The organism is Myxococcus sp. SDU36 (assembly GCF_030168875.1).
In the GTDB taxonomy this organism is placed as follows: domain Bacteria; phylum Myxococcota; class Myxococcia; order Myxococcales; family Myxococcaceae; genus Myxococcus; species Myxococcus vastator.
Genome location: NZ_CP077414.1, coordinates 3679140 through 3792274, shown reverse-complemented (window position 1 = coordinate 3792274; position 113135 = coordinate 3679140). Strand labels below are relative to the sequence as shown.

Genomic DNA, 113135 nt, shown 5'->3' with positions numbered 1-113135 from the left:
AGGGGCCTGCCGGGTACCCGTCTTTGACGCGCGGAGCCCCCCGGACGCGCCGCGCTCCGGTGCGTCATGCCCATGGGCCGTCGCGTTCGATGGGGCCCTCTTGTCTGGAATTGCATTTTCTTCGAGCCAGGTTGCCGCATCCCTTTCGTATGGCATTACGAGCCTGCGATTCCTGGTGGGCGCGGGCCGGTACGTGTCTCCCAGCGACGGGAGACGTCAGGGGAGAACCATGATGAAGCTGAAGACGCTGGTGGGTGCTGTGGTGATGGTGCTGATGACGGGCTGCGGGCCCCTGGAGGAGGCTCCCGTCGATGAGGGCGCGCAGATGTCCACGCTCTCGACAGAGGAGTTGGAGAAGCTCCAGTCTTCGATTCCAGTTCCGGACGCGCAGATGCTGCAGGCGCTGCAGACGGCGTGCGGTGCCACGCCCGAAGGCGCCTGTGTCGCCGCCGGGTACGGCGCGTGTACGGGGTGGTCTGCCGTCGTGGATTGCGGTGCCATCTCGGCGTGCGACCCGGATGACATCGCGTGCAAGCAGCGCATCTGCAACCCCGAGCGTCCGGGTGACTGTGAGTGGTACACGACGGGGACGCAGTACCAGGCCCGCAACCAGTACCGCGTGTGCTCCAACCCGGTGGGCGACACGTGCACCGAGTACCTCCGGACCAGCCGCAGGGTTTGCGGCTGCGGCGGCAACGGCGTTCCGTTCTAATCGCTGACAGGCCAGACAGCACACGGCCCGGCCCCTCATGTGAGGAGCCGGGCCGTGGTCCATTCAGGCGTGTCGCGGGCCTCAGTGGGACGCGGCGGGCGTGGGCACGGCTTCGTCCTCACCGGCGGACCGCTTCGCCTCGCCGCGGAGCTTCTGCATCAGCACGTAGAGCCCGGGGATGAACACGAAGTTCACCACCGTGGACACCAGCATGCCGCCGAACACCGCCGTCCCCAGCGAGTTGCGGGACGCCGCGCCGGCGCCGGAGGCCGTCATCAGCGGCACCACGCCCAGGAGGAAGGCGAAGGACGTCATCAGGATGGGACGCAGGCGGACCTCCGCCGCCTCCACCACCGCGTCGATGGCGCTCTTCCCTTTCTCTCGGAGCTGCTCGGCGAACTCCACGATGAGGATGGCGTTCTTGCTGGCGAGGCCCACCAGCATCACCAGCCCCACCTGGCAGAACACGTCGTTGGCGAACCCACGCGCCAGCTGCAACCCCAGCGCGCCCATGATGGCCAGGGGCACGGAGAAGATGATGACCAGCGGCAGGCTGAAGCTCTCATACTGCGCCGCGAGCACCAGGAAGACGAAGAGCAGGCCCAGCGTGAAGATGATGGCCGTCTGCCCGCCGCTCTCCTTCTGCTCCAGGCTGATGCCCGTCCACTCCGCGCTCATGCCCTGGGGCAGGTGCTGCGCGGCCAGCGCCTCCATGGCTTCAATCGCCTGACCGGAGGACACGCCCGGTGACGGCTGCCCGTTGACCTCCGCCGCGCGGAACAGGTTGTAGTGGCGGATGACCTGGGCGGACACGGTGGGCTCCACCTTCACCAGCGACTCCAGCGGAATCATGTCCCCGGTGTCGCTGCGCACGTAGAAGGCGCCGATGTCCGACGGGCTGTCGCGGAACTGCTGCTCCGCCTGCACGTACACGCGGTAGGTGCGGTTGGCGTAGTTGAAGTCGTTGACGTACTGGCTGCCCATATAGACTTGCATGGTGCCGAACACCTGCTCAATCGGCACGCCGAGCGCCTTCGCCTTCTGCCGGTCCACCTCCACGTCGAGCAGCGGCGTGTCCGCGTTGAAGGAGGTGAAGACCCCGCGCAGCCGCGCGTCCTCGTTGCCCTTGGCCACCAGCAGCTGCGTGGCCGCGGCCAGGTCATCCAGCGACTTGGTGCCGTCGATGTCCTCGACAATGTACTGGAAGCCGCCCACGCTGCCGACGCCGCGGATGGCGGGCGGCTGGAAGGGCAGCACGCGCGCTCCGCCGATGTTGCTCAGCGGGGCACGCAGCCGCTCCACCAGCGCGGACACCGACTGCTCCTTGCCCGCGCGCTCCTCCCAGGGGGCCAGCGACGAGAAGATGGTGGCCATGTTGGGGCCGCTGCCCTGCATGGAGAAGCCGCCGATGGCGAACATGGCGCGCACCTCGGGCTGCGCCTGCAGAATCGCCTCCGCTTCGGCCAGCACCTTCTCCGTCTGGGCGAGCGACATGCCCTCGGGGCCCTGGATGGAGATGATGATGTAGCCCTGGTCCTCGTCGGGGATGAAGCCCGTGGGCGCGACGCGGAACAGCAGCACCGTGCCGCCGATGCACACCAGGAAGGCGAGCAGAATGAGGGCCGGATACTTCAGCATCTTGCGCAGGCCCCGGCCGTAGAGGGCCTTCGTCCCGTCCAACACCTTGTCCACCCAGCGGAAGAAGACCCACTTCTCGCCCACGTGGTGCTTCATCAGCCGCGCGCTGAGCGCGGGGGTGAGCGTGAGGGCGCAGAAGGCGGAGAGGACCATGGAGGCGGCGATGGTCAGCGCGAACTGACGGTAGATGGCGCCGGTGGTGCCCGGGAAGAGCGCCACGGGGACGAACACGGCCACCAGCACGATGGAGATGGCGATGACGGCGCCGGCCACCTCCTTCATGCCCTCGCGCGCGGCCTGCATGGGAGACAGGCGCCGCTCCACCATCAACCGCTCGATGTTCTCGATGACGACGATGGCGTCGTCCACCACCAGGCCCGTGGCCAGCGTGAGGCCGAAGAGGGTGAGGGTGTTGATGGAGAAGCCCATCAGGTAGACGAAGGCGAAGGTGCCTATCAGCGAGACGGGGAGGGTGAAGGCGGTGATGAGCACGCTGCGCCAGCCGTGCAGGAAGAGGAAGATGACGAGGATGACGAGGACGATGGCCTCCGCCAGCGTCTTGACGACCTCGTTGATGGAGGCGCGGACGGCCAGGGTGGTGTCGGTGCCCGTCTGGAACTGCATGCCCGGCGGGAACTGCTTCGACAGGCGCTCGAGCTCCGCGTACACGCCGTCGCGCACGTCCAACGCGTTGGCGGTGGGCAACTGGAAGATGCCCAGGCCCACGCCCGTCTTGCCGTTGAAGCGCAGGACGGTGCCGTAGTTCTCCGCGCCCAGCTCCACGCGGCCCACGTCCTTCACCCGGACGCTGGTGCCGTCCGTGGCCCGCATCAGGACGATGTCGCCGAACTCCTCCGGCTCCACCAGCCGGCCTCGGGCCCGCACGGCTATCTGGTAGGGCTGGTCTTCAGTGGACGGAGGCTGGCCGACCTGGCCCGCGGCCACCTGGAGGTTCTGCTCCTGGAGCGCGCGCGTCACGTCCTGGGGCGTGAGCTTGCGGCGCGCCAGCTCCGTGGGGTCCAGCCACAGGCGCATGGAGAACTTGCGCTCGCCGAAGATGCGCACGTCACCCACGCCGGGCACGCGCTTGATGGCGTCCTTCAGGCTCACATCGGCGTAGTTGCTGAGGAACTTGGCGTCGTAGCGGTTGTCCGGACTGAACAGGCCCACCGTCAGGAGCATCTGGTTGGAGGCCTTGTTGACGACGATGCCCGTCTGGTTCACCTGCGAGGGCAGGCGCGCCGAGGCGCGGCTGACGCGGTTCTGCACGTCGACGGCGGCCACCTCGATGTCGCGCGTGGCATCGAAGGTGATGGTGATTTGACTGGTGCCGTCGTTGCCGCTGGTGGAGGTGATGTAGCGCATGCCCTCCACGCCGTTGAGCTCCTGCTCCAGCGGGATGGTGACGGCGCTCTCCACCACCTCGGCGCTCGCGCCCACGTAGGTGCTCGTCACGGTGACTTGTGGCGGCGCCAGGTCCGGGTACTGGGAGATGGGCAGCGTGGGGATGGCAATCAGGCCCACCAGCGTCAGCAGGATGGAGCAGACGATGGCGAAGACGGGCCTACGGATGAAGAAGTCGACGAACATGGTGCTGTATCCGGCCCTTCGTTCAGCGGCTCCCGCCGACAGTGCCGCCACCCGTGCCAGAGGCCCGGGGCGGGCCGCTGCCAGTGGGAGCGTTGGCCTGCTTGGGTTTCACCGCCATGCCATCCCGCAGCGCCTGCAGCGAGGACACGGCGACCTGGTCGCCCGGCTGGAGCCCGCGCTCCACCACGTAGGCCAGCTCGCCCAGCGCGCCGAGCGTGATGGGGCGGCGCTCCACCACCGTCTTCCCGTCCTTCGTCAGGACCACCAGCGCGAAGGGCTGGCCGCTCTGCCGCACGACGGCGAGCGCGGGAATCTGCAGCGCATCCCGGGCCGAGTACACGAGCCGCGCGCGCACCAGCTCGCTGGGCCGCAGGCCCACGGTGTTGCGGAAGGCGGCCTTCACCTCCACCAGCTGGGTGCGCGGGTCCGCCTGGGGCGCGATGTAGAAGATGTTGCTGGTGAGCAGCACCTTGCCCGTCCCGTCGAGGATTTCGAGCGCGGTGTCGGGCTTCATGGACCGGGCGCGCGTTGACGGCACCGACACGCTCACCTCGAGCACGTCCGCCTGCGCCACGCTGGTGAGCGGCGTCGTCATGCCCACGTAGTCACCCAGCCGCACCAGCACGTCGCCCACCGTACCGGCGAAGGGCGCGCGCACCAGGTGGTACTGGAGCTGCACCTGGCGCTGCGTCACCTGCGCGGCGGACGAACGCGCCGCGGCCTGGGCGGCCTCCACCTGCGCGCGGCCCTGCTCCAGCTCCTGCGCGCTCGCGAGCCCTTCCTTGTAGAGCGCCTCGGTGCGCTCCAGCGTGCGGCGCGCCAGCTCCAGGCTCACCTGGGTGGAGCTGAACTGCGCCTGCGCGCTGTCGAGCGCGGCGGTGCCCTCGCGCGAGTCCACCTCGATGAGCGCCGCGCCGGCCTCCACCTTCTCACCGGGACGCACGTGAATCTTGCGCACGTAGCCCGCGACCTGGGGCAGCACGCTGACGCTCTGCCGCGACATCAGCGAGCCCAGGTACTCCCCCGTCTCGCGCACCTCGCGCGGGGTGAGTGTCAGGACCTCCACCTCGCGGGGCGGCGGGGCCGGCGGGGCGGCCTTCTGTCCCGAACAGCCCGCCACCACCGCCAGCAGGGTGACACCCCACATCGCCTTCATCGGATTCACCAGTCGCACCGCGCCTCCGTCAGGAATGCGTCCAGGCGCGCCTGGACGAGCTCGAATTCACGCAGCACCAGGGTCAACTCCGCCTGGCGCAGGGCCGCTCCGCTCTGCACCAGCTCCAGGCTGCTGCCGCGGCCCACTTCAAAAGAACGGCGGGTGAGGCGGTCGGTCCGGTCCGCGAGGTCGCGGGACGCCACCGCCGTCGCCACCAGGGCCTCGGCCACCTCCACGGCGCGCCGGGCCTGGGCCACCTCAATCGACACGTCGCGGCGGGTGCTCTCCAGCGTCTCCGCCGCCTGGCGCTCCAGGCCCTCGCGCTCGCGAATCAAGCCGCCGCGCAGGCCGCCTTCCCAGATGGGGACGGAGAGCACCGCGGACACGCTCCAGATGGCCACGCGGCCGAAGCCGGGGTCCGTGGTGAGGCCAATGGCGGTGCTCGACAGGCCCAGCGTGGGCAAATAGCCGGCGGTGGCCTGCTGACGGCTGTCGCGCGCGGACTCCAACTGCGCGCGCGAGGCCACGAGGTCCGTCCGCTCGTTCATGTCCTTCAAGGGCGCGCAGGCCCGCTGCGTCTCGTTCACCAGTCCCTGGAGGTTGAAGTCCCGGCTGACGCCCACGGCGTTGCCGAAGCCCACCGCCAGACCCAGGGCCTCACGGCTGCGCCGCAGCTGCTCGTCTCCCGCGACGAGGGCGCCGCGCGCCACCGCCACGTCCTGCTCCACGCGCACCACGTCCAACTGGTTGCCCGCGCCCAGCTCATAGGTGCGCTGCGCGAGCGCGAAGCGCTCCAGGGCCTGACGCAGGCCCACGCGGTTGATCTCCGCCGCCCGCTCCGCCGCCACCGTGGACACCAGCACCTGGGCCAGCCTCCGCGTGAGCAGCCGCCGCGTCTCCCCGAGCGTCGCCGCCGCGCTCTCCTCGGCGGCCACGGCCGAGGCGCGTCCGCGCCAGGCGCTGACGTCCACCAGGGACTGCGTCACGTTCGCCGTGGCGATGACCAGCGGCGTGGAGGGACCGCCGTTGTCGCCGCCGCCAATGCCCACCAGCGGCGTGCCGCCCGCGCCCACGGGGAGGTCGGGGTTGAGGAGGTCCACACCGACACTGGATGACAGCCGCGCATTGGGGAGCAGCGCGGCCAGGGCCTGACGGGAGCGGCCCGCGGCGCGCTCCACGCCGGCTTCGGCCCCGCGGAGGTCGGTGGAGCGCTCCCGGACGAGCGCGAGCGCCTCGTCCCAGGTCGCTACCTGCCGCTGTGCGGGGGCGATGGGGGTGAGCATCGCGTCCTCCACCTTCGGCTGGAAGGGGACGGGCGCCGGAATGGACGATGACGGCTCGGTCAGCGTCGACGCCGCGACGAGCGCCAGGAGAATGACGGAAGGGGAGGCCATACCAGGAGGAGGAAATGAGGGAACTGCGTGTGGGCTGAAAACTTCCCCCCGTTGTGACCAAACGCGTCGCGTCGATGTAATTGACAATGGTTGTAGTCTGCAACCATCTTTGGGGGAGATGACTGTCCCGGAGCAAATGGCCTCGCTGCGGCGCGCCATCCGCCGCCTCATCACCGAGCGGCTGGGCGAGCAGACCAGCAGACCCTTCATGCAGTTGCTGGCGCTGAAATCCATCGCCGACGGGGTGCGCAGCCAGTCCGCCATCGCGGAGCGGCTGCTCGTGGACGCACCCGCGGTGAGCCGGCTCGTCGCGCGCCTGGAGGAGGACGGCCTGGTGAAGCGAAGCACCGCGGAGGATCGCCGGTGTGCGCGCCTGGAGCTGTCCCCGGCCGGCCAGATTGAGCTGAACCTGCTGAGCGACGCGCTCCTGTGGACGGACGCGGAGCTGCTCCGCTACCTCACGCCGCCGGAGATGGCGGAGCTCAAGCGCCTCATGGACAAGCTCCTGACAGGCCTCATCCAGGCCCGGGGGCCGGTGCCGCTCGAGGGCGGCTGCGGCTCGTCCGACACCTGAAGCGGAAATGACGAAGGGCCCGACCCTGGAGGTCCTCCAGGATGCCGAGCCCTTCAAGGCGCCCATGTGTGGGCGGGTGCGTCAGGCCTGCGCGGGCTTGGACTCCGCGTCGGCCGGAGCGCTCTCGGGGGCCTGCTGCTCGGTGTCGGCCGGGGCCTCCGTCTTGGGGGTGGCCTGGGCCTCGCTCTCGGCGCGCACGCGTGAGGTCTCCTCGGTGCGCTGGTCGCTGGCGGCGACCTCCTCGGGCGTCAGCTCCGTGCGGTCGGCGAGCATGCCCGTCTTCTTCTCCAGGTCCTTGATGGCCCGGCGAATCAGGTCGCGCTCCAGGAGCGTGCGGTTGAGGCGCTTCTCCAGGGCCTTGTACTTGTCGCGGCTCAGGTCCAGGTCGTGCTTGGTGGCGGCGTAGACGCGCTGCTGCGTCTCGTTGCGGCCCTTCACCCGGCGCAGCTCCTTCTCCAGCTCCGCCGCGCGGCTGCGGTCCTTGTTCGCCGCCTGCTCCAGCCGCTCCATCTTCTCGCGGTCGGCGTCATTCAGCTCGCGGTAGCGGCGCTGGCCACGCTCCTGCGGCTCCGTCACCGAGGGCACCACCGTCACCACCGCGGCGATGACGGCCTCGCCCTCCTGGGCGGGGGCGGCGACCTGCGCGGCGGGCGCGGGCGCGGCGATGGGGGCGGCCGGCGCGGGCTGCGGGCGGCGGCCCTTGGCCTCCATCTCCGCCTTCAGCCGCTGGTTCTCCACCAGCACGTGGGACAGCTCCTCGCGGGTCCGCTCGAGCTGCGCGGAGGCGCTGCGCTCCACCTCGGCGCGCGCCTTGGCCAGGTCCTGCGCGCCCTTGTCGGACTCCTTCTGCTCGTAGAGCTTGCGCTTGCTCTGCTTCAGCTGCTCCTTCAAGTCCTGAAGTTGAGTGCGCTGCTCGTCCAGCTCCTTCTGCTTGCGCTGCAGCTCCGCCTCGGCCTTGGCACGCGCCTGGGTGTCCGTCACCAGCTCGGCGCGGGGCGCCGACGAGGACGAAGAGGGAAGCGCGGCGTGCTTGGGGCCGGCGAAGAGATTGAAATAGAGCGAGATGGCGAGCCCGACAGCAAGGGCGAGGACCAGGACCAGCACGGGAACGACCTCCACGGGGAAATGCAAAAAGCGGGGCAGCCTACCGTCCGCCCCCGGGGCGTCAAGGGTCCACTGCGGGACGTGCTTCGGTTCACTCCCTGCGTCGCCTTGGCCAGCGGACCGGCGGGCGCCGCGTTCCAGCTTCAGCAGGGCATTGGCGAGCGCGCCGGCATGGACGGCACCCGGTGCCGTCGTCGGAGGGCCGGACCCTACGGACGCTCGGCCGTCGCGCCGCGCAGCGGAGCGCGCAAGCGGATGGGCGGTGAGTCCGGCGCGGGGCGGATCCACCGCTTGGGCGCGAGCCCGTCCACCTCCCGCGCGAGGTCCACGCCAGGGTCCACCAGCAGCTCCGCGGGGCGGCCGTTGAGCGACACCTGGGCGTCGACGTGGACCTGGACGCGACCCTTTCCCTGCGCCTCGAAGTCCCGGGCGATGTGCCGCGCCAACTGGAGGATGAGGTCCGGCTGCACCGACATCTCCCGCTCCTGGAGACGGGTGAGGTACTGGCTGGGCGCGACGTGCCACTCCCGGTCCGACGCCGGGTCGCGGACGATGAACGTCACGCTGCCGTTCTTCTCGCGCGCCATCACCCGCCAGGAGAAGCGCATGCCCTGCTCGTGCCACAGGACATTGCCGCCGTAGAGGTGGGTGCGCAGCGGAATGGCGATTTGCAGAACGGCGTAGGCCAGGGCCAGTCCGAGCGCCACCTGGCCCTTCCAGCCGGGCGCGCTCAGGGCGGGCGTCGCGGAGGCGGCCGAAGTCGCGACGGACGTCCGGGCCAGGCGGGCGCGCAGTCCGTGGAACAGCCGCCGTGGCCAGGAGGCTTCGAAGAAGACCAGGGCCCCGGTGACCATGATGACGGGGAACATGCCAATGGGGAACAGCGCGGAGGTGGCCGCGTGGAACCCGAGCACCGCCCCATAGGCGAAGGGCCGCAGCTTCCGGGTGAGGAGGAAGGCGACGATGGTGGTGTCGAAGAGGAAGCCCGACCAGGCCGCGACGTAGGCGACCCAGGGCTCGTCGAGCATGGGGCCGACGAGGGGCAGGCTCGTCCGCGCCGACAGCCAGATGCTGAGCGGCTGGGCATGGAGCAGCCAGTCACCCGTCAGCTTCGCCAGCCCCGCGAAGACGTACACCACCCCCACCTGGAAGCGCAGCAGCAGCGTGCACCACGAGGGCAGCCAGTCCCTGCGCAGCGCGGGCTTGCGCCAGGCATCCACCGAGAAGGCCCGGTGCGCCGGCACGAAGAGCATCAGCCCGAGGAGCAGGCTCACCAGGTAGTAGTGGTTGAGGTAGTTGCTGACGTCCACGAGCTGGACGTAGGTGAAGGCGACGAACAGCAGGCCCACCGTCACGCGGTAGAAGAGGCCCGCCGCCATGCAGAGCCCGAGCACCGCGAGCACGGCGAAGACGGCGTGCATCCACGGCGCCGGCAGCGCGGGCACCCAGCCGAAGCCCCAGTAGGTGAAGTGGAAGCGAGGGCCGGTGAACAGCACGTCCACCCAGCCGTAGGCGAGGAACCGGACCGCCGAGACGAAGACGAGCAGTCCGAGCGCCACGCGGAACGCCACCAGCGCCGCGCTGTCTCGCGGCGCCAGCAGCACCTTCCAGAGGCGCCCGGACGCGGGGCGCTCGCCGGACGCCACCTCAGTCATTGTCCCCTTCCACGGACTGGGGCAGCTCCAGGTCCAGCACGGTGACGAGCTCCGTCTTGAGCACGTCCGTCACGCCCTTGATGCTGTCGTACATCGCACGCACCGCGGCCTTGTCCTGGGCCAGGACCGTCGCCAGGTCTTCACCCGGAACGGCCTCGATGCCCGCCGCCGCCGCAACGTTTCGCTCGCGCAGCTTCGCCGCCAGCGCGCCGGCGCCCGAGGCCTCGAGCAGGTCGTCGAAGCCCGTGCCGGAGAAGCTCTCACCGCAGCCCTCCGTGATGCGCCGGTAGCCCACCAGGTTGGCCCGGAGGTTCGCCTTCGAGCGCGCCGCGAACTGCGACTCCAGGTGTTCAGGGCAGGTGGACGTGGCGCAGTCACGCAGCGCCAGCGGCCGTGCCACCTTGAGGTCCTTCACCTCGCGCTCGAAGTAGAAGATGGCGTCGCTCAGGGAGTTCAGCGCCGCCTGCGTGGAGGGGTACACGGCGTTGCCGGAGCCCGCCGTCGTCAGCGTCTGAGCGAAGTTGCCCTGGTCCGCGGCCCACGCGTTCACCAGCGCGTCCGCGCGGCGGTGGACGTCGGCGGCCACCACGGCGGCGTAGGCCCGCTTGCGCTCGGCCCGCTCCTCCGCGGACAGCGCCGCCCACGAGCCCTGGGACACGATGACGGAGGTGCTCGGGCAGGCGGTGTCGTTGCCCTCGAAGAAGAGCAGGTACTCCAGCGCGTACAGGCCGCGGCGGCTCACCAGCGCGCTGTCGAAGCCCTCCGACTCGTAGCTGCGGTTGACGAGCTGCTCCTCGATGGCGCACCGGCTGACCAGGGGCCACGAGTAGACGTTGTCGCGAATCTCCGCGCCGCCCGGGAGGCTGCGGGGCGCGGCGGGACCGAACTGCATCACCTCCGCCACCTGCCACACGTCCATGGCCTGGTGGTAGGCCGCGCGCGCGGCGTCTCGCGTGGTGGCCTCCGGCGTGGCCGCGTGGGCCGCGACGGCGCTCTCCAGCGCGGTGGCCGCCGTCTGGAACTCACGGGCCGTCTGCAGCACGCAGGCCCCGGACGACTCCAGCAGCGCGGCGCGCGTCGCGGCCACCGTGCCGTCGGGGTTCTCCGTACCGGCGTCCGGCGGAGTCACCTTGTCCGACTTGCAGGCCGACAGTGAGAGGAGCGCGGGAGCCACGAGCGCGATGGCGCTCGCACGCAGGACGTAGAGGGGGCGCGATGACTCGGTGTTCATGGCCCGGCTCGCTATCACGCCGATGTTGTTAATGACAATCAACTTCAAAATTTCCCGAAGAAACGTGTGAGCCCCCACAGCTTGGGTGTTGACCCGCCGGGGTCTTCGGAGTACGAGGCCACCGCGCCGAAACTGATAACGATTATCGTTTGCAGTTCGAGTGAATCCCGAGGAGGGGAAGACATCATGTTGAAGACGGTAAAGCACCGCAGCTTCCTGGTGCGTGGGGCCGCGCTGGCGCTCACGCTGGCGTGCATGACGGGTTGTGGCGACGACGAGCCCACGCCGACCCCGACGCCCGACGCGGGCACCCAGGCGGACGCCGGGACGACCCCGGACTCGGGCACGGACCCGACGCCCGACGCGGGCACCGGCCCGCTGGACAGCGACATCGCGGTGGTCCGCTTCAACGAGGATGGTACGCACGACACGACGTTCGGTGCGGGCGGCGTGACGCACGTGGACTTCGGCACCGGCCGCGACGGCACGCGTGACTCGCTGTGGGACGTGCGCGTGGACGCCACGGACCGCATCGTGCTGTTCGGCAACAAGCGCGCGGACGGCACGCGCGCGGACACCGACCGCGTGGTGGCCCGGCTGACGGCGACGGGCGCGCTGGACACGACGTTCGGCTCGGCCCAGACGCCCAACGGGTTCAGCGTCCTCAACCTGTCCAACCTGAACGACGGCATGCGCTATGGCTTCATCCAGCCGGACGGGAAGATCATGACGTCCGGTTACACGTCCATGCCCACGGGCGTGGGGGCGCAGGCGGCCAACCGCATCGTGCTGCAGCGCCTGAACGACGACGGCAAGGCGGACGAGACCTTCGGCTGGAAGGGCGTCGTGACGTCCGCGCCGTTCCAGGCGCAGAGTGAGACGAACCCCGAGTGGGGCATGGCCGAGGCCTACGCCGCGGGCATGCAGTCCAACGGCAGCTACGTTACGACCGGCTACGGCCGCTCCGCGTCCTCTGGCACGGTGGACCTGGTGTCCTTCCGCTACACCGCCACGGGCGCCCTGGACCCGACGTGGGGCACGGGCGGCGCGGTGGTGCTGGACCTGGCCGGTGACAACGACCGCGGCCGCAACATGGTGGTCCTGAACGATGACCGCGTCCTGCACGTGGGCAGCGGCACGCCGAGCGCGCAGAACATCCAGGCCCTCCTCCTGATGCAGACGCCGGACGGCCAGCCGGACACGACCTTCGCGCCGGAAGGCTACAAGACCTACGGCTTCGAGCGCCCGGAGCAGGCCTTCTTCGGCGTGGCCAAGTCGGCGGACGGCAACTGGGCGGCCGCGGTGGGTTACCGCGCCGGTGGCAGCGGGAACGCCGACGGCATCCTGGCCATCATCCCGACGGGTGGCACGGGCACGGAGGTGGTCAAGGCCACGCCCATCTCCGCCACGGAGGACGACCGCTTCTGGTCCGTCACCTTCGACTCGCAGAACCGCATCTACGCGGCGGGCTTCGTGACCGAGGGTGGCGACAACCAGATGGTGGTGGCGCGCTTCACCACCGATGGCAACCTGGACCCGACCTTCGGCACCAGCGGCATCGCGAAGATCAACGTCGCGACCGCGGCCACCGAGGAGGCCGCTCGTGGCATCGCCATCCAGACGGACGGCAAAATCGTCATCGGCGGTCCTGTCGAGAAGCAGTAGTCGCTGACGCAGTGTAGAAGCAGGAGCCGGGGAGGGCGGTCCGCGCGCGGGCGGGCCACCCTCCCCGGCTCCTGGCTTTTTGAGTCGTCGGACATCCCGGTCGAGACAAGGTCGAAACGCTTCAGATGGCACTGTTCGAGCAGAAGCTGATGTGGGCGCGGAGCTGGGCACTTCCGGCGCTCTTGCTGGCATGGGCCTCCCCGGCCGCGGCGCAGTCCGAGCCGCCCCAGGACGCCGCCGTGGTTCCCGAGCCGTCGCAGGTGCAGGACGCCGCCGCCGTGGTTCCCGAGCCGTCGCAGGTGCAGGACACCGCCGCCGTTCCTGAAGCGCCGCGGGCGGGGGACACCGCGGCCGCCGAGGCGCCGCCGCTGGCCGAGCCCGCGCAGGCGCCCGTGGGCGACGCGCCGCTGGCCACCGAGGCCCCCCCGAGCGAGCCGCTCGTGCTGGAGCCCTCACCCGAGGCGGTGGAGAAGAAGTTCGAGAGCGTGGTGGTGGGCACCTCGGAGGCGCGCACGAGCGGCTCCATCCACGTGCTCAAGCCCGCGCAGTTGGAGCGCTTCGAGCGCGATGACCCGGCCGCCATCCTCCAGACGGTGCCCGGTGTGTACTCCCGCGGCGAGGACGGCTTCGGACTGAGGCCGAACGTGGGGCTGCGCGGCGTCAATCCGGACCGCAGCAAGAAGGTCACCCTGCTGGAGGACGGTGTCCTCTTCGGCCCCGCGCCGTACTCCGCGCCGGCGGCCTACTACTTCCCGCTGGCCACGCGCATGCAACGCATCCGCGTGCTCAAGGGGCCCTCGGCCATCCAGCAGGGACCGCAGACGGTGGGCGGCTCCGTGGAGTTCCTCACCCGGGACATCCCCGCCGCTGAGTCCGCCTGGCTGGACGTGGCGGGCGGCGAGTACCTCTACGGCAAGGCCCACGGCGTCTTCGGCGCCAGCACCGAGCGCGCGGGCTTCCTGCTCGAAGGCGTCCACCTGCGCAGTGACGGCTTCAAGGAGCTGGACATCGTGGGCGGCGACACGGGCTTCACCCGCAACGAGTGGATGGCCAAGGGCCGCTACCTGCTCGTCCCCGAGGGCCCGGTGCGCCAGACGCTCCAGCTCAAGCTGGGCTACTCGGACGAGGACTCGAACGAGACGTACCTGGGCCTGAGCAGCGCGGACTTCGCCGCCGCGCCGCTGCGCCGCTACGTCGCGAGCGCCCTGGACCACATGAAGTGGCACCGCACGCAGGTGGTGCTCAGCCACGAGCTCGAGGCGGGCGGGCTGGCCGTGACGACGTCCGTCTACCGGCACGACCTGAGCCGGGCGTGGCGCAAGGTGAACCGCTTCCGCGGCGCCTCCATCGCCAGCGTGCTGGCGGACCCCACGAGCGCGCGCAACGCCATCTACTACGGCGTCCTCACCGGCGAGCAGGACACGTCGTCCACCCAGGACGCGCTGCTCATCGGCCCCAACGATCGCACCTACGTGTCCCAGGGACTCCAGAGCGTCGCCCGCTGGACGGCCACCACCGGACCGCTGAGCCACAACCTCGAGCTGGGCGCGCGCTTCCACTACGACAGCATCCGCCGCCTCCACACCGAGGATGCCTTCCTGATGCAGGGCGGCCAGCTCGTGCGGACCAGCGAGCCCACGTACACCACGGCCGACAACAAGGACTCCACGCACGCCATCGCCCTGCACGCGACGGACGCCATCGGCTGGGGCCCGCTGGTGCTGACGCCGGGCGTGCGCATGGAGATCATCCGCTCGGCGTCGCGGAACCACCTGACGGGCACCGAGGCGAGCGGCGCGGTGGAGGTGCTCATGCCGGGCATGGGTGTCTATGGCGCGCTGACGCACGAGCTGGGCCTGTTCGCGGGCGCCTATCGTGGCTTCTCGCCCCCGGCGCCTGGACAGCCGGACGTGGTGCTGCCGGAGAAGAGCATCAACTATGAGGCTGGCGCGCGGTGGACCCGCCGGGGCGAGCGCTTCGAGGCGGTGGGCTTCTTCAACGACTACTCGAACCTCACCGACATCTGCACGTTCTCCAGCGGCTGCCTCAACGACGACCTGGACCGGCAGACGGACGCGGGCAAGGCCTTCATCTACGGCCTGGAGGTCTTCGGCGAGAAGACCTTCCGCCCGGGCGGTGGGGTGACGTTCCCCGTCTCGCTGTCCTACACCTTCACGCGCACGCGGCTGCGCGAGGACTTCCAGTCGGCGGACCCGCAGTTCGGCAACGTGCGCGCGGGCGACGAGTTGCCCTACGTGCCCCGGCACCAGCTCTACGCCACCGCGGGCGTGGAGACGGCGTGGGGCGGCTTGGCCCTGAGCGCCTTCTACGTGGATGCCATGCGCGAGCAGGCGGGGCAGGGCGAGGCGCCTCCGGAGCAGCGGACGGACGCGCTGCTGACGTTCGACGTCAACGCGAGCTGGCACTTCTCCCGCTGGGGGCAGTTGTACCTGAGCGCGCGCAACATCCTGGACGAGCAGGCCGTGGTGTCGCGCCGTCCCTACGGGGCGCGGCCCAACGCGCCGCGGACCGTCATCGTGGGCGTCAAGATGGGCATCTAAAGGTAGAAGCGGTCCGTCACGCCCGCGGTGCGCTGGAGGATGGCGCTCCAGCCCAGCCACAAGGCGATGCCGCTGGCATCCGCCTTCGCTTCCGCCCCCAGGGCGCCCAGCGAGCCCGTGCACCCGGCCAGGGTGAAGCGTCCTGAATCGGTCAGGTGGGTGAGGAGGGCGCGCAACGTGGGCATCCCGCGCGACTCGAAGCGGTGGGTGACGTCGTCGCGACCCGTGAAGTCCGGGTCGTCGAGCGCCCCATCGAGGAAGCGCTCCAGGGCCCACCAGAAGAGGTACACCTCCGCCCTGCGGCCAGACGCCACGGCCGCGGCGGCGATGGACAGGCCCTGATGCACGCGGTCGTAGTCACCGCTGTGCAGGAAGACAACCACGTGGGTCGGGGAGGGGCTCACGCCGCGCTCATACCGCCCACAAGGCGCCAGCGTCCACCCACACGCCGGGACTGACCGCCCGGGCCCTTTGGCTTGCGCCTTGGCCGCCGTGCTTGCTAGGAAACCTCGGTCATTCGGGCACTTACGCGCCGTGGCCCCCTGGGCGGACCGGACTCCAACGAGATGGGCGAAGACCTCACAGCCAGACGCAAGGACGCGCATCTCGACCTTTGCGCCACGGGCGACGTCGAACCCACCGGAAACAGCACCCTGCTGGAGTGCGTCAAGCTGGTGCACTGCGCGATGCCGGAGATGGCCGTGGAGGACGTGGACCTGTCCACGGCCTTCCTGGGCAAGCGGCTGCGCTCCCCGCTGCTCGTCACCGGGATGACGGGTGGGACGGAGCGTGCGGGCGCGGTGAACCGCGACCTGGCGCTGCTCGCCGAACGCCACGGCCTGGCCTTTGGTGTCGGCAGCCAGCGCGCCATGTCGGAGGACGCCTCTCGGGCCGCGTCCTTCCAGGTGCGGCAGGTGGCGCCCACGGTGGCGCTCCTGGGCAACATCGGCATGTTCCAGGCCATCCGGCTGGGCGTGGACGGAACGCGCCGGCTGGTGGACGGCATTGGCGCGGACGGGCTGGCGCTGCACCTCAACGCGGGGCAGGAGCTGACGCAGCCGGAAGGTGACCGGGACTTCCAGGGCGGCTACCGCGTGGTGGAGCTGCTGGTGCGGGCCTTTGGCGACCGGCTGCTGGTGAAGGAGACGGGCTGCGGCATTGGCCCGGACGTCGCGCGGCGGCTGGTGGACCTGGGCGTGCGGAACCTCGACGTGTCGGGCCTTGGCGGGACGTCCTGGGTGCGCGTGGAACAACTTCGCGCGTCGGGCGTACAGGCACAGTTGGGCGCGGAGTTCAGCGCGTGGGGCATCCCCACGGCGGCGGCGTTGGCCACCGTGCGCCGGGCCGTGGGCCCGGACGTCCACCTGGTGGCGAGCGGGGGCCTGCGTACAGGGCTGGACGCCGCCAAGGTGCTGGCGCTGGGCGCGAACCTGGCCGGCCTGGCGCTGCCGTTGTTCCGCGCGCAGCAGGCGGGCGGGCTTGTGGCGGCGGAGGCGGCGCTGGAGGTCATCCTGGCCAGCCTGCGGCAGGCGCTGGTCCTGACGGGTAGCAGAAGCTGCGCTGAACTGAGACAGCGGCCCCGGGTGGTCACCGGAGAGTTGAAGGATTGGTTGGCGGCGCTGTAGAGGGCGGCCGCGCCGAAGTCTGGAAGGAAGAACATGTCTGACACCGTGACGTCCCGGCTCCCCGGGTTCCACAAGCTGCCGATGGAGGAGCGCCACGCGCACCTCTCCCGCATGTTCCAGCTCACGCCCGAGGACCTGCAGCAGCTCTTGGGCTCGGAGGCGCTCCAGCCTGTCCTGGCGAACCAGATGATTGAGAACGCGGTGGGGACCTTCTCCCTGCCGCTGGGGCTGGGCCTCAACCTCCAGGTCAACGGACGCGACTACCTGGTGCCCATGGCGGTGGAGGAGCCGTCCGTCGTGGCGGCGGTGTCCTTCGCGGCGAAGATTGTCCGGGAGTCGGGCGGCTTCATGGGTGAAGCCGACCCGTCGCTGATGATTGGCCAGGTGCAGGTGTCGCGCTACGGCGATCCGACGGTGGCCACCGAGCGCCTCCTGGCGCACAAGGAGCAGATCCTCGCGCTGGCCAACAGCTTCCACCCGGCCATGGTGGCGCGTGGCGGCGGGGCGAAGGACGTCGAGGTTCGCGTGCTGCCGGCCCCGGAGGGCCCGCGCGGCGAGCCGCTGCTCATCGTCCACCTCATCGTCGACGCCCAGGAGGCGATGGGGGCCAACCTCATCAACACCATGGCGGAGGGCGTGGCGCCGCTCATCGAGCAGATTACGGGCGGCAAGGTGTACCTGCGCATCCTCTCCAACCTGGCGGACCGCCGGCTGGCGCGCGCCATGTGCCGCATCCCCATCCCGCTGCTGGCGGACTTCGAGATGCCGGCCGAGGAGATCGCCGAGGGAATCGCCCAGGCCAGCCGCTTCGCTGAAGCGGACCCGTACCGCGCGGCCACGCACAACAAGGGCGTGATGAACGGCATTGACGCGGTGGCCATCGCCACGGGGCAGGACTGGCGCGCCATTGAAGCGGGCGCGCACGCGTTCGCCTGCCGCAACGGACAGTACCGGCCGCTGTCCACCTGGTACCTGGAAGAGGGGCACCTGGTGGGCCGCATCGAGCTGCCCATGGCGCTGGGGACGGTGGGCGGGCCCATCAAGATCCACCCGGGCGTGCAGATGGCGCTCAAGCTGATGCAGACCTCGTCGGTGCGCGAGCTCGCCATGGTGTTCGCGGCGGTGGGCCTGGCGCAGAACTTCGCGGCGCTCCGGGCGCTGGGCAGCGTGGGCATCCAGAAGGGCCACATGGCGATGCACGCGCGCTGCGTGGCGGTGACGGCGGGCGCGCGGGGCGACTGGGTGGAGAAGATCGCCAACCTGCTGGTGAAGGCGGGCCACGTGAAGGTGGAGAAGGCCCGCGAGCTGCTGGCCAACCTCCCCGCCGAGGATGCCGCGGCCGCGACCGGCACCACCGTCTGACGCCGTGGCGCCTCGTTCAGAATCCATGTCGGCCTTTGGCGCCGGCAAGGTCATCCTGTTGGGTGAGCACAGCGTCGTGTACGGGCACCCGGCCCTGGCCGGGCCGTTGTCGCAGGGCGTGACGGCGCGCGCCGTGCCCGCCAAGGTGTGTCAGCTCGCGTTGCCCTCCACCCTCAGCCGTCCGCAGCGGGCGCAGCTCACGGCGGCGTTCGCCCGGGCCGCGGAGGTGACGGGCTCGCCGCCGGTGAAGGTGTCGCTGGAGGCGGACCTGCCGTTGGCGGTGGGGCTGGGGAGCTCGGCGGCGCTGTCGGTGGCGTGCGCGCGGTTGCTGCTCCAGGCGGCGGGGAAGGTGCCCACGCCGAAGGACGCGGCGCGTGTGGCGTGGGCGATGGAGCAGGAGTTCCACGGCACGCCGTCCGGCGTGGACCACACCACCAGCGCTGCGGAGCAGCTTGTGTTGTACCGGCGCAAGCCGGGGGCCGCCAAGGGGACGGGGCAGGTGGTGGAGAGCCCCAGGCCCTTGCACGTGGTGGTGACGCTCGCGGGTGAGCGCAGCCCCACGAAGAGGACGGTGGGCGCGCTGCGCGAGCGGCAGGCCCGCTGGCCGTCGCGCTACGAGCGCCTGTTCGCGGAGATTGGACGGGTGTCCTCGGAGGGCGCGAAGGCGGTGGCGGCGGGAGACTTGGAGGCACTGGGCGACGCGATGAACGTCAACCAGGGCCTGCTCGCGGCGCTGGGCCTGTCGTCGCCGCCGTTGGAAGAGATGATCTACCGGTTGCGGGAGCTGGGGGCGCTGGGCGCCAAGCTGACCGGGGCCGGTGGAGATGGTGGGGCCGTCATTGGCCTGTTCCTGGAGCCCAAGCCCGTGGTGACGAAGCTCACCCGGCTGGGCGTGCGCTGCTTCAGCAGCCAGCTCGCGGGACCGCGGGCGTCGTGAGTCCTCCCATGAAAGCCACAGCTCTGGCGCATCCCAACATCGCCCTGGTGAAGTACTGGGGGAAGCGGGATGACGCGCTGATTCTTCCGCATCAGTCCAGCCTGTCCCTCACGTTGTCGCCGCTGTCGGTGACGACCACGGTGGAGTTCGGCGCCGCGAGCGACCAGGTGGAACTCAACGGTCACACCGCGAAGGGCAGCGAGCGCGACCGCGTGCTGCGCCTGTTGGAGTTGGTGCGCGCACAGGCGAAGGGCGAGCTGGGCCCCGCGAAGGTGGTGTCGCGCGGGGACTTCCCCATGGCGGCGGGCCTGGCCAGCAGCGCGGCGGGCTTCGCGGCGCTGGCGGTGGCGGGGCGCGCGGCGGCGGGACTGCCGTCGGAGCCTCGCGCGGCCAGCATCCTGGCGCGCCTGGGCAGCGGCTCCGCGTGCCGGAGCGTGCAGGGTGGGTTCTGCGAGTGGCAGCGCGGCGAGCGTCCGGATGGTGAGGACAGCTTCGCGGTGCAGCGCTTCGACGCGGCGCACTGGCCGGACGTGCGCATGGTGGTGGCGATTCTCGACCGCGGCGAGAAAGAGGTGAAGTCGCGGGACGGGATGAAGCACACGGTGGACACCAGCCCGTACTACCCGGCGTGGGTGAAGGACGCCGAGGCGGAGGTGGTGCAGGTGCGCGAGCACATCGCCCGGCGAGATTTGCAGGCCCTGGGTGAGCTGTGTGAGCGCAACGCATGGCGGATGCACGCGACGTCCTTCGCGGCGAATCCGCCGCTGAGCTACATGAACGCTGGGACGTTGGCGCTCATCCAGCACCTGAAGGAGCAGCGCAAGAAGGGCATCCCGGTGTGGTTCACGCTGGACGCGGGACCGAACCCGGTGCTGCTGACGGACGCCGCGCACGAGGTGGCCGCGGAGGCGCTGGCCCGCGCGTGCGGCGCGGTGGACGTGATTCGCTGCGTGCCGGGTGGTGACGCGGAGCTGAAGGCGGAGCACCTCTTCTGATGGAGCGCGCCCTCTCCGCGCCGGGGAAGCTGTTTCTCTCGGGTGAGTACGCCGTGCTGTGGGGCGGCGTGGCGCGGCTGGCAGCGGTGGCGCCGCGCACGTCCGCGTACGTCCGCCGCCGTGCGGATGCCCGGGTGCACGTGTGCCTGGAAGAGGGCACGCTCGCGGGGAGCACCACGCCGCTGGGCGTGCGCTGGGAGCGGGAGGTCCCGGCGGGGTTCTCCTTCGTGGCGCGGGCGCTGGACGAGGCGTTGCGTGCGCATGGGCGCGCGAGTCAGGGCTTCGACCTGGCGGTGGCGCCGTCCGCGGTGGGCCCGAACGGGCAGAAGCTGGGCATGGGCGGCAGTGCGTGCGCGACGGTGCTGGCGGCGGAAGGTGCGCGCTATGTGCTGGAGGAGCGCTACGACGCGCTGAAGTTGGCTTTGTTGGCGCACACGCTCGGGCAGGGCGGGAAGGGCAGCGGCGGGGATGTGGCGACGAGCTTCGCCGGAGGCGTGCTGCGCTACCGGCGCTACGACGTGGCGCCGTTGATTGAGGCGAGCAACACCGGGCGGCTGCGCGCGGCGCTGGCCGAGTCTCCGTCGGTGGACGTGTGGCGGCTGCCTTCGCCCCGGGTGTCCATGGCGTATGCCTTCACGGGTGAGAGCGCCTCGACGCGGGTGCTGATTGGCCAGGTGGAGGCGCGGCTGGAGGAAGCGGGCCGCCGGAGCTTCATGGAGCGCTCGGACACGCTGGGCCACGCGATTGAGGACGGGCTGAGCGGCGGAGACTTCCGGGCCTTCTCCGAGGCCGTGAAGGCGCAGCACGCGCTGCTGCTGGAGCTGGGGCCGCTGGAGACGGAAGGCATGCGTCGGGTGCTGGCGCTGGCCGCGACCTACGGTGCGGCGGGCAAGCTGTCCGGCGCGGGGGGCGGCGACGGCTGCATCCTGTTCGCTCCGGATGTCCAGGTGCGGGCGGAGATGTGCAAGGGATTGGAATCCCGAGGCTTCCATACGCTGCTCCTGGATGCCGAGCCTGGCGTGCGTGGCGAGGCCCAGGTGGCTCCCCGACTGCGGACCTGGGTCGACGCTCTAATCTGAACACCTGTTTTCGATGACTCGCCAGCTCTCTGTCTTGCGGCCCAATGCAGGGGCAATTGACCTGGCAATGAAGTTGCTTGGCGCAGACGACCTCTTCGTTACTGGACACTGAGCGAAATATGAGCGAGCGGATTGTCGCGCTATATCGTTTCGGGGTTTCTGAGCAGGTTGTTACTGGACTCAGGGGCGTACTCCATCGCGCAGGAGCTTCTTTGGCGCGTCCCCAGGATGGGCGCACCTTTATCATTGATGCAGAAGGAGAACAGATTCCCTCACCGGAGACTTCCCTGCTGCGGCTCCTTCGAGAGCAGCGTGAAGTTGCTTTCCAGTGGTGGCTGGGCGCTCAGGAGGACATTTACTGTCGTGTCCGAGTCATGGGGGAGGTCATTGTCGTGGAGTTTGGGCTTGAGGGGACGTCGCCACAGGACCGAGCTCTCGTTGGAGAAGTGCTCCTGGAGTATGTCCGCAACGAGCGTGAGCATGTCATCGCGTTCATTTATGACCCCGAGGGGGTGACTGAAGATCGCGACTGGGACGATCACTTCGTGCGAGGCGAAATCATTGACTGGCGCCACTCTGACGTCGGATTCCCAGATGTGTTGGTGGTCCGTGAGACGATTCAGTTTCGTCTGAAGAACGCTCCAAGGAATGTCGAGCGAGTCGCGGATGATGGACTTGTCGTCATGACATGGAGGCCCTCTGGCGCGTAGGTGCCCGGACGACTACTGCCTTGCGGGTGAGCGTTTGACGAGGGGCAAAACGGAAGCGTAGCACGATGAGTGGGATTTCCCTGTCGCGGCGCGAGTCGCAGGTGGATTTCGTGGCTGGCAACGCCGAATCAGAACGCAAGGTGAGGGCGCCAATGGATTTGGTAAAGCTCGGCATTCCCTATGGGTTCCTTCGGGAGAGGACGCGGCTTACTTGGCGCGAGGTTCTTTTCGGCATGGGCAACGAGCTCTTGTCTTCCGAGGTGCCGGTCGAAAAAGCTGTCGAGCAGCTCGGCATCGAAGATGGGCCTGCGCGGGCGCTCGTTGATCTGGCGGGCCTGGAGCCGTGGAGGTCGCCTCGTGACTACGTGGGGGCACTCGCGGATGCCGAGGCAAGGCAGGACGCCGAGGCGATAAAAGGCAAGTGGCTCTACCTCGTGTTGGATTGGGTGTTCATCAACAGGGAGCACTTCGCTGATCCGCTGGAGATGGTCGAGAAGATCTATGCCGATTTTGGGTACCCAGAGCGTATCGCCCGGTTCATCCGATACATGCCTTCTGACGAGCCCGATCTTGGTAGCCGCGAGTTGAACGAGCAGAGGCTCTACGGCCAGTGGAAGAACTGTTTGGACGAGCTGTCGGTCGAGTATTCTCCCCGCGGTGCTGGTACCTGAGGAGGAGCGCGTGAGAGACAGCGCCGTCATCGATCGCGGGTGGGGCCCATGAGCACTTTCGAGGGGGCGCGAGCACTTGATGAGATTGCACGACAATGGGCGCTGCATGACGGGAGGATTCTGTCGATAACGGCGCGCGTCGCAGCTGTCAGTGGAGTGCGACTGGAACTCGTGTGCTCCCCTCGACCAGTGTCCCTCCGCCAGAGCGCACCGGGTGGGCGGCTGCGCTCCGCCAGGAGGTATGCTGAGGCTGGCCGCGGAGGTAGCGAGCCATGCACGGACTCAGGACGACGAAGAAGCGGGGCGGTTGGCGGCAGTGGACGCCTGACGAGGCACGCAGGGAGTTGGCGGCGTTGCAGAGGAGCGGGTTGCCGCTGGCCACGTACGCGCGGCAGCGCGGCGTCTCGGACCAGCGACTGCGCTGGTGGCGGGAGCGCCTCGGGGAGTGGGAGGAGGCGGCGCCCGTTAACGGCCCAGCGCGGTGGGTACCGGCCGTGCTGAGGGGGATGAGCGCTGCGCCGACGCTGCCCGCGGAAGGGAGTGCCGCGGTGGTGGTGAGGCTGCCGGGCGGCTGTGTGCTGGAGTTGTTGGACGCGGCCGCAATCCCCCCTGCCTGGGTCGCAGAGTTGGTGGGTGCGCTGGCTGCGGGGGGCGGGTAGATGCTGCTCTTGCCCCGGGCGGTGAAGGTGTACGTGGCGATGGCGCCGTGCAACCTGCGGCGCAGCTTCGATGGCTTGAGCAACGAAGTCCGCGAGGTGCTGGCCAAGGACCCACTGAGCGGCCACGTCTTCGTCTTCCTCAACCGCCGGAAGAACCAGGTGAAGCTTCTGCTGTGGACGCGCGGCGGCTTCACCCTCGTACACAAGCGCCTCGAGCGTGGCACCTTCACCTTTCCGAGCCAGGTGGCCCTGGGCGCCACCAGCATTGAACTCGACGTGCATGAGTTGGCGATGCTGCTCGAGGGCATCGACGTGCAGCGCGCGCGGACGTCGCAGCGCTGGGAGCCCCCGGGGCACTTGCGCTCGGCCTGAAGAAAATCTCCTTCGAGGGTGTGGCGCGGGCACGGCGGCTGGTTACCTTTCCCGCGCCTTGCCAGGTACCGCGCCCACCTCCGAGACGACGAAGAAGCCGCGCCGAGGCCCGGTGCTGGAGGTGCTCAAAGCGCTCCTCGCCGAGGGCCGCACCGAAGAGGTGGTGGCGTTGGTGGCCAGGCTGGTGTCGAGAAACTCGGAGCTGGAGCGGCTGCTTCAGGACGCCAAGACGAAGGGCAAGAAGAGCGAGGGCGTGTCCACCACGCAGCTGAAGCTGCTCCTGGGCGGACTGCCGGCGAACTCCGATGGTGACGTGGCGGAAGTGGATGCAAGACTTCGCCGCTCGTCCGGCATTGACGAGGAGCCTCCGCAAAAGGAACAAGCGCGGCCGAAGCGGACGCGTCCCGCCCGCCGCCCCATTCCGACGAATCTGCGCCGGGTGGAGAACGTCATCCCGGTGCCTGCACAGCAGCGTCCGTGCCCTCGGTGCGGCGAGGTGCGGAAGTGCGTCGGGCACGAGGTGACGGAGGTCATCGACCTGATTCCGGCGGAGGTCATCGTCCGGCAGGACAAGCGGGAGAAGCTCGCGTGCCACCTGTGCGAGGCGGAGGTGGTCCGCGCCCCGCTGGGCGAGAAGGTGGTGAGCGGCGGGAGGATGGGCGCCAGGCTGGTGGCCCAGCTTCTCGTGGAGAAGTACTACGACGGGCTGCCGCTGAGCCGGCAGGTGGAGCGCTTTGAGCGGCTGGGACTCGAGGTGGCCCTCTCCACCCTCGCCGACCAGGTGGCCTGGGCAACCGAGGCGCTCCGGCCCGTGTGGCGCGCGGCCATGTCCAAGGTACTGGGCGCCACGGTGATGCACCTGGATGCGACGTCGCTGCCGGTGCTGGACTCGAAGAATGCGAAGGGCATTCGCCTGGGCGCCATCTGGGGCTATGTGGGCGCCGACGTGAAAGACTGCGGCACGCAGCACACCGCGCTGTGTCTGTACAACTCGACGGGCAAGCGGGAGGGCCAGCGCGAGGGGAGATAGGCCCCGCGCAGATGCTGGCGATGCGAGTGGGCCTCACGGTGGCCGATGCGGCCGGCCTCTTCGACGCGTCCTTCAAGCGGGCGGGCCTGCTGGAATGTGGCTGCAACACGCACGCGAGGCGCTACTTCCGGAAGGCCCTGGACGGCGGCGACAAGCGAGCCGCGCTGCCGCTGGCGGCCTTCAAGCGACTCTTCGCCATCGAGCGAAGGCTCCAGGCCTGTACCATTGACGAGCGGCGGCGAGGGCGGCAGGAGCGCAGCAAACCCGTCTACGACGACCTCATTGCCTGGGCGATTGCCCACCAACCCAATGAGCCGCCCTCCTCCCCGCTGGGCCGGGCCATCCGGTACTTGCTCAACCACCAACAGGCGTTGCGACGCTACCTCGAAGACGGCGTCATCCCCATCGACAACACCGTCGTGGAGCGCCTGCACATCCGCACCGCGCTGACGAGGAAGAACTTCCTCTTCGCCGGCAGTGACGCAGGTGGCGAACGCGCCGCCATTGCGTACACCCTCCTGGGGTGCTGCAAGCTGGCTGAGGTAGACCCCGTCGCATACCTGGCGGACGTCCTGCCCCGGCTGGCCACCAAGAAGCTGTGCCTCCGCGACATGCCCGCGCTGCTGCCCGCGGAATGGAAGCGCTCGCATCCCGAAGCCGTGCGCGGCAAGGCGGCAGCCGCGCGCTGAGCGCCAGGGGCGCCTCGCGCCTCGCAGGCAGGCGTGGCCCTCTCGTATGGTCCTCGGCGGAGGACGGCATGCCGAAGAACCAGAGGAAGCTCCGCATCTACATCTCCGCCGACGCGCTCGCGCTGCTCAAGCACCTCGACTACCCATGCTCCGAGGAAGTGCTCGCCTCGGCGAAGCGAGTCGAAGGGCTCGAAGACGAGGGCTTGGACTACGAATTGAGCGGCACCCGTGATGACTTCGAGAGCCTCGCCGGCTGGGTTGCCGGTGATGCAAACCACGCCGACCGCCGCCAGAAGCGGAAGCTGGCCTTGCTGCTGGCCCTCTCGGACGCGCTCGAGTCGGTGCTCTGACGACTGACGACGCGCCGCTGGCGGCCCGCCCAACACTCTCTCCGCTCAGACTTCAAGGGCCTGCCGGGTGCGCTCGGGCGGAGGGACACCTCGACCAGAAAGCCCCGTGGCAGAGTTGCGCATCCTCTTTTCGGAAGTGACCCGGCTCGAACTCCGATGGTCTGAGGACCAGGAGTTCTATTTCGTTCCTGGTTACAAGGCGCTCATTCAGTCATCGGGAATGGTCTATTTCTCCCTCGACCCATACGACGATACGGTCGCGGCGATCGACCCGAGGGATGCCAGCGTCATCGAGGCGCACGGACTCCTTGCTGACTTCGTGATGAAGTCTGGCTGATTGGTACTGCTTTTCAGTGCTCCAGGGCGCCAGGGAATCGCATTCTCGGCTGCACATGTTGCGCAGAGGCACCCGGCCGTGGGCTGCGCGGTGGGGATTCATGCAAAAACCGTCAATGACTGTCGTGATGTTGTGCGGAACACTCGTTGCTGGGTGCAATGGAGGAGAGGAGGAAAAGCCGGATCTCGTCGCGGCTTCGATCTCGCCCTCGAGCCAGGCGGTCGTCTCCTCGGCAGTCGAGGCGTCGCTCTTGTGCGTCGAGACGTACGTCCATGCGGGTACGTTGGCCGGACGCCTACACCTCATCTCTCGCGGCGGCATGTGGCTCCGCGAGAGATGGGCACAACCCCGGTCGTGTCCGCGGCTCGTCAGCGCGAGCGCTTCGATGCCGTACCGCGCATCTCGTTGAGCGCGTCCTCCACGGCCGCGCGCAGTTCCTCGATGATGGTGTCGAGGAACGGCCGGCGCTGGAGGTCTTCGGTAATCCAGGGGTCCATGATGACGGAGCGCAGCACGGTGATTCGGCCCTCCTCGCCACGCCCCGAGGTCGCGCCGCTGCCCAGCAGGCGCGTCTTGTAGTCATCGAAGAACTTCTTGCCGTAGTCCTCCTCGATGAAGTCCGTGGTGCTCACCAGCAGCCGGTAGCCGTAGATGTCGCGGCCGTCGGCTTTGACGCCCAGGCGCTCGTAGATCTTCCGGTTGAAGGTGTTCGCCTCCTCCAGGCTCGGGTTGAGGCCCTGCCCGGAGGTGAAGTTGAAGGCGTAGGTGAGGATGTTGAGGTCCGCGCCCGTCTCGCGCAGCAGCTCCAACTCCTCCTCCCCCGACGCCGTGAGGAGCTTCTCCTGCGGCACGCCCGTGATTTGATGCCGCAGGGTCTCCAGCGCCTGCTTCTCACCGCCGTACTTGCGCTTGAGGGGCTCGGAGAGCTTGAAGCGCGGGCCCGGCACCACGACGTAGTCACTGGCCGCGGAGTTCATCATCAGCAGCCGGGCATGGAACAGCTTGCAGTTGTAGAGCGCCCTCCCGAGGATCTTCCCGTAGCCACGTTGGTCTGGTGGGACGACGGCATGGCTCAGGTACACGCCCGCCGCCGCGGCGCCGGGCTTGGAGCCCTCGATGCCGTACTTGCCCACGGTGAGGTCCTCCTGGCTCCCCGCCGTGTTGATGTAGGGCGCTTCGAAGGCCACCAGGCTGCGCATGGACTGATTGCGGTAGCACAGGGCTCCAGCGGGGTAGGGCAGGTAGCCCGTCTTGTGCGGGTCCACGGTGATGGTGTCCGCCTCGGGGAGCGCCTCGAACTGCTGCGTCACGTACCGGCTCAGGGGCAGCACCGGCGCGGGCGGGCCCGCGCGGCTCTTGTCGGTGCTCGGCGGCGCGCGCAGGAGCGAGGCGAAGTACCCGCCCCAGGCCGCGTCCGCGTGCACGCAGAACGACATGCCCTGCGGATGGTACTTCTGCTTTCGGAGCGCCAGCACGGATGCGAGTGGGTCCACAAGCCCCTCCTCCGTCGTCCCCATCACCGCCGTCACCGCGATGACGGGCTGCTGGTCCGCCTTGCACTGGTCCAGCCGCACCTCCAGGGCAGACACGTCCATGCGCCCCTCTTCATCCAGGGGGATGCTGAACATGTGGTCCGCGCCGATGCCCAGGATCGCCGCCGCCTTGGGGAGCGAGTAGTGCTTGGAGCCGGGGACCATGAACACGGGGGCTGGGATGTCCCCCAGATAGCGGCGGGTGAACTCCACGAGCCCCAGGTCCTGGAGCATGTAGTTGCCCACGCGCGCCGTCAGCGTCTCCACCGGAATGGAGAACTCCTCCTGGATGCGGGTGGGGATGCCCAGCACCTCGTCCACGTCCAGGTTCAACGCCTGCCACGCATCCAGGTCGAGCAGACGTGCCCGGGTCCCCGACGGCAGCGTCACCTGAAGCGACTTCGCCGCGGCCAGCGCGGACTCCCGCTGGATGGCCTCGCGCAGGGACAGGGGATAGAACTTCAGGTTTCGCGCGGCCCACATCGCCTCGATGTTGGCGGTGGTGCCACCGCTGGTGAGGTGACTCCAGGGGCGGATGTCGCCCTTCTGGGTGTAGCCCACCATCCGGCACAGGTCCTCGCCAACCCGGACCTCCAGCACCGTCGTCAGTGGCGAGGCCTCCAGCGCGACGTTGTTCTGATTGTAGAGCATCGCCGCGAAGTAGCCGGCCATGCCCGGGAGCGTCTGGTCCCAGGTCATGTGGCCCTGGTAGCGCATGCTGAAGAACGGCGCGGACTTCTTCAGCTCGGCCAGCAGGTTGTTGAACTCCGTGTGCAGCGTGTCGAGCGCCCGGAGGTAGCCCGGGTCTCGCTTGATGCTCTGGGTGATGGCGGGAGGGTCCATCGGGTGGAAGTTCCGGCGCCAGAAGGCGTGGTCCCTCAAGGCCTCCAGCACCAGTTGCTCGAAGACGTCCGCGTTCTCCGCGCGGGGCCCCAGGAACCACGCCTCCACGTCCCGCCCGTCCTCGATGGGGGCTTCCCTGCCGTGGGTTGAATCCCACAGCAGCTCTCGGTGCGCGAGCTGGTTGGTCTTCAGTCGCTCGCGCAACGCCTGCTTCAATTCGTCCAGGGCACGACTCGAGTAGTCCGGCTGGGACTTGTGGGCCATGTGGGGCTCCTTGCGTCAGGGAAAGACCATGGCCAGACACAGGGCGTGGGCGGGCGGCCACGGTCGCGCCAGATATACCTGACGCACGCTCAATCCCTCTCGTCATGTCGTGCGGCTGTCGGTTCATGACAATCATCAGCCCTCCTGGGCGGTCCATCCGGCCCGGCCCGCGGGACTCCGCGCTGGGCTGGAGGTGCCAACGTCTCGTGCTCGACACTCTCGCGGGCCTCTGGTACGCGCTGCGCCGGTGTGCTCCGACCGGTTCCTGAAAGCCATATCAAGCACGGCCCAGCATCCATGGGCGCCATGGCTCCTCATCGGCGCTGGGGCATGGCTGCTGCGCGTCGCGGGCTTCTTCCACCGGGGTGGTGCCCTGGGCTACCCGGTGGACTACGACGAGGGCGTCTACTTCAGCGCCGCGGCGCTGTTGACGCACGGGGTGTTGCCCTACCGTGACTATTTCTTCGTCCACCCGCCCGGCATCGTGGTGCTGCTGGGGCCGTTGGCCGCGCTCGGCGGGCGCGTTGACGCGGCCACGGCGTTCTCGGTGGTGCGTGGGTTCATCCCGCTGCTCGGGGCCCTGAGCGCGGTGCTGTGTGGCCGCATCGTCCAGTCGCGCTGGGGCACGCGCGCGGGAGTCGTGGCGGCGCTCGTCTATGCCCTCTACCCGGAGGCGGCGGCCACGGAGCGGGGCCCCTTCCTGGAGCCAGCGCTGAACCTCGCCTGTCTGGGGACGGCGTGGGGGTTGCTACGCCCCGCGGACACCGGACGGGCGTTGCGCCGCGATGTCTGCGCGGGCGTCCTGCTCGCGACCGCGTGCGCCATCAAGCTGACCGCGGGGGTGTGGGTGGTCGCGGTGGCGTGGGCGTTGGGGGGAGCGGGCGACCTCAGGCGGGCCCGCCGGGTGATAGGCGTCGCCGCTTTCACGGGGCTCCTGTGGGTGGGGCCCTTCCTCGCCGTCGCCGCGGGCCCGATGGTGGAGGGGCTCCTGCGCTTTCAACTGCAGCGGCCACCCGATGGAGAGCTGGAGCCAGTGCGCCGGCTGCTCACCATCCTGGGGGAGGGGCACTGGGGCGTCTCGGTGTTGAGCCTGCTGGGGCTGGCCGGGGCCTTGGCGCGTGCCCGCCGGAGTGACGCCGTCGCGGAGCGGCTCTTCTCCCTGGCGTGGCTCCTGACCGTCGCCGTCTTCCTCGCGTCCAAGAGCTACTGGGGGCAGTACAACGCGAGCCTCGCGCCCGCCACGGCCGTGCTCGCCGGGCTGGGCGCTTCGCTGTTGCTGGACTGGGCGGAGCGGCGCTCACGTCGACTCGAGGTCGCCATGGTGGCGGCGGTGGGGCTCCTCGCGCTCTCCTCGCTGCCGGCGGCCCTGCGCTCCGCGAACCAGCGTGACCGGGGACTCCTCACGATTGGCAACGCGATACGCGCCTCGGTCCCCGCGAAGGCCACGCTCTGTGCCTTCGAGCCAGCCTGGGCCATCGCCGCGGGCCGTCTGCCAGGCCTTCCATGGGGGAGCCCCCTCCTGGTCGACCCCTATGGCCTCATGTTGCATGACGCCTCGGACGGCTCAGCGCGCTTCACCTCGGCCACCGCGGCCTTCGAGGACGAGCGCACCCAGCGCACCGTGCTGCCGCTGCTCGAGCGCTGCGACGCCCTGGTCCTCCTTGGGAGAGGTGAGTGGCAGTTGTCCGCGGCCAGCGAGCGCTGGGTGGGCGAGCACTTCACGCGCGAGGGCGACGTGTGGAAGCGCCGGCCGTGAGCGTCAGAACATCTGCCCGAAGGTGACGTAGAAGCGCTGCCGCCCGGAGCCCGTGGAGACCGCGTAGTCCGTGCGAACCACCGCCGCGCGCCGGGAGAACCGCAGGCCTCCGCCGACGCCCGGGTGCCAGTGCCACCACTTGCCATCCGAGACGCCCGGGTGCCACACGCGGCCCAGGTCCACGAAGGCCACCGCGCCCAGCTTCAGTTGCTGTCCGAAGACCTGGAACCGGGCGGCCTGATAGCGCAGCTCCGTATTGGTGAACGCCTTGATGTTCCCAGCGAAGCGGTTGCGCTCGATGCCGCGCACGCTGTTCATGCCGCCAATGCCTTCGGACACGTTGACGCCGCCGGTGTTGCTCCACTCGTAGAACGGCACGTCGCCGAACAGCATGTCCAACGTCATCCGGTGCGCCAGCGTCAGCCGCGACGTCAGCGGGAAGTAGCGCCGCTCGCTCAGGGTGACGCCGACGTAGTGGTAGCGATTGCCCGTGGCGTTGCCGGAGATGCGCAGCGACAGCTCCTCGACGCTGCCTTGTCGCGGGTCCGATTCGTTGTCGCGTGTATCCCAGAGCACGCCGGCGAGCAGCTGCCCCATGTTGCCGCCGTCCATGCCCAGGGGCTTCTCCAGCGACAGCATGGACTTCTCGTAGGCATCCACGCGCATGTGCCGCCAGCCGTAGCCCACATAGGACTGGAGCGGATGTTCCTCTCCGAAGGGGTGTCCGCGCAGGCGGAACCAGAAGCCCGGCGTCCCCTTGTCGAAGTTGTACAGCTCGTTGTTCACGTCCCCGCGGAAGCCCGGCGCGGACAGGTTGCCCGCGCCAAAGAAGGGGCTGCGAAGCTCGCGCCGGTAATCCAGCCGGCCTTCCACGCGCAGCGGCCCGAGCAGCTTCGGCCCGTCGTAACGCAGCGAGTGGTTCTGCACGCCTCGGTTGCTGAAGAACGTCTGCGCGCTGATGGCGTGCGCGTAGGGCTGCTTCCCAGGCGCATAGAGGTACATCCCGCCCACGGCGCCGTAGCCCATGCCCTGGTCCGAGTTGAAGCTCACCAGGGGGATGGCAATCGCATCGAAGCCGGACGTCCGCACGGGCTCGAGCCCGGGCGCGGGGCGCGCTCGGGCTGCCGGAGCAGCGCTCAGGCTGACGAGGAGGACGGCCGTGGCGGGAATGAGCATGAAGGGGCCGCGGAGGACGCCCGGGTGGTGGCGTTTCTTCCCGCACGGATAAGCCCCGGCGGTTGCCCGCCCGCTCTCCTGGAGGGCGGCTCCCACTCCAGGGCGGCTGGCCTCTCAAGTGCTCATCTTGGCTGCCAGAGGAGGGAAGGCGACACCCGTGAGCGCTGTGCTTCCACCAGCGATGCACCTGTGGGCCCACGGCCTCGTGCGCCGGGTCCGGGAGAAGGTGCCGCCCGCGCCAGGACACAGGGCGAGGAAGCTGCTCATCGTCCACCTGGACGGCGTCCCCAAGGGCCTGCTGGATGAGGCGCTCGTCGCGGGGCGCATGCCCTTCCTGGCGCGGCTCGTTCGCTCGGGGGCCTATCACCTGGACGAGGCCTTCTGGGGCGCGCCCACGTCCACGCCTTACTTCCAGGCGGGCCTGCTCTACGGCATGCGCCACTCCAACCTGCCGGCGTACTCGTGGTTCGACCGCGAGCTGGGACGCAAGGTCCAGATGAACACCCCAGCGGATGCGCTGGCCATCGATCAGCGCCTGCGAGGCGCGGGGCGGACCAGCCTGCTCGACGGTGGGGGGCACGGGTACTTCTCCCTGTTCCGCGCGGGGGCCGAGAACGCGCTGAGCATGAGCACGCTGGCCAGCTTCAATCAGATGTCGCGCTCGTTCTCCTACGAGATGCGGGGGCTGCTCAGCGCGCGCACGCGCGGCCTCTGGGACTATCTGCGCTCATTGGGAATGGACACCTGGGCCGCGGCGCGTGAAGTCACCCACTGGGCGCGTGGGCTTCACGACTGGCGCCACGAGCCGGCCTACCTCTTCAGCCACGTCTTCCTCCAGCGCCTGGGCTGGAGCTTCGCCTTCACCAAGTCCCTGGTGGACCTGGCGCGGGGCGTGCCCGTCATCTACCTCGTTTACGGCAACTACGATGAGGTGGCCCACCGCCGGGGGCCTCGCTCCGAGCAGGCGCTCGCGGAGCTGTACCGCGTGGATGCATACCTCGCGGAGCTATACGCCGTGGCGGGCGCGGTGCAGCAGCCCTACGACGTCGTCTTCCTCTCCGACCACGGGCACGTGGACTGTCTACCCTGGGAGCAGCGTCAGGGCCAGCCTCTGGCGCGGTGGTTGACGGCGCCCCATGGCGACGGCCCCCTCTCCGATGACGTGGTCCGCGGCCTCTGCGACGGAAGGACTCGCCCGGAGCCGGACACGCAGCCGCGAGCGCCCTTCACGCCAATGGCCGTCGAGTGCGGCGACTTCGCCCATGTGTACGTGTCCGGTGAGCCCACGCCGCTGGAGGCCAGGTCGCTGCTCGCGCGCCACCCCGAGGTGCTGGCCCGGGTGACGCGGAGCCCGGACATCGGCCTCGTCGCCCTGAGACGAGGCAACAGCGCGGTCGCGCTCGTGCGTGGCGGCGTCTACACCGTGGACTCCTTGGACCGGGCCCCGCTGTCCACCGAGTTCAGCAAGCGCGCGGTGGCGGAGTTCCTCCGCGTCCTTCCCACCATGTCCACCGCGGGGGACCTGGTGCTCTTCGGCGAAGCCGTGCGGCGCGGTGGCACCGTGGGCTTCGCCTGGGAGTTCGGCTCGCATGGAGGACTCACCCGCACGGAGGCCAACAGCCTGGTGTGCTGGCCCGCCAAGGCACCCGTGGACCTGTCCGGCCTGTCGCACTGCGCGCAGCTCCATGAGCGGCTCGCGGCGGCCTATCTCGAAGACACCCCACGACTCCGGTGGGTGCCGTGAAGGGCAGGGCGAGGCATTCCGGGGGCCGGGCGTTGTTCAAGGCGCTGCTCGCCGTCTTCGGGCTCGTGCTGTCCGTCGTCCTGCTCTCCACCGCGTTCTTCAAATGGAACCTGGGCGGAACCGGGCCCCTGCTCCAGCCGCGCTTCCCGCTGGGGGACTTCGTGCGCGACCTGCCCGGCCACCTCGTGTGGCTGGTGCCCTTCATGTTGCTCCAGGCCTCCCTCATCCCGCTGCGCGCGGTGCAATGGCAGAGCACCCTCCGCCGGCCGGTGCCCCTCAAGGAGCGCTACCACCTGGTGGCCATTGGCGCCTTCGTCCACAACGCGTTGCCCGGGAAGCTGGGCGAAATCATGCGCTCGTTCCTCCTGTCGCGGACGCAGCGCATCCCCTTCCTGCGCTGCCTGGGCACGGTGGGCGTCTGCAAGCTGATGGAGTTCGCGGCGCTGATGTTGCTCGTCACGCTGTCGCTGCTCGGCCCGTTTGGCCAGACGCTGTCCCGCTTCCAAGGGGAGCTGAAGGTGGCCGTGTCGCTCTGCGTGGGGCTGGTCGCGTTGGTGGTGCTGCTGGCGCACTGGTCCGGTCCACTCGCCTTCGCCCTGCACAAGCGCCACAAGCTCCCCCGAGTGGAGGGCTTCCTCCACCACGTCAGCGAGGGCCTGGGCACCGCGCGCTCCTTCACCGGCATGGCGAAGGTGTTCGTCTACTCCGTGGCGCCAGTCCTCGCCTCCGCGCTGGCCTACGGCCTGGCGCTGCAGGGCATCGGCATCTCCGGGGGCCTCTTCGCCGGGGCGGTGGTGCTGGGGGCCATCTCCCTGGGGCAGTCGCTCCCGGGCGTCCCGGCGGGCATGGGCATCTACTACTTCGTGACGAGCTGGGCGGCCCGCAGCCTGGGGGCCTCGCCGGAGGACGCGGCGGCCTTCTCCACGCTCACGCACCTGGGCACCGTCATCAGCCAGGTCGCCGTGGGCGCCGTCTCCGTCCACCTGCGGAAGATTCGCATCCGCGACCTCCGCAAGGGCGGGAGCCTCGCGCGGGAGGCCGCGAACCACGTGGCGCACGATGCCGTGGAGCCCGCGCATTCCTGACCCCTGAAAAGCGAAAAGGGGCCCCGGTTTGAAACCGGGACCCCTTCTCAACTTTGTGCCCAGGAGAGGACTCGAACCTCCATGCCCTTGCAGGCGCTAGACCCTGAATCTAGTGTGTCTACCAATTCCACCACCTGGGCAGGTGGGGCATCGCGGTGCGGCGCTGCGATGGGCCGGACATATAGAGTTCCTGCCCCGCCCCGTCAAGCACTACGTAACAACCTCACTTCTTCAGCGGCCATTTCCCTTCGGCCTCCAGGGAGCGGCGCAGGACGGGGTTCTCGTCCATGAAGGCGGTGAGGGACTCCTCGGTGATTTCAACCAGGATGTCCTCGGCGCCCAGCTCCGTCTGGCAGCTCAGCCGGGAGTAGGGGCGGACGTCGAAGCCCATGTCCAGTCGGTCCGCCTCCGCGTCTGTCTGGTCGCTCAGCGAGTCGAGCCCCTTGCGGACCCAGATGTGACAGGTGGAGCAGCCGCAGACCCCGCCGCAGCTGTGCCCCACCTGGGCGCCGCAGGCCTCGGCGGCGTCCAGCAGCGTGGTGCCGGTGGGCACGTCGGCGCTGACCTCGGCCAGGGGGCTCTTGAAAGTCACCTTGGGCACGTCAGTAGTCCTCCACGGAGTGGCCAGCCACCACCTGGGTGATGGCCTGGTTCATCACCCGCTCGATGAAGGGGCGGGACGCCTCGTCCAGCGCGTGCACGGCCTCCTTCAGCTTCAGGTGGTCCTCGCCCTTCATCAGCTCGCGCACCCGGGCGATGGCGGAATCAATGACGGCACGCTCCCCGTCCTGGAGCAGCGAGCCGTGCTCACCCAGTTGCCGGTCCGCTTCGGCGAGGACGCGCTCGGCGTCCACCCGCTGCTCGCGGACCTGCCGGGCCTGGATGTCATCCTCGGCGTAGTCGATGGAGTCGAGCAGCATCTGCTCAATCTCCTCATCGGTGAGGCCGTGGCTGGGCTTCACGGTAATCGACTGGCTGACGCCGGTGCTCTGCTCCTGCGCGCTGACGGAGAGGATGCCGTCCGCGTCCACCTGGAAGCGGACCTCCACCCGGGCCATGCCCGCGGCCAGGGGCGGGATGCCGGACAAGGTGAAGCGCGCCAGGCTGCGGTTGTCCTCCACCAGCTCGCGCTCGCCCTGGAGCACGTGGACGTCCAGGCCCGTCTGCCCGTCCTTGAAGGTGGTGAACACCTGGCCCGCGGTGGTGGGGATGGTGGAGTTGCGCTGAATCAGCTTCTCCACGATGCCGCCCATCGTCTCCAGGCCCAGGGACAGCGGAATCACGTCCAGCAGCAGCACGTCGTCCTGACGGTCCGCCGTGGTGAGCAGGTTGGCCAGCACCGCCGCGCCCAGCGCCACCACCTGGTCCGGGTTGATGTCGCCCAGCGGCTCACGGCCGAACAGCTCCGCCACGTAGCGGCGCACCGCCGGCACGCGGGTGGCGCCGCCGACCAGGATGACGCCGTCCAGCTCCGCGGCTGTCACGCCCGCGTCCTTCATCGCCCGCCGGCACACCGTGCCCGTCTTCTGCACGAAGGGCTGAATCCAGGCGTCGAAGTCCTCGCGCTTCACCGCGTGCGTCTGCCCGCCCGCGGCGAACTCCACCGACGCCGCGTCGGTGAGCGCCTCCTTGGCCTTGCGCGAGGCCGCCAGCACCTCCGCCACCAGGGCGGGGGCCGGCGCCTCGGACGCGCCCAGCGTCTCCAACACCCGCTGCGCAATCGCCCGGTCGAAGTCGTCGCCACCCAGCGCGGAGTCGCCGCCGGTGGACTTCACCTCGAACACGCCGTCCACCAGCTTGAGGATGGAGATGTCGAAGGTGCCGCCGCCCAAATCGTAGACGGCGAACGTGCCCTGGCTGCCCTTGTCCAGGCCGTAGGCCAGCGCGGCGGCGGTGGGCTCGTTGAGCAGCCGCAGCACCTCCAGCCCGGCGAGCCGGCCCGCGTCCTTGGTGGCCTGCCGCTGGGCGTCGTCGAAGTAGGCGGGCACGGTGATGACGGCCTGCTCCACCTTGGTGGAGAAGTGCGCCTCCGCGCGGCGCTTGAGGGCGCGCAGCACCTCACCGGAGACTTCAATGGGCGTCACCGGCGTGCCGCCCGCCACGTCGAAGCGCACCACCTTGGCGCCGGGCGCGAACTTGTAGTGGCCCAGCTTGCGCGTCTCCGCGTCGTCCGGGCTGCGCCCCATGAAGCGCTTCACGGAGGCGATGGTGTCGGTGGGGTGCTCGGAGGCCAGCTTGCGCGCCCGGGCGCCCACCACCACGCCGCCATCCTTCGCGTAGTGCACCACGGAGGGGAGCAGCAGCGCGTCGCCCTCGTCCACCGGGACGCAGACGGGCTTGTCTTGCACCACCGCCGCCACCAGCGAGTTCGTCGTGCCCAGGTCGATGCCCACCGCCTGCCCCTTGGGCTTCAGCGGGTCGTGAATCTGAAGGTAGCCGTTCTTGCTCACGCCTGAATCTCCTCCTCGAACGCGTCCACCTGCTCGAGGAAGCGCGTGAAGTAGCGCACCCGCCCCAGCGCGTGCGATGCCTTTCTCACCAGTTCCTGCCCGTCGTCCCCCGGCCCGCCAGCCTCCAGGGTGCGAAGCGACTCCGCCGCCTGGGTGAGGGCCGCCTTCTTCCGGGCCTCCACGTCGTCCGCCATGGCCCGGGCGCGGCCCAGGTCCTTCTTCGCCATGGCGGTGTCCAGCGCCTCGCGCAGGTCCATGACCTCCTCCAGGAAGGCCAGGGGCATGTCCTTCTGGGCGCCCGCGTCCTCGCGGTCCAGGTCGATGCCGTGCAGCTTGAGCAGGTAGAAGGCGCGGCGCACCGGGTCCTTCAGCGTCTTGAAGGCCTCGTTGAGGGCGGTGGTGCCCTCCAGGGCCTGCAGGCGCTCGCGCGCGCTGGCCTGTGCCACGCGGTCCGGATGGAGCTGCAACGACAGCTCGCGGTACTGCTTCTCCAGCGCCGGCACGTCCACGTCATAGGCGCGCTTCAGGCCGAAGACGTCGAAGTGGGTCCTCACGGGGGGCTCTCCAATGCGGGCAGGGGACAAACGAAAAGGGCCCGGCGGCTGGCCGGGCCCGCGTGGCGACGGCTCCACCCGGCAGGAGGGTGGAGCGCGTGCTGCCGCGTCAGACGGAGAAGCTCTCTCCGCAGCCGCAGGCCGCCTTGATGTTGGGGTTGTTCAGCTTGAAGCCGGAGGCCATGAGCGTCTGCTCGAACACCAGCTCGGTGCCGATGAGGTACAGGTAGCTCTTCGGGTCCACGAAGACGCGCACGCCGTCCTTCTCGAAAATCTTGTCGCGCTCGCGGGACTTCTCCGACCACTCCATGGAGTACTGGAGGCCCGAGCACCCGCCGCCCTTCACGGCCAGCCGCAAGCCGGCCTCGGGCGTCTGGCGCTGCTCCAGCAGCTCCTTCAGCCGCGTCACCGCGCTGTCGGCGATGGTGATGCCCTTGGGGGGCTTGGCCACGGGCGCGGTGGCAGGCGCCTGGCGCTGCGTCGTCTCCTGGGTCGCCTGCTCGCTCATGGTTCGCCTCTCTCTTTCCAGCAAACGTCAGGACGCCTTGGCCTGACGCGCGGCGCGCTTCTTCTTGAAGTCCTCGATGGCCGCCTTGATGGCGTCCTCCGCCAGCACGGAGCAGTGAATCTTCACCGGCGGCAGCGACAGCTCGCGGGCCACGTCCTTGTTGGAGATGGTCATCGCCTGGTCCACCGTCTTGCCCTTCACCCACTCGGTGACGAGCGACGACGAGGCGATGGCCGACCCGCAGCCGAACGTCTTGAAGCGGGCGTCCTCGATGAGCCCGTCCTCGGAGATCTTGAGCTGCAGGCGCATCACGTCGCCGCAGGCGGGCGCGCCCACCAGGCCGGTGCCCACGTTCGGGTCTTCCTTGTCGAGCGTCCCGACGTTCCGGGGGTTCTCGTAGTGCTCGATGACCTTGTCGCTGTAAGCCATGCCTGCTCCTTCAACGGATGCTTCTCACCAAAGGTTCCGGTGGGCAACGCCCTCCGGGCGAGGAGGCTCGCGCCCCCCTGTCTACCAGGGAAGGCGCTAGTGCGCCGTCCACTCGATGCTCTTGAGGTCGATGCCTTCCTTGGCCATCTCGTAGAGCGGGCTCATGTCGCGCAGCTTGCGGACCTTGTCCACGACGAGGTTCACCACGTAGTCGACTTCCTCCTCCGTGGTGAAGCGGCCCAGGCCGAAGCGGATGGAGCTGTGCGCCAGCTCCTCGTCCACGCCCAGCGCGCGCAGCACGTAGGACGGCTCCAGGGAGGCGGACGTGCACGCCGAGCCGGAGGACACCGCCACGTCCTTGATGCCCATCATCAGGGACTCACCCTCCGCGTGGGCGAAGGAGATGTTGAGGTTGCCCGGCAGCCGGTGCTCCATGGAGCCGTTGATGATGGTCATGTCCAGCGCGTCCGTCAGGCCCTTGCGCAGCTTCTCACGCAGGCGAAGGATGCGCGCGGACTCCTCGGGCAGCTCCTTGCGCGCCAGCTCGGCCGCCATGCCGAAGCCGACGATGGCCGACACGTTCAGCGTGCCGGAGCGCATGCCGCGCTCATGGCCGCCGCCGTCGATGATGGGCGCGATGCGCACGCGCGGCCGGCGGCGCACGTACAGCGCGCCAATGCCCTTGGGGCCGTACATCTTGTGCGAGGTGATGGAGGCCAGGTCCACCTTCATGGCCTCCACGTCGAAGGGCACCTTGCCGATGCCCTGCACCGCGTCGCAGTGGAAGAGCACGCCCTTGGAGCGGCACAGCGCGCCAATCTGGGCGACGGGCTGGACGACGCCAATCTCGTTGTTGGCGAACATGATGGAGACCAGCACCGTCTTCGGCGTCATCGCCGCGGCCAGCTTCTCCAGGCTCACGCGGCCGTCGGGCTCCACGTCCAGGTAGGTGACGCGCGCGCCGCCGGTGGGCAGCTCGGCCCACTTGCGGTACGTCTCGTCGGAGTCCACGTCGTGCTTCGCCAGCAGCGCTGCCTGGTTGTCCTCAGTGACGTCCTGGCCCGCGAGCTGCGCCAGCCGCAGCAGCTTCAGCTCGTCCAGGCGCTCCTGCCGCACGCGCTCCAGGCGCTTGCAGGTGTCCAGGATGGCCTTGTGCTCCGTCTTCAGGGTGATGATGTGGTCACCCTTGGACTTGTAGAACTCGATGACGCCCTTGATGGCCAGGTTGTCGGACTCGGTGGCGCCCGAGGTGAAGACGATCTCCTGCTCGGCCGCGCCGATGAGCTCGGCCACCTGCTGCCGGGCCTTGTTCACCGCCGCCTCGGCCTTCCAGCCGAACACGTGATTGCGGCTGGCCGCGTTACCGAAGTCCTCGCGCAGGTAGGGCAGCATCGCCTCCAGCACCCGCGGGTCCAGCGGGGTGGTGGCGTGGTTGTCCATGTAGATCGGCAGCTTCACCATTGCTTCGAACACCTTCCTGGAGGGGACGTCGACCGGCGCCTCGGAGCGCCTTTGCCGCAGGGGGAGCCTACACCGTCACACCTGAATGTGGACCGGACTGGTCAAATATAAAAAGGGGCGCCTTCGGGTCAAGCGAACATCAGGAGCGCTACGGGTGTGGGTGCGTGCTCCCAATAGGACGCCTTAAGTCAACGCCGCTCCGTCGTGGATCAGTTCGGGTGCGCCGTGCTGGAGCGAGGTGCCCCGGAATGGCGCACACCCCCTGGCCAACCGCTTGATTTCCCAGCGAGCCCCTCCCTGGCCGGCCGCCTGCACTGGCGGGGGCCACCACAGGGAGGCACGCACATGAGCGCGAAGCAGACGGCCCGCACGAAGGAGGCGCAGGAGACGGGGGAGGGTGGCGGGAAGGCCCACCTGGTCCGCATGGACGGAGGGGGTGGCGGCAAGCTGGAGCAGCCGCGCTACGTGGACGGGTGGCGCGCCGGAAAGCCCGCGGAGGACCCGGAGAAGATGAAGCGCTGGGGGCTCGTCACCGCGCGGCCCAGTGAGTTCCTGGTCCACATGCGGCGCGGCCGGGTGCGCGAGGTCAGCGGCCAGGGCGCCAGCTGCTTCAAGCTGCCGGGGGACTCGGTGGCCATCGTGCCCACCAGCATCCAGCGGCTCCAGTTCACCGCGGACCAGGTGACGCACGAGAAGGTGGGCGTGCAGGTGACGGGGCTGGCGGTGTACCGGATTTCGGACCCGCTGGTGGCCTTCCGCATGCTCAACTTCTCCTTCCCGGAGCGCGCCCAGGAGAAGCTGGCGGAGCTGCTGCGGGAGATGTTCGTCGGCGCCGCGCGGCGGCTGGTGGCGAACATGTCCGTGGAGGAGTGCCTCTCCAAGCGCAAGGAGGGCATCGCCGCGGAGCTGGTGCGCGAAATCGCGCCGGTGCTGTCGGGCCGAGGCCGCCTGGAGGACCAGACGGACGCGGGCTGGGGCGTCCTCCTGGACACGATTGAAATCCAGGACGTGCGCGTCCTGTCCTCCACCGTCTTCGCCAACATGCAGGCGCGCTTCCGCCATGAGCAGGAGCGGCAGGCGCGCGAGGCGGAGCTGGCCAAGGAGCGCTTCGTCCACCGCGAGGAGACGGAGGCCGAGCGGCAGCTGAGCCTCCAGCGGCTGGCGGCCGAGGAGGAGGTGCGCCAGAAGAAGCAGACGGCGGAGGAGCAGGCCCGGCTGGAGGCGCTGGCGGTGGAGGCGCGCGTGGCCGAGGCGAAGCTCGGCCAGGAGCGCACGCTGAAGCAGGAGCAGGCCACCGTGGAGCGCGAGGTGGCGCTGGCGAAGCTGGCCGCCGAGCAGGAGGTGCGCCAGAAGAAGCAGGTGGCCGACGAACAGGCGAAGCTGGACGCGCTGTCCGCGGAGTCCCGCCTGGCCGACGCGAAAATCGTGTCCGAGCGGGCGCTGGCCGTCAGCCGCGCGCAGGTGGAGATGGAGAAGCTCCAGCGCGAACAGGACGCGGAGGTCGCTCGCCAGCGCGTGGCCCTGGAGAAGCTCAAGCGAGAGCAGGACACGGAGGCCGGGCGCGCGAAGCTGGAGCTGGAGAAGCTGAAGCTGGCGCAGGAGTCCGAGGCCGCGCAGGCGAAAATCGAGCTGGTGCGGCTCCAGCGCGCGCAGGAGGCGGAGAACGCCAAGGCGCAGATGGAGCTGGCGCGGCAGCAGCGTGAGCAGGAGCTGGAGCTGTCACGCCAGCGGCACGAGCAGGAGGTGGAGCTGGCAAAGCTGCGCCGCGAGCAGGAGGAGGCCGGCGCCAAGGCCCAGCTGGAGCTGGAGCGCCTGCGCCGCGAGCACGAGCATGCGACCGCGTGGAACGACGTGCAGATGGCCGCGCACCAGCAGGAGGCCGAGCGGCTCCACGCGGAGCTCCAGGTGGTGCAGGCCCGGAGGGCCATCGTCGAGACGGAGGTGGCCATCGCCGAGCTGAGCGTGCGCAAGGACCAGGCGCAGCAGGAGCTGGAGCTGGGCAAGGCGCGCGCGCTGCGTGACATCGAGAACAGCGTCAGCGCGGAGGTCATCCAAATGACCCTGGCGCAGCAGCTCCCCCAGGTGGCCGCGGCCTTCCAGCAGAAGATGGGCGAGGTGCACGTCACCGCGGTGGATGGGGCCAACCCGTTTGGTTACATCGCCGCGGCGGTGGAGGGCGTCATGGGACTGGCACGCTCCGCTGGACTGAAGACGCCTGCTTCCCCGCTTGCTCCGCCTGCGCAGTAGCCCGGGGCCCCGGGCCTGCGTATACAAGGGGGCCTGGGACCACGGAGTCACGCGCGCATGGATGCGAAGAAGCTCGGAGTGATGGCGGTGCTGGCCGGGGTGGCGGTGGCCGTGGTGCCATGGCTGCTGCCCACGGGCCCCAACGCCAACCTGGATGCGGCCCGGTTCCTCGAATCCGGCAGCCTCGCGGTGGGCGCGGCGGTGGTGTTCGCGGGTGGGTTGCTCACCTCGCTCACGCCGTGTGTCTATCCGCTCATCCCCATCACCGTGTCCGTCTTCGGCGCGCGCAAGACGGAGGGCCGGGGCCGCGCGCTGCTCCTGACGTCCTCCTACATCGTGGGCATGGGCGTGGTGTTCAGCGCGCTGGGTGTGCTGGCGGCGAAGACGGGCCAGGCGTTCGGGTCGATGCTGGGGCACCCGGCGGTGGTGACGGGCCTGGCGGTGTTCCTGCTGCTGCTGGCCACGTCCATGTTCGGCGCGTTCGAGCTGGCGCTGCCGTCATCGTTCCAGACGAGGCTCAACGCCGTGGGCGGCGCGGGTGTGGCGGGCGCGTTCCTGATGGGCAGCGTGTCCGGCTTCCTGGCGGCACCGTGCACCGGCCCGGTGCTGACGGGCCTGCTGGCCTTCGTGGCGAAGTCGGCGAACACCACGCTGGGCGCGTCGCTGCTGTTCGTCTACGCGCTGGGCATCGGCGTGCCGTTCTTCCTCATCGGCGTCTTCACCGTGCGGCTGCCGCGCGGCGGCGTTTGGATGGAGTGGGTGAAGAGCGTATTGGGCATCATGCTGGTGGCCCTGGCCTTCAGCTACCTCAAGGACGCCTTCCCCTGGGCGCGGGACGTGGTGAAGGGGCTGGGCCTCCTGGTGGGCCGGGTTCCGGGGGCCGTCATCGCCGCGCTGCTGGTGGCGGTGGGCGTGGTCCTGGGCGCGGTGCACCGCTCGTTCAAGGAAGGCGCGCGGGAGTTCTCGTTCAAGGCGCTGGGCGTGGCGCTCGTCGTCGCGGCGCTGGTGCTGCGCGGCGGTGCGCTGGACGCGGGGCCGGTGGGCACGTTGTGGGTGGGGCTGGGCCTCGCCGAGCCGCCGCGTGCTCCGTCCTGGCAGTGGCACCACGTCATGCCAGCGAAGCAGGCCACCTTCTCCCCCGAGGCCTTCGAGCAGGTGCTGGCGCAGGCGAAGGCGGAGGGCCGGCCGGTGCTCATCGACTTCTTCGCGGACTGGTGTGCGGCCTGCAAGGAGCTGGATCGCGACACCTACCCCGCACAGGAGGTCATCTCCCAGGCCGACGCGGGGCGCTTCCTCAACATCAAGATTGACGCGACGAACAGCGAGGACTCGTTGGACGCGCTGCTGGACCGCTTCGGCGTGGAGGGCCTGCCCACCGTGGCGTTCATTTCGCCGGAGGGCAAGGTGCTCACCCAGCCCCGTGTGACGGGCTTCCTTGCGCCCAGCCCCTTCGCCACGGAGATGAAGAAGGCGCGCTGCACGGACGCCAACGCCTGCTGATTCGGTGGGCGACGCCTGGCTACGGCGCGGCCTCCGGGAGGAAGCGGGCTCGCAGCTCGGGCGTGGGGATACGGCACTGTGCTTCACGACCGAACCAGCGGTAGCGGTTGCGCGCGATGATTCGGTAGATGAGGTCGCGCAGCGGCCGGGGCACCACGATGAAGGCGTAGAGCAACCGCCACGGCCCCTTCAGCATCCGCGCGACGCGGAGCGCGGCCGTGGACCGCTCGTACAGCTTCCCGTCCTGCAGGAGGACGAAGCTGTCCGGTTCCTCCTTGGGCACGACGCCATGAGGCGCCAGCAGCGCGGCGGCCCGCTGGGATTGCAGGGCCGTGAAGCGGATGCGCGCGTCCGGGTCCCGGTCGATGATGAAGAGGACCGTGCCGTTGCACAGGTTGCACACGCCGTCGAAGAGGACCACGGTGTCCGAGGGCTGGGCGCGGGTCATGATGCGGCAAGTCTAACAGCCCGCGCCGTCGGGTGACGCCGAAGCGGCGGGGAGTTCCTGACACGTGTCCCCGCGGCCGCGCCCCTTGCTTCCTTCCCTGGCGCCGCCCTTGCAGAATGTTCGGACATGCCCACGCCTGCCATCGCTCCCCGGCTCCTGGAGTTATCCGCCCCCGCCCTGCTGTGGCGGCGGAGCAAGCAGTTGATGCTCCAGGCGAACCGTCTGGCGCGGTGGTCCGCGACCCCCGAGCGCTGGCCGCGCCCGCTCCTGGCGCCCATGCATGAGAAGGGCGTGCTCCTCGGCTCGCACACGGTGAATCTGCTGCGCGCCGACGCGGACGCGGACCCCGTGCTCGAAGCGGGCAAGCAGCACAACGTGCGTCTGGCGGCGCCGGCCTTCGATGGCCTCCTCCTCGCTCCGGACAGGCCCCTCTCTTTCTGGCGCACGCTGGGCCGGCTGTCAGCGCGCAAGGGCTACCGGCATGGGCTGGCGCTGAGCGGTGGCTGTCTCACCCCGTCCATCGGAGGCGGCATCTGTCTCCTGGCCAATGCGCTCTTCGAGTTCGCCGCACGCCAGGGCTGGCACATCCTGGAGCGCTGGGGGCACACGATGGAGGCGGTGCCTCCTCCGCCGGGCGCGCTGTGGGGAATGGATGCCACGGTGGCCTAGCCCTATGTGGACCTGGTGGTGGCGCCGCGTGAGGGCCCGGTGCGGCTCGGAGCGCGCGTCTCGGATGGGAAGCTGCGGCTCTCCATCCACGGGGCGGACGCCCCCCGGACGCGCTCACGGCTGTGGTCCGAGGACGAGTCCCTTCTCGAACTCCCCGAGGGAACCCTGCGCATCAACCGCGTCGTGCGCCGAGTCGAAGACACCGGCTCTGGCGCCGTGCTCGAGGAGCGCACCATCGCCGAGAACCGGCGACGCCTGCTGAACCCCGAGGCGCGGAAGCGGACGTGCCTGACGTGCGGGGAGACCGCATGCCACGCCCGCGTCGAAGTTCCGCTGACGGAGGCCCGGGCGCGATGAATCTGGTGCTCGCACCGGAGCCCGCCCCCTGGCTCTCGCACCTCGCATCGCTGCTCACGCGCGAGGCAGAGGTGCTGGCGCCCTGGGCGCTGCCGAGGCTGCCCGCTTGGGGCCCCATTCCCTCCCGCCTGCGCCACGCCTGGACCCGCCGGACGCTGCCGGTGCCCGAGGGCTTCCGCGTCTGGGGCCTGCCGGGCTGGGCGGCGGTGGAGGCGGGGATGCGCGTCGCGGTGCGCTCGACGGCGGCGACCTTCCAGGCCCGCTTCACCCTGCGCAAGCGGTGGGCGCAGGCGGCCTCGGCGCTGCTGCCGGCGTCGGTGGAGACGGTGCTCGCGCCCGCGCTCTGTGCCCGGGAGGTCTTCGCGGTGGCCCGCCGCCGCGGCGCGCGCTGCGTGCTGGTGGAGGACCTGCCCTCCTTGCGGGAGCTGCACGCCGATCTGGACGCCGCGGCCGCGAGGCACCCGGAGGAGGCCTTCCTGCGTAACCACCGCGCCTCGGCGGAGGACGTCGCGCGGCAGGAGGCGGAGCGAGTCCTCGCGGATGAAATCTGGGTGCGAGGCGAACTCGCCATCGAGCGGCTGCGGCTGGCCGGACATGCCCCGGAGAAGCTCCGCAGGCTGCACTTTCCACCGGACCGCGAACCGCCCCAGGCGCCCCGACTGCCCCAGCACCCCGGCCCGCATGTGGCCCTCCTCGCCGGGCCCGCCCTCGCACGCGGCGGATTGCGAGAAGCCCTGGCGGTGCTCGACGAGCGGCCTCAGTGGAGCCTCTGGGTGCGCCCCGCCGAGGGTACGGACCCACGACACCTGAACCACCCGCGAGTGCGGAAGGTGACGGCGCAGGTGCAGCGCACGCTTGAGCAGGTGGACGTGGTGCTCGCGCCAGCGTGGTGTGAGAGCCACCTGAGCGAGCTGGCGCGGGCGCGGGAGCAAGGCCTCCCTGTCATCGCCACGGACCGCGCCGCGGGCTTCTGGCCCTGCCAAACGATTCCTCGCGGCGATGTGCCCGCCCTCATCTCGGAACTGGACGCGCTGACCGCGCGCTGAAGCCCACGCTTCTCGGCACCAACGCCGTCCTGAGCGGACGGCTCGTGCTCATCGCGATGCGAGCCGGGCGCGCTAGGTGTTCCGTCCCCGGCTCGCGAGGACGCGGTCAATCATCTGCTCGTGCAGCGCATAGAGCGGCTGGGCGACGTGTTCGCCCTCCAGGTACGCGACCGCGCCGGCGATGGCCTCCAGCGTGGACATGCCATCCGGGTGGGGCGGTCGCCGCAGGCGCCGCGAGTCCGGAGCGGGCGGTGGCAGCTTCAAGCCAGGGAGCCGCCGCAGGGCGGGGACTCGCTGCACCATGCGGCGTGCCTGCCCCCAGCTCCCATCCAGGATGATGAGCCTGCTGGGAAGGGCCGCGCCGGGCTCGGGCTCCTGGTGCGCGTCCGGGAACAGCAGCCATGTGTCGCCGCCCTCCAGCACGGAGGCGTCGAAGGGCACCCCCGGCGAGCCATAGGAGACGATGCTGCACCGGGGAATGGCGAGCGCCGCCATGCGCGCCGTGTTGGTCGACTTGAGCGTCTCCTTGTGGTGCCGGACGATGAGCAGCTCGGTGCGCGTGGAGACGCACGGCACCTCGGCGCACAGGCACAGGGCAACGGGGAGGAAGCAGCGCGGGCAGCGGCCCGCGAGGTCCTCGGGCGTTCGAGACCTCATTTGCCCTGGCGGTAGCGCTCCATGAGGGTCCGGGCCTCGCGCAGCTTCTCGTCGACGAAGCGGTCATCCGCGTCCGGCTCGTACTCGGCGTCGGGCAGGTCGAGGTGGAAGAGGGCGGAGAGGCTGACGGGCGTCACTTCCAGCCATTCGGCGGTGCGGTTGAGCGCGGCCTGACGGCGGCCCGCGAACGTCTCCGGCCCGTCCTCGGGGCCGCAGCGGCAGATGCGCGCCGAGTCACCCGACACGTCCACGTAGAGCCCCAGCACCTCCGCGTCCAGCTCCGCGGCCAGCGCGCACGTGGCCTCGCTCACGTAGGCGGCCATGGCCTGCGCCGCGGAGCGCTCCGTCAGCGAGCGGACGAGGAACACCTGCCAGCCGGCCTCCGTGAGCGCGCCCGCCTCCTGGAGTGGCGCCAGCTCCGCGGGCGGCGCGTGGATACGCGAGAGCAGCCGTCGCACGGGCACTTCCAGCCGCTCGAGCCGGGCGCTCGACGCGGGACAGAAGAAGACGACGCGGTACTCACGGCTGTCGGCTGCGGTTTCCATAGGCATACGGCGTCGCCAGGAACGGAGGGAAGAGTGTGTGCGGGGGCCCCAGAGGACCAAAGGACTCCCCACGCATGCAAGCGGTGATTTGGAACCCGCGTTCAGCGTGCCGCGGCGCGCAGCGGCACGGCCTGGACGGTGGCGCGTCGCTCCGCCGCCACCCATGCGCCCGCCACCAGCACCAGCATCCCTCCGCCCAGCGCGACGGGCGTCAGCGTCTCCGAGAAGCAGGCCCAGCCCACCAGCGTCGCGGTGAGCGGCTCCAGGTATGTGAGCGACGCCGTGGCCGCGGTCGGAATACGTCGCAGACCGGTGTGGAAGAGGATGTTTCCAATGAGGCCACACACGACGCCACCCACGAGCACGAGGAGCGTGCCTCCATCCACCGTGGGTGGCAGTGCCTGGCCTCCGAAACAGAGCAGCAGCACGCCCGCGGAGATGGGCGCGTGCAGGGCGGTCACGGCCATGGGTGAATACGCCCGCGCCGCCTGCTTCGCGGCCAGGACGATGATGGCGTAGAAGCAGGCGCTGCCCGCGCCCAGCAGCGCCGTCAGCCCGGAGAAGCCGCCGTCGGGCCGGCCAATGAGCAGGGCCAGGCCCACCAGCGTCACGGGGCCTCCAATCAGGGCCCGGGTGGAGCGCTCCTCGCCCAGCACCCAGGGGGCCAGCAGCGCCAGCAGCAAGGGGGCCAGGTAGTGCGTCAGCACGGCGATGGACACCGGCCCGCGCTCCATGGCGGCGAAGAAGAGGGCCGTGTTCGCCGCGTCCGCCAGCGCCACGACGAGCAGCGCCAGGGTGGCCCGGCGGTCGCGCAGGGCGTCGCGCCGGAACAGGAAGGGCGCCGGGAGCGACATGGCCAGGAGCACGAGGAAGGCGTTCTGCGGCCCGGCGAGCCCCGCGGGACGGAGGAAGAGCGCCCAGCACCCCCAGAGGGTGGCCCCGGCCGCGACCATGGCGAAGTACCGCACCGTGTGACTCCTGGTGACTCCGGCGCGCACTCCGGCTCCGGCGGGCGCGCAGCCTACCTCAGCCTGGGGCTCGCGCACCGTCCGCGCGCTGGGCCTCGGCCTGGGCGCGCAGGCCCTCCATGTCGGGCGTGAAGGGGCGGCCGGGGACGAGGCGGGCCCGGCGGATGCGGTCCATGCGGAACATGCGCGCCGCGGCCTTCTCCACGTCCCGGGCCAGCACGTACCAGACGGGCGCTTCGACCAGCAGCCCGTGCGGCTCCACGACGCGGCGGGTCGCCTTGCCGTGCCGGTCGCGGTACTCGAAGGACAGGCAGACCTGCTCGCGGAAGGCCCGCTCGAAGACGGCGAGCAGTTCCTCGGGCGGTGTTCCGACGTCCGCCAGCACGCGGGCGCTCGCCGGCCGCCCCACCACCACGCGGCGGCAGAGCTCACGCATGCCCCGAGCCCGCTCCTTGGGGACGCTGGCGAAGAGCTTCTGGAGCCCCGAGCGCGCGGCGTTGCCCCAAGGCAACGTGCTTCCCGTCGCGGACAGGTTGGCGGCCAGCCAGAGCGCCACCACCTCCTCCTGCGACAGGTGGACGGCCGCCACGCCCCGGTCCCGCTCCAGCCGGACGCCGCCCCCAGGGCCTGTGTCACTGCTCAGGGGAATGCCCTGTTCCCGCAGCGTCGCCAGGTCCCGGTGGACGGTGCGCGCGCTCACGTCGAGCGCCCCTGCAAGCTCCGCCACCGTCGTCTCCTCCCGGCCCCTCAGGAAGTCCAGCAGCCGCATCACCCGGTCGACTCGTGCCATTGCTGACAGTTTCTGTCAGGGATGGGCCGTACTCCACAAGCCTCAGGTCGCGCATGACAGCGCGCTTCGATGCCAGAGGAGAACTTCATGATGGGTTCCAAGGGAATGCTGAATGTCGACGATGGGGGCGTGGGTGGACTGCCGGTGGTGTTCGTCCATTCGAGTGCCGGCAACACCACGCACTGGGCCGCGCAACTGTCGCACCTGCGCGAGCGCCGGCGTGCCGTGGCGCTGGACCTGCGCGGCCACGGGAAGTCCGAGCTGCCACGGGACGGCGGCTTCACCGTGGAGGACTTCGCGCGGGACGTGGGGACGGTGGTGGAGGGGCTGGGGCTTCAGCGCTTCGTGCTGGTGGGGCACAGCCTGGGCGGGGCCGTCTGCGTGGCCTACGCGGGGGCGCACCCGGAACGCGTCGCGGGGCTGTTCCTCCTCGACCCGGCCTCGGACGGCCGTGCGATGCCAGCAGCGCAGGCCCAGGGCTTGATGGCGGTGCTGGCGACCGAGGCCTGGAGCGCGGTGGTGGAGGCGGCGTGGGCGCCCATGTTGGCGCCGTCCCGGCCGGAGGTGCGCGAGCGGGTGTTGTCCGAGCTGCGCGCCACGTCCCAAGAGGGCGTCCGGGGCGGACTGGGCGCCCTGCTGGACTTCGACCCCGTGACGCCGCTGCGGCGCTACTCGGGGCCGCGTCTGTCGGTGGTGACGGCCTTCAACGAGGAGCCGGGCTCGTATCACCACCTGGTGCCGGAGCTGCCGCACGCGAAGGTGGAGGGCACGGGACACTGGGTTCAGCTCGACGCGCCGGATGCGGTGAACCGGCTGTTGGATGGCTTCCTGGCCACGGTGCGCTGAGCGCGCGCGGAATCTGTCACAGTACGGGCATGGGGCCCTTGTTCGCCTACAGCCTCGTGCCTGTCCTCTCCGTGTCGCTGCTGCTGTTCTTCACGGCCGCGCTCCGGGGGCACAACGCACGCGGCCTGGCGCTCTACTGTCTGGCGACCGCGGGGTGGACGGGCGCGCTGCTGCTCCTCTGCATCCCGTCCATGGCGTGGGTGGGGGAGCGCTTCGTGGCGAGTGGGGCCTTCATCGCGGCGGCGTACCTGCACTCCGCCTACGACGTGACCCGGCAGCGCTCCTACCGGTTGGTGGTGCTCGCGTACTGCGTGGCGGTGGTGGTGACGGGCATTGGCGCGTTCCTCCCCGGCGTCCTGCACGGGCCGCTGGCGATGGGACGAGGCCCCCTGTTCTGGCCCGCCATGGTGCTCGCCGTGGCGGCGGCGAGCGTGCCGCTGATGCAGCTGTCGCGCGCGTACCTCGGCGAAGCGCCCGAGCGACGACCCATCCTCCTCGGCCTGGGCATCGCCGGGCTGCTCGCGTACCTGGGCAGTATCGGCAACGCCCTGTTGTTGTCGGGCGGGTACGCGTTGCCATTCGGCATGTACCTGGTGCTGGCGGCGCTGCTGGTGCTGGTGCACGTCATCAATGCCCATCAGCCGGCCGCGGACCGGCGGCTGCTCGAACGCAGCCTCGTCTACTCCGCGGTGGCGGCGGTGCTGTCCGCGGGCTTCCTCTTTGGCGTGCTGACGCTGCTGTCGGGCAGCGGCCAGCCGTTCCTCACCGAGTACCGCGTGGGCGCCTTCTTCCTCCTGGCCCTGGCCGCGCTCGCGTTCGAGCCCGTGAGGCAGGCGCTGCAGTCCTGGCTGGGGCGTCGGCTCCTCAAGGGCCGGGCCACCAGTGACGACCTGGCCGCGGCGCTCGCTCGCGAGGAGGCACGCGCGGACCAATCCGCGCGGCTGGCGGAGTTGGGCCAGTTCACGTCCGCGGTGGCCCATGAGGTCCGCAATCCGCTGGGCGTGCTCGCCGCGCACCTCAAGCTGCTGGAGCGAAGGGGCGGGGACCCGGACACGGTGGCGGCCATGCGGGAGCAGATTGAACGCGCCAGCCACTTCGTGGACGAGCTGCTGCGCTACGGCCGCCCGCGCCCGCTGGACCTGCGCCGCGTGGATGTCTCCGCCACTGTCGCGCTGGCGTACTCCACCGCGCGGCAGGGACTGGGCTCGCTCGCGCCCGACGTCTCCTTCGACTCCGAGGGGGACGCCTCGCTCACGGTGGAGGCCGACCAGTCCCAGCTCTCACAGGTGATGGTCATCCTGTTGGAGAACGCCTTGCTCGCCCTGGGAGACGTTCCCGCACCGCGCCTGCGGACGTCCATCGAGCAGGCGAACGGCCGGTTGCTCGTCCGGGTGGAGGACAGCGGGCCCGGCATCCCGCCGCAGTTGCTGCCCCGACTCTTGCAGCCCTTCGTGACAGGTCGCAAGCGCGAGGGCCCTCGGCCAGGGACGGGGTTGGGGCTGGCCATCGCGCGAGGCATCGCCGAACGGCATGGCGGACGTTTGAGTGCGGGACGCTCGGAGGCCCTGGGGGGCGCGGCGCTGACGTTGGAATTGCCCGTGGCGCAGCCCGCGTCGATTTCCGCCGCGCTGGCCTGACGCCCGCGCATCCCTGACCCGCGGGGCGGCAGGGCTGTCCGTGAGCGAGCGCAACTTGCTGCGATTAAGTTTGCTTCACGACGGCCTTCCAAGGATTGCCCCGGACTCCGTTTCGAGAGGCGTGGAAGGAGGCCGAGTCGATGAGCGGCCAATGCATTGCCACAGTCATTCGGATTCCTGTGGCCTACAGTACGGATGTGCATCCCGACGGGTTCGAGGAGTTCGCTCATCGTGTCAGGCCCATGCTGTTGGCCCTGGCGAGACGGTTGTGCGGTCAGGGAGGCATTGATCCGGAAGACCTGGTGCAGGAGGCGCTCACGCGCGGACTGCTGCATCACGGGGCACTCGCCGCGCAGCCGGAGCCCGTCTACAGGGCGTGGCTGTGTCGGGCGATGACCAATCATTTCCTCGACCAGTGCCGCAAGCGGCGCTCGGAGCTGCTGGAGCAGGACCGTCCAGAGCTGCGGCTGGTGCGCGAGGGCGTGGCGGCCCCCGCGCCGGAGGCCATGGAGGCCTGGGAGCACATCTCGGAGAAGGACTTCCAGGCGGCCATTGCCCAGCTGCCAAATCCCCGGGTGCGTGAGGCGTATACGCTGCATGCCTCGGGGATGCGCTACCGCGCCATTGCCCTGCGCATGGGTGTCCCCGAAGGCACCGTGGGGAGCTGGCTCTATCAGGCACGCAAGGAATTGAAGGCGCTGCTGCTGCCGCTCACCGGGAGCGACGGAGGGGGCAGCGCGTGATGGGGACGCTCTGTAACAGGTTGTCCCTCTTCCTCGATGGCGAGCTGCCGCCCGTGGACGAGGAGAACTTCCGGCATCACCTCGCCCGGTGTGACCCCTGCGCGTCGGGTCTGCACGAGGCCATGCAACTGGAGCTGCTGGGCTTCCATGTGATGGGAGACCCGCGGGCATGGGCGCAGGAGCAGGAGGATGCGTCCGAGCTCTGGACGGCGTCCGAGGCCCCCAAGGCACGTGACACGGCTGTCGTGCCGGGGCGCCCTCACCGGCGATGGGCCCCGTTCGCGGTGGGCGCGGTGGCGGCGGCCATCGTCCTGGTCCTCGGCGTCAAGAGCGCCGACGTTCGGGGTTCCCAGCAGGAGGTCTGGCTCGAGCGGACACCGTCGCGGCTCATCGAGGCGAGGGTGGCCTATGCCCGCGCGGACGGACACCGGCCCTACGTTCCCCTGCGCGCGGGTGGTGGTGGCCCTCCGAGCGGGGCTGGCGTGGCGTTGCCGCTCCGGGCGCTGGCGGACTTGGAAGACCAGGGGGACCTGCACGGCATCGCCGCCGCGTACCTGGTCCGCAAGGACCTGCGGCAGGCCTCCGACTTCCTCCACCGGATGGCGCCGTCGCCAGACCGGGACAGCGACCTGGCCATCGTCGCGTTGGAACAGGGGCGTCCGGAGGAGGCGCTGGCGCTGCTGGACGGGGTGTTGCGACAGTCGCCCGAGCACGCCCAGGCGCAGTGGAACCGGGCGCTGGTGCTGCGGGAGATGGGGCTGACGCTGCTGGCCGCGGAGGCGTTCGACGCGGTGGTGAAGCGGGGTGAGCCGGGCTGGAGCGAAGAGGCGCGGATCCGCGCGCGAGCGCTCCGGCAGCAGACGCAGGCGCGGGGCCGGGCCTGGAAGGGGGCTCGCGCGGCGGTGCGGGACCTGATGGTGGACGCGCAGGCGCGGCTGCCGCTGGAGGAGGCGAAGCGCTTTCCTGGCATCGTCCGGCTGGCGTTCTACGACGCGGTGCGGGCCGCGCAGTCGCGGGAGTGGGTCCTGCGACTGATGCCGCTGGCGGACGTGTTGGACGGCGTCCAGGGCGGCGAGGTGCTTCGCGGCTACGTGCGGCGTGTGGCGGAGCGGGACTTCAACCGCCGTGCGCCCCTGGCGGCGGACTACGCGAAGCTCGTGCGGGGTGAGCTGGCCTCGCCGGCGCGCTTCCTGGAGACGCTGCGGCGCTCGGGCGAGGATGACCTGTACCTGGGCGGGCTCATCAATCAGACGGCAGGCGCGCGCCACCTGGAGGACTTCACGCGGCTGGCCCGTGAGGCCGAGGACCCCTGGTTGTCGCTGCTGGCCGAGCGAGAGCTGGCGGGCGCCGAGGAGCGCGCGGGTGAATGGTGGAAGGCGGAGGCGCGGCTCCGCGCGGCCGTGGGGGCCTGTCAGGGCAAGGGGCTGTCCTACCGCTGCGCCACGCTGAAGAAGCGGCTGTCGGACCTGTATCTCGCGCTCAACCGCCCGGCGGAGGCCTTCGAACAGGCGTGGAGCGGCTGGCTGGCGTCCCGGGAGCTGGAGGAATGGGAGCTGGAGCAGCAGTTCCTCCAGGAGCTGGCGCACATCGCTCGCTACCGGTTGGACGTCACCAGCGCGCGCGCCTACCTGCGCGAGTCCCTGGCGCGAACGCCGGAGGTCTGCGAGCAGCGCACCTACGTGCACCGCAACCTGGCCTACCTGTCGTGGCTGGAGTTCGACGCGCACGAGGCGCGAAGCGAGCTGGAGCTGGCGCAGGAGTGCGGCCGGCCGCTGGGGCTGCCCGGCGCGCTGTTGCTGTCGTACCTGGCGCGCTTCGGCGCGGACAGTCAGGACGCGGACCTGTTGCGCCGCACCCTGGCCGAGCTGCACCGGGGGCAGCCTTCACCGGGCAAGCTCGCGCAGATGCGCTTCGCCGAGGGGCAGTTCGCCCTGGAGCGAGACCGCGCCACCGGGCTGGAGCTGCTGCGCGGCGCCATCCAACAAGCGGAGTCCCTTCCCAACGACGTGGACGCGCGCAAGACGCGCATGGGGGCCTACAACGTCCTGGCGCACGATGCGGGCCGCGCGGACGCTCCAGGTGAGGCCCTGTCGCTCATGGGCGCCGCGCTCCAGGTGGAGGTCCCCGGGCGGTGCGTGCTGGGCGTCGCCGTGGACTACGAGCGCTCGGTGGTGGCGCTGCGCGGCGCCACGGGTGAGCTGCGGGGGCACTTCGACGCCAGCCGCGCGGAGCCGCTGGGGCGGGACGCGTCCGGGCTGGTGCCTCCCTCGCTCCAGGCCGCCTTGGAGGGCTGCGAGCGGGTGGACGTGCTCGCGCTGCCGCCCGTGCATGGCCTGCGGGGACTGCTGCCCGCGGACCTCGCCTGGAGCTACCGCGTGGGGCGGCCCGGAGGCGCGGCTCCCGTGCCGGCGCATGGTAGCGGGCCGCACCTGGTCGTCAACGGGGTGGAGGCGCCCGCGTCGCTGGGCCTCCCGCGGTTGCTGCCGCTGGAGTCGCCGCCCGCGCCGGACCCGCGGCGAATCGAGCTGTCGGGCATGCAGGCCACGCCGACGCGAGTGCTGGCGGCCATGGCGCGGGCCAGCGAGGTGGAAATCCACGCGCACGGCGCCTTCAGCCCCGAGATGTCGGACGCCTCGCTGGTGGTGCTGGCGCCTGAAACAGACGGCCGATACGCGCTGTCCGCCCCCCAGGTCCGCGCGCTGAAGCTCGAGCGCGCGCCGCTCGTGCTCCTGGCCACGTGTAGCGCGGCCCGGGCCACGCCCTTCCTTCATGAGTCCTTCAGCCTGCCGGTGGCCTTCATTGAAGCCGGCGCGGCCACGGTGCTGGCCTCAACGGCGGAAATCCCCGACTCGGCGGGGCGCTTCTTCGAAGCGGTTCGCGAGCGCATCCGGAGCGGCGCGCCAGCGGCCCTCGCGCTCCGCGACGAGCGGCGCACGTGGCTGGCGGCCCACCCCTCCGCGGACTGGGTCCACGGCATCCTCCTCTTCGAATGACGGCCAAGGAATCCGACTCGGTGCGTAGTACCGGTGCGGAGGCGGGGGAGACGGCATGCCGCCGGACCCCGCCGGTGCCGCGCAGAGGGGGATGCGATGGCGAAGAAGCTCTCGAAGAAGTCGAAGCGCGATGGGGCGGTGGTGAGCATCAACCCGCATGACCCTCCGCCGGAGCCCACCCCGGGCCTGACGGCGCACCCGCCATTCTCGGCGAGGATGTCCGTCGTTCCGTCCGTGAATACGGCGTCTCACCCGGACGGCTCGGACAGCGCACGTCGTAAATAATTGATATTTTTCCGGATTGTCCTGAATCGCGCTGGCGATACAGGTTTCACGGGGCGCCTCCAGTCGGGGCGCCCCGGATTTTTTTGAACAGAATGCACAAGAAAAAGGGCTGGGTCCGTATTTGAGATTGAGGGGGCGTTGGTCGCGAGCCCCCGAGAAGAGGGGGGAGCAGATGTTTCGTGGTGACGCGTGGGGCCAAGGGGATGCGAGCGGTATCTGGGCGCCTGTGGAAGGGCGTGGGGCGATGGGCGGGGAATGGGCGGCCTGGTCGGACGGGAGCTCCAGCCGAGGGGGGTGGGGCGGGCCGGGGGACGCGCGGAGTGCTGTGAAACCGGGGGGGAACGCGGAGGAGCTGGGGGGACAGGAACTGGAGGCGTTCGACGAGAGCGACTTCGAGTTCCGCATCGCCAGCTTCTGAGTTCGGCGCGTGGGGGGAGGAAGGGGCCGCGCCCCAGGCCCTCCGCCTCCAGAGACTCCAAGGGCTCTGGAGGCGGAGGCCCCCTGGCTTTCATGCGATACGGTGCGGCCTCCTTCTCGATGGGAGTCCTCACATGAAGTCCGTGAAGTGGGCGGCCTTGCCGCTGTTGCTGCTGGCCGCCTGTGCCACCACGGGGCGCCAGGGCGCTGCTGACGACTCGCCGCCGCGCCTCATGTCCTGGTCGGAGCAGATCGCCGAGCGCGAAGCCTGGCTGGAGAAGCGCCACGGCATGCTGCTGGACATGATGCGCCGCCATGGCGTGGGCATGTGGGTGGTCGTCAACGAGGAGTTCCACGACGACCCGCTCACCCAGTTCATCGCGCCGCCGCGGCCCTATGCGGGCAACCGGGACATCTTCGCGTTCGTCGACGCCGGGCCCGAGGGCCTCAAGCGCGTCGCGCTCTCCAGCTACTCGGAGGCCACGCTCGCGCGCTTCTTCGAGCTGCCCGAGGAAGGGCGCAAGCCACAGGAAATCCTGGCCGACCTGAACACGCGCTACCAGCCCCGGACGATTGCCCTGGGCATTGGCGGCAAGCGCGGGGTGACGCGCAGCCTGACGAAGGACAGCTACGCCTTCCTGGTGGAGGCCCTGGGCGCGGAGGCGGAGGCCCGCTTCGTGAGCGCCGCGCCGCTCATCGAGGAGTACCTGGACACGCGCCTCCCCGAGGAGTGGCTGCACTACCAGCGGCTGGTGATGCTGACGGAGGCCGTGGTGAAGGAGGCCTTCTCGCCGGAGGTGGTGGTGCCGGGGACGACGACCGTCGGTGACGTGCGTCGCTTCCTCTACGACAGGCTCTGGGCGCTGGGCGTGGACACCTGGTTCCAGCCGGACCTGCGCGTGCAGCGCAAGGGGACGGACGGCTCGAGCTCGCGAGGCTTCCTGGCGCCCGCGAAGGAGGACGTCGTCATCCTCCGCGGCGACCTGCTGCACGTGGACTTCGGCATCACCTACATGGGGCTGAACTCCGACTGGCAGAAGATGGCCTACGTGCTGAAAGAGGGTGAGACGGACGCGCCGGAGGGGCTCAAGCGGGCGCTGGCCAACACGATGGAGCTCCAGGACGCGCTGATGCTGCGCGCCTCCCGTCCGGGCCGCACGTCCGCGCAGGTGTACACGCAGACGATGGCGGAGATGAAGGAGAAGGGCATCGAGGCCATGGTGTACAGCCACCCGCTGGGCAATCAGGGCCACGCGCTGGGCGCGAGCATCGACTTCCGCTCGGCGAGCCGGCAGGAGGAGTCCAAGACGCTGCGCCTGGGCTCGTACATCGCCATCGAGCTGAACACCGCCACCGCGGTGCCGGAGTGGGACGGGCAGAAGGTCTTCGTGATGCAGGAGGACCCGGCCTACCTCACCGAGGAGGGCTGGAAGTTCTTCGTGTCCCGGCAGGAGTCGTTCTACCTCCTGGGCCGCGACGGGCAGGGGCGTCAGGGCGCGAAGGGCGGCAAGGGCGTGACGACGCGCGGCATGCCCATGCTCTGAGCCTCGGGCTACGCGCCTCGCCCGCTGACGTCCGCCCAGGTGAGGCCGAAGCGGGCCAGGTACTTCTTCAGCCGGTCCGCGTCGTTGACGCTCTTCTTCTGGGCGCGGGACTGTGCGAACAGCACGCGCCCCGCGTCCGACAACGAGCGTGACGCCCGGCAGACGCTCAGCACGTCCGCGAGCTGGACCCGGTCGAAGCGGTCCAGCTCGCTGGCGAGATTCTCTCCCAGCACCTCCGCGACCCGGTCCCCGGAGACGACTGACGCCTTCGCTCCGGAGGGCTGCCACTGCTCGCGAAGCCGTTCGAGCTCCTCGTCCACCACGTCCCGGGTAATCCGCCCGCCCGCCGCCAGCGTGGCCATGCGCAGCACCGCCGCGTTGAGGTCCCGGAAGTTGCCCGCCCACCGCGCCTCGGAGGACGTGGCGAAGGCCAGGAAGTGCGCCTGGGCCTCCTTGTTCATGGTGACGCGCGTGCCCACGGCCTCCGAGGACTGGTCCAGCTCGAAGAGCAGGTTCGGAGGGATGTCCTCTGGACGCTCGCGCAGCGCGGGCAGCCGGAAGGTCCACAGGTTGATGCGCGCGAGCAGGTCCTCGCGGAAGCGCCCGCGCTCGACCTCGACCTGGAGGTCCCGGTTGGTGCCGGCGATGAGCTGGAAATCGCTCTCCACCTCGCGGTCCGCGCCCACCGGCAGGAAGCGCTTGTCCTCCAGCGCGCGGAGGAGCATGGCCTGCTCGTCCGCGCCCAGCTCGCCGATTTCGTCCAGGAACAGCACGCCGCCGTTCGCCTGCCGCAGCAGCCCGGGCCTGTCGCTCAGCGCACCCGTGAAGGCGCCCTTCACGTGGCCGAAGAGGGCGGACATGGCGCCGTCGCCCCGGAGCGTGGCGCAGTTGAGGTCCACGAAGGGGCCCGCCACACCACGCCGCGCCTTCTTCAGTGCGTAGATGCGCCGCGCGAGCTGCGACTTGCCCGCGCCGGTGGGGCCGGTGATGAGCAAGGGCGCGCGGGACTGGACGGCCACCTGTTCGATGCGCTCGATGAGGCGGTTGAACGCCGCGTTGCGGGTGTCGATGCCGGACTTGAGGAAGGCCAGGCCTTCTCGCTGCTCCTGCCGGAAGCGCGCGGCCAGGGTGTCGTACTGGGACAGGTCCAGGTCGATGAGGGTGTGCGTGCCCGCCCCCGCGCGGTCCCTGGGGTCGGGTGACACCTGGACCAGCTTGCCGGGGATGAGGCGGCTCTCCACCAGCAGGAACATGCAGATCTGCGCGATGTGCGTGCCCGTGGTGATGTGGACCAGGTAGTCCTCCGCCTCGGGGTTGAAGGCATAGCCGCGCACGTAGTCGAGCAGCGCGCCGTAGGTCTCCTCGAGGTCCCACGGATTCCGGATGTCCAGGGGCCTGCCCCGCACCTCCGTCTCCGGTGACACCTGCCGGATGTCCCCCACCAGGGTGGTCGCGAGCGAGGTCGCGTTCGGCGGATGCAGCAGCTCCAGCCGGTGCACGAGCAGGTCCTCCTGCTGGCACAGCGCCACCGTGGGCCGCCACCGCCCCCAGCGCTGCGGCCCCTGCCCGTTGTCCAGCGTCGTCCCGAGCATCCCCAGGACCACCGTCTTGCGCGCGCGCGATTTCGCCATGCAGATAGGATTTTATCCAACCAGATAGGTAATGCCAGCTCGCTGGGAGGGCTCCCCTCGGGAGCGGTGTTGGCACGGCGACTGCTCTAGGCCTCCTCCGTGACCGGGACACAGCGCCCGGCGGACGACCGAAAGGTGGAGACGATGAGCCGCGACAACGGGAACTACGAGGTGCTGTCGGACGAGGCGGGCCGCCCCATCAAGGCGTGGACGGTGGGGGTTCCGTTCGAGGAGGAGGCGAAGAAGCAGCTTCGCAACGTGCGCGGCCTCCCCTTCATCCACAAGTGGGTCTCGGTGATGCCGGACGTGCACCGCGGCTACGGCGCGACGGTGGGGAGCGTGGTCCCCACGGTGGGGGCGGTGGTGCCGGCGGCGGTGGGGGTGGACATCGGCTGCGGGATGATCGCCGTTCGCACGACGCTGCGGGCGGACCAGCTCCCGGACTCGCTGCGTGGAGTGCGCTCGGCGATTGAACGGGCGGTGCCGCATGGCCGCTCCGACAACGGTGGTCGCAACGACGTGGGCGCGTGGCGGGTGGCGCCCGCGCGGCACCAGCAGGAGTGGGCGCGGTTGGTGGAGGGGTACGACCGCATCGTCGGGAAGCACCCGCGCATCGGCCGTGGGCCGGAGCTGGCGCACCTGGGGACGCTGGGGACGGGGAACCACTTCATCGAGCTGTGCCTCGATGAGTCGGAGGGCGTGTGGCTGATGTTGCACTCCGGTTCGCGCGGTGTGGGGAACCGCATCGGGAGCTACTTCATCGAGCTGGCGAAGCAGGACATGCGCCGCTGGTTCATCAACCTGCCGGATGGGGACCTGGCGTACCTGGCGGAGGGGACGGAGCACTTCGAAGACTACGTCTTCGCGGTGAGCTGGGCGCAGGACTACGCCGCCACGAACCGGGCACTGATGCTGCATGAGGCGGTGGAGGCGCTGCGGCTGAGCGGTGAGCTGCCGCCGTTCGAGCTGAAGGACGCGGCGGTGAACTGCCACCACAACTACATCGCCCGTGAGCACCACTTCGGAAAGAACTGCTTCGTGACGCGCAAGGGCGCGGTGCGGGCGCGCGAGGGGGACCTCGGCATCATCCCCGGAAGCATGGGAGCGCGTTCGTTCATCGTCCGTGGGAAGGGGAACGCGGACAGCTTCCGCTCCTGCAGCCACGGGGCGGGCCGGGTGATGTCGCGTGAGGCGGCGAAGCGGCGCTTCACGGTGGAGGACCACGCGAAGGCGACCGCCGGCGTGGAGTGCCGCAAGGACGTGGACGTCATCGACGAGACGCCGGCTGCGTACAAGCCCATCGACGCGGTGATGGCGGCGCAGGCGGACCTGGTGGAGGTGCTCCACACCCTGAAGCAGGTCGTGTGCGTGAAGGGTTAGTGAACCCGAGAGGTGACCATGCCGGGATGAAGACACCGAGGCGCCCGCGCTCCCCAAGAGGCCGAAAGGCCGCCAGGATGGGGGCGCGGGCGCCGCTATTCTCACGGGGGTGTCAGTGCGCGCCGGGTGGTTCGTGGTTCGCGAGCAGCAAGGAGGAGTACGTGTCATGGTGCGCATCGATGGCTCACAGGGGGAGGGCGGGGGGCAGGTGCTGCGCACCTCGCTGGCGCTGTCGCTGGTGACGGGCAAGCCCTTCACCATCCAGAACATCCGGGCGGGCCGGAAGAAGCCGGGCCTGCTGCGCCAGCACCTGACGTCGGTGAAGGCGGCGGAGGCCGTGGGGGCCGCGGAGGTGTCGGGCGCGGAGCTCGGCTCGCGCGAGCTGACCTTCCGGCCGCGCGCCCTGGCCGCGGGGAACTACCACTTCGCGGTGGGCACCGCGGGCAGCGCGACGCTGGTGCTCCAGACGGTGCTTCCGGCGCTGCTCCTGGCGGAAGGGCCTTCCACGCTGATGTTGGAGGGGGGAACGCACAACCCCATGGCGCCACCGTTCGACTTCCTCCAGCGGGCGTACCTGCCGCTGGTCCGTCGCATGGGGCCGTCCGTGGAGGCGACGCTGGAGCGGGCTGGCTTCTTCCCGGCCGGGGGTGGGAAGTTCCGGGTCGACGTGCGGCCCGCGCCGCTGAAGCCGTTGCACCTGCTGGAGCGGGGGCGCGTGGTCCGTCGCGACCTCAAGGCTGTGATTGCCATGCTTCCGTTCGACGTGGCGCAGCGCGAGCTGGGGACGGCGGGGGCGGCGCTGAAGTGGCGGCCCGATGAGCTCCGGACGGAGGAGCTGAAGCGGCCGCTGGGGCCCGGCAACGTGCTGGTCGCCGAGGTGGAGAGTGAACACGTGACGGAGGTCTTCACCGGGTTCGGTGAGCGTGGGAAGCGGGCGGAGGCCGTGGCCGAACACGTCGCTGAAGAGGTGAAGCGCTACCTTGATGCGGGCGTGCCGGTGGGCGAGCACCTGTGTGACCAACTGCTGCTCCTCCTGGCCCTGGCGAAGGGCGGCACCTTCCGCACGCTGCCGCTGGACGGACATGCCGAGACGCAGCTCCACACCATCGCCCGGTTCCTGGAGGTGAAGGTCGAGGTGCGGGAGGTCTCTCGCGACGTCCGCGAGGTGGAAGTCCGCGCCTGAGGCCCAGCAGCGTGTCCATGGGCGGCCGGCCCTGGGGCGCGACGTCGCGCGCTCCGCTCGAGGGGCAGCCAGGCGCGGCGGCAGGGGGGGCGTCTTCGTGGCACGACGCCAGGCGCCGACACCATGCATGTGCGGAGGAGACGTCCGCGTGGCAGAGGTGCCTGAAGTCGAAATCATCACCCGGGACTTGCGGCAGGCCGTCGTGGGCCGCCGCTTCGTGGGGGCGGAGGTCCTGGTCCCCGCAGCCGTCCGCTTCCCGTCGCCGCTGGACTTCATCGATGCCTTGAAGGGGCGGCAGGTCACCGCCGCGAACCGGAGGGCCAAGTTCATCCTGCTCGCGCTCGATGACGGGACGACGCTCGCGCTGCACTTCATGCTCTTCGGTGAGCTGGCGCTGCGCCCCAAGGGGAGTGAGCGCCCGGCTTCGACGCTGGTGGTGCTCGAACTGGAGGGCGGCGAGGAGTTGCGGTTCACGGACTCGCTCGGCTACGCGCGCATCGCCCTGGCTCCTTCCGATGAGCTGGCCGCGCGCTTGAAGCTGGACGGACTCGGGCCGGAGGCGCTGGGAGCGGGGTTCACTCCAGCGGTGCTGGCGCGTCAGCTTGGGCGGCGGAAGAGTCCCCTCAAGACGGTGCTCCTCAACCAGCGGGTGGTGGCGGGGCTCGGCAACCGGGACGCGGACGAGAGCCTGTGGCAGGCAGGCATTGAGCCACGTCGGCTGGCGTCGTCCCTCACGGCTGGTGAGGTGGTGCGGCTGGACCGCGCCATCCAGGCGGTGCTTGATGAAGGGCTCCGCATGAGAGGCACTCAGAGAGACCTCTTCGGCGTTCAAGGCCAGGCGAAGCACCGGCGCAACGTGTTCGGCCGCGCGGGGGCGCCGTGCCCGCGCTGTGCCACGCCGGTCTCCCATCAACGCATTGGTGGCCGGAACACGTACTGGTGTGCCACCTGTCAGCCCCTGACGCGCGCGCCCGAAGTCCCCGCGCAGTCCTCGCTGCTGTGATTCGAAAGGAATCGCACCGAGACGAGCGAACCGGCTGAAGCCAGGAATTTCGCAGGAGCTTCGTTGTGTCCGTGCCGCCTCTTCGGTCCGGCAGGTGTGCTAGAGCACGTCCCGATGCGCCGGGTTGCTGTCGCCCGAACTCGAGGCCAGCCCCGGACATGAGGGGGGAACGATGCCGTCAAGGATTGCATGGGGGCTGTTAGGGCTTGTGTTTCAGTTGGCGCCGGATGGGTGGGTGTCACGGACGGCGCTGGCCGCGCCGCAGCGCGTTTCAGGAGGGGCCACCAGCGGCCTCCCGGTCAGGGGCGAGGTCTGCAACCGCCCACCGCCCGCGGCTCGAGAGACAACGCGCGCGGCGCGCGCGGATGACCTGCCCGACTTCGCCATCACCGACGTTGAGGCTCCATCGCGAGTCTATTGGCGGGGCCCCTTCGAGGTCGCGGTCACGGTCTGCAATCAGGGCAGCCGCGCGGGGAGCACGGACGTTTCGGTGTTTGCGTCCCGGGACCCGTGCATCGCCAAGGAGGACGCGTTGCTCGGGTCCGTCCCCTCGGGATGGTTGAGCGCTGGGGCGTGTGAATCACTTTCAATCGCCGCCCAAAAGGACGCGTCGCATTCGGGGACGTGGTTCGTCGGGGCACTGGCCGACCCTGAAGAGCAAGTGAAAGAGGTGTCGGAGGAGAACAACTCGGTTGAAGGCGTCCCCGTGACGTTCGACTCGCTCCCGGATTTCGTCGTCGAGTCGGTGACGATGCCTGCCGTCGTCCTTCCGGATACTCATTTCCAGGCGTCCGCCCTCGTGTGCAACCGGGGCCGGGGGGATGAGGTGACTTCGGTGAGGTTCTACCAGTCGCCCGATGCGCACATCGACGCCGAAGACGTCGTCCCGAACTACCTGGAGGGGCTCTTGCTCCGGGCCGGCCGCTGCGAGCGCGCCGTGTTCGATGGCTGGGGACTTCAGCCGGGCACCTGGTACGTCGCGTTCATGGCGGACCCGTTGAACGAGCGTCCCGAGGACGTGGAGAACAACAACCTCAGTCCCGTGACCACCCTGAAGGTGGGCTCGATTCCCGACTACGTCGTTGCTGCGCTGAAGGCGCCCGCCATGGAGTTGAGCAACGGGAACCTTCCCGTGCGTACGACGGTGTGCAACCAGGGCACGGCCCCCGGCGCCGCCACGCAGGTGCGATTCCAGCTCCGTGCCAGTGCTCCCTCCGCCGAAGGCGTGCTGAGCGTCTCCTCGCGGAGCATCCCGGCCCTGGCCCCTCGCCAGTGCGCCGAGTGGGAGGAGTCGCTGGGCTCCCTGGGAAACGCGGCGCGAAGCTGGCGGCTGGTGGCCACGGTGAATCCGGTTGGAGCGCAGACAGAGGCTCACTTCGACAATAACGACAAATCCGTGGACGTTGTCCTGGGCACCCTGGCGGACCTCTCCGTCACTCGGGTCTCGCCGCTGACGCACGCCCTCGCTCCGGGGGACTTCTTCACCACGGAAGTCACCGTCTGCAACACGGGAAGCACCTCCGTCCCGGCGGTGGCGGTCCATGTGGCGCTGTCGGATGAGCCGGACCCTTGGGTGGGCATCCGTGTGGGGACCCGGTCCTTTGGCGCGCTTGGAAAAGGCTGCGCGGTGCTTCCCGTGGTGGCGACTGTTCCCACGCAGGGGCTGCCGGACACTGTCTACGTGAAGGCCTCCGTGGAGCTCGCCGTTCCTCAAGGCGGGGAGCCTCATCTGGAGAACAACGCGCTCCTGGGCCCCGAAGTGGGGATGGGTCCGGGGGCCGACCTGGTCGTGACGAGAATCGAACCCCATGGCCGGGTGACGTGGCCTGGAGGGGCGCTGCCTGCCTCGGTGTCGGTCTGCAATCGAGGCAGTGTCCAGACGCCGCGAGCGTTCATTCAGACGCTCTTCCTGCCGGAGCCGGACCCGGATGACTCGCCGGGGATCGTGGGCCCGAGGCTGACGGTAGCGCCGTTGGCGCCAGGGGCTTGCGTCGCGTTGGAGACGGTGATGACGGCGCCCCTTGGCGAGGGAGCCTGGCGGCCTGTGGCGTGGGGCGACTCCACCAACACCATCTCTGAGTTGGTGGAGTCCAACAACGATGCCGTGGGGGAGGTCGTTCAGGTGACGAAGATCAGCGGGCTGGTCATCACCGACCTTCAAGCGCCCACGATGGTTCGGCTGAACGATTTCTTCGTCGCCACCGCGACGGTGTGCAACCGAAGCCCGGTGTCACAGCCTGGCACTCGGCTCGCGCTCGCGTTGCGCACGGAGGATGACTTCCCCGTCTCCGTGCTCTCCGAGTATGGCGGGGCGCCGGGGCTCGCTCAGGGCGAATGTGCACAGGTGCCGCTGTACGGTGCGGCCGATGTACCTCTGGAGGGGCCCTACAGGCTGGTGGCCCAATTGGGGGACCCGTGGGGTGTGCGCTCATCCGAGCAGTGGAACGCCCTCGCGTTCTCCGTGCCCATGGCGGTGGGAAACCAGAACGACTTCGCCGTGACGGCCGTGAGTGCCCCCGGGGTCATCCAAAGGGGCATCTCGTATTCGACGACGGTAACGGTGTGTAACCGGGGCCTCGGCATAGGGACTGCCTCCGTGAGGGCCTACTTGTCCCGTGACGAGCACCTCGAGCCTTCGGGAGACGTTCGTGTCGCGCAGACGAGCGTGACGCTCGTCCGGGGCCAGTGCCGGACGCTGTCCGTGTCGTCGCTGGCCAGCGTGAGCAGCGGGGACGTCTGGTTCGCAGGTGCGCACGTGACTGCGGGCAGCATGCCGGACCTCGTGCCCGCCAACGATGGCCGTGTGGGCTCCCGGGTTGTCGTGACACCCTGAGTCCAAGCGGGTGGCGCGGGCGGGTGGGCAGCGGGCACGGTGGCTGTTAAAACAGCCCCGTGTCCGACGTCACCCACTCCGCGCCACCTCCGTTCGAAGCCGCGCTGGTCCGCGCCAGCGAGGAGCTCGGCTTCCCCAGCTACTACCAGTCCTGTGTGCGCCCGCTGCTGCGCAACCCGGAAGGCCGCTGGCCGCGGTGCTGTGGCGGCGGGTGTGAGCCGTGCGCCCAGACGCTCATCCAGGTGGCCCTGCGCGCCCTGGAGTTGATGGGGACGCCACGCCAGGCGCCGCTGCCGGACTGACGCGGAGGCCACACGCATGTCCGCACCGCACCCGCTGTTGCTCGTGGATGACGACGCTGCGTTCCGCAAAGTCTACGGCGGGCTGCTTCGCGAGGCGGGGTTCGAGGTGGTGGAGGCCGCGGACCGGCCCTCCGCTCGCGCCGCCTTCGACGCACGCGACTTCCCCCTGGTGCTGCTCGACCTGATGCTGCCGCCCGACGGCAGCGTCTCCGCGGGGCTGGAGGGGCTGGCGGCGCTGTTGAGCGCGAAGCCCGGGACGAAGGTCATCGTCGTGTCCGGGGCAGGGGACACGCGGCACACGCTGGAAGCGGTGCGCCTGGGCGCGTACGACTTCCTCACCAAGCCGGTGGACCCGGACGTGCTGCTGGTGGTGGTGCAGCGGGCCTCGCGCGGGTGACGTTGGAGCGTCAGGTGGAGACGCTGCGCAGCTCGCTGACGCGCGCGGCGGGCGGTGTCTCGCTGGTGGGCCAGAGCGCGTCCTTCCTGGCGGCCACGTCCCTGGCGGAGCGCGTGGCGGCCAGTGAGCTGCCGGTGCTCGTCACCGGGGAGAATGGGACGGGGAAGGAGCTGCTCGCGCGCACCGTCCACCTCAAGAGCCGGCGTCATGACGGGCCCTTCGTCCCCATCAACTGCGGCGCGCTGCCGGAGTCATTGCTGGAGAGCGCCCTGTTTGGCCACGTGAAGGGCAGCTTCACCGGTGCGGCCAAGGACCACCGCGGCCTCTTCGCGGAGGCGGACGGAGGCACGCTCTTCCTGGACGAGCTGGGCGACATGTCGCCGTCCCTCCAGGTGAAGGTGCTGCGCGCGCTGGAGACGGGCGACATCCTGCCGGTGGGCGCGGACCGGCCTGTCCAGGTGGACGTGCGGCTCATCTCCGCCACGCACCGGGACTTGGGCCGCATGCTCCAGGAAGGCGCCTTCCGCGAGGACCTCTTCTGGCGCGTGAAGGGCGTTGAAATCCGCCTGCCGCCGCTGCGCGAGCGCCCCGCGGACCTGCCGCTGCTGGCCAAGCACTTCCTCAACCAGTGCGCGCACCTGTGTCCGGACGGCCGCGCCCGGCTGTTGTCGGACGCCGCGGCGGAGGCCCTGCTGGCCCACGCGTGGCCGGGGAACCTGCGCGAGCTGCGCCATGAGATGCAGCGCGCCACCGTGCTGGCCGGGGAGCGGCGCGAAATCCAGCCCGAGGACTTGTCCTTCACCGGCAGCGAGCGGCCGCGGCCCTCCAGCGCGCCGGGCACCACCACGCTGGCGCAGAAGGTGGAAGCGCTGGAGCGGCGCGAAATCGAGGAGGCCCTGCGGCGCTTGAATGGCAACCGCACCCATACGGCGGAGGCGCTGGGCCTGTCGCGCCAGGGCCTGCTCAAGAAGCTGGAGCGCTTCGGGCTGACGTGAGTCAGAAGAGCCGGACGCCCAGGCCCAACCGCACGCTGTAGCCCAGGCGCGTGTGGCTTTCACCCGAGCGCTCCTGGAAGGACTCCACGCCGAGCTGGCCCGCCGCCAGCGCCGACAGGTTGCTGCCCAGGTACACCTCCACGCCGCCTCCGCCGAGCGCCTGGATGCGCCGCGACTGGCCATTGGACAGGCCGATGTCCACCGGCACGTCCAACAGCCCCAGCACGGACACCGTGTCCGCGACGCGCCAGCCCGCCACCAGCCCGGGCGACACGCGAAGCAGCACGCCGGAGTAGTTCCGGTCGTCCATGTACGTGGCCCCCGAGTTGAGCACCACGCCCAGCCCCAGCGTGGGCGCCAGGGACAGGATGCCCTGCTCCAGCACCTTGCGCCGCACCGTGAGCTCCAGCGAGGCGGAGAGCTGGAACCACTGGAGCCGTGCGCGCGCTTCCAGCTCGAAGCCGGAGATGCCTTGCCGGAAGCCCACGCCAAGCTCCGGCGCGCCCACGAAGCCGTAGAGCGCCGTGGCTCCGTCCGGCAGCGTCACAGGGGCCAGCACCGCGCCCAGCGGGTCCTCGCTCGTGCCGCGCAGGAGCGCTGTGTCAGACGTCGTGACGCGCGGCGCTTCGGCGGCGGGGGCAGGCGCCTGAGCGGCGGACTCCAGGGAGACGAGCAACAGCGCGGATACGAGAGGGCTGAAGCAGCCGGAACGCATCATGTGCACACCCTACCCCGCACAGTGGCGGGCGGAAACCCCAACGATTCCAGGAGCTTGTCGGCACCTTGCGTATTTGTCCTGCTTAGCGCGAAGATTTCGTAATTCATGGCTACCGCGCTCCCACAACCTTCCACGTATGCCGGACCGGAAGCCCTGGCCGAGGCGGGAGCGCGTCGCCGTGCGTCACGGGGCCGGCCCCGCGTGTTGCTGGTGGATTCGGCGCCGGGCGCGCAGGCCGTGCTGGCCGCCGCGCTGGCGGAGGCGTGCTTCGAGGTCCTGTTGGTCGCGGGCGCGCAGGCCGCGCTGGCGTCGCTGGCGGAAGGTGGCACGCCGCCGCAGTTGGTCGTCACCGAGGTGGAGCTCCGGGACGGAGACGGCTTCAGCCTGTGTGGCCAGGTTCGCGCGGACGCGCGCACGGCGCACCTGCCGGTGCTGCTGCTGGCTCGGCGTGAAGAGGAGTTCCACCGGGACCTGGCGGGCGGCGTGGGCGCGGACGACTATCTGGCCCATCCCGTGGAGCCGCGAGACGTGGTGGCGCTGGCCCGGCTCAAGGCGGGCCGGTGCAGTGGTGACGCGGCCTTCGAGTCGGACACGCGGCGGCTGCCGCTGACGGACGTGGCGCGAGCGCTGCTGGCGGGCGGCCGCTCTGGCCGCGTGGTGATGGCGGAGGGCCAGGGCTGGTTCGCCTTCCGGCACGGCCTGGTGGTGGACGCCGTCTTCAACGGTGAGCGCGGCAGCCTGGCCTTCCGGCGGATGCTCTGCTTCGGCGCGGGGGACTACTCGGTGGTGCTGGGGCCTGAGCTGCACAAGGGCTCGTTCACCATGGACCGCCCGTACCTGTGTGAGACGGTGCTGCAGGGCCTGGAGCGCTTCGACGCGCTGCGTGCCCGGGGCCTGCCGTTGGCGTCGCGGCTGACGGTGGACTTCACCCGGCTGGCGGAGCTGCTGGCGTCGCTGCCGGAGGACGTGGGCGAAGTGGTGCGCCTCTTCGACGGGCGCCGGACGCTGCGCGCCATGTTGCTGGAGTGCCAGTTCCCGGAGGCGGTGGCGTACGAGGCGTCCACGCGGCTGTTCGCGCTGGGCATCCTGGTGCCCGCGTGCCTGCTGGAGGAACGCGAGCGGGCGCGCTGCGGCGCCACGGTGCCCGGCTTCTTCGAGCCCGCGCCCGCCGTGGATGCCGTGCCGGTGGAGGCGCGGGAGAACGGCCCCGGCGCGGAGGGCCTGACGGGGGCTGTCCGATCCGACGACGCGGGCGTTTGAAGGGTTTGACTCGGCGGCCCCCGGTAGGGGACAAGGCCCGGCGCGGGGTGCTCCATCCGCTGGGCGCCCGCTGAGGCACACCCCCCATGTCCGGTCACAATCGGTGGTCGAAGATCAAGCGCCAGAAGGCCGCGATGGGCGCGACCAAGGGGAAGCTGTACTCCAAGGTCATCAAGGAAATCACCGTCGCCGCGCGGCTCGGTGGCGGTGAGCCCTCCGGCAATGCCCGCCTGCGCGTCGCGCTGGCCGCGGCCCGCGAGGCCAACATCCCGAAGGACACCATCGAGCGCGCCATCAAGAAGGGCACGGGCGAGCTGGAGGGAGAGAGCTACGAGGAGGTGACGTATGAGGGCTACGGCCCCGGCGGCGTCGCCATCCTGGTGGAGTGCCTCACCGACAACCGCAACCGGACCGCGGCCGACATGCGCTCCACCTTCAACGCGTATGGGGGCAACCTGGGCGCCGAGGGCGCGGTGGCCTGGATGTTCCAGAAGAAGGGCGTCATCAGCGTGAAGTCCGGTCCCTCCGAGGACCAGTTGATGGAGCAGGCCATCGACGCGGGCGCCGAGGACGTCATCCTGCTGGGGGACGAAGGCGCCGAGGTGCGCACCGCGGCGGCGGACCTGCACACCGTGGCGGTGCGGCTCCAGGAGTCGGGCCTGCCGCTGGGGCAGCAGCGGTGGGCGTTCCTCCCCCAGAACACCGTCGCGCTGGACGTGGACACGGCGAAGAAGCTCCTGAAGCTGCTGGACGCGCTCGAGGAGAACGACGACGTGCAGAACGTGCACGGGAACTACGAAATCGAAGACGCGATGCTGGATTCGTTGTTGCAGTAGCGGAGTCCTGGAACGGAGTGGAACGTGCGCGTGCTTGGCGTTGACCCGGGAAGCCGGTTCATGGGCTTCGGGGTGGTGGAGGAGAAGCGGGGCCGGCTGGCGCACGTGGGCCACGGCGTCATCAAGGGTGACCCGGCGCTGCCGCTGTCGGACCGCCTGCGGGACTTGCACGGCGCGCTGACGGCGGCCCTGGTGAAGTACCGCCCGGACGCGGTGGCGGTGGAGGGCGTGTTCACCTTCCGCAACGCGCGCAGCGCGCTGGTGCTGGGGCATGCGCGCGGCGTCGCGCTGCTGGCGGCGTCGCAGGCGGGGCTGTCCGTCTTCGAATACGCGCCGGCGAAGGTGAAGAAGGCGGTGGGGGCGGGCGGCGCGGACGGGAAGGACGCGGTGGCGCGGATGGTGCGGACCTTCCTGGAACTGGAGGCGTCGGCGCTGGAGCGCGCGGACGCGAGTGATGCGCTGGCGGTGGCGCTGTGCCACCTCAACCATGGGCGGGCCGCGGTACCGGCGGCGTCCGCGTCGGGCAAGAAGCGCAAGGGCGCGGCGGCGCTGCTGGCGGACCGGCTGGCGCCCGCGTACCGGCGTCCGGAGGCGACATGATTTCGCGGTTGCGCGGGACGGTGCTGGAGAAGGACCTGGAGGACGCCACCATCGACGTGGGCGGCGTGGGCTACCGGGTGAACTTCTCCATGCTGACGCTGGGGAAGCTGCCGGAGGAGGGGCAGCCGGTGGACGTGCGCGTGCGCACCGTGGTGCGCGAGGACGCCTTCGACCTCTTCGGCTTCCTGACGAAGGGTGAGGAAGAGGTGTTCCTGCTGCTCAACAGCGTGTCGCGGGTGGGGCCCCGGCTGTCGTTGATGGTGATGTCCGGCATGGAGGTGCCGGAGCTGGTGGCGGCGCTGTCGCGGGGCGAGGTGGCGCGGCTGGCGAAGATTCACGGCGTGGGGAAGAAGACCGCCGAGCGGCTGGTGCTGGAACTCAAGGACAAGGTGAAGACGATTCACCTGGAAGCGGTGTCGCGTGGCACCGCGCCGGCCGCCGTCAGTGGCGCCCAGGCGGACCTGGTCTCCGCACTGCTCAACCTCGGCTACAAGCAGCCCCAGGCGGAGAAGGCCGCGGACCTGGCCGGCGAACGGTTGGGGGCGGAGGCCACCTTCCAGGCGCTGTTCCGCGAGGCCCTCAAGGCGCTCCGCTCCGGCGGCTGAACGCTACGACACGTCGGTGTGACGGCGCTGTGACGGCAAAATCCAGGAGAACGGCTGGGCCGTACCGTCCTCTCTTGGGTTGAGAGCTTGAAAGGCGCTGGGGCCAGAAGGCCCCAGTGTTGCCCTGTCTGCAGAAGTCGTCAGGCGTCGCGTGATGCCGGACAGCAGACGCGATTTCCTACCCGGGTCCGAGTAGGAGCCTCCGACATGGATGACGCTTTCCAGCTCCAGTGGCGAGGGCCGGCACGGCGCCGAGGATGAGGGTTGCATACATGACGTCATGGCGTGCCATTCCTGTGTGGCTGTCGCTGCTCTGCGGGGGAACGGCGGCGTGTGAGCCGCTGGTGGAAGGTGAGGCGGGGGAGGAATGGGCGCGGGCCGTTCCCGGGTCGCAGGCACCTGTCGACGTGTCGACGGAGCCGTCCGTGCGCGAGGGGTCCGTCCTGTTTCCGCAGCCTTGGGCGGTGTGCAGCGACACGGCCCAGCGGCTGCGTGACATCCGGCCGGGGCTGACAGGTTCGCAGCCGCAGGAGCTGGCGCGTGCGGGCGAGGTGCTCGTCTTCAGCGCGGATGACGGCGTCAGTGGCCGCGAGCTGTGGGCCAGCATCGACGGGTCGCGGCAGACCGTCCGGCTGAAGGACCTGCGGCCGGGGCCGGCGGGTTCGCAGCCTCGGAACCTGACGCGGGTGGGGGCCTGGGTCTTCTTCGTCGCGGACGACGGCGCGCATGGCGCCGAGCTGTGGCGCACGGACGGCACCGCGGACGGCACGGTGCTGGTGCGAGACGTGCGGCATGGGACGGTGGGCGCGGCGCCGGAGTTCCTCACCGAGGTGGACGGCGCCCTCTACTTCACGGCGGATGACGGGCTGTCCGGCCGGGAGCTGTGGCGCACCGACGGCACGGAGAAGGGCACGGAGCGGGTGCACGACTTCCTGCCCGGCGCGGGGTCGCTTTCCCTGCGCCAGTTGACGGCGTGGGGCAAGGGCCTGGTGCTGGTGTCCGCCAACGCCGCGGAGACGGTGCTCTGGTGGGTGGACCGCCAGGGCCGGCCAACGCGGCTGTTCTCCCAGCAGGGCGCCGGGGTGATTTTCGGGCTGACGCCGGCGGGCCGGCACCTGTTCTTCCTGTTGGACCCGGGCACGGAGCAGGCCGAGCTGTGGGTGGCGCGCACGGCTCCGCCGTCTGCCGAGCGGGTGCGGACCTTCGCGGGCGACTACCCGGCGTACCTCGCCGCGCTGGATGACACGCTGTACTTCCTGGCGGGGGCGGCCGACTGGTACGGCAACCCAGGCGACGCGGTGCACGGCGGCGAGCTGTGGCGCAGTGACGGCTCGGTGGAGGGCACGGGGCTCGTGGGGGACCTCTGGCCCGGGCCCCAGGGTTCGATGCCCAAGGAGCTGGTCGCGCTGGGCGGCGCGCTGTACTTCACCGCGGACGACGGCGTGCACGGCCGCGAGCTGTGGCGGACCGACGGCACGGCGCAGGGCACGTTGATGGTGCGCGACATTGAACCGGGGCCGGTGGGCAGCATGCCCACGGGGCTCCAGGCCGAGTCTGGCTGGCTGTTCTTCTCCGCGGAGACGGCGGGGCACGGGCGCGAGGCCTGGTACAGCGCCGGCCGCCCCTGGGTGACGAGCCGGTTGCTGGACATCGCGCCGGGGGCCGCGTCGTCGAACCCGTTCAACTTCGTGCGCGCCGGCTTCAACATCTTCTTCGCCGCGTCGGACGGCGACGGGGACCAGGAGCTGTACGCGGTGCCCTTTCGCCCCTGGTGGCTGTGCCTCAGCCGGGACTGCTGAGCGCTACGCGGCCCGCCGTGACGCGGGGGTGGGCCGCACGTCGCCGAAGTTGGGCGCGGGCAGGACGATGGTGGGCGACAAGCCGGGCGCCATGACGTGCGCGGTGAGCTGCGAGGACGGGTGGAAGTTGATGAACGCGCCCTCCACGGAGGACGTGCCCGCGAACAGCTTCTCCACCACCATGGAGGAGTACTGGTCCAGGGAGTCCTCGCGCGTGTTGCCGTTGAGGACGACCTCCCAGCCCATGTGCTCGGCGAAGCGGCGCACGCCGGGGATGGCGGACAGCAGCGGCGTGTAGCTCTCCGTGGCCACGCCATTCTCGCTGGTGACGAACACCTCGCGCGAGGTGGCCACCGCCAGCGACATGTTGCCGCGCGTGTGGCCGGGCGTGCTGAGCAGCGCCGCGCCCTGGCCCAGCCACACGTCGCCGTCCAGCAGCACCACGCGCTCGCGCGGGATGTCGGCGCCGCCCGGCACGAGCCACACCGCCTGCATGGGGTGCGGCTCCAGGGCCACCTCCCATTCGGCGCGCTGCACCAGCAGGCGGGCCCGGGGGAAGTACGCGGGCATGCCGTCCCCGCCCAGCCAGCCGCGCAGGTCCTGGATGTGGAGGTGGTCGAAGGCCAGGTAGTCCACGTCCGCCGGGGTGAGGCCCAGCGCGGCCAGGTGGCTCTGCACCGAGCCGTGCCGCGTGGACATCACCTTGTCGGAGACGAAGGCGCCGTAGCGCTCGCGCAGCGCGCGGTAGAAGGGGGCGAAGACGCCGCGCTCGTAGTCGGACGGGTTGAACAGCAGCGTGCGCCGCGCGCCCTCCCGGTCCACGAACTGCACCACCTGCATCCGGTTCGTCAGCATGACGTAGGGCGCCGGAGACGCCGCCGCGCCGCTGAAGGCGAACGGGGCGGGGTAGGGGAAGGTGACGAGGTCGCAGGTGGCCACCGCGGCCACCGGGCCCTCCTTCACGAAGGCCTCCCGCGCATCCAGCGCGGCCCGGCGGAGCTTCTGGAGCCGGAGCCCGGGCACGGGTTCGGCGCGCGCACCGGCCAGGGAGGGGAGGGGTCGAAACGCGGGGCTCGGGTTCATGCGGTCTCCAGGCTCGACTCTCGCACACGGCAGGCGCACTTCAATCGCCTCGGAGTGTCGGCGGGGGCTGTGCCAGGAACGCCGGGAGAGGGGCCCACCTTCCCCTGCCCGCGCCCGCCTGGCTGGCGGGCCCGGCGGCCCACGGAGTGTATCGCCGCCAGATGTGCGGCGACACGCGCGGCCTTCCTGTATAGGGTCCGGATGGTCATGGCGAGGAAGTCCGACACACTCTCGGAAGACGTCCTGCCCGAGGACGTCCGGCTCGAGGCTTCCCTGCGTCCGCGCTCGTTCGACGAGTACGTGGGCCAGGGGCTCGTCGTCGAGAAGCTCAAGGTCTACGTGCAGGCCGCGCGCAGCCGGGGCGAAGCCCTGGACCACTGCCTGTTCTCCGGCCCGCCGGGCCTGGGCAAGACGTCGCTGGCGCACATCATCGCGAACGAGCTGGGCGTGGGAATCCACGTCACCAGCGGCCCCGCCCTGGAGCGCAAGGGGGACCTGGCGGGCCTGCTCACCAACCTCGACGCGCGCGACGTGCTCTTCATCGATGAAATCCACCGCCTCAACGCCGCCGTGGAGGAATACCTCTACCCGGCCATGGAGGACTTCCGGCTGGACATCACCATCGACACCGGGCCCGCCGCCCGGGCGATGAAGATTGATTTGCCGCCCTTCACGTTGATTGGCGCCACCACGCGCACCGGCCTGCTCACCTCGCCGCTGCGCGACCGCTTCCAGATTCAGGAGCGGCTGGAGTACTACGACGCCAAGGCGCTGGAGAGCATCCTCCACCGCTCCGCGCGCATCCTGGGCATTCCCCTGGACAAGGACGCCGCGCGCGAGGTGGCCAGCCGCTCGCGGGGCACGCCGCGCATCACCAACCGGCTGCTGCGCCGGCTGCGTGACTTCGCGGAGGTCGAAGGCAATGGCACAATCACCCTGGAGCTGGCGCAGAAGTCGCTGGACAGGCTGGGGGTGGACGCCAGCGGCCTGGACTCCATGGACCGCAAGATTCTGCTGACCATCCTCGACAAGTTCGGCGGCGGCCCGGTGGGCGTGGAGACCATCGCCGCCAGCGTGGGCGAGCAGCGCGATACCATTGAAGACGTGTACGAGCCCTTCCTGATGCAGGAAGGCTTCCTCCAGCGCACGCCGCGGGGCCGGATGGCCACGCATCGCACGTACCAGTATTTCAAGAAGCAACCACCGCCCACGCCCCAGGGCAGCCTCTTCTGAGATGCCATGAGCCAGGACACGCCTTCCTCGTCGCCCCACGTCCCCCGCGACTTCTACGCCGACCTGATGCGCGCCTCCCAGACGTCGCGCGCCGGCTTCCTCGCCGAACGCGAGCGCTGGCTGCGGGGCGTGCCCGTGGAGGGGCGGGAGGAGCTGCTGTTCGAGTTCGAGATGCTGCTGCGCGCGGTGGAGCGCTACCTCAACCTCAACACGGTGGTGGACGCGCGCGACAGGCCGCTCGTCACGCGGGACTTCCGCGAGGAGCTGGCGGACGTGCGCGACGCCATGGACCGCGCCATCCGCGTCGCGCGCCACCTGCAGGACCCGGACAGCGACCAGAAGATGGTCTTCCGCAAGTACGTGGAGACCCAGCTCGCGGACGACCGCGTCCGGCGCGCGCTCATCGAAGAGCAGCTGGACCAGGAGACGCCGCCCGAAAGCCTCTTCGTGCTGCGCGAGGCCTTCGACGCGCTGAAGAACCTGCTGGACCACCTGCTCAAGCTGCCGGCGGCGAACCTCGGCCTGTTCCAGGACGTGGGCAAGCTGTCCCTGCGGGAAATCGTCCTCAACCGCTACTTCCGTCCCTTCCGCCCGCTGGAGTTCCGCGTCGAATACGACCGGCTCCGCTCGGTGCGGCTGCTGGACACGCTGGTCACCCTCCAGGAGGAGCAGCGCACCGCCTTCACCACCACCTTCCTGGGCCTCTTCCGGCTGCTGCACTACCTGGCCTACGTGGACGCGGAGGAGCAGCCGCCCTTCTCCCGCCGCGTGCGTGTGCTGCTGGCGCTGGTGCGCAGCGAGGCCACCGCGCTGGCGTCGTGGATGCACTCGGAGCTGTCTCCGAAGGCCGGCTCCAAGTCCCTGCAGGCCGCCACGCTGCGCGCCGCCCGTGACATCGCCCGGGAGACGGAGCGCGTGGCCCGCGAGGTGCTGGTCAACCTGGACCGCGACGCGGAAGCCCCGCTGCGCGCCGCGTCCGCCTTCACGGGGGTGCTGCGCACGCAGGTGGTGGCGCTGGTGGAGGCGCTGGCGCCCAACGGGGGCCTGGCCGACGGCGTCTTCGACGAACTGATGAGCCCGCGGGAGGCGGCGCTGCGCCTGCGCAAGGATTTGTGGGTGTACGCCCAGCTGTGCCGCGCCGCGGAGTCCCACCTGCGCGCCGAGGACGTCCCCGCCGCCGAGCGCGCGCTGGACGCCCTCAAGGACTTCCTGGGCTACTTCCACGACGGCGGCTACCAGCTGCTGCGCTACGGCGACTACGACGCCTTCGACCGCTTCACCTCGCTGCTGGTGGAACTGCCCTGGCCGCCGGAAGGGCCTGGCATCCGCGCCCGGCTCGGCGAGGACCTGCGGCGCTTCATCCAGACGCTGGAGTCCACCTTCCACGCCGTCAGCCGCCGCACCCACCTCCAGGGCCGGGGCTTTGATCGGCCGGACGCAGAGGCCCTGCGGGACAGGTTCCTCACCACCCCTGCACGCTGATACAGCCCTGTCGCGGTGCTACTGGCCACCCCGCATGACGGTCCCTGCGTATGGGGCATTGTCACTGCGGGTGTTTGCGTCGTTGAGTTCCTTGCGCTATGGACGCGCCCGTGTTGCATGGAAGACACGGGTTGTTGAGGAGAGGGCAGGGCGCGGGGATGCCAGGGACGGGGATGACAAATCCCGGACATCGGTGTCGCGGTTCAGGAGGGAATCAGCAATCCGCCACGGGGGGAGGGGCGCCAGGCCGGAACCGGTGACCCTGAAGGCGCACGAAAAAGCCGAGCAACTCCAGGGGGTTGGAGCTGGACTTCAAGCCCACGGCGCTGCCAGGCATGTCACGGAGAAGTGGCATGCTGATTGCTCGATTCGCGCGTCACATCAGACCACTGATGAACGTTTCCAGCCCTCCGGCGGAACTGGAACGGAAGCTCCGCAGCACCGAGAAGCCACGAGGCGACACCCACAATGCGACCGTCCTCCTACAACCAGCGCACTCTCTCGAAGATCGCCTCCCTGCAGGGCGTGGGACTCCACTCGGGTGCCCGGGTGACGCTCACCCTGCGCCCGGCGCCCCCGGGGCATGGCATCGTCTTCGTGCGCACGGACCTCGCCCGCCCGGTGAGCATCCCCGCGCTGGCGGAGTACGTGGTGGACACCTCGCTGGCCACGACGCTGGGCCGTGACGGGGTCCGCGTGGGCACGGTGGAGCACCTGATGGCGGCGCTGGCCGGTTTGGGCATCGACAACCTCCGGGTGGAGCTGGACGGTCCGGAAGTCCCCATCATGGACGGCAGCGCGGCGCCCTTCGCGGCGCTCATCCAGAGCGCGGGTGTGCGGGAGCAGGAGGCGCCCAAGGAGCTGCTGGTCATCCGCAAGGCGGTGTCGGTGGTGGACGGCGACAAGCAGGCCTCGCTCACGCCGGCCCGGCACTTCCGCATCAGCTGCACCATCGACTTCGAGCACCCCGTCATCCAGGGCCAGTCCTTCGACCTGGACTTCGGCGACCGGGACTTCGCGCGTGAGATTTCCCGCGCGCGCACCTTCGGCTTCCTGCGGGACGTGGAGAAGCTGAAGCAGCTGGGCCTGGCCCGGGGTGGTTCGCTGGAGAACGCCATCGTCGTGGACGAGGTCTCCATCCTCAACCCGGACGGGTTGCGCTTCCCGGACGAGTTCGTTCGTCACAAGATTCTGGACGCCATCGGCGACGTGTCGCTGTTCGGCCGGCCCGTCATCGGCCACATGACGGCGTACAAGACGGGCCACGCGCTCAACCACAAGCTGGTGCGCAAGGTGATGGCCGACCCGAGCTGCTACGAAATCGTCCCCGCCCGCCGCCGTGAGCTGGAGGGCATGGGATTGGGCTTCTCCGGACTGGCCGGCGCGCTGGACTTCGAGCCGCTGGTCGCCTGACGTCATTAACTTGCAGGTCCGGGAAGGCTCGGCTAAGTGGGCGGGCTATGCTCAACCGTCCCACCCGCGTCATCCTCGCCGCGCTCCTGGCGGCCACCTTCACCGCCGGCTGTAACAAGGAGAAGGCGCCAGCCACCGCTCCCGCGGCGCCGCAGACCGCGGGCGAGCCCGCGCCCGACACTGTCGTCGCGACGTTCGGCGACGGGCAGAAGATCACCTACAAGGAGCTCAACGAGCGCCTCCAGGAGCCGCTGGCCAACCTGGAGAAGCAGAAGTCGCAGCTCCTGAAGCGTGGCCTGGACGGCATGGTGACGGAGAAGCTCGTGGATGCCGAGGCCAAGAAGCGCGGCATCTCCCAAGAGGCGTACCTGAAGGCGGAGATCGACGACAAGGTCCCCGCGCCCACCGACGAGCGCATCAAGGAAGTCTACGACGGCGCCGCCGGTCAGCTGCCGGAGGGCTCCACCTTCGAGCAGATGAAGCCGCAAATCGTGGAGTTCCTGACGCAGCAGCCGAAGCAGGAGCGCGCGCAGGCCCTCTTCGAGGAGCTGCGCAAGTCCGCCAACGTCAAGGTGACGCTGCCGGAGCCGCCGCGCCCCCCCGCCGTCCGCAAGCAGGTGGCCGCCACGGGCGCCGCGAAGGGTGGCCCGGAGGGCGCGCCCATCACCATCGTCGAGTTCAGCGACTTCCAGTGCCCGTTCTGCAGCCGCGCCAACCCGGCGCTGGCGCAGGTGCAGCAGGAGTACGGCGACAAGGTCCGCATCGTGTTCCGCCACTTCCCGCTCGACTTCCACAAGGAGGCGCCGAAGGCCTCCGAGGCCTCGCTGTGCGCGCAGGACCAGGGCAAGTTCTGGGAGATGCACGACCACCTCTTCGCCAACCAGCAGGCGCTGAGCGTGGACGCGCTGAAGAAGCACGCCGCCGACCTGAAGCTGGACACGGAGAAGTTCAACGCGTGCCTGGACTCGGGTGAGAAGGGCGCCATCGTCCAGAAGGACCTGGCCGAGGGCAAGCAGGCGGGCGTGTCTGGCACCCCGGCCTTCTTCATCAACGGCATCCTGCTGTCCGGCGCGCAGCCCTTCGAGGAGTTCAAGAGCATCATCGACGCGGAGCTGAACGCGCCGCAGAAGTAGTCCCCGGCAGTCGGAGAGGTGGGCAGTGGCGACACGACCCAAAGCCACGCCCCGCCTCGCGGGTGATGCGGCATCGCTCGACCTGGAGCGGCCGCTCGCCCAGGGGTTGTCCCCCGCCCGTCCCCTCCAGGCCTGGTTCCACGGGCCGGAGGGGATGGTCCTCCTCCAGGAGCCGCCCGGCTTCGCTGGCTTCCTCGCCGGCAGCCTGCGCACCCTGTCGGTGGAGGAGGTCTTCGCCCACGTCCTGTCTGGCATCCGCAGCGGCTTGCTGGCGGTGCAGCACGCCACGGGCCGCCGCACGGTGTCCTTCCGGGACGGGCAGGTGGTGTTCGCCACCTCCACGGAGCGCTGGGAGCGGCTGGGCGCGGCGCTGCTTCGCCTGGGCTTGCTGACGCAGGCGCAGCTGACGCAGGCCCTGTCGCGCGTGACGCCGTCGCGCCGCATCGGCCAGGTGCTCACGTCGGAGGGGCTCGTCTCCGAGGCCAACCTGTACAGCGCCATGACGTACGTGGTGCGTGAGGTGGTGCTCAGCCTCTTCGAACTGGAGGACGGCGGCTTCGTCTTCGTCGAGGGCCCCGCGCCCATGGCGGACGTGGTGAAGCTGCCCGAGCGCACGCGGGACCTGGTCCTCACCGGAATCAAGCGGGCGGAGCTGGTGTCGCGCCTGCGCCGACGCTTCCCGGACGACATGCGCGCCACGCTGGGCCCTGAAGGGCCGCTGCCGGGTGAAGAGCGGTTGTTCGCCCGGCTGGCGGACGGGCTGCCGCTGGCCAGCCTGCGCGCGTCCTACGAGGGCGGCCCGCACGCCTTCTACACGTGGCTGGAAGAGGCTGTGCGCGGCGGCAACGTGGCCGTCCACCCCGCGGAGCCGCCTCCGGCACAGGCGCCCGCCGTGGAGGGCATGGCCTGGGAGCTGCTGTCCGCCGAGGAGCGCTACAACCTGCTGTTGTCCCTGGTGCACCGGGCCCTGGGCGACGCCGGAGAGGACACGGACCTGCTGCGCGGCTTCCTGGACACGCCGCCGCAGGGGCTGGAGGACGCGTACGCCGGGGTGATGCTGTTGGCGGACGGGCGTGTGGACGTGGCGCGGCTGAGGGCCAACCTCACCTCGGGAGGCGAGGCGGTGGGCCGGGCCCTCACGTTGGAGGCCCTGGACGCCTTCGTGTCCTATGCGTTGTTTTCAGCGCGCAACGTCCTGCCCACGGACGTGGCGGAGCGGCTGTCCAACACCTACCGCACGCTCCAGGGAGGACTGGCCTAGGGGGCCGCCCGTGCCCACGTTCGCCGTCACGGCGTTTGGGGCGGGGAGCGGGCATGGGCGCGATGCGGAAGTGGGTGTGGGGACTCCTGGCGCTGACGACGGCCTGCAGTGGCGCTCGCCAGGCGGTGACACACGAGGGCACCGGCGGCTCCGGGCCCGCCCCATCCGTGGAGGCCACGCGCCAGGACAGCCGCTCGACGACGCGCCGCTACGTGGACGAAGATCTGGGCTTCGAAATCATCCGGCCCACGGCAGACTGGCAGTTGGACGAGACGAATGAGCGCACGCCGGAGGGGCTCGCCATTCCCGTCATCCTCCGCCACAACGTCTCCGGGGCGCAGGTGGTGTTGCAGGTGGCGCCCGCGGTGGCCTCTCCCACGCAGTTCGCGGAGCGGCTCACCGAGGGGCTCCGTCAGCATCCGGGCTTCACCACCTCGGACCCAGCGCCCATTCCGCTGTCGGACACCGCGGTGGGCTTCGACTTCCAGGTGGGGGATGGCGTGCACGGCAAGGTGGCCGTGCGTGAAGGCATCCCCGGGCGCGTGTTGATGATGCTGGCCACCTGGCCGGCGCAGGCCGCGGCGGACGTGCCCCAGAGCGTGGATGCGCTCATCCAGGGCGTCCGCCCGCTGGCGGGGCCGGCGACGGCGTGGAAGGTGCCCCGGCGCTGAGGGCGCCCCTTCCTCCGGGACGCCCTCTGGCTGGGCGGCCGGGCTACTTCGCGCGCTTCCGGGCCGGCTTGGCCTTGCTGGCCTTGGGCGCGGGCGCCGCTTCGACGGGCGCGGTGTCCTGCGTCCGCGCGCGCAGGCGGACGTACTCCACCAGGGTGCGCACGCCCACGCCGGTGCCGCCCTTGCTCAGGTAGCCGCGCTCCTTGGGGCTGCTGGACGGGCCGGCGATGTCCAGGTGCACCCACGGCGTCTCGGCCACGAACTCGCGGAGGAAGATGGCGGCGTTGATGGCGCCGGCCCAGCGCTCGCCGGAGTTCTTCATGTCGGCGACATCGGAGCGCAGGGCGTCCTTCTGCATGTCGCTGATGGGCATGCGCCACATCTCCTCGCCCGCGGTGTGCGCGGCCTGGAGCACCTGCGCCACCGTCTCCTCGTGGTCGCCGAAGGCGCCGACGATGTAGTTGCCCAGCGCGACGACGCAGGCGCCCGTGAGCGTGGCCAGGTCGATGATGGCGGCCGGCTGGTGCTCGGTGGCCCACGTCAGGATGTCGCCCAGCACCAGGCGGCCCTCCGCGTCCGTGTTGGTGACCTCCACCGTCTTGCCCAGGCGCGAGGTGAGGATGTCACCCGGCTTGTAGGCATTGCCGGCCGGCATGTTCTCGCACGCGCCGATGAAGGCGTGCACGGGGAAGGGCGGCTTGAGCGCGGCGATGACCTTCATGGCGCCCAGCACCGCGGCCGAGCCCGCCATGTCCGTCTTCATGTCCACCATGCCGTCCGTCGGCTTGAGCGACAGGCCGCCCGAGTCGAAGGTGATGGCCTTGCCCACCAGCGCCAGCGGCGGCTGCTTGGCGTCGCGCGCGTTCTTGGGCGTGTACGTCAGGTGGATGAGGCGAGGCTCCTCGGTGCTCCCCGCGGTGACGCCGAGGAACATGCCCATGTCGAGCTTCTCGATGTCGCGGCGGTTGCCGATGGTGACCTTCAGCCCGCCTTCCTTCGCGGCCTGACGCGCGGCCTCTGCCAGCACCGTGGGCGTCACCGCGTTGGGCGGCTCGTTGACGAGGTCGCGGGCCCAGTTGGTGGCCTCCGCGACGCGCTGTGCCAGCGTCAGCGCGTCATCCAGCTCGCGCGTGCGCTCCGTGCCTTCAGGGAGCACCAGGGACACCTTGCCCAGCTTCGCGGCGCCCTTCTTCTCCTCGCGCGCGGAGGACTTGTACTTGTCGAAGCGGTAGACGCCCAGCGCCACGCCTTCCACCACGGCGCGCACCGCGTCCTGCGCGGACTGGGTGGCCGGCAGGGCGAACGCCACCGAGGTGACCTTGAGCCGCTGCGCCGTCTTCGCGGCGCGGCCGGCGGCCAGCCGCAGCACCTCCGGATGGAAGCGGGCGCGGTTGCCCAGGCCCAGCAGCAGCACGCGCTCGGACGACGTGCGCCCCAGGGTGTGCATCACCAGGCTCTGGTCCGCGCGTGCCTTGAAGCCCTCCTGGGTGGCGGCGCCGCGCAGGCGTCCCTCCAGGGCGCCATCCGCCGAGGAGAGGGAGGACGGGGCGCTGTCTCCCAGCTCACCCTCGAAGAGGGGAATGACGAGCAGGTCGCCGCTCGTCCGCGTGACATCGCCGGAGACGAAGCTGAAGTTCATGGGCCGTGAAACTCCTGAACGGTGGAAAGGCTGGGGCTTTTGCAAAGGGCGCGGACTGTAACGCCCGCCTTGTTACACGCAAAGCGTTGGATTTCATTCGAGCATTGCATTGCTTCGTTGCACTGGGTAGCAGTGTGGGGAATGCCCACGCTGCTGATGCATCTGACCGCCATTGAACGGATGGCCGCCAACCCGGGCGAGCTGCCGGCGGATTGGGTGCGTGCGTTGTCAGAGGACCTGCCGTATGCGCGCTTCGGCGCGGCGCTGCCAGACCTCCCGCTGTGCGAAGGCCTCCGCGGCGGGCTCGCCGCCTTCCTGCCTGAACGGGAGCTGCCGCACTTCGCGCGGCTGTACCACGAGCGCGCTCCCGTGGGCTTCGGGCTGAAGATGGCGGAGCTGGTGGCCTCCGGCGCGCTGGTGGGCACCGAGCCGGGCCTCGCGGTGCTCGCGGGCTACTTCACGCACCTGTGCGTGGACCGCCGGCTGTATCCGGTGGTGGACAGGCTGGTGGTGCGGCACCGCCGCCGCGGGGAGCGCGCCCTGGACGCGCACCGCGACATCGAATGGGCGCAGACGCTCTTCTACCTGCGCGAGCTGCACGGCATGGAGCTGCTCGGCACGCCGCGGCTGCGGGAGAAGTGTCAGGTGGTGAAGAGCCCGGGCTTCCCGTGGCGGGGCATTGGCGGCGGGCTCTACGAGCTGGTTCGTTTGTCCTCCCAGGAGCGTGTGGGCCAGGCACCTGGCAAGTCGGAGGTGGATGGCTGGGTGCGCGGCCTGTACGTCTCCGGTCTCTTCCTTTCAAGCCCCATGGGCCGGGCGCGCGCGTTGCCGGCCTATGCGCGGCTGTCGTTCCAGGAGCTGTACCGCAACGACACCTTCGACTTCGCCGCGGAGGTGGAAGGCGCGCTGGAGACGGCGCGTGGCGTGCTGCGTCGGTTGCACGGCTACATGGCGAGGGGCACCTTCACGCCCCGTACGCGCGCCCGCTTCCTGGAGGCCTTCCCCGAAGGGACGCTGGGCGCACGGGCGGCGTGACACCCTGCGGAGCAGGCGTCCTGGCGAGCCCGGCGCGCTCGGGGAATGGCGCTGTCCGAAGCGCGAGGCCGCTCCTATCCTCGAAGAGGAATGACGGTCCTACTCCTCATCGCGGTGGGCGCGCTCGCGGGCACCTTGGGTGCGATGCTCGGCATCGGAGGCGGAATCGTCCTGGTGCCCGCGCTGGTGCTGGGGTTCGACATTCCGTTGGAGCAGGCCATCCCCGCGAGCCTCATGTGCGTGGTGGCCAGCTCGTGCTCCGCCGCCGCGGGCTATGTGCACAAACACCTGAGTGACATCCGCCTGGGGCTGTCGCTGGAGCTGGCGACGGTGATGGGCGCCATCGCTGGCGGCCTGGTGGCGGCCATGGTGGCGCCGGCGATGGTGGCGGTGGTGTTCGGGCTCTTCACGCTCTACGTGGCGCTGCAGATGTTGCTGCTGCGCTCGCCGCATCAGGAGCCCGCCGCGCTGGACGACTACGCGCCCACCAACTACCCGCTGGGCATCTCCGGCTCCTTCGTGGCCGGTGGCCTGTCCTCGCTGTTGGGGGTGGGCGGAGGACCGCTCAAGGTGCCGCTGATGGCGTACGGCATGCACGTGCCGTTCAAGGTGGCCAGCGCGACGAGCAACCTGATGATTGGCGTCACGGGCGCCGCGAGCGTTGCCGCGTACGCGTTGAGGGGCCATCTGAAGCTGGCGCTGGTGTCGCCGCTGGTGGTGGGGGTCCTGGGAGGCGCATATGTGGGCAGCCGGCTGATGCCGAGGGTGCCCACGGCGGTGCTCAAGCGTTTGTTCGCGGTGGTGCTGCTGGTGGTCGCGGGACAGATGCTGTGGAAGGGAGGGGAGGGATTGTGGCCGAGCATCCTGAAGTGAGTGAACCCGAGGAAGCGCGAGCGGCACGCGCTTCCGCGTCGGCGGTGGCGGCGGAGCATCCCGCCGTTTCGCACAACGTGGCAGTCACGGGAGGGGCCGCGTCGCTGACGCAACCGGACGCGGGGGCGGCGGAGCAGGTGCAACATCATCACCGTGAGCGCGCGGTGGTGGGCGACCGGTGGATTGCGCGGGTGCTGCGCGTCGGCGCGGTGGTCAGCGGCGGGATGTTCGTCGTGTCGCTGGGGCTGGAGGCCATGCCCCAATCCGAGCGCGTGCACGTCGCCATCGACTTATTGCGAAAGGGCGCCGCGTCCCTGCTGTTGGTGACGCCCGTGGCGCGGCTCGCGGTGGCGGGCACGCTGCTGGGCCTGCGGGGTGAGTGGCGCTACATGGCGATGGCCGCGGGCGTGCTGGGGTTGCTCGCGGTCGCCGTGGGCGCCGGCATCCAAGCCTAGCGGAGCGCGCGTGTGACGGCGCTCTCCCCGGTGTCGGGGAAGAGCGCTCACACGCCGCGCGCGGTGAAGTGGGCCAGGATGTTCTGGACCTTGGCCACTTCACCCGGCTGACCCAGCTCCTGGTAGAGCGGAAGCAGCGTCTCGAACTGCTTGCGGGCCGCCGCGAAGTCCTGCTGGTAGTAGCAGGACAGGCCCAAGTCCCAGCGGGCGCGGGCCTCGTACGCGTGGTCGTGCAGCTCCTGGTACAGCTCCACCGCGCGGAGCAGGTGGGGGCGCGCACCCTCGTGGTTGCCGAGCAGTCCCTCGGACTCGCCCAGCAGCAGGTGGCCCAGCGCGAGCGCCTCCGGGTCCTCTCCCTGCTCCAGCAGCGGCACGGCCTCCAGGAAGCGCTTGCGCGCGGGCTCGTAGTCGCCCTTCTCCATGCGGATGTCGCCGATGTCGATGAGCAGCCGCGCCACCCGCTCCGTGTTGCGCGTCTGGCGCAGGAGGATGAGCGCCTCCTGGTACTTCTCCTCGGCGGCCTCCGGCTGGCCCAGCGAGCGCAGGGACTCACCGATGCAGGCGCGGGCCAGGGCCTCGCCCTCACGGTCCTTGGACTCGTTGAAGAGCATGGCGGCGCGGGCAATCTGTTCGATGGCGCCGCGGTGGTCCTCGAAGTTCGCCTTCACCACGCCCAGCCCCATCAGGGCCTGCGCCTGGCCGGGCTTGTACTTCGCCTCCAGGAACTTCTCGAGCGCCTCTTCGTAGAGCTGCCGGCTGGCGGCGTGGTCCTCCAGCAGGCCGTGCAGCTCGGCCAGGCTCACGAGGCCCTGGCCCACCTCGGTGGGCGAGCCGGTGATGCGCAGCGGCGCCAGCGCGTTCTTCTGCTTCTGGATGGCGTCGAGGATGTGGGTGCGTTGGGTGTCTTCGGGCGGGTGGTGCATGGGGGGGCCTCAGGCGTCGCCACCCTTGCGGCGGCGGGAGGTCTTGTCCAACGAATCGTCCTTCTCGCTCCCGTCAGTCCCGGTGGCGGCCACGGCCAGGGAATGGGCGCCCGGGTGCCGGTCCTTCTCCACCTTTTCGGCCTTCTCATGGACGAGGATGGGGGAGAAGAAGCAGTCCTTCTTCGTGTACTCGTCGAAGGCGAAGGCGAAGCGGTAGCTGGCCGCCGCGCGCTGGTTGCAGTCGGTGCGCTCGCAGAAGCGGCAGGAGATGCCGGACGGAATGGCGTCCTTGCGCAGGTCCGTCGTGGGCAGGCCGTAGGCCAGGTACTTGGCGTTCTCCGCGTGGGTGCCCAGGCCAATGGAGTACGCGGTGCCCTTGACGATGGAGCCCTCAATCGGCTGGAGCTGCACCTTGGCGAAGCAGAAGTAGGCGGTGCCGTCCGGCATGATGGAGTACTGCCGCGTCAGCTGGGACGGGTTGAGGAAGGCCAGGTGCACGGCCCACTTGGCGCAGCTTCCGCCGCCGCTGGCGAAGCGGATGCCGGTGCCGCTGTAGCGCTTGGAGATGTTGCCGGCGATGTCCGCGCGCAGGAAGTGGAACGGAATCCCGGGTCGCTTCGGGTCCGACAGGTTGCACAGGCGGTGGGCCACCGTCTCGTAGGTGGAGCCGAAGATGCTGGACAGGAGCTCCACGTCGTAGCGCGTGCGCTGCACCTCCTTGAAGAAGTCCCCATAGGGCAGCATCAGCGCGCCGGCGAAGTAGTTGGCCAGGTTCACCTTGATGAGCCGCTGCGTCTCCCCGTGGCGCATGCGGCCCGCGTCCAGCACGCGCTCCATCAGCTTCTCGCGGTCCATCACCAGCAGGCCAATGGACGCGGCAATCTGGAACTTCAGCGGCTGTTCGGTGAGGAAGGGCGACAGCGTCAGCGTCCGCTCCTCCGGGTCCAACCGCCGCACCACGGACGAGCCGGAGGGGGACGGGTCGTCGAAGAGGACGCGGTAGCCGAAGCGCTCCTCCAGCAGCCGGATGAGCTGACCGCTGGTGAGCTGCCGCTCCAGGCGCACGTCGCGGCGCAGCGCGTCCGCCTGCTCTTCCAGCTCCGGGAAGTAGTTGCGGTGCTTCTCCAGGAAGTCGCTGACCTCGTCGAAGGGCGAGTAGTCGAAGCGCACGCCGGGCGAGGCGCCGTTGCCCAGCCCGCCCTGGGCGCGCGTGCGCTCCTCGACGTTGAGCTGCGCCAGCACGTTCTCCAGCTGCGTGCGGGTGTTCTTGTAGAGGTTGAAGAGCGCCGCCACCGTGCCCGCGAGCTTCGGCTCCGCGGAGAGGGACTGGAGCGACTCCGGGTCGATGTCGAGGCTCTTGAGGAGCGGCTCGTCCAGCAGCTTCGCGAGCGCTTCATCCACGCGGCCTTCGCCCAGCGTGGACATGAACTGCTCGGGGTCCTGGTCGAAGTAGCGCAGGGCCTTCCAGAGCAGGGGGAAGGGCATCACCCGCTTGCCCTTTTCGATGAGGTTCAGGTACGCCGGGGAAACGCCCAGGTCCTTGGCTGCGTCCGCCTGCTTGATGCTCCGTGCAAGGCGCAGTCCCCGAAGCTTCAGGCCCACGTTGGCGTTCAGTGCGTTGTCGTTCATGGCCGGATGCGTTGAGGCCCCCGGCGATCGCGAATGGCCGCGCGCGCCTCGGGCTCTTCACCCACTCTGCAAATCGATTTACCGATTTGCAATGATCGTTTTCATCCGGGAGGTCCCCTGTCGGGCCAGCGACGGACCGGCTGGACCGCGGTCGGAGACTGCGCCCTGGGTGCATTCAACTCCATGAAATCACTGGCCTTTGAGGCGTGTGGGGAGCCTGCCGCCTCCTCCTCCGCAGCGCCTTGTCAAGCATTTACTGATGCGTTGCGGCATGGCTGGGGTCACGGTCTGGTAAACGCGAAAGCGTGGGTTTACAGGCCGGCGGAGGGGGCCATGGACGATCGGCGCCGGAACACCAGGGACACGTTGGTGCCCCCGAAGCCGAACGAGTTGCTCATGACGGCGTCCACCTGCGCGGGGCGGGCCGTGTTGGGCACGCAGTCCAGATGGATGCGCGGGTCCTTCCGCTCCAGGTTGATGGTGGGCGGCAGCAGGCCACGGGTGAGGGCCAGTACGCTGATGACGGCCTCCGCGGCACCGGCCGCGCCGTTCATGTGGCCCGTCATTGACTTGGTCGAAGAGACGGCGACCGAGCGCGCGGCGTCCCCGAAGACATGGGTAATGCCCTCCATCTCCAGTGCGTCGCCCAGGTCCGTCGACGTGCCATGGGCGTTGACGTAGCCGATGTCCGCGGGGGTGAGCGCGGCGTCAGCCAGGGCGTTGCGCATGCTGCGCTGGGCGCCTTCGTGCCCGGGGGCGGGCTGGGTGACGTGGTACGCGTCGGAGCTGGCGCCGTAGCCAGCGAGCTCGGCGAGGATGCGCGCGCCGCGAGCCTCGGCGTGCTCCCAGTCCTCCAGCACGAGCATGCCTGCGCCCTCGGCTACCACGAAGCCGTCGCGGTCCACGTCGAAGGGGCGGCTGGCGGCGTGGGGCGCGTCGTTGCGCGTGGACAAGGCCTTCATGGCGGCGAACCCGCCCACGCCCAGCAGGGAGATGGGGGCCTCGGCGCCGCCCGCCACGGCCACGTCGAAGTCGCCGCGTTGGATGCCACGCATGGCTTCACCCAGTGCGTGGGCGCTGGTGGAGCACGCGGAGTTGGTGGACCAGGACGGGCCCTTGATGCCGTGGCGCATGGAGACATGGCCAGGCGCCAGGTTGATGATCATCTGGAGGATGAAGAAGGGGCTGATGCGGTCCGGGCCCTTCTCCAGCGCGCGGCGGAACGTCTCCTCCATGCTGGAGATGCCGCCAATGCCCGAACCGATGACGGTCGCCACCCGCTCGGCGTTCTCCGGGGTGATTTTCAGGCCCGAGTCCGCCAGGGCCATGTCCGCGGCCACCACCGCGAACTGGGCGAAGCGGTCCATCCTGCGCAGCTCCCGCCGGTCGATGAAGTCCTCCGGCTTGAAGTCCTTCACCTCGCCCGCGATGCGGCAGTCGAGCGCGCTCGCGTCGAAGAGCGTGATGGGCCCCACACCACTCTGTCCCCGCACCAGCGCCTCCCAGCTCTTCTCCACTCCGGTACCACACGGACTGATGAGTCCCAGCCCCGTCACTGCAACCCGCCGCTTCAACATGGATGTCTCCCCGTGCGCGCAGCGCGAAGGCAGGGCCCGGCCCGCCCATGGCTCCAGCTCGCGTTGTCTTCCAATAGAATTATGGTCATAATTCAATTGTGGCAATAGAGTCTTTATTACGCGTAGAAATGCTCGTGCCCATGGGATGACATTCGTCATCCAATCCTGGAGGAGTGCTGATGCGTGAGGCAGCGGGTGGTTCGCGGACCCGGACCGTGACGTGGAAGGACACTCGGGACGGCGTGGCCGCGGCGAGGTCGCTGTCCGGGCTGGAGTACCTGCGCGCCATCCTGCGAGGGGACGTGCCGGGGGCGCCCATCGCGGCGGTGCTGGGCTTCGCGCCGGTGGAGGTGGTTCACGTGGGCGCTCGCACGGCCACCGCGCAGGCGAAGCTGACGGACGCGAGCGGGAAGCTGTATGCCCATGGCACGACCACGTGCATGCTGTTCCGGCTACCCGCGGCGGGGGGCCGCGAATAGGAGGCGACCGAGCGATGCGGTACACACCCGAGCACAAGCAAGCCACGCGCGAGCGCATCCTGGTGGCGGCGGAGTCGCTGTTCCGGAAGGAGGGCTTCGCCGGCGCCAGCGTGGAGCGGGTGATGCGCGCCGCGGGGCTGACGGTGGGGGGCTTCTATGCACACTTCCAGTCGAAGGACGTGCTGCTCGGCGAATCCCTGCGAGCCTTCTTCCAGCGCCAGCACGAGCGGTGGCTCGGAGGCCTCGAGGAACTGCGGGGCTCCGAATGGCTGAGCCACTTCGCGCGCCGCTACCTCAACCACCACGTCCGGGACAACATGGAGACGGGCTGCATCCTGCCGTCGGTGCTGTCGGACCTGACGCGGGGAACGCCCGAGTCGCGTGAGGCCTTCGCCGAAGGGCTGGAGTCCCTGGTGGCGGAAATCGGTTCCCGTGTGTCAGGGGAGGGCGGTGTCACGGCTCGCAAGCGCGCGCTGGCGACGCTGGCGCTCCTCTTCGGGGCCATGACGCTGGCCCGGGTGACGAAGCCCCTGCCGCTCTCCGACGAAATCCTGGAGGCCGCCAGGGCCTTCCTGCTGACGGAGGGAGGACCGGGCGACCTGGCCCTGGCCCCTGCCCGGAAGAAGGCCCGCTGAGCACGACGCTCGGGCTGCCCCTCCGTGCCGCGAAGTGTGGGTTGACGTTGGAGAAGTGTTGGCCCGCGCTCCCGGCGGCCTCGTCGCCATTCACCTCCGGCGCGTGATGGGCGAACCTTCGCCGCGTATGGATGATGGGCATGGATGGCCGCGAAGGGGGAGCAGGGCGCCGCTGCGCATGCGGGCCCGAGCCGCCGGCGTCATCCTGCTCGGCCTGTCGCTGATGTCGTGTCAGGCGCCGCTGCGCCACCACCCCAGGGAGGATGCGGCGGCGCTGCGCTACAACCTCACCTACGTGCGTGAGCCCGAGCACGCGGTGGACGTGGAGGTGGTGCTGGTGCGGGGCGCGCCGCGCGAGTTCCTCTTCAGCCAGCCGGGCGCCGTGACGACCGTGTCCGCGCACCGGGAGGATGGTGGCGTCCAGCAACTGCCCGTCCAGGAGGGCCGCGTCTTGCTGCCTCGGGGGACGCGCTTCTTGCGCTACCGCTACGCGCTGGACGCCTCCCTTCGCGAGCGCGGCCCAGACTTCTTCCAGGGCTCCGGGGACGGCGATGCGCGGCACGTCGCGGGCCGCGTGTACCTCATCCGGCCGCGGGTGGTGAAGCCGGGGCTGCGCGTGGAGCTGTCGCTGGTGGGCACCGACGCCTTGCTGCCGTGGCAGCCGGGAGAAAATGGCGTGTACCGGCTGCGCGGCGAGGACCTGGTGGACTCGGGCTTCCACGGCTTCGGAGGCCGCCGGTGCCAGGTGCGCCTGCCAGACGCGGTGCTGGACGTGGCCATCCTGGGACACTTCACGCACCTGCGCGACGAGGCTGTCTGCGCCTGGCTGGGCAAGGCCGCCGAGGAGGTCCGCACCGTGCGGCGCGCCTTCCCGCATCCCCGCATCACCGTGCGGGTCATCCCCGCGCCCGGACACCGGGGGCCCAGCGTCTTCGGCATGGTGCGCTGGAGCTCGCCGCCCAGCATCTCCATCAGCGTGGGACAGGAGGCGCGGCCGGAGGACTTCGCGCGGGACTGGGTGGCCGTCCACGAGATGCTGCACCTGACCCATCCTGTCTTCGTGCCCCGCGTGTCCTGGCTGTCGGAGGGGCTGGCCACCTACTACACGGAGGTCGCGCGTGCGCGCTCCGGACGGCAGGACTCGCGGCGCGCCTGGGAGGAGCTGCTGGGCGGCTTCGCGCGGGCGCGTGAGGGCAATGACACGCGAACCATGCGGGACGCCGTGTCTCAAGACAGCTTTTCGCTCGCTGTCTATTGGACGGGAGCGCTCTTCGCGTTGCATCTGGATGTGGAATTGCGCCGTATCACTGGAAACACGCAAGGGCTGGATGACGTGCTGGAACTGCTCGCGACGCGCGGCGGTTCCTCGACCTTCGGGGCCTTCGGTTCCGCGGTGGATGCCGTCGCGGGACAGCCGCTGTTCAATGCTCTGCTGGAGCGGCACTTGCCGCGGCCCGCTTTTGCTGAGCAGGCCGGTCTGCTAGAAGCGCTGGGTGTCCAGGAAGGACCCAACGGCGTCTCGCTGGTACCCGCCCGAGACAGTCTGTTGCGTGATTCGGTGGTCGGTCGGCGCAGCCACGGCGAAACACCCTGAATGCACCCGCGACCTCCACACAGCACCCCCCACGCAGTACCGAAAGGAAGTCTCAGTCATGAACGTCAAGGCGCTTGCAGCGGTTGTCGGCACCCTGTCCCTGGCCGCGCTGGCCACGGGTTGTGCGACCAAGAAGTCGGCGGAGATGGAGCCCGCCACCGCCGAGGAGACCGGCGCGGAGAGCAGCGGTGCCACGGAGGCGCAGGAGGCCGCTCCGGCCGCGACCGAGGAGAAGGGCGCCGAGGGCAGCTGTGGCGCCGGCTCGTGCGGCGCCGGCTCCTGCGGCGGCGAGAAGAAGGAGTAGTTCCGCCGGACCGACGTCCCAGGGGGCCTGGTGAAACCCGGGCCCTCGTCGCCGGGCGGCTGAGCAGCTCCACCGCCGCCCGGGTTGTTTCCCACGCCTCGAGAGGGCTTTCGCCGTGGTGACGTACGCACAGCGACATGGGCTGAAGCCGCTGGGCGCGGGCATCGGGCTGCGCAGGAGCTTCTATGCGGAGCTGCCGCGCACCGGACGGACGCTCGACTGGGTGGAACTCATCCCGGAGAACTTCCTGTCGCTGGGTGGGCGCTCGCAGCGCGCGCTGGACGCATGCGCGGAGCGGTGGCCCGTGTTGCCCCACGGCGTGGGGTTGAACATCGGCGGTCCGGACGCGCTGGACGACGACTATGTCCGGGGACTGTCGGCGCTGGTGAAGCGGGTGGACGCGCCCTTCTTCTCCGACCACCTCTGCTTTTCGCGGCTGGACGGCGTGTACCTGCACGACTTGCTGCCGCTGCCGTTCAGCGAGGCCGCTGTCGACCACGTGGTGCCCCGCGTGCGCGAGGTGATGGACCGGGTGGGCCGTCCCTTCCTGCTGGAGAACCCGAGCTACTACGCGCGGATGCCCGGCGGCACGCTGCGGGAAGCGGACTTCCTCCGCCACGTCGTGGAGCAGGCGGACTGTGGGCTGCTGCTGGACGTGAACAACGTCTACGTCAACGCGCGCAACCATGGCTACGACGCGCGGGCCTTCGTGGACGCCCTGCCGCTGGAGCGCGTGGTGCAGATTCACCTGGCCGGCCACACGTGCTACCCGGACGTCATCGTCGACACGCACGGCGACCGCGTCTGCGACGACGTGTGGTCGCTCTACCGCTACGTGCTGGCGCGCACCGGCCCCGTGGCGACGCTCATCGAGTGGGACCAGGACATCCCCTCCCTGGACGCGGTGCTGGACGAGGCGGACGTGGCGCGAGCGGCGCTGCGGGAGGTCGCCGGACGATGAAGCCGTCCCTGCGCGACTTCTTCGACAGCATGGGGGACTACCTCGCCGCGCCCGGCCCGGAGTCCCTGGAGGCGCTGTACGCGAGGCACCCGGGGTGGGAGGCGCCGCGTGAGCGGGTGTCGCTCTACGGCGGCTTCGTGCTCGGCCATGTGCGCTCCGCGCTGGACAAGGTGTTTCCGCTGACGCGCCAGGCCCTGGGGCAGGAGGCCTGGGACGGACGGGTGGTGGCCTTCACGCGGACGCGGCCCGCGCGGCACCATGAGCTCAACCGCCTGTGTGAGGGCTTCCCCACGTTCCTCGCGGACGCGGCGGCCTCGCGGGGATTGGCGCCCTTCGTGCCCGCACTGGCCCGCTTCGAGTGGACCGACTTCGCGGTGTTCGCGTCCCTGGCGCCTGTTCCCGAGCGCGTGGAGCGGCTGACGGCCAACCCCACCCTGGTGGTGCTGGAGCACGACTTCCGCGTGTGTGCGTACGTGCGGGCTCGAGGCGCCGCGACGTCACCGGAGGCGGGCGCGGAGCTGGCGCTGCTGTGGCGCCACCCGGAGCAGTTGAAGACGCTCTACATGGCCGCCACGCCACCGGCGCTGCTGGTGCTGAAGATGGCGGTGGAAGGGCTGGCCCTGGCGGACGTGGTGGCGGCCACGGGCATGGCGGAAGCCGACCTGCGAGCAACAGTGACGCGCTTCGGCCGCGACGGACTGGTGCTCCTCCCGGATGACGGCGGCGGGGATTGAAGGGCCCGCGCCGTCCAGGCGCTCAGTGCCAGGGGTACGTCACCAGGCCTCGCGCCGTGCCCACGTAGCGCGGTCCTCCCGGAGCCACGAGCAGGGCGCTCACGTCCGGGTCCGGCAAGCCCTCATTCGTACCGAAGTGGGTGGCGATGTCGGCCGTCACGTCGTAGCGCACCAGCCCGTTCTTCATGCCGGCCCAGAGGATGTCCCGGGTGCGTGCGTCCACGGCCTGCCGTTCGAAGTGGAGCGTGCGAATCTCCTCGTCCTGCAGTCCCCAGGGCTCGTCGCGCAGCGAGGGAGCGGGCCGTCCCAGGGCGCTGAAGCCCTTCCTCGTGCCGGCGAACACCTGGCCCTCCGGCCCCACGGCCACGGACAGGACGTCGTCATCGGGAATGGCCGGCGGCGCGTGAAGCCGCACCGCGACTTCGGCGAGCCCGGGCTCGAAGGCTTCATCCGCCCAGATGGTGATTTCCGCCAGGCCGCCCGAGGTGGCCGCCCAGGCCGTCACGCGCTCCGGGCTGGAGTCCGGGGAGATGGCGAGCTGCCGCACGTCTTGTCCCTCCAGCAGACGGCGGCCTCCCACGGTGCCCGTGCGTCCTCCCGCGGAGGGGTCGCTCGCGCGCGTGAGGACCACGCCCCGGCGGGTGCCCAGCAGCAGCACGTCCGGGGCTTCCCATGCGGCCACCGCGGTCACCGCCGCGCCCGTGGCCCCCAGCATGGCGCCCGTGTGTCGTGTGCAGGTGCGCTGGACGCACCGGAGCACGCCGCCGCCGTCGGTGCCCACGAAGAGCACGTTGCCGCCTCCACCTTGGAACGCATGGAGTGACAGGGCCGGGGCGCCCACGTCCAGCGCCGCCGTGGAGGCACGCTCCGCATACACCCGAGGTGACGCCCCATCGGCGTAGCGAAGCCCGTCCGGGGTGAGCGCCAGGGCCACCACGGGGCGCTGCGCGCCCGGGACGTCCTCCATCAGCCGCGAGCGTCCCAGCGGCAGCACCGTGAAGGACGTCGCCGCGCGGCTCACCGCGCCGTCCTGGGCGGTGGCGACCAGCACCGTCGTGTGGCGACCGGCCAGGGGGAAGGCGAGGGTGGCGGTGGGCTGCGGCAGCGTGACAGCCGGAAGGCTCCCCGCCAGGTTGTCCAGCCACGCCAGCTCCGCGATGTGGCCCAGGGGGACCGCGGGCCTCGCGAAGCCCGTGAGGAGCACGGGTTGCCCCTCCAGACAGGGGCCTCTGCTGCAATCCAGCCCGCCTTGCAGCACGCCCTCCACCCGCACGTCGGGCGCGCCATTCACGGTGACGGCCACGGTCGCCGCGCAGGCCAGTCCCCACGGGTCCGTCGCGGTGAGCGTCAGCACGTGGTGGCCGGGCGTGGACAGCCGGACGGTGTGCGTGCTCGGCCCCTGGGCCAGGGCGCCGTCCCGCGAGGACACCCACGTGTAGCGCAGTCCCGTCCGTGCATCCTCCGCGTCCGACGCCGAACCCGTGAGCGCCCGCGGCACGCCCGCGTTCACCACCGCGTCTGGAAGCGGTGCCTGGATGGCGCAGCCCGTGGGCGGCGTGTTGACGATGGCGCGGACCGGCCGCTCCACGCAGCCGCGCAGCGCGGCGTCCTCGGGGTCCACGGCGCACGCGGACAACACCTGCGCGCCCGCCACGGACAGCACGGCGTTCACGGCTTCACCGGTGCCCAGGGGCGCGGGTGAAGCGCTGGTGCTCCAGAGGGGCTCCACCGGCTGCGCCGTCTCCGGGTCCACGCAGCGGGCCCTCAGTTGGCTGGGGACGCCCACGAGCAGGCGTGGATTCTCGGCCGAGGGGAGCTCCAGCTCGCACCGGGGCGGGAGGTTGGTGACCAGGCGCACCCGCACGCTGTCCGAGGCGGTGTTGCCGAGCCCATCCACCACCCGCGCCATCACCGTGTAGACGCCGGGCGTGGTGAAGGCGTGCGTCAGGGCCGGGCCCTGGCCCAGCGGACGCCCCGTGGGCGCCAGGCTCCACGCCACCGCGCCGTCCAGGTTGCCCGCGCCGCCCTCGGCGTGGAAGTCCTGGGCGGTGGCCGCAAGGCGGACGGAGGCGCCGTGGGGCGGGGCCTCGCCTTGCTTCACGAAGAGCTCCGCGGGCTCGGGCCGGAGGATGCGCACGCTGGGGGCGCGCGTGGCGCGGACGGTGACGCGCACGGCGGCGGTGGCGGAGACACCCGTGGCGGGGTCCACCGCCGTGCAGCGGAGGGTGTCCTCTCCGGCCACGGACAAGGTCGCCCGCACCACGTCGCCTGCGGGCAGCGGCCCGGACTGCGCGGACGTCCACTGCACCGCGCGCCCCTGGAGCCGCACGCCGCGCTCCGTCAGCGCCACGCACTCCAACTCCAGCACCTCGCCCAGGTTGAAGGCGCTGCCGGGGGCGGGACGCGCCACGGTGGCCAACGGGGCACCCCGCGCGAGCACGTTCAGGTGGAGTGACGCGCTCGCGGCCAGTCCACCGGCATCCACCACCGAGGCGGTCAGTCGCTGCTCTCCCGGCTCGCGGAAGGTGAGGGTGGCCCGTGCGCCGCGGGCGAGCTGGCCTTCGACGGAGGAGACCCACAGCACATTGGCGCCCAGCGCGGCGCCTTGCTCCAGGTCCTCGACGGTGGCCACGAACTCCGCGGCCTGGCCCACGCGCACCGGGAGCAGGTCCAGGGTGGGGGGGACTTCGAGCCGGGGTGGCGTGTTGCGCGCCGTCGAAGGAGGGCGGGGGGCTGGCTCACAGCCCCACGTCGTGACAGCGAACACGGTGACCAGGACGAGGCGGAGCCGCGAGGTGCTCTGGCGCGCCACGGTGTCACGTTCCGAGCTGGCAGACGGGGCCCGCCGATGAAGCCACGCACCGCCGGCCGCCCGGGCAGTCGCGGTCCGCCGCGCAGGGCACCGTGCAGGCTCCGTCGACGCAGCGCCCTCCGAGCAGCCCCAGCTCGTGGCAGCTCGCGTCGCCGGTGCAGGGCGCGTCCATCCGCCGCAGGGCATGACAGCCCGCGAAGTTCGCGGCATCCGGGCGGCACTGTCCGGACTGGCAGGTGAAGCCCGGCGCGCACCGCGCCGAGCAATCGTCGTCCGGCGGGGCCTGGGGCGTGGGGGGGCAGTCGTCATCATCGTCGCCGCCACACCGGGCCACGCACGCGGCGCTTCCTTCGGGCAGCACGTCGCAGTGCGTCCCCGCGGCGCATTGCCAGTCGCCCGTGCAGGGCGCGCACAGGGGGCCGGGGCCCTCGCAGCGGTTGCCCCTGCACGTCAGGCCCGCGCCGCAGTGCGAGTTGCCGAAGCACTCCAGGCACTTCTTGTTCGGCGCGCACACCAGGCCTTCCACACAGCCAACCTCCTGGCAGCCCTGTTCGAGGAGCGACTCGTCCACCTCCAGGGCGACGTTGAGCTCCTTCTTCTCGCCAGGGCCGGCGCAGTCCTCGACGTGGGTGGCCGGAAAGCCCAGGGCCGTCACCGTCACCGAGTAGCAGCCGTCCGGAAGAGGCCCCACGCGCAGCCGCCCCTGCGCGTCCAGCAGCAGCCGCTGGAAGGGCGTGCCCGCCACGGACACCTCCGCCGCCGACAGCCGGAAGCCGTTGGTCGTCTTCACGCGCAGGTCGAGGAAGCCCGCGGGCGTGGGCGCCACCGGCTGCACCTGGACAGACTGGCCTCCCAGCACCCGCACCTGGACGCGGGCGGCCTTTTCGGCCGTGGCGACGATGAAGAGCTCCGCCATCCCCGTGGGGACGTCCTCCAGGGTGAAGCGCCCGTCCGCGTCGACATGGCTGCTCACGCCCGGCTGGGCCACCAGCGACACCATGGCCACCGACGGGTCGCTCTCCGTGAGCTGCCCGTGCACGGTGCCCACCCGGAAGGGCGCGTTCTCCAGGTTGCCGCAGCCCGCGGCGCAGCAGGCCACGAGGGTGGCCACCGCGATGTGAAACGTTGAGCGCATCAGAAACGATATCCCGCGCCGGCCCAGCCACCCGTGAAACCCACGGCCTGCCCCTGCCCATCCACAACGACATACGTCAGCATGAACTGGGCCTGTGACATCAGCTCCAGCCGCTCACCCACCCGCCACACGATGCCGCCCACCACGCCGGGGCTGACGGTGAAGAACCGCTGCCCGTTGACGGCAGCCTCTACGTCAAAGGACCGCCTGAGGTACAGGCCGGCCACACGCGGCCCCGCGAACAACGTCAGCCGCTCCCAGCGCCACAGGTAGGGGAGGGCCGCGCCCGCGGAGACGGTGGTGTAGCGGAAGGGCACCTCGCTGCCCGGCGTCAGCCGCAGGGCCTGGTTGCCGGTGCTGAAGGCGACGTCGAAGAGCAGTCCAAAATCCTGGAGCGGCCGGTCCTCCAGCCGCAGTGACAGGGCGACCTCGGGGGACAGGGGCAGCAGTTCGGTGCGGCTGCGGGCATCCGCGAAGCTGAACAGGCCGCCCAGCAGCGACAGCGAGCGCCGCGGGAAGGCCTCCGCCAGCAGGCGCTCCAGGGGCAGGCGGTCCCCCAGGCCCACCTCCACGTCGCGGCGCATGAGGACGGCGTCGCCCTTGGTCAGCTCCACCGTCCGCTTGCCGGGCGTCACCGCCGCGCCGCCGGGCAGGTCCGTGCGCGCCTCGCCGTCCACCTTGAGCGTGAAGCCATCCAGGCGCGGGTTGTAGGAGAACAGCTCGGGGCGGCCCGTCCGGGTGATGCTGCCGGAGAGCACCACGGGGTCCGCGCCCACCTCCAGGATTTCCGCCGACGGCCGCTGCCGCCCCTCGGTGAAGGCGAAGGTGCGGCGGCGTGCATGGTCATGCGCCTCGGTGGCCGTGACGGCGCCGTCACCATTGCGGTCCGCCGCGCCACTCAAGCCGTCGATGAGGAAGTGGGTGTAGATGTCGTTGCGCAGGCTCTCGTCCTCGCGCGCCGTCTCGCCCCAGTCGCAGGCGGCGAACACCATGGACGCGCGCGACGACTCCTCCAGCGGCCGGGTGTAGAAGCCGGCCTTGATGCCCTCCAGCTCCGCCTTCAATTCCTTGGGCAGCAACGACTTGCCGCTGCCGCTGTGGCAGGTGGCCAGCACCAGCATGCGACGCCGGCTGGCCAGCCCGTCGAACTCCGCCTTCAGCGCGTCCATGCTCAGCGCCGTCTGGGGAATGTCCCGGTAGGCCGCGTCGCGGGTGACCAGGTATCGCCGCAGCTCGCCCTTCGCGTCGCGCGCCAGCGTGCCGTGCGCGGAGAAGTAGACGACCACCACGTCGTCGGGCCGGTTCGCCTCCTTCTTGAGCTGCCGGAGCGCCCCGAGGATGGCCTCGCGGGTCGTCTCCTCGCGGCGGGTGAGCACGCGCACCTGGTCGAATCCGCCGCGCGCGGGGTCCTTCAGCGCGGCGCCCAGGTCACGGGCGTCCTTGCCGGTGTAGCGCAGCCCCTTCCAGCGCGGGTCGTCGAACGAGGCGATGCCCACCAGCAGGGCCATGCGGCGCGGCTTGTAGGCGCTGGACAGCGACGCTTCATCGAGCTTCAGCGGCACCAGCCCGCCCTTCTCCCCGGAGGAGGAGGGCGTCGCGCACGCGGCCAGACAGGCCAGCAGGATGGGAAGGAGGCGCCTCACGTGGAACCGTTCAGGGACGATTCTGGCTGCTTCTCACGCTCACGTCGAACCGGATGATGGCCAGCGGGCCCTGGGAGCCCGCACCCCTTCGTCCCGCCAACATTTCACCGACCGCCTCGGCGTCGGGCGGCGAACCGGCGGAGCCCACCAGCCACAGCGTCACCGGGCCGGCCTCGCCCGCGAGGCTCACGCCCGCGAGCCCCTGCGGCCCCTCCAGGTCATGGGTGCCCGCGACCAGGGGGAAGTGGCCCAGCAGCTCCGGCGCCTCGCCCTGCCGTTGCTCGAAGAGCAGGGCGGTGCCCGCCTCGGTGGCGTGGTAGCGCAGGAGCAACACCTCCGAATCCTTCACCGGGCTGCCCGGGTCCAGGCGCCGCAAGCCTCCCGCGCTGTCGCGTGCCACCACCGACAGCTCCAGGGCGATGCGCGCCAGGCGCCCCTTCTCACCCGTCCAGTCCGCCGCGGTGCCTCCCTGGCTGGAGGGGGCCTCCGCGCGCATTCGGGGCAGCACCACCACCGCCAGCAGGCACGCGGCGAGCCCTCCGGCGACCATGCCCCAGCGCCCGGCCGCGGACCGATGGGCTCGCAGCGCGCGCCGCACGCGGGCCAGCCCCACTTCATCCAGGGGCGGGGCGGACGCGCCGGGCGGCGCGAGCCCCAGCAGCAGCGCGTCCACGTGTCCGTCGAGCAGGCCCGGGCCCGGGTGCGTGGCGAGGAACGCCTCGCACGTCTCGCACGGGTGCGCCAGGTGTCCGGCGAAGTACGCCACGGCCTCGGGCTCTCGGCGGGAAAGGGCGCTCAGGGCGCCGTCGTCCAGGTGTTTCATGAACACTCACTCCCACCGGCCGGCGAGCACTCGCCGCAGCAGCTCGCGCTTGATTCGAGACCGGAACCGCTCCAGCCGCATCGTCACCGCGCTTTTTCCCACGCCCAGCTTCTCCGCGATTTCCCGCGCGGACAGCTCCCCCTCCACGTAGAAGAGGTGCACCGTCCGCTTCTCCTCGCCCTCGGGCAGCTCCGCGATGAGCCGCCGCACCACCTCGATGTCACGCTCCAGTTGCAGCGCCTCGGGAAGGTGGGGGACCGTCTCTGGTTCCGGGTCCGCCACGTCCTCCTCCAGCCGCCGGGTGCTGGACTTCCGCTCCAGCCGCGTCCGGGCCCGGTTTCGGGCAATGGACAGCAGCCATGACTCGAAGGCCCCCGGCTCCTTCAGCCGGGGGAGCGCCCGGAACGCCCGGACGAAGGTCTCCTGGATGACGTCCTCCACCTCATCCGCGTCCAGCTGGGAGAAGCCGCCCACCAGCCGTGTCACCAGGGGACGCGTGCGACGGTAGAGCTCGCTGTAGGCAGACGCCTGCCCTTGCGATGCCCGCCGCACCCACTCCGTCAGTCCCTCCGACGCACCCACCTGTCCTCCAGACCCTCGTGAACGCCCACCGGCCACGGGGCCGGCCGCTGCCATGTCGTCCCCCAGCGGGCAGGCGGGCGGGCTTCTTCCCGCTGGCACTCAGGGGGGCGGTGGGGAGAAGAATGCCTCCACTGCGGTTCATCTCCCTAAAGGACACTTCCATGCGCGTCATCAACTTCAATCCTGGCCCCGCCAGCCTCCCGCTTCCGGCGCTCGAGCGTGCCCGCGACGAGCTGCTCGACTTCCAGGGGTCCGGAATGTCGGTGATGGAACACAGTCACCGGAGCCCGGAATACATGGCGGTGCACGAGTCGACGCTCGCCCTGATGGCCCGGCTCCTGGAGGTTCCCGCCACCCACCAGATTCTCTTCATGGCGGGGAGCGCCTCCCATCAGTTCGCGCAGGTGCCCATGAACTTCCTGCCGTCCGGCGCCAGCGCGGACTACCTCATGACGGGGGTGTGGAGCGAGAAGGCCTTCGACGAGGCGAAGTACTACGGCGCCCCGAGGATGGCCGCCAGCACGGTGCGGCCCGACAAGCGCTACACGCGCATTCCGCGCCAGGACGAGCTGCGGCTGGACCCGAAGGCCGCCTACGTCCACCTGACGAGCAACAACACCATCTTCGGCACGCAGTGGCACGACTTCCCGGAGGTGGGAAGCGTGCCCCTGGTGGCCGACATGAGCTCGGACTTCCTCTGGAGGAAGTTCGACGTGCGCCCCTTCCGCTTCATCTACGCCGGCGCGCAGAAGAACCTGGGCCCGTCGGGCGTGACGGTGGTGATTGCCGACAAGGACTACCTCGCCAGCGGGCGCAAGGACATCCCGAAGATCTTCCGCTACACGACGCACGCGGAGAACAACTCGCTCTACAACACGCCGCCGTCCTTCGCCGTCTACCTGATGCGCAACGTGCTGGAGTGGGTCGACTCTGTCGGCGGTCTGCCGCGGCTGGAGCAGTGGAACCGGGAAAAAGCGGCGCTGCTCTACGGGGCCGTGGACCGGCACCCGGACTTCTACCGCGCGCCGGTGGAGCGCGAGTCCCGTTCAGTGATGAACGCTGTCTTCCAGTTGCCCACGGAGGCGCTGGAGGCGGCCTTCGTCGCTGACGCGAAGCAGCAAGGAATGGTGGGCCTCAAGGGGCACCGGACGGCCGGAGGAATCCGCGTTTCCATGTACAACGCGGTGAGCGTGGAGAATGTGCGCACGCTCGTCGCCTTCATGGACCATTTCGTGAAGACGCGCGGGTAGGCTGCGTCCAATCGCACGGATTACCCACACCCGGAGGATTCATGAAAGTCACGCTGACCACCGTCGTGCTGTCCCTGATGCTCGCAGTCCCGGCCTTCGCCAAGGACGTCGCGGGGGTGAAGTACCCGGAGACGGCCACCGTCGCCGGCAAGGAGCTGAAGCTCAACGGCGTGGGCCTGCGCAGCAAGCTCGTGTTCAAGGTCTACACGGCGGGGCTCTACCTGGAGACGCCGTCCAAGGACGGCGCGGCCATCATCAGCTCGGACCAGGTGAAGCGCGTGCGCATGTACATGCTCCGGGACCTGGACAAGAAGACCATCGTCGAGGCCATTGGCGACGGCTTCAAGAAGAACGCCGGCGCCAAGCTGGCGGAGCTCCAGCCCAAGCTGGACACCTTCAACGCGGCCATCCCGGACGTGAAGAAGGGTGACGAGCTCATCCTCACCTACGTCCCCGGCCAGGGCACGCAGGTGTCCAGCAAGACGGGCAAGGAGATCTCCGTCGAGGGCAAGGACTTCTCCGACGCGCTGTTCTCCGTCTTCGTGGGCAAGAACCCGGTGGATGGCAGCCTGCGTGACGGGATGCTCGGCAAGGACTGAGTTTCATCACGCGCGCGAGTCCGAAGCGCCGCGGATGCCCCGTGTCTCCCTGGGAGGCACGGGGCATCGCTGTCTCAGGGGCCGGAGGCAATGGTTCCGGGGCCCGTGCGTACACGAAGAAGACGGCCGGCCGCTGCGCGAGGGCGGGAGGTCTGATAGCAACCGGAGGGCACGAAGGAGGTCGTCATGGGTATCTGTACGTGGTTGGTGCTGGGTGGCATCGCGGGCTGGCTGGCCAGCATCATCAAGGGCACCAACGCCCGCATGGGCATGTTCGCCAACATCGCCACCGGCATCGTCGGGGCCATGATTGGCGGCTGGGTTTTCAGTCTGATGGGCGGCACCGGCGTGACGGGCTTCAACCTCTGGTCACTGCTGGTGGCGACGGTGGGCTCCGTCATCCTCATCACCATCGTCCAAGCCATCCGGAAATGACGCCCGCCGCCCACGTGCGCGCTCAGAAGAGACTGAGCTGCGGCGTGGGCGGCGGCTTGCGCTCCGGGCGCCGGAAGGTGTCCGGAGCGTCCTCGGTGACGTAGGAGGCGCGGATGCCCACCTTGCGCGCCGACGTATGGAAGAGGCGGTGGAGGGTCTCCGCGTAGAGGCCGTCACCGCGCATGCGGTGCTTGAAGCGGCTGTCGTTGAGCGCCCCGCCGCGGGTCTCCCGGATGCGGTGGAGCACCCGCTCCGCGCGCAGGGGCAGCTTCGCGCGCAGCCGCTCCGCGAAGACGTCCTTCACCGGGCCAGGCAGCCGCACCAGCGTGTGATGCGCGCGGGTGGCGCCGGCCTCACGCGCCGCGGCCAGCACGCGGTGGATGTCCTCGTCGTTGAGGCCCGGGATGATGGGGGCCACGGACACCGCCACGTCGATGCCCGCCTCGGTGAGCCGGCGGATGGTCAGCAGCCGGCGCATGGGGGAGGCGACATAGGGCTCCATGGCCCGGGCCAGCTCCGCGTTGTGGAAGGGGAGGCTGATGCTGACCCACAGGCGCGCGTCCCGGGCCAGCCGTTGGAGGACGTCCAGGTCCCGCTCGACGAGCACGCCCTTGGTGATGATGCCCACCGGGTTGCGGTAGTCGGCGCAGACCTCCAGGCAGCCTCGCGTCAGGCGGAGGGAGGCCTCCAGCGGCTGGTAGCAGTCGGTGACGCCGCTGAAGACGACGGTTTCGCCCTTCCAGGAGGGCTTCTCGAAGGCCTCGCGGAGCAGCTCCGGCGCCCGGGGCTTCACCACCAGCTTCGTCTCGAAGTCGGTGCCCGCGCCCAGGTCCAGGTACTGGTGCGTGGGCCGCGCGTAGCAGTACGCGCAGGCATGGAGGCAGCCCCGGTACGGGTTGACGCTCCAGCTGAACCCCACGTCCGGGCTGTCGTTGTGGGACAGCACCTGCCGGCTGTGGTCCTCGAAGACCTCCAGCTTGGACGGCGGGATTTCGTCCAGGTACTCCACCGCGGTGCTCGCCCACGGGTTGGGCGGATTGTCGATGGGACGCGCCTTCATGGGCGCACCGTGGGCCTGAATGCACGTTCAGTCAAGCGCCACGCGGACGTGAAAAGGGGAACCCCCTGCAGAGGGCTCCCCCAGTGCGCCATCCGGATGGCGGGGCTACTGAGTCAGCGGGCTACCAGGTCCAGACGTAGAGCTTGTGGGTGCCAGGCGTGCCGCTCGTGTTCTTCACGTAGAGCCGCGCCCCGGGCCACGCGCAGTTGAGGTTCATGTTGCTGTGCGTTCCGCTGACGGGAATGGTGCCGGAGATGGAGTTTCCGCCGCAGTACGCGATGTACGAGGTGGGCGCCGAGCCGACGTTCTGGATGGAGAAGGGCGTCACTCCAAACAGCCACGTCGAGAAGTCGCGCGTCTGACCGGCGTCAATGAACGCGGTCTCCGCGGCCTGCGCCACATCGCCCAACTCCGGCTGCTGCATGGCCTGCTCTTCCTCCGGCGTGTACTCCCCGCCGCAGCCCACGGCGGCCAGAGACAGCAGACCCACAACTCCCAACGTATTGAACTTCTTCATGACTTCCCCCTCATTGCGAGTTGTCCCCGAATTGGAGACGTGCGCTGTGTATGAGGGTTTCTACGTATTGTAAATGGTGTGTTTTTGACACCCGGTGGGTTGGGATGGATTGTGTTGCCGGATGACGCATTGCGCTGCCCGCGTCATTCCTGGATGGCCCCTGCCCTCGGGGGGCCGGGCGCTGGGTGCTCACGGAGACAAAGGCTGTTAACGGCAGATGGAGTAGAAGTCCGTCACGGCGAACGCCGTCTGTCGCCCAGAGATGTGCGCCGTCTCGTTGCAACCGCAGGACTTGAAGCCGACCCAACGCGTGAGGCTCGCGTCCGAATAGAAGTCAATCCAATAGGATTCACTGTCGCAGAAGGGCAGCGCATCCTCGCGTGAATCGAGGACGGCGTCCTCTTCGACGCTCGCGGTTGCTCCACCGCTGTCGCCCGCGAGCGAGGCTGGGCTCGTCATGCTCGCGGGGGCGGACTGTCACGTCATCGAGGTGGGGCGTGCGCTCTCACGGGGCCGGCTTGGATGTGCTTGCCCCGCGGCTCACTCGCGCCTTTCATGATGCCCTCCAATCCTGCGATTTGAGAGTCATTGCTCACGCTGGCGCGCGGGCTTCGGCCTTCATGTCCAGGATGGATGTCGCGTGCCGTTCGTCGCGGCGGCATCTGGAGGAAATGCTGTTTAACGGCATGCGAGTTCCGGGGTGTGCATGCGTGTGTTTGAGCTGCATCTGGGGCCTCGTGTCTGGATTGGTGTGGGCGGCCTCGTTTCGTTGTCTGTTTGTCACGCTGCCATCTCCAGTACAAAACGAATGGAACAAGACAATGAATGGCAGTCGAGTGGCCCCCGGTTGGCGATGGATGTGCATGGCCTTGACGTTCGGAGTGATGGGGGCGTGCGGGCCCCGGTTGGAGGGGGAGTCCCTTGCCTCCGAGGAGGCGCAGTCGGAGGTCGAGTGGACCTCGAACGCCGTGGGTCCCCCGGATGGGAACGTCGCCACCTTCCTGGGCCTCCTGGGCGACGCGCTGTTGCTGAACATGGGCGAGGGAGAAGAAGGCACGGGGCCCCTGCGGATCTACTTCCGGGGGCTGTTGGTGGCGGTGATTGCCCAGGTGGACTTCCTCGCCGCTGACATGCGCCTCATCAGTACGGGACAGGCGAGCTCTGTGGCAATGGCCAGCTGAACGCAGGGGAGCAGTGTGATGATGGCAACGTGGCGCCGGGAGACGGCTGTGGCGCGAGCTATGTCTGTACCCCGGGACTGCTACCCCTCGGCCGACTGCGGTGACGGGGTCTGCGCTCCCTTCGAGGAGCTCACCTGCCCCCGGGATTGCTGAGCGGGTGGACGCTGCTCAGTCTTCGCCCCGTAGCTCGGGGGACTGCTCCTTCTGTACGCGAGCATCCACCGAGCGCGGGGGGGATTGAGGCTATGCTGTCGCATCATGATCTGCCAAGTCTGTGCCCGGCTCCGCGACGTGGCCTCGGGTGCCATGTGTCAGGACTGCGGTTCCCCTCTCGTGCCCGCCACCGCGCCGCAGCTCGACGCGCTCGTGAGGGAGACCCTGCGGCGGCACATCGAAGGCTGGCAGGCCAGCGCCGTCATTGATGGCGTCACCGCGGCCCGGCTCGCCGAGTCCCTGGCGCCTGCCGCGAACGACCTTCACGCCGGGACACCGGTGGTGGCGGCAGTCGAACACGCTCCCGCTGACGACCTCCCAGCGCCGGTGGCCGTTCCTCCCGTTGACGCGGCGACGCGCGCGGAGGCCTGGGCCGACAGGGTCGCGAGCTCGCTTCGAAACGCGGGAGGCTCGCGGCTGTGGGGCTGGGGCGCGGCGCTCGCGCGCTCGCTGGATGAAGCCGCGAAGGAGGAGCGGGCGCGGAAGGCGCGTAAGCGCCGGGGGCACCCGCATGACCCGGAGGCGGGGGCGGATGACCTGGGGGCCGCGCTGGACTCCGGGCAGACGTTCTTCACCCGGGATGCGTCGGGTCCGCTCAGCGGGGGACTTGAAGCCGTCGTGGCGCTCGATGCACAGCCGGAGAGCACGCCCCGGTTCCAGGAGTTCATCTGGTGGTTCCTCGGCGCGATGCTCGTGCTGGGCGGCTCGCTCATGGGCGTGCGCGAGGCCTGGCGCGCGCTGGGTGGGGTTCCGCGCCAGCTCCTCGTCACGGGCGCGCTGTGGGGCTATCACGCGGGCTTCATCGGGCTGGGGGTGTTCCTGTCCCGGCGCTCCATGCCCGTCGGCCGGGTCCTCGCGGGCATCGGACTCGCGCTGCTCCCTGTCTCCTTCATCGCGCTGTCGTCGCTGTTCGCGCTGTCACCCGGGTTCGGCTCCGCGGTGGCGCTCGGTGTCGCCGCGCTGGGCCTGGTGCCGCTGCGGTCGGCGGGACGGCTGCTGCATGGCACGCCGGTGACGTCCCTGGCGGTGGCGCTCCTGCCCTCGCTGCTCGCCGGGCTGCCGCTGATGGCGCTGGAAGACGCGCCCTGGCTGCGCGCGCTGTGTGCTTGCGTGGGCGTGGTGGCCCTGGGGACCACGGCCTGGCGCGCACGCGGGCCGACGTCGGGAAACACGGCGCTCGTCGGCGCGAGCGCCGCGCTCTATGGCGCGCTGTGGCTCGCCGTCTTCGGCGTGGCGAGCGCACCGTCGGGCTTCGACGCCTTGGAGCCGGGCAGCGCCCTGTTCGCGGGCTTCACGCTGTGGGCGCAGGCGCTGGCCACCGTCATCGCCGTGGCCGCGACCACGGACGCCGCGCGCGAGTCCCACCCACGCGTGAGCCCGGTGCTGGAAGTGGTCGCCTTCGCGGTGCTCGCCAGCGGCGCGCTCGCGGGGGCGCTGGGCGCGTTCGCCGTCCAGCCGGGAGGTGACCTCCAGGTCGACTTCGCCTCGGCGCTCGCGCCTCTCCTCGCGGCGGGGGTCTTCTTCCTGCTGGAGCCCCGGCGGCGGGCCCTGGTGCACCTCCTGGTGATGTCGACGCTGCTCGCCGGAGCCCTGTTCGCGCGCACACTGGCGCCCGCGGACCCGGGCGGGTGGGTGTTCGGCGGCACAGTGGCGGCCGCGGGCTTGATGCTGCTGGCGCGGTGGAGCGCCTTCCCGGGGCTGCGCATCCGCCTGCTCGCCTGGACCGTCCTCGGAGCGCTGGTGGCGATGCCCCTGGTGACTCAGGTGGGCCGCTCCGACTCGCCGTGGGTCCGGGTGATGACGGGGCTCGTCATCGCCGGGGCCGCGCACGTCGCCGGCGGCTGGCGCTGGCGGGGCCTGCACTACCTGGGCGGAGCGGGGCTGCTCTTCGGTGTGCTCGCCTGCGCTCAGGGGACTCCGGGCCTGGAGGGGAGCTGGGGCCGCCTGGCCGTCTTCGCGCTCGTGAGCGGGCTCTACGGTGCCGTGGGGCTCGTCCAGGCCGCCTGGGCCCGGCGGAGCTCGCGGCAAGACGGACTGCTGCCCCTGGATGACCTCTCCCTCGGCCTGGCCGCGGCGGGAGTCCTGCTAGCCGTGGACGCCACCCCGGTGGCTCCGGACGTGCTGGCGTCCGCCTCGGGGCTGCCTGGCGGCGTGCTCGCCGCGCTGCCCACGGCCGTCATCACGGCCTGGCTGCTGCTGCGTGTCCGGCGGGACGGAAGCCGGCTCGTCGGGGGCCTCGCGGCCTCGGGATTCGCGCTCGCGGTGTCCCAGGTGGCGGGCACCGTCTCCGACTTCGCGTCCGCCCGAGCCGCCCTCGTCGCCGCGTCCCTGGCGCTAGGCTTCGCGGCCTTCGCGGCGCTTCGCGGCCGCACGCCCGTCCCCACTGACGCGACGGGCGCCGCTCCCAGCCCCTGGAGCAGGCGGGTGCTCGACCTCTTCCGGCTCCCGTTCGGGGCGCGAGGGCTGCCGCTCTTCACGGATGGCTTCGCCACGGTGGCGCTGGTGCAGGTCTTCGTCGCCACGCTCACGCTGGCTGCCTGGCTGTCCAGGCCCACGGACGCCGAGCGCGCCACGTGCCTGCTCGCGGCCGGTCTGCTCCTCCTGGTCGCGCTCGTGGCCTTCGTGTCGCGCGGCTTCGAGGCCTGGCACCTGCGCGGCTCGGTGGTGACGCTCGCGTCGCTGGGCGGGCTCATCGCGCTCACCGCCCTGGTCAACCGCGCGGGTCGACCGTCGCCGCCGGACGTCGCCGCCCTGCGGACCTCGCTCGTCGGCGTCGCGCTCTGGGGCGTCGCGTTGGCGACACGGCGCTTGGGTCCTTGGGTCGCCAGGCTCCTGGAGAAGCCTCGTCACGGCACGCTCTACCACTGGGTTCCCCATGTGGGCGTGGCGGTGCTGGCCTGTGTGCTCCTGAAAGGCGCGCTCCTCGTCGGCCTGCCCCGTCCGTCCCGTGCGCTGGCCCTCATTCCGCCCCTGATGTTGCTGGGGCCCGCGGTGCTGATGTTGCTGCTCTCGGTGTCCGCGCGCTCGGTGCGGCTCGCGAGCGTGGGGCTTTGGCTCGGCCTGCCCGGCGCGGCGCTCTGGGCCGCGAGGCAGTCGCTGCTCGGGCCCAGGCTCACGCTGGCGGAGGCGTCCGAAGGCATGTGGGTGCGCATCGGCGCCGAGTCCCTCCACTGGCTGGACAAGGCCGCGTGGCTCGCGCCCGGAGACACGGTGTTCCTGCTGTGGCAGCGGGCTTTCGCGGGCATCGCCGCCGCGGGGCTCGTCTACGCCGTGGCCTCGCTCCGGGGGCTGCCCGAGCCCTTCCAGCACCTGTTGCGGCGCTATTCGGTCCTCAGCGTGGGCGTGGTCTTCCTCGCGGCCCTCTTCCAGCCCGGGCTCACGGCGGCGGGCCTGGTCTGCATCACCGGCCTGGTGCTGTTCCTCGGAGGGGCCAGGGCGCAGGGCCGCGGTGTGCTTGGCGCGAGCATCCTCCTGCTGGTCCACGCGCTGGCGCACCGCGTGGACATCTTCGAGGTGTGGCCCGGCCCGGTGCTCGCGCTGGTGGGGCTGGCGGTGGTGACGCTGGGGCCGTGGCTGGTCCGGCGCAGGGGCCTGTCCGAGAGCGCCGCTCGCATGCGCATCCACCAGGCCATGGCCATCTACCTGCTGGCCGCGCTCGTGTACGCGCTGGCGACGAATGGCACGTCGTCGTCGACGCTCGCCGCGCTCAACCTCCTGGCGGAGATGCTGCTGAGCCTGGGCGGGGGCTGGATGACCTTCCCCGCGCTGCCCGTGACGCTGGCGCTCGTCGCCGCGTCGGTGCTCGTGGCGGCGTTCCAGTGGAAGGGCACGCTCGCCTCGCTCGTCGCGACGTTGGGGGCCTGGGTGGTGGGCGGCACCTTTGTCGCCTCGCTCATGGCCGTCCTCTCGATTCGCGCGGGCCGCGTCGGTCCGACGCTGCCTTATGGCCAGCTCTTCATCGTCCATGGCGCGGCCCTGTCCCTGGTCGCCTCGGTGGGCGTGCTGGCCCTCCATGCCGCCCAGGAGTGGGTGCGGAGGCGCCGGCCGGACGTCGCGGGCGGCCTGGCGTGGGGACGTGACACCGGGCTCGTGGTGAGCGGGCTGATGCTCGCGGCCCTGGCGGTGGGGGGCGTGGCCTCCGACAGCGCCCTCCCGCTGGCCGCCGCCTCCATCGGCACGCTGGTGTTGGTGGCGCTGCACTGCGCCTGGAGCCAGCACACCGGCCGGCACGTCTACTTCGTGCAGACCGCGGTGGTCGGGGTCTACGCCCTGGTGCGCAGTCTGTATGCACCGGGCCTGCGCGCCGAGCACGACGCGCTCTTCGCGCTGGCCCTGGGCTTCATCCTGGTGGGCGTGACGGTGCTGGCCCGGCGGGCAGGCGTGCAGCCCGTGGAGGCGGCGACCCGGCGCTTCGCGGCGCTGCTGCCCATGGGGATGGCGCTGGTGCTGCCAGGCGAGGCGACGCAGGAGGCGGCACTGCTCGCGGGTGGCTCCGGCCTCCTGTACGCGACGCTGGGCGCGGTGGAGCGCAGCCGGCTGTTCGGTGCGTTCGCCGCGGCCGCGTGCAACTTCGCGCTGCTCATCTCCGCGCTGGCGTTTGGGTTGGAGGGCCTGGAAATCTACCTGGCGCCCATGGGGCTGCTGTTGTTGATGCTGGGCCAGCTCTTCGCGGAGAGCCTGCCGCACGCCGCGCGCAACACGGTGCGCATCCTCGGGGGCTTGTTGCTGTACGTGCCCGCGGCCGCGCGCATGGCGGTCCAGGTGGGCCAGTCTCCCGACGGCATGTATGCGCTCGTCTTTGGCGGGGTGTGCCTGCTCGGCGTCGTGGCGGGCATGGTGTTCCAGATTCGCGCCTACCTGGCGTTGGGGGCCCTGTTCCTCACGCTGGACGTCGCGGCCACGCTGCTCGACGCCGGGCTGAAGGACCACCGCATCGGCTTCGTGGTGATGACGCTTGCTGGCCTCACGCTCATTGGCGGTCGTGTCCTGACGACGTTGAAGCGCCAGGAGTGGGAGCTGCTCGTGCATCGGGTTCGCGTCCAGCTTCGCGGCTGGGATTGAGCGCCCGCGCTCCCGCTCGCACGCTCTCCGCTCCCAAGAACCGAGAAGGCTGAGGCGTGCTGGGACGAAGGTCTCAGCCTTCGTGTCCAGGGTGGGTGTCACCTGGCGTTCGTCGCGGCGCTACCTGGCGGAAAGGCTGTCCAATGGCACACGCGCCGGGGAGCGGAATGCGTGTGTATAAAGCCGGGGCGGGCCTTCGTGCGTTCATTGTCTTGGCGGTCATCCGGTGTGGTTGTCTTCACGCCGGGCCGCCAACCCCAAGTCCAAGTGGAATGGAGCAAGACAATGAAGATCCGTCGAGTGACTCCCCTGTGGCGATGGCTGAGCGCGGCGCTGGCGTTCGGAATGATGGGTGCGTGTGGTCCTGAGCTGGAGCAGGAGTCCCTTGTCTCCGAAGAGGTGCCGGTGGACGCCGAGGTGGGCGCGGACTCCGTGTCCGCGATGGCGGGAGACCGGTACGCCGACGCCGTGGTCCAGCGCGGTGTCTTCGCCGTGCTCAATCCGAACAACGCCGTGGGCGCGCCAGATGGGAACGCCGCCACCTTCCTGGGCCTCCTGGGAGGCTCCCTGTTGCTGGACATGGGCCTGGGCGAGGAGGGCACGGGGCCGCTGCGCATCTACTATCAGGGACTCTCGCTGGCGGTGATTGCCCAGGTGGAGTTCCTTCGCGCGGACATGAGCATCATCAGCACGGGGCAGGCGAATCTGCTGGACCTGGGGTTGGGGACGCACTCCACGCTGGTGCCTTTCAGCAGCGCCACGGCGTACCGCTACGTGCGGCTGCGGGGCGGGCTGGCCTCGCTGTACGGCCTGGACGCCGTGGAGGACACGGGCGGCGGCGCGGGCGCCACCTGCGGCGATGGCCGGGTGGGCGCCTCGGAGCAGTGTGACGACGGCAACCGGGTGCCGGGGGATGGCTGTAGCAGCGCCTGCAACGTGGAGCCGGGCTACACCTGTCAGGGCACTCAGCCCAGCGTCTGCCATGACGTCAATGAATGCATGAACGGCACCGCGCAGTGCTCGGTGAATGCGTTCTGCACGAACACGCCGGGCAGCTATACCTGCACGTGCAGGCCTGGCTACTCGGGCAATGGCTGGACGTGTCAGGATATTGATGAGTGCGCGAACGGGACGGCCGCGTGCAATCCCAGCCAGGTGTGCGTCAACACGCCGGGTGGCTATGACTGCGTGAGTGGCTCCTGCCCGGCTCCCTGGGTGGAGTGTGGCGCGCAGTGCGTGGATGTGTCGTCGGACATGAACAACTGCGGCGCCTGCGGCGTTGTCTGTCCAGCGGCGAAGACCTGCTCGTCGGGGGTCTGCGTCCTGGGGTAGCCTGAGCCTCCGCTTCCCCGTGTCGGGTAGACGAACACGGTGCCGCCCTCAAGCTCGTTCGAGTTGGTGACGCGCGGCTTGGGCACGGTGATGAACAGCCGTTGCTCGGTGCCAGGGACCTCCCAGACCGCGCCCAGCGGGAGGTCGCTGGCGCTGTCGCGCCCTGGCATCCGGACTCCCGTGGTCCGCACAGCATCACCACAGTCATTGACAGCTTTTGCATGCGCCTCCATCGCGCAGCCCGCG

General features: G+C 70.3%; 100 protein-coding genes and 1 tRNA gene. 65 read left to right on the top strand and 36 right to left on the bottom strand.

Features of this window, described 5'->3' with window-relative positions:
* The first annotated feature begins 229 nt into the window (after positions 1-229).
* Positions 230-712, top strand: a complete 483-nt coding sequence (locus tag KGD87_RS14815) for a hypothetical protein (RefSeq protein ID WP_284668068.1) — start codon at positions 230-232, stop codon at positions 710-712.
* A gap of 81 nt (positions 713-793) precedes the next feature.
* On the opposite strand, the gene KGD87_RS14810 is transcribed toward KGD87_RS14815, so the two are convergent.
* The 3 genes from KGD87_RS14810 to KGD87_RS14800 are packed head-to-tail and all read right to left on the bottom strand — an operon-like array spanning position 794 to position 6490.
* On the bottom strand, positions 794-3940 hold the full coding sequence (locus KGD87_RS14810) for an efflux RND transporter permease subunit (protein WP_284668067.1): 3147 nt from the start codon (positions 3938-3940) through the stop codon (positions 794-796).
* Between the two features lie 22 nt (positions 3941-3962).
* Positions 3963-5114, bottom strand: coding sequence for an efflux RND transporter periplasmic adaptor subunit (locus KGD87_RS14805; protein WP_284668066.1), 1152 nt, complete (start codon positions 5112-5114; stop codon positions 3963-3965).
* Positions 5102-6490: a TolC family protein gene (locus KGD87_RS14800; RefSeq protein WP_284668065.1), complete on the bottom strand. Its 1389-nt coding sequence runs from the start codon at positions 6488-6490 to the stop codon at positions 5102-5104. The genes KGD87_RS14805 and KGD87_RS14800 overlap by 13 nt, the downstream gene beginning before the upstream one ends.
* 118 nt (positions 6491-6608) lie before the next feature.
* Here KGD87_RS14800 and KGD87_RS14795 point away from each other — a divergent pair, with 118 nt between their 5' ends.
* Positions 6609-7064 (top strand): MarR family winged helix-turn-helix transcriptional regulator, encoded by a 456-nt coding sequence (locus tag KGD87_RS14795; protein ID WP_350102245.1) that lies wholly within the window; start codon positions 6609-6611, stop codon positions 7062-7064.
* An 81-nt stretch (positions 7065-7145) separates the two neighbouring features.
* Here KGD87_RS14795 and KGD87_RS14790 read toward each other — a convergent pair whose 3' ends face one another.
* From KGD87_RS14790 to KGD87_RS14780, 3 genes are all read right to left on the bottom strand, one after another.
* On the bottom strand, positions 7146-8168 hold the full coding sequence (locus KGD87_RS14790) for a coiled-coil domain-containing protein (protein WP_284668063.1): 1023 nt from the start codon (positions 8166-8168) through the stop codon (positions 7146-7148).
* A gap of 209 nt (positions 8169-8377) precedes the next feature.
* Positions 8378-9823, bottom strand: coding sequence for an HTTM domain-containing protein (locus tag KGD87_RS14785; RefSeq protein WP_284668062.1), 1446 nt, complete (start codon positions 9821-9823; stop codon positions 8378-8380).
* Positions 9816-11054 (bottom strand): imelysin family protein, encoded by a 1239-nt coding sequence (locus KGD87_RS14780; RefSeq protein WP_284668061.1) that lies wholly within the window; start codon positions 11052-11054, stop codon positions 9816-9818. Before KGD87_RS14780 ends, KGD87_RS14785 begins: the two co-directional genes overlap by 8 nt.
* Before the next feature lie 186 nt (positions 11055-11240).
* Between KGD87_RS14780 and KGD87_RS14775 the strand changes: the two genes are divergently transcribed.
* Both KGD87_RS14775 and KGD87_RS14770 read left to right on the top strand, forming a co-directional pair.
* Positions 11241-12719 (top strand): NHL repeat-containing protein, encoded by a 1479-nt coding sequence (locus KGD87_RS14775; protein WP_284668060.1) that lies wholly within the window; start codon positions 11241-11243, stop codon positions 12717-12719.
* A 125-nt stretch (positions 12720-12844) separates the two neighbouring features.
* Complete coding sequence (locus KGD87_RS14770) at positions 12845-15280, top strand: TonB-dependent receptor family protein (RefSeq protein ID WP_284668059.1); 2436 nt, start codon at positions 12845-12847, stop codon at positions 15278-15280.
* On the opposite strand, the gene KGD87_RS14765 is transcribed toward KGD87_RS14770, so the two are convergent.
* Positions 15277-15663 carry a hypothetical protein gene (locus tag KGD87_RS14765; RefSeq protein WP_350102544.1) on the bottom strand — a complete coding sequence of 129 codons (387 nt, stop codon included), beginning with the start codon at positions 15661-15663 and terminating at the stop codon, positions 15277-15279. The two genes, KGD87_RS14770 and KGD87_RS14765, sit on opposite strands and share 4 nt — an antisense overlap.
* Positions 15664-15846: 183 nt before the next feature.
* On the opposite strand from KGD87_RS14765, the gene fni reads away from it, so the two are divergent.
* From fni to KGD87_RS14700, 13 genes are all read left to right on the top strand, one after another.
* Positions 15847-16905: a type 2 isopentenyl-diphosphate Delta-isomerase gene (gene fni, locus KGD87_RS14760; RefSeq protein ID WP_284668057.1), complete on the top strand. Its 1059-nt coding sequence runs from the start codon at positions 15847-15849 to the stop codon at positions 16903-16905.
* A gap of 33 nt (positions 16906-16938) precedes the next feature.
* Complete coding sequence (locus KGD87_RS14755) at positions 16939-18267, top strand: hydroxymethylglutaryl-CoA reductase, degradative (RefSeq protein WP_284668056.1); 1329 nt, start codon at positions 16939-16941, stop codon at positions 18265-18267.
* A gap of 25 nt (positions 18268-18292) precedes the next feature.
* Entirely contained in the window at positions 18293-19204 is a 912-nt protein-coding gene (gene mvk, locus KGD87_RS14750; RefSeq protein ID WP_502888025.1) for a mevalonate kinase, read from the top strand.
* An 8-nt stretch (positions 19205-19212) separates the two neighbouring features.
* Positions 19213-20199: a diphosphomevalonate decarboxylase gene (mvaD, locus tag KGD87_RS14745; RefSeq protein ID WP_284668054.1), complete on the top strand. Its 987-nt coding sequence runs from the start codon at positions 19213-19215 to the stop codon at positions 20197-20199.
* A complete protein-coding gene (locus KGD87_RS14740) occupies positions 20199-21278 on the top strand; it encodes a mevalonate kinase family protein (protein ID WP_284668053.1) in 1080 nt (359 codons plus the stop codon). The genes mvaD and KGD87_RS14740 overlap by 1 nt, the downstream gene beginning before the upstream one ends.
* 119 nt (positions 21279-21397) lie before the next feature.
* The gene (locus KGD87_RS14735) at positions 21398-21988 is read left to right on the top strand and encodes a hypothetical protein (protein ID WP_284668052.1); all 591 of its coding nucleotides are present in this window, start codon (positions 21398-21400) and stop codon (positions 21986-21988) included.
* A gap of 65 nt (positions 21989-22053) precedes the next feature.
* Positions 22054-22659 carry a DUF2247 family protein gene (locus KGD87_RS14730; protein ID WP_284668051.1) on the top strand — a complete coding sequence of 202 codons (606 nt, stop codon included), beginning with the start codon at positions 22054-22056 and terminating at the stop codon, positions 22657-22659.
* A gap of 272 nt (positions 22660-22931) precedes the next feature.
* On the top strand, positions 22932-23318 hold the full coding sequence (tnpA, locus tag KGD87_RS14725; RefSeq protein WP_284662560.1) for an IS66 family insertion sequence element accessory protein TnpA: 387 nt from the start codon (positions 22932-22934) through the stop codon (positions 23316-23318).
* On the top strand, positions 23319-23690 hold the full coding sequence (tnpB, locus tag KGD87_RS14720; protein ID WP_095959537.1) for an IS66 family insertion sequence element accessory protein TnpB: 372 nt from the start codon (positions 23319-23321) through the stop codon (positions 23688-23690). It begins immediately after the preceding gene.
* Between the two features lie 58 nt (positions 23691-23748).
* Positions 23749-24720, top strand: coding sequence for an IS66 family transposase (locus KGD87_RS14715; RefSeq protein ID WP_284663042.1), 972 nt, complete (start codon positions 23749-23751; stop codon positions 24718-24720).
* A gap of 11 nt (positions 24721-24731) precedes the next feature.
* Positions 24732-25409: an IS66 family transposase gene (locus tag KGD87_RS14710; protein WP_284663043.1), complete on the top strand. Its 678-nt coding sequence runs from the start codon at positions 24732-24734 to the stop codon at positions 25407-25409.
* Between the two features lie 68 nt (positions 25410-25477).
* The gene (locus KGD87_RS14705; protein ID WP_284662566.1) at positions 25478-25759 is read left to right on the top strand and encodes a hypothetical protein; all 282 of its coding nucleotides are present in this window, start codon (positions 25478-25480) and stop codon (positions 25757-25759) included.
* Positions 25760-25865: 106 nt separating this feature from the next.
* A complete protein-coding gene (locus tag KGD87_RS14700; RefSeq protein ID WP_284668050.1) occupies positions 25866-26096 on the top strand; it encodes a hypothetical protein in 231 nt (76 codons plus the stop codon).
* 368 nt (positions 26097-26464) lie between these two features.
* Here the strand turns inward: KGD87_RS14700 and KGD87_RS14695 are convergent, their stop codons facing one another.
* Entirely contained in the window at positions 26465-28735 is a 2271-nt protein-coding gene (locus KGD87_RS14695) for a pyridoxal phosphate-dependent decarboxylase family protein (RefSeq protein WP_284668049.1), read from the bottom strand.
* A 247-nt stretch (positions 28736-28982) separates the two neighbouring features.
* Here KGD87_RS14695 and KGD87_RS14690 point away from each other — a divergent pair, with 247 nt between their 5' ends.
* Positions 28983-30491, top strand: a complete 1509-nt coding sequence (locus KGD87_RS14690; RefSeq protein ID WP_284668048.1) for an ArnT family glycosyltransferase — start codon at positions 28983-28985, stop codon at positions 30489-30491.
* A 3-nt stretch (positions 30492-30494) separates the two neighbouring features.
* Here the strand turns inward: KGD87_RS14690 and omp85 are convergent, their stop codons facing one another.
* A complete protein-coding gene (omp85, locus tag KGD87_RS14685) occupies positions 30495-31667 on the bottom strand; it encodes an Omp85 family outer membrane protein (RefSeq protein WP_284668047.1) in 1173 nt (390 codons plus the stop codon).
* A 181-nt stretch (positions 31668-31848) separates the two neighbouring features.
* Between omp85 and KGD87_RS14680 the strand changes: the two genes are divergently transcribed.
* Positions 31849-33411, top strand: coding sequence for an alkaline phosphatase family protein (locus tag KGD87_RS14680; protein WP_284668639.1), 1563 nt, complete (start codon positions 31849-31851; stop codon positions 33409-33411).
* Positions 33408-34496, top strand: coding sequence for a lysylphosphatidylglycerol synthase transmembrane domain-containing protein (locus KGD87_RS14675; RefSeq protein WP_284668046.1), 1089 nt, complete (start codon positions 33408-33410; stop codon positions 34494-34496). Before KGD87_RS14680 ends, KGD87_RS14675 begins: the two co-directional genes overlap by 4 nt.
* Positions 34497-34552: 56 nt before the next feature.
* On the opposite strand, the gene KGD87_RS14670 is transcribed toward KGD87_RS14675, so the two are convergent.
* The 7 genes from KGD87_RS14670 to KGD87_RS14640 form a co-directional block, all read right to left on the bottom strand.
* Positions 34553-34636, bottom strand: a tRNA-Leu gene (locus KGD87_RS14670).
* Positions 34637-34719: 83 nt separating this feature from the next.
* Positions 34720-35097 carry a 2Fe-2S iron-sulfur cluster-binding protein gene (locus tag KGD87_RS14665; protein WP_284668045.1) on the bottom strand — a complete coding sequence of 126 codons (378 nt, stop codon included), beginning with the start codon at positions 35095-35097 and terminating at the stop codon, positions 34720-34722.
* Position 35098: 1 nt separating this feature from the next.
* The gene (gene hscA / locus KGD87_RS14660) at positions 35099-36946 is read right to left on the bottom strand and encodes a Fe-S protein assembly chaperone HscA (RefSeq protein ID WP_284668043.1); all 1848 of its coding nucleotides are present in this window, start codon (positions 36944-36946) and stop codon (positions 35099-35101) included.
* Positions 36943-37500 carry a Fe-S protein assembly co-chaperone HscB gene (gene hscB, locus KGD87_RS14655; RefSeq protein ID WP_284668042.1) on the bottom strand — a complete coding sequence of 186 codons (558 nt, stop codon included), beginning with the start codon at positions 37498-37500 and terminating at the stop codon, positions 36943-36945. The genes hscA and hscB overlap by 4 nt, the downstream gene beginning before the upstream one ends.
* A 109-nt stretch (positions 37501-37609) precedes the next feature.
* Positions 37610-38008: a HesB/IscA family protein gene (locus KGD87_RS14650; protein ID WP_163784930.1), complete on the bottom strand. Its 399-nt coding sequence runs from the start codon at positions 38006-38008 to the stop codon at positions 37610-37612.
* 27 nt (positions 38009-38035) lie between these two features.
* Positions 38036-38437, bottom strand: a complete 402-nt coding sequence (iscU, locus tag KGD87_RS14645) for a Fe-S cluster assembly scaffold IscU (protein ID WP_002634235.1) — start codon at positions 38435-38437, stop codon at positions 38036-38038.
* A gap of 96 nt (positions 38438-38533) precedes the next feature.
* Positions 38534-39895 (bottom strand): IscS subfamily cysteine desulfurase, encoded by a 1362-nt coding sequence (locus KGD87_RS14640; RefSeq protein WP_284668638.1) that lies wholly within the window; start codon positions 39893-39895, stop codon positions 38534-38536.
* Between the two features lie 348 nt (positions 39896-40243).
* Between KGD87_RS14640 and KGD87_RS14635 the strand changes: the two genes are divergently transcribed.
* Together KGD87_RS14635 and KGD87_RS14630 are read left to right on the top strand one after the other, a co-directional pair.
* Entirely contained in the window at positions 40244-42145 is a 1902-nt protein-coding gene (locus KGD87_RS14635) for an SPFH domain-containing protein (protein WP_284668041.1), read from the top strand.
* Between the two features lie 57 nt (positions 42146-42202).
* On the top strand, positions 42203-43645 hold the full coding sequence (locus KGD87_RS14630) for a protein-disulfide reductase DsbD family protein (protein ID WP_284668040.1): 1443 nt from the start codon (positions 42203-42205) through the stop codon (positions 43643-43645).
* A 19-nt stretch (positions 43646-43664) separates the two neighbouring features.
* On the opposite strand, the gene KGD87_RS14625 is transcribed toward KGD87_RS14630, so the two are convergent.
* Positions 43665-44093 (bottom strand): thiol-disulfide oxidoreductase DCC family protein, encoded by a 429-nt coding sequence (locus KGD87_RS14625; RefSeq protein ID WP_284668039.1) that lies wholly within the window; start codon positions 44091-44093, stop codon positions 43665-43667.
* A gap of 126 nt (positions 44094-44219) precedes the next feature.
* On the opposite strand from KGD87_RS14625, the gene KGD87_RS14620 reads away from it, so the two are divergent.
* The 3 genes from KGD87_RS14620 to KGD87_RS14610 are packed head-to-tail and all read left to right on the top strand — an operon-like array spanning position 44220 to position 46165.
* Positions 44220-44762 (top strand): VanW family protein, encoded by a 543-nt coding sequence (locus KGD87_RS14620; RefSeq protein ID WP_284668038.1) that lies wholly within the window; start codon positions 44220-44222, stop codon positions 44760-44762.
* A 6-nt stretch (positions 44763-44768) separates the two neighbouring features.
* Positions 44769-45119, top strand: coding sequence for a hypothetical protein (locus KGD87_RS14615; RefSeq protein ID WP_284668037.1), 351 nt, complete (start codon positions 44769-44771; stop codon positions 45117-45119).
* On the top strand, positions 45116-46165 hold the full coding sequence (locus tag KGD87_RS14610; RefSeq protein ID WP_284668036.1) for a hypothetical protein: 1050 nt from the start codon (positions 45116-45118) through the stop codon (positions 46163-46165). The genes KGD87_RS14615 and KGD87_RS14610 overlap by 4 nt, the downstream gene beginning before the upstream one ends.
* 72 nt (positions 46166-46237) lie before the next feature.
* Here KGD87_RS14610 and KGD87_RS14605 read toward each other — a convergent pair whose 3' ends face one another.
* The 4 genes from KGD87_RS14605 to KGD87_RS14590 form a co-directional block, all read right to left on the bottom strand.
* Positions 46238-46822, bottom strand: a complete 585-nt coding sequence (locus KGD87_RS14605; RefSeq protein WP_284668035.1) for a tRNA-uridine aminocarboxypropyltransferase — start codon at positions 46820-46822, stop codon at positions 46238-46240.
* Positions 46819-47367 (bottom strand): hypothetical protein, encoded by a 549-nt coding sequence (locus KGD87_RS14600; RefSeq protein WP_284668034.1) that lies wholly within the window; start codon positions 47365-47367, stop codon positions 46819-46821. Before KGD87_RS14600 ends, KGD87_RS14605 begins: the two co-directional genes overlap by 4 nt.
* A gap of 101 nt (positions 47368-47468) precedes the next feature.
* Positions 47469-48335: a DMT family transporter gene (locus KGD87_RS14595; protein ID WP_284668033.1), complete on the bottom strand. Its 867-nt coding sequence runs from the start codon at positions 48333-48335 to the stop codon at positions 47469-47471.
* Between the two features lie 58 nt (positions 48336-48393).
* Positions 48394-49125 carry a helix-turn-helix transcriptional regulator gene (locus KGD87_RS14590; protein WP_284668032.1) on the bottom strand — a complete coding sequence of 244 codons (732 nt, stop codon included), beginning with the start codon at positions 49123-49125 and terminating at the stop codon, positions 48394-48396.
* 87 nt (positions 49126-49212) lie between these two features.
* Between KGD87_RS14590 and KGD87_RS14585 the strand changes: the two genes are divergently transcribed.
* The 6 genes from KGD87_RS14585 (at position 49213) to KGD87_RS14560 (ending at position 57590) form a co-directional block, all read left to right on the top strand.
* Entirely contained in the window at positions 49213-49971 is a 759-nt protein-coding gene (locus KGD87_RS14585) for an alpha/beta fold hydrolase (RefSeq protein WP_284668031.1), read from the top strand.
* A 29-nt stretch (positions 49972-50000) separates the two neighbouring features.
* Positions 50001-51608, top strand: coding sequence for a sensor histidine kinase (locus KGD87_RS14580; protein WP_284668030.1), 1608 nt, complete (start codon positions 50001-50003; stop codon positions 51606-51608).
* 140 nt (positions 51609-51748) lie between these two features.
* Positions 51749-52351, top strand: a complete 603-nt coding sequence (locus KGD87_RS14575) for an RNA polymerase sigma factor (RefSeq protein WP_284668029.1) — start codon at positions 51749-51751, stop codon at positions 52349-52351.
* Entirely contained in the window at positions 52348-55344 is a 2997-nt protein-coding gene (locus KGD87_RS14570) for a CHAT domain-containing protein (protein ID WP_502888024.1), read from the top strand. Before KGD87_RS14575 ends, KGD87_RS14570 begins: the two co-directional genes overlap by 4 nt.
* 96 nt (positions 55345-55440) lie before the next feature.
* Entirely contained in the window at positions 55441-55629 is a 189-nt protein-coding gene (locus tag KGD87_RS14565) for a hypothetical protein (protein WP_284668027.1), read from the top strand.
* Positions 55630-56180: 551 nt separating this feature from the next.
* Entirely contained in the window at positions 56181-57590 is a 1410-nt protein-coding gene (locus KGD87_RS14560) for a M24 family metallopeptidase (protein WP_284668026.1), read from the top strand.
* An 8-nt stretch (positions 57591-57598) separates the two neighbouring features.
* On the opposite strand, the gene rtcR is transcribed toward KGD87_RS14560, so the two are convergent.
* Entirely contained in the window at positions 57599-59221 is a 1623-nt protein-coding gene (gene rtcR, locus KGD87_RS14555) for an RNA repair transcriptional activator RtcR (RefSeq protein ID WP_284668024.1), read from the bottom strand.
* A gap of 144 nt (positions 59222-59365) precedes the next feature.
* On the opposite strand from rtcR, the gene KGD87_RS14550 reads away from it, so the two are divergent.
* From KGD87_RS14550 to KGD87_RS14520, 7 genes are all read left to right on the top strand, one after another.
* Positions 59366-60601, top strand: coding sequence for an RtcB family protein (locus tag KGD87_RS14550; protein WP_284668023.1), 1236 nt, complete (start codon positions 59366-59368; stop codon positions 60599-60601).
* Between the two features lie 166 nt (positions 60602-60767).
* Positions 60768-61784: an RNA 3'-terminal phosphate cyclase gene (gene rtcA, locus KGD87_RS14545; RefSeq protein ID WP_284668022.1), complete on the top strand. Its 1017-nt coding sequence runs from the start codon at positions 60768-60770 to the stop codon at positions 61782-61784.
* Between the two features lie 148 nt (positions 61785-61932).
* On the top strand, positions 61933-62787 hold the full coding sequence (mutM, locus tag KGD87_RS14540) for a DNA-formamidopyrimidine glycosylase (protein WP_284668021.1): 855 nt from the start codon (positions 61933-61935) through the stop codon (positions 62785-62787).
* A 172-nt stretch (positions 62788-62959) separates the two neighbouring features.
* On the top strand, positions 62960-65620 hold the full coding sequence (locus KGD87_RS14535; protein WP_284668020.1) for a CARDB domain-containing protein: 2661 nt from the start codon (positions 62960-62962) through the stop codon (positions 65618-65620).
* A gap of 59 nt (positions 65621-65679) precedes the next feature.
* Complete coding sequence (locus KGD87_RS14530; protein ID WP_284668019.1) at positions 65680-65922, top strand: hypothetical protein; 243 nt, start codon at positions 65680-65682, stop codon at positions 65920-65922.
* A 16-nt stretch (positions 65923-65938) separates the two neighbouring features.
* The gene (locus KGD87_RS14525; RefSeq protein WP_284668018.1) at positions 65939-66319 is read left to right on the top strand and encodes a response regulator; all 381 of its coding nucleotides are present in this window, start codon (positions 65939-65941) and stop codon (positions 66317-66319) included.
* Positions 66316-67314, top strand: coding sequence for a sigma-54 interaction domain-containing protein (locus tag KGD87_RS14520; RefSeq protein ID WP_284668017.1), 999 nt, complete (start codon positions 66316-66318; stop codon positions 67312-67314). Before KGD87_RS14525 ends, KGD87_RS14520 begins: the two co-directional genes overlap by 4 nt.
* Before the next feature lies 1 nt (position 67315).
* Here KGD87_RS14520 and KGD87_RS14515 read toward each other — a convergent pair whose 3' ends face one another.
* Positions 67316-68032, bottom strand: coding sequence for a hypothetical protein (locus KGD87_RS14515; protein WP_284668016.1), 717 nt, complete (start codon positions 68030-68032; stop codon positions 67316-67318).
* 105 nt (positions 68033-68137) lie between these two features.
* On the opposite strand from KGD87_RS14515, the gene KGD87_RS14510 reads away from it, so the two are divergent.
* The 5 genes from KGD87_RS14510 to KGD87_RS14490 all read left to right on the top strand — a co-directional run bounded on the left by KGD87_RS14510 (position 68138) and on the right by KGD87_RS14490 (position 73132).
* Positions 68138-69292 (top strand): response regulator, encoded by a 1155-nt coding sequence (locus KGD87_RS14510; RefSeq protein WP_284668015.1) that lies wholly within the window; start codon positions 68138-68140, stop codon positions 69290-69292.
* An 86-nt stretch (positions 69293-69378) separates the two neighbouring features.
* Complete coding sequence (locus KGD87_RS14505; RefSeq protein WP_284668014.1) at positions 69379-70128, top strand: YebC/PmpR family DNA-binding transcriptional regulator; 750 nt, start codon at positions 69379-69381, stop codon at positions 70126-70128.
* Between the two features lie 24 nt (positions 70129-70152).
* On the top strand, positions 70153-70728 hold the full coding sequence (gene ruvC, locus KGD87_RS14500; protein WP_284668013.1) for a crossover junction endodeoxyribonuclease RuvC: 576 nt from the start codon (positions 70153-70155) through the stop codon (positions 70726-70728).
* On the top strand, positions 70725-71333 hold the full coding sequence (ruvA, locus tag KGD87_RS14495; protein ID WP_284668012.1) for a Holliday junction branch migration protein RuvA: 609 nt from the start codon (positions 70725-70727) through the stop codon (positions 71331-71333). The genes ruvC and ruvA overlap by 4 nt, the downstream gene beginning before the upstream one ends.
* A gap of 272 nt (positions 71334-71605) precedes the next feature.
* The gene (locus KGD87_RS14490) at positions 71606-73132 is read left to right on the top strand and encodes an ELWxxDGT repeat protein (protein ID WP_284668011.1); all 1527 of its coding nucleotides are present in this window, start codon (positions 71606-71608) and stop codon (positions 73130-73132) included.
* A 3-nt stretch (positions 73133-73135) separates the two neighbouring features.
* On the opposite strand, the gene KGD87_RS14485 is transcribed toward KGD87_RS14490, so the two are convergent.
* Positions 73136-74215, bottom strand: a complete 1080-nt coding sequence (locus KGD87_RS14485) for an MBL fold metallo-hydrolase (RefSeq protein ID WP_284668010.1) — start codon at positions 74213-74215, stop codon at positions 73136-73138.
* A gap of 201 nt (positions 74216-74416) precedes the next feature.
* On the opposite strand from KGD87_RS14485, the gene ruvB reads away from it, so the two are divergent.
* The 6 genes from ruvB to KGD87_RS14455 all read left to right on the top strand — a co-directional run bounded on the left by ruvB (position 74417) and on the right by KGD87_RS14455 (position 81408).
* A complete protein-coding gene (ruvB, locus tag KGD87_RS14480) occupies positions 74417-75448 on the top strand; it encodes a Holliday junction branch migration DNA helicase RuvB (RefSeq protein WP_284668009.1) in 1032 nt (343 codons plus the stop codon).
* 6 nt (positions 75449-75454) lie between these two features.
* Complete coding sequence (locus tag KGD87_RS14475; RefSeq protein WP_284668008.1) at positions 75455-76930, top strand: hypothetical protein; 1476 nt, start codon at positions 75455-75457, stop codon at positions 76928-76930.
* A gap of 468 nt (positions 76931-77398) precedes the next feature.
* On the top strand, positions 77399-78343 hold the full coding sequence (gene lpxC, locus KGD87_RS14470) for a UDP-3-O-acyl-N-acetylglucosamine deacetylase (RefSeq protein ID WP_284668007.1): 945 nt from the start codon (positions 77399-77401) through the stop codon (positions 78341-78343).
* A gap of 47 nt (positions 78344-78390) precedes the next feature.
* Positions 78391-79476 (top strand): thioredoxin domain-containing protein, encoded by a 1086-nt coding sequence (locus KGD87_RS14465; RefSeq protein WP_284668006.1) that lies wholly within the window; start codon positions 78391-78393, stop codon positions 79474-79476.
* A 25-nt stretch (positions 79477-79501) separates the two neighbouring features.
* Positions 79502-80737 carry a DUF4388 domain-containing protein gene (locus KGD87_RS14460; protein ID WP_284668005.1) on the top strand — a complete coding sequence of 412 codons (1236 nt, stop codon included), beginning with the start codon at positions 79502-79504 and terminating at the stop codon, positions 80735-80737.
* Positions 80738-80790: 53 nt separating this feature from the next.
* On the top strand, positions 80791-81408 hold the full coding sequence (locus KGD87_RS14455; protein ID WP_284668003.1) for a hypothetical protein: 618 nt from the start codon (positions 80791-80793) through the stop codon (positions 81406-81408).
* Positions 81409-81451: 43 nt separating this feature from the next.
* Here the strand turns inward: KGD87_RS14455 and KGD87_RS14450 are convergent, their stop codons facing one another.
* Positions 81452-83047, bottom strand: a complete 1596-nt coding sequence (locus KGD87_RS14450) for a leucyl aminopeptidase (protein ID WP_284668002.1) — start codon at positions 83045-83047, stop codon at positions 81452-81454.
* A gap of 141 nt (positions 83048-83188) precedes the next feature.
* On the opposite strand from KGD87_RS14450, the gene KGD87_RS14445 reads away from it, so the two are divergent.
* From KGD87_RS14445 to KGD87_RS14435, 3 genes are all read left to right on the top strand, one after another.
* Positions 83189-84082: a zinc dependent phospholipase C family protein gene (locus tag KGD87_RS14445; protein ID WP_163783090.1), complete on the top strand. Its 894-nt coding sequence runs from the start codon at positions 83189-83191 to the stop codon at positions 84080-84082.
* 90 nt (positions 84083-84172) lie between these two features.
* Entirely contained in the window at positions 84173-84955 is a 783-nt protein-coding gene (locus KGD87_RS14440; RefSeq protein WP_176417707.1) for a sulfite exporter TauE/SafE family protein, read from the top strand.
* Positions 84952-85410, top strand: coding sequence for a hypothetical protein (locus tag KGD87_RS14435; RefSeq protein ID WP_284668001.1), 459 nt, complete (start codon positions 84952-84954; stop codon positions 85408-85410). The genes KGD87_RS14440 and KGD87_RS14435 overlap by 4 nt, the downstream gene beginning before the upstream one ends.
* Before the next feature lie 47 nt (positions 85411-85457).
* Here KGD87_RS14435 and KGD87_RS14430 read toward each other — a convergent pair whose 3' ends face one another.
* The 3 genes from KGD87_RS14430 to fabF all read right to left on the bottom strand — a co-directional run bounded on the left by KGD87_RS14430 (position 85458) and on the right by fabF (position 89539).
* Entirely contained in the window at positions 85458-86333 is an 876-nt protein-coding gene (locus KGD87_RS14430; protein WP_284668000.1) for a tetratricopeptide repeat protein, read from the bottom strand.
* Positions 86334-86342: 9 nt separating this feature from the next.
* Positions 86343-87962, bottom strand: a complete 1620-nt coding sequence (locus tag KGD87_RS14425) for a helix-turn-helix domain-containing protein (protein WP_284667999.1) — start codon at positions 87960-87962, stop codon at positions 86343-86345.
* Between the two features lie 311 nt (positions 87963-88273).
* On the bottom strand, positions 88274-89539 hold the full coding sequence (gene fabF / locus KGD87_RS14420; protein WP_284667998.1) for a beta-ketoacyl-ACP synthase II: 1266 nt from the start codon (positions 89537-89539) through the stop codon (positions 88274-88276).
* Positions 89540-89718: 179 nt separating this feature from the next.
* On the opposite strand from fabF, the gene KGD87_RS14415 reads away from it, so the two are divergent.
* The 6 genes from KGD87_RS14415 (at position 89719) to KGD87_RS14390 (ending at position 94246) form a co-directional block, all read left to right on the top strand.
* Positions 89719-90018, top strand: coding sequence for a hotdog fold domain-containing protein (locus KGD87_RS14415; protein ID WP_284667997.1), 300 nt, complete (start codon positions 89719-89721; stop codon positions 90016-90018).
* Positions 90019-90032: 14 nt separating this feature from the next.
* The gene (locus tag KGD87_RS14410; RefSeq protein WP_284667996.1) at positions 90033-90653 is read left to right on the top strand and encodes a TetR/AcrR family transcriptional regulator; all 621 of its coding nucleotides are present in this window, start codon (positions 90033-90035) and stop codon (positions 90651-90653) included.
* Positions 90654-90831: 178 nt separating this feature from the next.
* A complete protein-coding gene (locus KGD87_RS14405; protein ID WP_284667995.1) occupies positions 90832-92247 on the top strand; it encodes a M61 metallopeptidase family protein in 1416 nt (471 codons plus the stop codon).
* A gap of 58 nt (positions 92248-92305) precedes the next feature.
* Positions 92306-92551 carry a hypothetical protein gene (locus KGD87_RS14400; RefSeq protein ID WP_176417712.1) on the top strand — a complete coding sequence of 82 codons (246 nt, stop codon included), beginning with the start codon at positions 92306-92308 and terminating at the stop codon, positions 92549-92551.
* Between the two features lie 115 nt (positions 92552-92666).
* On the top strand, positions 92667-93512 hold the full coding sequence (gene bufB, locus KGD87_RS14395) for an MNIO family bufferin maturase (protein WP_163783085.1): 846 nt from the start codon (positions 92667-92669) through the stop codon (positions 93510-93512).
* On the top strand, positions 93509-94246 hold the full coding sequence (locus KGD87_RS14390; RefSeq protein WP_284667994.1) for an HvfC/BufC N-terminal domain-containing protein: 738 nt from the start codon (positions 93509-93511) through the stop codon (positions 94244-94246). Before bufB ends, KGD87_RS14390 begins: the two co-directional genes overlap by 4 nt.
* 22 nt (positions 94247-94268) lie before the next feature.
* Here KGD87_RS14390 and KGD87_RS14385 read toward each other — a convergent pair whose 3' ends face one another.
* The 5 genes from KGD87_RS14385 to KGD87_RS14365 are packed head-to-tail and all read right to left on the bottom strand — an operon-like array spanning position 94269 to position 101241.
* Positions 94269-97058, bottom strand: coding sequence for a hypothetical protein (locus tag KGD87_RS14385; RefSeq protein WP_284667993.1), 2790 nt, complete (start codon positions 97056-97058; stop codon positions 94269-94271).
* 4 nt (positions 97059-97062) lie between these two features.
* Positions 97063-98193, bottom strand: a complete 1131-nt coding sequence (locus KGD87_RS14380) for a carboxypeptidase-like regulatory domain-containing protein (protein ID WP_284667992.1) — start codon at positions 98191-98193, stop codon at positions 97063-97065.
* Positions 98193-99836 (bottom strand): caspase family protein, encoded by a 1644-nt coding sequence (locus KGD87_RS14375; RefSeq protein WP_284667991.1) that lies wholly within the window; start codon positions 99834-99836, stop codon positions 98193-98195. The genes KGD87_RS14380 and KGD87_RS14375 overlap by 1 nt, the downstream gene beginning before the upstream one ends.
* 10 nt (positions 99837-99846) lie before the next feature.
* Positions 99847-100659: a hypothetical protein gene (locus KGD87_RS14370; protein WP_284667990.1), complete on the bottom strand. Its 813-nt coding sequence runs from the start codon at positions 100657-100659 to the stop codon at positions 99847-99849.
* A gap of 6 nt (positions 100660-100665) precedes the next feature.
* Complete coding sequence (locus tag KGD87_RS14365; protein ID WP_176410237.1) at positions 100666-101241, bottom strand: RNA polymerase sigma factor; 576 nt, start codon at positions 101239-101241, stop codon at positions 100666-100668.
* Between the two features lie 161 nt (positions 101242-101402).
* On the opposite strand from KGD87_RS14365, the gene serC reads away from it, so the two are divergent.
* From serC to KGD87_RS14350, 3 genes are all read left to right on the top strand, one after another.
* A complete protein-coding gene (gene serC, locus KGD87_RS14360; RefSeq protein ID WP_284667989.1) occupies positions 101403-102491 on the top strand; it encodes a 3-phosphoserine/phosphohydroxythreonine transaminase in 1089 nt (362 codons plus the stop codon).
* Between the two features lie 41 nt (positions 102492-102532).
* Complete coding sequence (locus KGD87_RS14355) at positions 102533-103090, top strand: chalcone isomerase family protein (protein WP_284667988.1); 558 nt, start codon at positions 102533-102535, stop codon at positions 103088-103090.
* 186 nt (positions 103091-103276) lie between these two features.
* On the top strand, positions 103277-103525 hold the full coding sequence (locus KGD87_RS14350) for a GlsB/YeaQ/YmgE family stress response membrane protein (protein ID WP_090493180.1): 249 nt from the start codon (positions 103277-103279) through the stop codon (positions 103523-103525).
* 22 nt (positions 103526-103547) lie between these two features.
* Here the strand turns inward: KGD87_RS14350 and KGD87_RS14345 are convergent, their stop codons facing one another.
* The 3 genes from KGD87_RS14345 to KGD87_RS14335 form a co-directional block, all read right to left on the bottom strand.
* Positions 103548-104585 carry a PA0069 family radical SAM protein gene (locus KGD87_RS14345; protein ID WP_284667987.1) on the bottom strand — a complete coding sequence of 346 codons (1038 nt, stop codon included), beginning with the start codon at positions 104583-104585 and terminating at the stop codon, positions 103548-103550.
* Between the two features lie 121 nt (positions 104586-104706).
* Entirely contained in the window at positions 104707-105102 is a 396-nt protein-coding gene (locus KGD87_RS14340) for a hypothetical protein (protein WP_284667985.1), read from the bottom strand.
* A gap of 207 nt (positions 105103-105309) precedes the next feature.
* Positions 105310-105561, bottom strand: coding sequence for a hypothetical protein (locus tag KGD87_RS14335; RefSeq protein ID WP_284667984.1), 252 nt, complete (start codon positions 105559-105561; stop codon positions 105310-105312).
* A 404-nt stretch (positions 105562-105965) separates the two neighbouring features.
* Here KGD87_RS14335 and KGD87_RS14330 point away from each other — a divergent pair, with 404 nt between their 5' ends.
* The 4 genes from KGD87_RS14330 (at position 105966) to KGD87_RS14320 (ending at position 112889) form a co-directional block, all read left to right on the top strand.
* Positions 105966-106283 carry a hypothetical protein gene (locus KGD87_RS14330; RefSeq protein ID WP_284667983.1) on the top strand — a complete coding sequence of 106 codons (318 nt, stop codon included), beginning with the start codon at positions 105966-105968 and terminating at the stop codon, positions 106281-106283.
* The gene (locus tag KGD87_RS36915) at positions 106280-106387 is read left to right on the top strand and encodes a hypothetical protein (RefSeq protein WP_350102542.1); all 108 of its coding nucleotides are present in this window, start codon (positions 106280-106282) and stop codon (positions 106385-106387) included. The genes KGD87_RS14330 and KGD87_RS36915 overlap by 4 nt, the downstream gene beginning before the upstream one ends.
* A gap of 154 nt (positions 106388-106541) precedes the next feature.
* On the top strand, positions 106542-111557 hold the full coding sequence (locus KGD87_RS14325) for a hypothetical protein (protein WP_350102215.1): 5016 nt from the start codon (positions 106542-106544) through the stop codon (positions 111555-111557).
* 285 nt (positions 111558-111842) lie between these two features.
* The gene (locus KGD87_RS14320) at positions 111843-112889 is read left to right on the top strand and encodes an EGF domain-containing protein (protein ID WP_284667981.1); all 1047 of its coding nucleotides are present in this window, start codon (positions 111843-111845) and stop codon (positions 112887-112889) included.
* The last annotated feature ends 246 nt before the right edge of the window (positions 112890-113135 follow it).

What these genes read in the sequence shown, in the direction of transcription:
- KGD87_RS14815 (WP_284668068.1), top strand. Translation starts at nt 230, where the DNA reads ATGATGAAGCTGAAGACGCTGGTGGGTGCTGTGGTGATGGTGCTGATG.
- KGD87_RS14810 (WP_284668067.1), bottom strand. Translation starts at nt 3,940, where the DNA reads ATGTTCGTCGACTTCTTCATCCGTAGGCCCGTCTTCGCCATCGTCTGC.
- KGD87_RS14800 (WP_284668065.1), bottom strand. Translation starts at nt 6,490, where the DNA reads ATGGCCTCCCCTTCCGTCATTCTCCTGGCGCTCGTCGCGGCGTCGACG.
- KGD87_RS14795 (WP_350102245.1), top strand. Translation starts at nt 6,609, where the DNA reads ATGACTGTCCCGGAGCAAATGGCCTCGCTGCGGCGCGCCATCCGCCGC.
- KGD87_RS14785 (WP_284668062.1), bottom strand. Translation starts at nt 9,823, where the DNA reads ATGACTGAGGTGGCGTCCGGCGAGCGCCCCGCGTCCGGGCGCCTCTGG.
- KGD87_RS14780 (WP_284668061.1), bottom strand. Translation starts at nt 11,054, where the DNA reads ATGAACACCGAGTCATCGCGCCCCCTCTACGTCCTGCGTGCGAGCGCC.
- KGD87_RS14775 (WP_284668060.1), top strand. Translation starts at nt 11,241, where the DNA reads ATGTTGAAGACGGTAAAGCACCGCAGCTTCCTGGTGCGTGGGGCCGCG.
- KGD87_RS14770 (WP_284668059.1), top strand. Translation starts at nt 12,845, where the DNA reads ATGGCACTGTTCGAGCAGAAGCTGATGTGGGCGCGGAGCTGGGCACTT.
- fni (WP_284668057.1), top strand. Translation starts at nt 15,847, where the DNA reads ATGGGCGAAGACCTCACAGCCAGACGCAAGGACGCGCATCTCGACCTT.
- KGD87_RS14755 (WP_284668056.1), top strand. Translation starts at nt 16,939, where the DNA reads ATGTCTGACACCGTGACGTCCCGGCTCCCCGGGTTCCACAAGCTGCCG.
- mvk (WP_502888025.1), top strand. Translation starts at nt 18,293, where the DNA reads ATGTCGGCCTTTGGCGCCGGCAAGGTCATCCTGTTGGGTGAGCACAGC.
- mvaD (WP_284668054.1), top strand. Translation starts at nt 19,213, where the DNA reads ATGAAAGCCACAGCTCTGGCGCATCCCAACATCGCCCTGGTGAAGTAC.
- KGD87_RS14740 (WP_284668053.1), top strand. Translation starts at nt 20,199, where the DNA reads ATGGAGCGCGCCCTCTCCGCGCCGGGGAAGCTGTTTCTCTCGGGTGAG.
- KGD87_RS14735 (WP_284668052.1), top strand. Translation starts at nt 21,398, where the DNA reads ATGAGCGAGCGGATTGTCGCGCTATATCGTTTCGGGGTTTCTGAGCAG.
- KGD87_RS14730 (WP_284668051.1), top strand. Translation starts at nt 22,054, where the DNA reads ATGAGTGGGATTTCCCTGTCGCGGCGCGAGTCGCAGGTGGATTTCGTG.
- tnpA (WP_284662560.1), top strand. Translation starts at nt 22,932, where the DNA reads ATGCACGGACTCAGGACGACGAAGAAGCGGGGCGGTTGGCGGCAGTGG.
- tnpB (WP_095959537.1), top strand. Translation starts at nt 23,319, where the DNA reads ATGCTGCTCTTGCCCCGGGCGGTGAAGGTGTACGTGGCGATGGCGCCG.
- KGD87_RS14710 (WP_284663043.1), top strand. Translation starts at nt 24,732, where the DNA reads ATGCTGGCGATGCGAGTGGGCCTCACGGTGGCCGATGCGGCCGGCCTC.
- KGD87_RS14705 (WP_284662566.1), top strand. Translation starts at nt 25,478, where the DNA reads ATGCCGAAGAACCAGAGGAAGCTCCGCATCTACATCTCCGCCGACGCG.
- KGD87_RS14695 (WP_284668049.1), bottom strand. Translation starts at nt 28,735, where the DNA reads ATGGCCCACAAGTCCCAGCCGGACTACTCGAGTCGTGCCCTGGACGAA.
- omp85 (WP_284668047.1), bottom strand. Translation starts at nt 31,667, where the DNA reads ATGCTCATTCCCGCCACGGCCGTCCTCCTCGTCAGCCTGAGCGCTGCT.
- KGD87_RS14680 (WP_284668639.1), top strand. Translation starts at nt 31,849, where the DNA reads ATGCACCTGTGGGCCCACGGCCTCGTGCGCCGGGTCCGGGAGAAGGTG.
- KGD87_RS14650 (WP_163784930.1), bottom strand. Translation starts at nt 38,008, where the DNA reads ATGAGCGAGCAGGCGACCCAGGAGACGACGCAGCGCCAGGCGCCTGCC.
- iscU (WP_002634235.1), bottom strand. Translation starts at nt 38,437, where the DNA reads ATGGCTTACAGCGACAAGGTCATCGAGCACTACGAGAACCCCCGGAAC.
- KGD87_RS14635 (WP_284668041.1), top strand. Translation starts at nt 40,244, where the DNA reads ATGAGCGCGAAGCAGACGGCCCGCACGAAGGAGGCGCAGGAGACGGGG.
- KGD87_RS14630 (WP_284668040.1), top strand. Translation starts at nt 42,203, where the DNA reads ATGGATGCGAAGAAGCTCGGAGTGATGGCGGTGCTGGCCGGGGTGGCG.
- KGD87_RS14625 (WP_284668039.1), bottom strand. Translation starts at nt 44,093, where the DNA reads ATGACCCGCGCCCAGCCCTCGGACACCGTGGTCCTCTTCGACGGCGTG.
- KGD87_RS14620 (WP_284668038.1), top strand. Translation starts at nt 44,220, where the DNA reads ATGCCCACGCCTGCCATCGCTCCCCGGCTCCTGGAGTTATCCGCCCCC.
- KGD87_RS14610 (WP_284668036.1), top strand. Translation starts at nt 45,116, where the DNA reads ATGAATCTGGTGCTCGCACCGGAGCCCGCCCCCTGGCTCTCGCACCTC.
- KGD87_RS14605 (WP_284668035.1), bottom strand. Translation starts at nt 46,822, where the DNA reads ATGAGGTCTCGAACGCCCGAGGACCTCGCGGGCCGCTGCCCGCGCTGC.
- KGD87_RS14600 (WP_284668034.1), bottom strand. Translation starts at nt 47,367, where the DNA reads ATGGAAACCGCAGCCGACAGCCGTGAGTACCGCGTCGTCTTCTTCTGT.
- KGD87_RS14590 (WP_284668032.1), bottom strand. Translation starts at nt 49,125, where the DNA reads ATGGCACGAGTCGACCGGGTGATGCGGCTGCTGGACTTCCTGAGGGGC.
- KGD87_RS14585 (WP_284668031.1), top strand. Translation starts at nt 49,213, where the DNA reads ATGATGGGTTCCAAGGGAATGCTGAATGTCGACGATGGGGGCGTGGGT.
- KGD87_RS14580 (WP_284668030.1), top strand. Translation starts at nt 50,001, where the DNA reads ATGGGGCCCTTGTTCGCCTACAGCCTCGTGCCTGTCCTCTCCGTGTCG.
- KGD87_RS14575 (WP_284668029.1), top strand. Translation starts at nt 51,749, where the DNA reads ATGAGCGGCCAATGCATTGCCACAGTCATTCGGATTCCTGTGGCCTAC.
- KGD87_RS14565 (WP_284668027.1), top strand. Translation starts at nt 55,441, where the DNA reads ATGGCGAAGAAGCTCTCGAAGAAGTCGAAGCGCGATGGGGCGGTGGTG.
- KGD87_RS14560 (WP_284668026.1), top strand. Translation starts at nt 56,181, where the DNA reads ATGAAGTCCGTGAAGTGGGCGGCCTTGCCGCTGTTGCTGCTGGCCGCC.
- rtcR (WP_284668024.1), bottom strand. Translation starts at nt 59,221, where the DNA reads ATGGCGAAATCGCGCGCGCGCAAGACGGTGGTCCTGGGGATGCTCGGG.
- KGD87_RS14550 (WP_284668023.1), top strand. Translation starts at nt 59,366, where the DNA reads ATGAGCCGCGACAACGGGAACTACGAGGTGCTGTCGGACGAGGCGGGC.
- rtcA (WP_284668022.1), top strand. Translation starts at nt 60,768, where the DNA reads ATGGTGCGCATCGATGGCTCACAGGGGGAGGGCGGGGGGCAGGTGCTG.
- KGD87_RS14535 (WP_284668020.1), top strand. Translation starts at nt 62,960, where the DNA reads ATGCCGTCAAGGATTGCATGGGGGCTGTTAGGGCTTGTGTTTCAGTTG.
- KGD87_RS14525 (WP_284668018.1), top strand. Translation starts at nt 65,939, where the DNA reads ATGTCCGCACCGCACCCGCTGTTGCTCGTGGATGACGACGCTGCGTTC.
- KGD87_RS14515 (WP_284668016.1), bottom strand. Translation starts at nt 68,032, where the DNA reads ATGATGCGTTCCGGCTGCTTCAGCCCTCTCGTATCCGCGCTGTTGCTC.
- KGD87_RS14510 (WP_284668015.1), top strand. Translation starts at nt 68,138, where the DNA reads ATGGCTACCGCGCTCCCACAACCTTCCACGTATGCCGGACCGGAAGCC.
- KGD87_RS14505 (WP_284668014.1), top strand. Translation starts at nt 69,379, where the DNA reads ATGTCCGGTCACAATCGGTGGTCGAAGATCAAGCGCCAGAAGGCCGCG.
- ruvA (WP_284668012.1), top strand. Translation starts at nt 70,725, where the DNA reads ATGATTTCGCGGTTGCGCGGGACGGTGCTGGAGAAGGACCTGGAGGAC.
- KGD87_RS14490 (WP_284668011.1), top strand. Translation starts at nt 71,606, where the DNA reads ATGACGTCATGGCGTGCCATTCCTGTGTGGCTGTCGCTGCTCTGCGGG.
- KGD87_RS14485 (WP_284668010.1), bottom strand. Translation starts at nt 74,215, where the DNA reads ATGAACCCGAGCCCCGCGTTTCGACCCCTCCCCTCCCTGGCCGGTGCG.
- ruvB (WP_284668009.1), top strand. Translation starts at nt 74,417, where the DNA reads ATGGTCATGGCGAGGAAGTCCGACACACTCTCGGAAGACGTCCTGCCC.
- KGD87_RS14475 (WP_284668008.1), top strand. Translation starts at nt 75,455, where the DNA reads ATGAGCCAGGACACGCCTTCCTCGTCGCCCCACGTCCCCCGCGACTTC.
- lpxC (WP_284668007.1), top strand. Translation starts at nt 77,399, where the DNA reads ATGCGACCGTCCTCCTACAACCAGCGCACTCTCTCGAAGATCGCCTCC.
- KGD87_RS14465 (WP_284668006.1), top strand. Translation starts at nt 78,391, where the DNA reads ATGCTCAACCGTCCCACCCGCGTCATCCTCGCCGCGCTCCTGGCGGCC.
- KGD87_RS14455 (WP_284668003.1), top strand. Translation starts at nt 80,791, where the DNA reads ATGGGCGCGATGCGGAAGTGGGTGTGGGGACTCCTGGCGCTGACGACG.
- KGD87_RS14450 (WP_284668002.1), bottom strand. Translation starts at nt 83,047, where the DNA reads ATGAACTTCAGCTTCGTCTCCGGCGATGTCACGCGGACGAGCGGCGAC.
- KGD87_RS14445 (WP_163783090.1), top strand. Translation starts at nt 83,189, where the DNA reads ATGCCCACGCTGCTGATGCATCTGACCGCCATTGAACGGATGGCCGCC.
- KGD87_RS14440 (WP_176417707.1), top strand. Translation starts at nt 84,173, where the DNA reads ATGACGGTCCTACTCCTCATCGCGGTGGGCGCGCTCGCGGGCACCTTG.
- KGD87_RS14430 (WP_284668000.1), bottom strand. Translation starts at nt 86,333, where the DNA reads ATGCACCACCCGCCCGAAGACACCCAACGCACCCACATCCTCGACGCC.
- KGD87_RS14425 (WP_284667999.1), bottom strand. Translation starts at nt 87,962, where the DNA reads ATGAACGACAACGCACTGAACGCCAACGTGGGCCTGAAGCTTCGGGGA.
- fabF (WP_284667998.1), bottom strand. Translation starts at nt 89,539, where the DNA reads ATGTTGAAGCGGCGGGTTGCAGTGACGGGGCTGGGACTCATCAGTCCG.
- KGD87_RS14415 (WP_284667997.1), top strand. Translation starts at nt 89,719, where the DNA reads ATGCGTGAGGCAGCGGGTGGTTCGCGGACCCGGACCGTGACGTGGAAG.
- KGD87_RS14410 (WP_284667996.1), top strand. Translation starts at nt 90,033, where the DNA reads ATGCGGTACACACCCGAGCACAAGCAAGCCACGCGCGAGCGCATCCTG.
- KGD87_RS14405 (WP_284667995.1), top strand. Translation starts at nt 90,832, where the DNA reads ATGCGGGCCCGAGCCGCCGGCGTCATCCTGCTCGGCCTGTCGCTGATG.
- KGD87_RS14400 (WP_176417712.1), top strand. Translation starts at nt 92,306, where the DNA reads ATGAACGTCAAGGCGCTTGCAGCGGTTGTCGGCACCCTGTCCCTGGCC.
- KGD87_RS14390 (WP_284667994.1), top strand. Translation starts at nt 93,509, where the DNA reads ATGAAGCCGTCCCTGCGCGACTTCTTCGACAGCATGGGGGACTACCTC.
- KGD87_RS14380 (WP_284667992.1), bottom strand. Translation starts at nt 98,193, where the DNA reads ATGCGCTCAACGTTTCACATCGCGGTGGCCACCCTCGTGGCCTGCTGC.
- KGD87_RS14370 (WP_284667990.1), bottom strand. Translation starts at nt 100,659, where the DNA reads ATGAAACACCTGGACGACGGCGCCCTGAGCGCCCTTTCCCGCCGAGAG.
- serC (WP_284667989.1), top strand. Translation starts at nt 101,403, where the DNA reads ATGCGCGTCATCAACTTCAATCCTGGCCCCGCCAGCCTCCCGCTTCCG.
- KGD87_RS14355 (WP_284667988.1), top strand. Translation starts at nt 102,533, where the DNA reads ATGAAAGTCACGCTGACCACCGTCGTGCTGTCCCTGATGCTCGCAGTC.
- KGD87_RS14350 (WP_090493180.1), top strand. Translation starts at nt 103,277, where the DNA reads ATGGGTATCTGTACGTGGTTGGTGCTGGGTGGCATCGCGGGCTGGCTG.
- KGD87_RS14345 (WP_284667987.1), bottom strand. Translation starts at nt 104,585, where the DNA reads ATGAAGGCGCGTCCCATCGACAATCCGCCCAACCCGTGGGCGAGCACC.
- KGD87_RS14340 (WP_284667985.1), bottom strand. Translation starts at nt 105,102, where the DNA reads ATGAAGAAGTTCAATACGTTGGGAGTTGTGGGTCTGCTGTCTCTGGCC.
- KGD87_RS14335 (WP_284667984.1), bottom strand. Translation starts at nt 105,561, where the DNA reads ATGACGAGCCCAGCCTCGCTCGCGGGCGACAGCGGTGGAGCAACCGCG.
- KGD87_RS14330 (WP_284667983.1), top strand. Translation starts at nt 105,966, where the DNA reads ATGGCCTTGACGTTCGGAGTGATGGGGGCGTGCGGGCCCCGGTTGGAG.
- KGD87_RS14325 (WP_350102215.1), top strand. Translation starts at nt 106,542, where the DNA reads ATGATCTGCCAAGTCTGTGCCCGGCTCCGCGACGTGGCCTCGGGTGCC.
- KGD87_RS14320 (WP_284667981.1), top strand. Translation starts at nt 111,843, where the DNA reads ATGAAGATCCGTCGAGTGACTCCCCTGTGGCGATGGCTGAGCGCGGCG.